The sequence below is a fragment of the Eubacterium sp. AM46-8 genome (genome assembly GCF_003466705.1).
Lineage (GTDB): Bacteria > Bacillota > Clostridia > Lachnospirales > Lachnospiraceae > Lachnospira.
In genome coordinates this window covers 1-115,343 of the sequence record NZ_QSEU01000001.1, presented here as the reverse complement: position 1 = coordinate 115,343, position 115,343 = coordinate 1, and the positions used below count along the sequence as shown (strand labels likewise).

Here is a 115,343-nt window from a genome sequence, read left to right as displayed (position 1 = left end):
GGCTTTGAATGTGGAGCTGATGAATATATTGCCAAGCCATTTTCTCCTAAGATACTTACAGCCAGAGTTGATGCAATTATAAGACGTGCATATGGTGTTGACAGCAACGAAATAATTGAGATAGGTGGAATTACTATTGATAAAGCGGCACATATCGTTAAGATTGATGGTGAAGAGATAGAGTTAAGCTATAAGGAGTTTGAACTACTTACTTATTTTATTGAGAATAAGGGAATTGCATTGTCAAGAGAGAAGATTCTTAATAATGTATGGAATTATGATTATTATGGGGATGCAAGAACTATAGATACCCATGTTAAGAAATTAAGAAAGAAAATGGGTGAGAAGGGTGATTACATCAAGACAATCTGGGGTATGGGTTACAAGTTCATTGTTGACTGATTCTGCGTATAAGGAAGGCAATTAAAGATGAAGATACATTCAATCAAGTTTAAGATTACACTTCTTCTGGTAGTTACTGTTACATGTCTTGTGTCAATGCTTATTGGGTTTAACAGCATTTTTTCAGAAAAAGTGTATATGAACCGTAAGCAGAAGAGCATGATTAATTCTTATGAGAATGTCAATGAAATCATGCAGAAATATACTGATTCACAGATAGATAAAGATACTATGTGTGCTGATATGGAGAACATATCTACAGCAAAGGGAATATCTGTGCTTGTAGTTGACAGCAGCTGGTGTACCATATATGTAAGTACTCAGGGAGATGATTCAATGATGGAACGTCTTCGCATGAGTATATTTAATGGAGATATTTTTAAGAATAATGGTTCGCCTGATAAAGCACCAGAACCTAAGGAACAGGAAGATGATTCAGATAACCCAGCAGACAAGGATGATAAGAATAATCATAGAAAGCGTTTGGAAGATATTATTGATATGTCGGGTACATCGCTTGTTGAGAACAGAACAATAATAAGCTCTAACGATAAATACACACTTCAGAAGGTGTACGATGAGAGACTGGGCGATTATTATCTTGAGATATGGGGCACGCTTGATAATGGCTATTCAATTATATTAAGAACTCCAATTCAGGGAATTAAGGATAATGTGAATATATCTACAACACTTATTAAATATGTTGGTGGAGCAATTCTTATAGTTGGAATAATTTCAGCATTTGTGGTATCAACATATATAACAAGACCGATAAAGCAGCTTTCTGATATTGCAGAGAGAATGTCAGAAATGGATTTTGATGCAAGGTATGAAGGCAGTGATAAAGGCGAGATTGGACTGCTTGGTAAGAGTATGAACAATATGTCTGAGAAACTTGAACATAATATTGCGGAGCTTAAGAAAGCTAATCTGGAACTAAAGAGGGATATCGATAAGAAAGAAAAACTTGAGATTATGAGAACAGATTTCCTTTCAAATGTTTCTCATGAATTAAAGACTCCAATTGCCCTGATACAGGGATATGCTGAAGGTCTTAAGGAAGGCATAACAGATGATCCTGAAAGTATGGGATTTTATTGTGATGTTATTATGGACGAGGCAAACAAGATGAATACAATGGTTAAGAGACTGCTTACGCTTAATCAGATAGAGTTTGGTAATGATGAACCGGATATGGAGCGTTTTAACATTAATGAGCTGATAGCTTCTGTTGTTGATGCTAATGCAATAAGGGCAGGACAGAAGAATATGAGCATAGTATTTGATAATCGTAATGAACAGAATTTCGTATGGGCAGATGAATATAAGACAGAAGAGGTTCTTACCAACTATATATCCAACGCACTTAACCATTGTGACGGAAAGCAAGCAATAGAGGTCAGAACATCAAAGTCAGAAGACGGAGCAACAATCACTGTCACAGTATATAACAGTGGCAGGAATATTGCTGAAGAGGACCTTGAACGCATCTGGGAGAAGTTCTATAAAACCGATAAAGCAAGAACAAGAGAATATGGCGGTAATGGTATAGGATTATCAATTGTTAAGGCTATTATGGAGTCAATGGGGCAGGAGTATGGCGTCAGAAATGTTTCTGACGGTGTAGAGTTCTGGTTCACACTTGACTGCAAATCATGATTTCATAACATTTTCAAGAGTATAACGGGCAGCTTGTGCTTCATCTAACTGATGAACATAGGCTGCTCTTTTTTCAGGCTTATATCCATCGCCATGTCCATTATATTCAGCATAATATACAGTTTCATGTGATTCAGGTTTATTCCAGTCAGTGAAGCCCTCATCAATAATCTGGTCGGAATATTCACAGTTAAGAAGAACAACCTTGGCATGAATTCTCCAAGGTCTGCTTAAAGCAACGCTTTTAGGCGGACAGTTTCCTGTAAATGTACAATTATCAAATACATATCCGAAAGCCTGACCTTCATATGTTGAAGGTGCAGTATAATAAGAGTTGATGGGTTCATTCCGGTTTAATGCAAAAAGTGTGCAGTTTTTAAAGTAGGCTGTGGCACTTCCGAAAATAAAATCAATTTCACCACATATAAAGCAGTCTTCATATAACTGGTGAACGAGCTTTCTTTCACCGTCTATTGTTGGACCTGTAAAACCACCTGGTTGTTTTTCTTTAAGAGGCAGCGGACCGGTGAATAAAGTGTCCTGATGACCGAGAATTTTACAGTGCTTAAATGTGATGTTGTCACCTTCAGCGTATACAGCGATTGCCTGACCGACATTATCACCAAATCCGGCACTGTTTTCGAATGTTATATTGCTTGCAGAGAAATTATCGGCATATACAAGAAATGTATAGGAACGGAAAGTTCCACGCTTAGAGCCGTCAGGCATAATCATTCTTGCATAGAAACCCTCTGTAATAATAGTTTCGTCTGTATCTTCACCAATTAAGGTAATATTATTTTTTCTGACTTCAACGCGTTCTTTATATATTCCTTTTTTAATGTAGATAGTCTCAGGGGTTCCAGCTGGAATTGAATCAACAGCCTGCTGGATAGAATTAAAATCTCCGGAATTATCTTTAGCTACAGTAATCATGTGAGTACCTCCGATATTTTTTTGCTATTATAGCACACTGGACATTAATAAATAAAGCGAGTATAATTCCTTTCGTTAAAAAAATTGTAGGAAATAGTGATTATGATAAGAATAATAGAAGATATGAGAGATGTTAATATATATCTTTCATTAAGAAAACAGGTTGGATGGATTAAGTTAGATGAAAAGCAGGCTCAGAGAGCATTGGATAACAGCGTGAAAGTATTTACAGTATATGATGGTGACAAGCCTATAGGAATGGGCAGAGTGGTTGGAGATATGGCTGTAATAAGCTATATTCAGGATTTAATAATAATACCGGAATATCAGAGTAAGCACATAGGTAGCATGCTTATAGAACATATAATAGATTATGTTAAAGGAATTACCCAGGAAGGTACAAGAATGATGCTTTGTCTTATGTGTGCCAAGGGTAGAGAGATATTCTATGAAAAGCATGGATTTATCGCAAGACCGACACCAGAACTGGGTCCGGGAATGATACAGTATATATTACAATAGTATTGTAATATATAATGTTAACCTAATGTTAACTTAAAATAATAATAGGTTGACAATAGCTTTTTGAGTGTGTACAATAACAAATGTTGTATTACTACATTTGAAAAGAGGACTTTAATTATGAAAAGCAAAAAGGTTACTATTTATCAGCTGACATTTATGGCTATGATGGCAGCAGTTACATGTATTCTTGGACCACTTTCAGTTCCAATTGGTCAGATTCCAATATCTCTTACTAATCTTGTGATTTATTTCACGGTATTTGTACTGGGTATATGGGCAGGAACAGGAAGCTATGGAATATATCTGCTGCTTGGTGCTGTAGGACTTCCTGTATTTTCAGGATTCGCTGGTGGATTAGGAAAGCTTCTCGGACCAACAGGAGGATATCTTATTGGTTTCATATTCATGGCACTTATTGGAGGAGCTGTGATTGAGCTTTCACACAGGAATATTTTTCTTACAATGCTTGGCTGGGTAGTTGGAACTGCTGTTGCATATGCATTTGGTACGGTATGGTTTGTATACCTTATGAAATGTTCAGTCACATATGCACTTACAGTATGTGTATATCCATTTATCGGATTTGATATTGTTAAGATAGTTATTGCAACACTTCTTGGAAAGACAGTAAGATATGCAATAACCAAAGCTGGTCTTATACAGAAAGCAGCATAATAAGTTAAAGAAAAAGGTGTCTCCGGATTAACGGAGGCACCTTTTTAAGTGCATTGCAGAATTAATTATCTGAGAGTCTTAACATACTCAGCAATCTTCTCATCCTTGCAGTTAGCAAAGAAAAGTTCTTCAAACTTCTCACCTGCAACAGCACCCTTAACAAGATCCTGGTCAAGCTCCTTAAGAACTTCTACGAGATCCTGCTTAAGAGTAACAGCTCTTACGCCGTCAAGAATCTTCTTATTTCTCTGTTCTGGAACAACTCTTTCTTTAGGATATCCACCACCTGGCTCACCTTCGAAAAGCTTCTCGAAGATGTATGTGAGGTTAAGCTCTGCACCCCATCCGAAGCCCTTTGCAAATGGAAGGGCGATAGCGTTACCATCGTTAATCTGCATGAACATATAAGCGTCTGAAGGATCAACAACATGTCCACAGAGAACTCCAGGGAAAGAGTTAAGTGCTAACATAGCACCTTCACCAGTACCACAGCCTGTTACTACAAAGTCAGCAGCACCGCTGTTTAAAAGAATAGCAGCAAGGATACCGTTCTGTACGTATGTAAGCTGTGCCTTATCATCAGCTGAGTACATACCATAATTATCAACTGTATGTCCCTTGCTTTCTGCAACCTTCTTAAGTGATGCATAAATCATCTCATTCTTTGCAGCCTGGCTGTTTTCATTAATTAATGCGATTCTCATTATGAAATCTCCTCTTTTCTTATATTCTATATAAACTATAAGCTGTGGGATTGCTTTTGTCAAATGTGTATACTGAAATAATACATTTACCAAATGCGTACTTATGTGTTATATTATACAGAACGAATTAAGTTGAAAGAGGTTAGATAATATGGCTGAAAATAAAGATTCCCAGGCAGCATTTATGGAGGCTGTCGGAAGCATTAAAGAATACGCTAAGGTTAATGGCAATATTGTTACAAGAGAGGATGTACACAGCTTTTTTAAAGATATGGCATTAGATGATGCCAAATTCCAGATGATTTCCGGATATCTGATGGCTAATGGAATTAAGATACAGGGTGAAGACAGCGTAGATAATGAATTCCTGAAGCTGATGGAAAGTGCCTCAGATGATAATATTGATGAGTCAGGACAACATATTTCTAAGGAAGAACAGGAAGATAAGAAGGTTGCGGATGATATTGTAAGTCATCTTGATTATGAAGAGGATGAGAAGTATCTGAAAATATATCTTCAGGATATATCAGGAATACAGCCTATGACAGATGTTACAAGATCATATCTTCTTATGAACATAGTTGAGGATAATGATAAAGAATCACTAAAACTGCTTACAGAAAGTTATCTTGAAAAGATTGTGTCATGGATAGAACCATTCAGAGGAAAGGGAGTTCTTGCATGTGACCTTGTACAGGAGGCCAATCTGGCTATGACAGCATATATAGGACAGCAGGAATGGCTTAATAATTATGAGTGGAAGGATAAGATTAAAGAAGGTGGACAGGAAGACCTTCTTAATGTGCTTAAAGGAATTGACGAAGCAGTTAAGGAGCTTATTGAAGGCAGTCTTAATATGCTTATAGATGAACAGACGGATGTTAATATGGTTTCGGGAAAAATTCTCAATAAAGTCAATCTTGTAAATGACTGGGGAACAAGACTTAAAGAAGAATTAGGAAGAAAACCTACGGTGGAAGAAGTAGCAAAGAACATGGGAGTTGCAGAAAATGTGGTACTTGAGGCTATCAGGCTTTCAAGTGAAACAATTGAAGATATCAAGTACGAAAAGACGGTTCCTAAAGAATAACTGATTAATAAAATTAATATATACACGATTTCGAGAAAAATTTAACAATTTTTTATTGATTTTAATTAGGGCATGGTATAGAATTAAAAAGAATTTTGTAATAATTTACAAGAAATTATAAGAAAAGAGGTTTATGTAAGATGGCAAAAATCGATTTAAGCAAGTATGGCATCACAGGTGCTACAGAGATCGTCTACAATCCTTCTTATGAATTATTATTCGAGGAAGAGACTAAGTCTACTAACGAAGGTTATGAAGTTGGTAAGGAAAGCGAACTTGGAGCTGTTGATGTTATGACAGGTATCTATACAGGTCGTTCTCCTAAAGACAAGTACATTGTTGTTGATGAGAACTCTAAGGACACTGTATGGTGGACATCAGATGAGTATAAGAACGATAACCACCCAATGTCAGAAGATGTATGGGCTAAGGTTAAGGACATCGCTAAGGCAGAGCTTTCTAATAAGAAACTTTTCGTAGTTGATGCATTTTGTGGAGCTAACAAGGACACAAGAATGGCAGTTCGTTTCATCGTTGAAGTTGCTTGGCAGGCACATTTTGTAACTAATATGTTCATTAAGCCAACAGCAGAAGAACTTGAGAACTTCGAGCCAGATTTCGTTGTATATAATGCTTCTAAGGCTAAGGTTGAGAACTATGCTGAATTAGGCCTTAACTCAGAGACATGTGTTGCATTCAACATTACAAGCCATGAGCAGGTAATCATTAATACATGGTATGGTGGAGAGATGAAGAAGGGTATGTTCTCTATGATGAACTACTACCTTCCATTAAAGGGTATTGCTTCAATGCACTGCTCAGCTAACACAGATAAGAACGGAGAGAATACAGCAATCTTCTTTGGTCTTTCAGGAACAGGTAAGACAACACTTTCAACAGATCCTAAGAGACTCCTTATCGGTGATGATGAGCATGGTTGGGATGACAATGGCGTATTCAACTTTGAAGGTGGATGCTACGCTAAGGTTATCAACCTTGATAAGGACTCAGAGCCAGATATCTACAATGCAATTAAGAGAAACGCTCTTCTTGAGAACGTTACACTTGATGAGAATGGAAAGATTGATTTCGCAGATAAGAGCGTAACAGAGAATACTCGTGTATCTTACCCAATCAATCATATTGAGAATATAGTAAGACCAATTTCTTCAGCTCCAGCAGCTAAGAATGTAATCTTCCTTTCAGCAGATGCTTTCGGAGTACTTCCTCCAGTATCTATTCTTACACCAGAGCAGACACAGTACTACTTCCTTTCAGGATTTACTGCTAAGCTTGCTGGTACAGAGAGAGGAATCACAGAGCCTACACCTACATTCTCAGCTTGCTTCGGACAGGCATTCCTTGAGCTTCATCCTACAAAGTATGCAGCAGAGCTTGTTAAGAAGATGGAAAAGAGTGGAGCTAAGGCTTACTTAGTTAACACAGGATGGAATGGAACAGGTAAGAGAATCTCTATTAAGGATACTCGTGGTATCATTGATGCTATCCTTTCAGGTGCTATTAATACAGCTCCAACAAAGAAGATTCCTATGTTCAACTTTGAAGTTCCTACAGAGCTTCCAGGAGTAGATCCAGCAATCCTTGATCCAAGAGATACATATGCTGATGCTTCTGAGTGGGAGACTAAGGCTAAGGATCTTGCTGCAAGATTCAATAAGAACTTTGTTAAGTACACAGGTAACGAAGCTGGTAAGGCTTTAGTTGCTGCTGGTCCACAGCTTTAATTTTCAATCGTTACAGAGTTTGAATTATGATTATATACCTGCGTCTGAATTGAATTCATTCGCAGGTATATTTGAATTTTTTTGACATATAATATTGTGTAATCAGTAAAGAAGATGTATAATCAATACATCGGTACAGATCACGTATCAATTGAATATTTCCTGGGACGTTCGCAAAACCACATTATTTTGATCCTACATTTCATCGACGGGATTCCTATATCTCCATTCCAATGTCAAGCCTCCTTAGTCAGTGGAAGGCAGCGGTCTGGATGCGGTTGCCCACCTAGCTTCGCTAGGAGTCGAAAGCGTGGGGAGCGGCGTTTTGGGATATTATTAACAGGCTGTCACATAAGTGACAGCCTGTTTTTTGCGCGAAAAGCGATGAGCATACCTAGTTCTAAAACACACATTTTCAGCATATACTATCAAGAGCTTGTCTGAACAGGGACACTTAATTTAGTATGGAGAATAGTATATGAAACAGAGAACAAAAATAATATTCTTAGCCTATTCTGCACTGGTGATTTTTATGTCATCAGCATGTATATATATGTCACATATGATTAAATCAAGATATCAGGACACATCGTCAGAAATCAATATTTATAAAAATGTATATGTAACTAATATAGAAGACAACACGATAACTGCCAATATGTATGGTAATATAAAGAAATTCAATAGTGGAAAGATAGCAGAAGATGTAACCGGGTGTTTATGTGATATTACCGTTGAGGATGGAAAGATTGTTGGAGTTAATACCAAGACGGATGTTGTAAGTGGAAAGGTGCTGTCAGTTTCACAAGATAGCGTTGAAATTGAAGGTTATGGTTCTGTTAAGCTGGATGAGGACTTTATTATGTATGAAAAAGAAAACTCATTGATAAGTAATTACAGCAGTATAATTGTCGGTTATGCATTACAGGATTTTATTGTGGCGGATGGAGAAGTTTGTGGTGCTATTAAGAATAAACCTTTGCAGGCTGACAATATAAGAGTAATTATCAAGACAAGCGGATTCAGAGATATATTTTTTAATGAAGCAGTTTTTTGTGCTGATTCAGGAATGATAGTTGAGACTGGTGAAGAATCTTATGAGACGGCACCTGGGGAGACGGTTGTGTTTAATCCGGATACAGAAGACTTTAATGAGGGCAGAATAAAACTAATTCCTAAATCAGGTGAGATACAGTTCCAGTCAGTAAACAGAGGCATAGGAACACCTTCATATGGCGGAACTATTGAAGTTTCACTGTATGATGAGGGAATTGTTGTTGTAAATGAAGTGGGGATAGAAGATTATCTTAAAAAAGTTGTCCCTAGCGAGATGCCGTCAGGGTTTAATCTTGAAGCACTGAAATGTCAGGCTGTATGTGCAAGAAGCTATGCTTATACGGAACTTTCTAATAACTATTATAGTGCTTATGGAGCACATATTGATGACTCAATACAGTTTCAGGTATATAATAACTCACAGCGGGCAGAATCAACAGATACTGCAGTAGATGAGACAGCGGGACAGGTGCTATCATATAACGGAGAAGTTGTTAAGACATATTACTATTCAACCTCATGTGGAAGCACAACAGACGTTACACTTTGGGGCAATACAACAGAAAACTATCCGTATTTTGTTGCGGAGTGTGTGGGTGGAGTGGACAGAGGACTTACACTGACAGTAGAATCGGAGTTCAATACATTTATAAAAGGTGAAAATGAGGCTGATTATGATTACGACTGCACCTTGTACAGATGGAGCATGGAGGAATCTGTTAAAGAGATAAGTGAAGGATTTGCACGTTCTACAGGGAAGAATGTAGGAAACATAACAGATATTGAAGTACTTGAGCGTGTTAATGGAGGAGCGGCAGTAAAAGTTAAGGTTACAGGTGATAAAGGCGAGACAGTGATAGACAGTGAATCAGCGATTAGGGCAGCATTTGGCAATGCAAATGTGGATATGAATACTAAGTCAGGAACGACAAGATATGCTAATCTGCCAAGTACATTCTGTGTGTTTGAGAAGGTGACGGAGGGAAAGAAGCTTACAGGCTTTAAGATAACAGGAGGTGGCTACGGACATGGAATCGGCATGAGTCAGAATGCTGCCAATAAAATGGCAGAATCCATGACTTACGCGCAGATTCTGGAATTCTTCTACAGAGGTACTACGCTTACTCTGATTTCTTCCCAAGATAATGCCTGAATATTTTTTCATCATTGATGAAGTAGTTAATCTCTGCACCGATGAATATTATAATCATACAGGCATACATCCATATAAGTGCTATGATAATAGTAGCAAGACTTCCGTACATGTATGAAAAGTTCGGTGAGTGGCCAACATAAAGAGAATACAGTGCTGTAAAAAGATACCATCCTAAAGCAGAAAAGGAAGCTCCTGGAATCTCTTTATAGAACTTTTTTCCTCTTCTTGATACAAGTGAGAATGCTATAGTAAAGAAGAGTGTGAATATACTTGGAAAGAGAAAATGTTTACTGTTAAATATTCCTCTGAATATCACGACTACATTAGTAAGCTGTGGTATATATTTCATAGTGAAGCTCATAATATTGTTACCAAATACCATAAGTATAAGGCTGGCAATAATAAGAATCATAAATATAAGGGCATAGATACTTGCTCTTATTCTCTGGAAAAGCCAGTTCTTCTGGTTATCTTTTCTGTATATCTGTTTTAATCCACGGACAATAGCCATGAAACCTTTACCGGCAGCCCATATGATAGCAATTGCAGTAATGAGGGTTAATGCAGTTGTTGAATTGTCATATATATCAGTGAGCATTGCCCGGACAATAGGCTGCAGCTGAGTTGGAAGAACGCCGTATATGATTTTTAAAAGGTCTGCCTTGGAAACTGGCAGGAACTTTATAAGGCTTAAAAGACCAATAAAAAACGGGAAAAAGCTCAGCATGAGATAGTAACATGCTGAGGATGCGTAGTCGCCGATGCGGTCTTCAGATATTTTAGTGACAATTCTTTTGATTAATAATATTAAATTGAGCATTCTTATACCTTAATCCTTAATTGAATGTTTTCAAGATATTATATGTTATTTTATAGAATTTAGCAATTACTTGCAAACAGCAGTTATTTTATGTAAAATGTGATACGTGTAATTATGCACAGTAAATATAGCGAGGCAGATATGGGAATAAGTGTTAAGCTTCAGGTGTTTGAAGGACCTTTAGATCTTCTTTTACATTTGATAGATAAGAATAAAGTTAATATATATGATATTCCGATTGCAATGATTACAGAACAGTATATGGAATATGTTGAGCAGCTAAAGAAGGAAGATCTTAATGTGGTAAGTGAGTTCCTTGTAATGGCGGCAACTCTTCTTGATATTAAGTCAAGAATGTTACTTCCTAAGGAAGTGGATGAGGAAGGCAATGAGGAAGATCCAAGAGCAGAGCTTGTTGAAAAGCTGTTAGAGTACAAGCTGTATAAGGCTATGGCACAGGAATTAAAGGACAAGCATACAGATGCAGAGAGAACTTATTATAAGAAGCAGAATATTCCGGAGGCGGTTGCAGCATATACACCGCCGGTTGATCTTACAGAGGTTATTGGTGATACAACACTTATGCGTCTTAACAGAATATTTGCTGATGTTTGTAAACGTAAGGAAGATAAGATAGATCCTGTACGAAGCAAGTTTGGAAAGATTGAGAAAGAAGAAGTTACCATGAGTGAAAAGCTTGTGGATATTAAAGCATTTATGATGGAGCATGAAGATTTTAGTTTCAGGGAGCTTTTGTGGAATAATCCGTCAAAGATTGCTGTTATAGTAACATTTTTAGTTGTGTTAGAGCTTATTAAGACTGGATTTGTTGAGGTTAAGCAGGAATGCCCGGAGGATGATATATTCATAAGGGTGGTCAGGGATCCTGAGCTTATTGAAGATATAACAGAGGAGTAGAATGATGAGTTTAGAACAGATGGAAGGCATAATTGAGGCTGTGCTTTTTACTATGGGTGATTCTGTGGAAGCAGGTAAGCTTGCAGATGCCATAGAACAGGATGTGGATACAACTGTTAAGATAGTACACAATCTTATGGATAAATATGAATCAGATAACAGGGGAATAAGAATCATTGAGCTTGAGAACAGCTTCCAGCTGTGTACCAAGCAGGAATATTATGATGCACTAATAAGAGTGTGCAGCCAGCCAAGAAGATATACACTGACAGACGCGGCATTAGAGACATTGTCGATAATAGCATATAAGCAGCCTGTAACTAAGATAGAGATAGAGAATATCAGAGGTGTTAATTCAGACAGAGCAGTAAGCAAGCTTGTTGAGCTCGGTCTTGTGAAGGAAGTTGGAAGACTTGATGCGCCGGGAAGACCAATGCTTTTTGGAACAACAGAGGATTTCTTAAGGTCATTTGGAGTACAGTCGATAGACGAGCTTCCAACAATCAGTGAAGATATGGTTGAACAATATAAGGAAGAGGCAGAGTTAGAGCTTGCAAGCGAAAGCTTTGATGCAGATAATCAGGAAGATTCTGATGGTCAGATAACATTAGGAATATAGAAAGGAAGTTGACATTATGGAAAGAAAGAATGCATGGAAGAAATATTCAGACGAAGATAAGAACAATGTATTCACATTTGCAGATGAATATAAGACTTTTATATCTGAGTGTAAGACAGAAAGAGAATGTGTAAAAAAGGCTGTAGAACTGGCAAAGAAAGCCGGATACAGAGATTTACAGGAGATAATAGCAGCTAATGAGACACTTAAAGCAGGCGATAAGGTATATGCCGTTAATATGAAGAAGGCAATAGTGCTTTTTAATATTGGAAGTGAACCGATAAGCACTGGTATGAATATACTTGGGGCACATATTGATTCACCAAGACTTGATATCAAGCAGAATCCTATGTATGAAGATTCAGACCTGGTTCTTCTTGATACACATTATTATGGAGGAATCAAGAAATACCAGTGGGTAGCAATTCCTCTTGCACTTCATGGTGTTGTTGCATTAAAGAATGGCGAATGTGTTGAAGTTGTAATCGGAGAAGACGCTTGCGATGCGGTTGTCGGAGTATCAGACCTTCTTATACACCTGGCTGCTAAACAGATGGAAAAGAAAGGAAGCTCGGTGGTTGAGGGCGAGGACCTTGATATCCTTATAGGAAGCATGCCGGCAGCATCAGACAGTGATAATACAGATGAGGATAAGGAAGAAAAGGAAGCAGTTAAGAAGAATATTCTTGCAATTCTTAAAGAAAAATATGGGATTGAAGAGGAAGATTTCTTATCAGCAGAGCTTGAGGCTGTTCCGGCAGGACCTGCAAGAGATTATGGCCTGGACAGAAGCATGATTATGGGATATGGACATGATGACAGAGTGTGTGCTTATCCGTCGCTTATTGCACTTCTTAATACACCACATGTTACAAGAACTGGCGTATGTATTCTTGTAGATAAAGAGGAGATAGGAAGCGTCGGCGCAACAGGTATGCATTCAAGATTCTTTGAAAATATGGTCGCAGAGGTTATGGACAGATGCGGTGATTATTCAGAGCTTAAATTAAGAAGAGCACTTGCTAATTCTTATATGTTATCATCAGATGTAAGTGCAGCATATGACCCTAATTATGCATCTGTGTTTGAAAAGAAGAATTCAGCATTCTTTGGAAAAGGTATGGTGTTTAACAAGTACACAGGTTCAAGAGGTAAGAGTGGTTCTAATGATGCTTCTGCTGAATTCATTGGAAAGTTAAGAAAAGTTATGGATGATGCAGATGTATATTTCCAGATGGCAGAGCTTGGAAAGGTAGATGCAGGCGGTGGCGGAACAATCGCATATATCTTAGCTAATCTTGATATGAATGTAATCGACAGTGGAATTGCTGTACAGAATATGCATGCACCATACGAGGTAATAAGCAAGGCTGACCTATATGAGACATTAAAGGGATATGAAGCATTTTTACAGATGTAAAATGTTTGTGTTAACGAAAGGACAATAATATGAAGTGGAATAAATATTCAATCCAGACAACTACAGATGCAGTTGATATGATAAGCAGCGCGCTTAATGATATAGGAATTGAAGGTATCGAAATTGAGGATAATGTACAGCTTACTAAGGAAGAGGCTAAGTCAATGTTTGTAGATTTCATTCCTGACCTTCCACCTGATGATGGCAGCGCTAAGGTTAATTTCTACATTGACAGTGAAGAAGATGATGGCTCAATGCTTGAAAAGGTTAAGGCAGAACTTGAAGATTTAAGAATGTTTATTGATATTGGTGAGGGTACAATCACAGAATCAGAGACAGAGGATAAGGACTGGATTAATAACTGGAAGCAGTACTGGCATACATTTACAATAGGAGACTTATTCATTAAGCCTACATGGGAGCCGGAGACAGAGGAGATGAAGGGGCATGCTGTACTTAGCATTGACCCGGGAACAGCTTTCGGAACAGGTTCACATGAGACTACAAGAATGGTTATAAAGCAGCTTCAGAAGTATGTTAAAGATGGTGATGAGGTGTTAGATGTCGGCTGTGGAAGCGGTATACTTTCAGTAGTTGCATTAAAATATGGTGCAAAGCATGCATTTGGTACAGACCTTGACCCTAATGCAATTATTGCATCAGAGGAAAATGCAGAGCAGAACAATATAGATAAGAAGCAGCTTGAGGTTATTGAGGGTAATATCATTGATGACAAGGCTGTTAAAGATGCCTGTGGCTATGAGTGCTACGACATTGTGTGTGCCAATATCCTTGCAGACGTATTAGAGCCACTTTCAACATGCATACATGAGCATATGAAGCACGGCGCTTACTTTATTACCTCAGGTATTATAGATACTAAGGAAAATGAGGTAGCAGAGGCATTTAAGAAGAATCCTGAGTTAGAGATAGTTGAGATTAACCATGATGGCGAGTGGGTTAATATCACAGCAAGAAGGAAGTAGTGTATGTATCATTTTTTTGCAGAGCATGAGAATATCCATGATTCATATATAGATATAGTTGGAAGTGATGTTAATCACATTAAGAATGTATTAAGATTCAAAGAAGGCGACAAGCTTCTTATAAGCAGCGGAGATAATGTTGATTATGAATGCAGCATTGCTTCTATGTCGGATGAATATATAAGGGCAGATATACTAAGCAAGGATGAGCAGGGGAAAGAACTGCCTTCAAGAATAATTCTGTTTCAGGGACTGCCTAAGGCTGACAAAATGGAACTTATAATACAGAAGGCTGTAGAACTCGGAGCATACAGAGTTGTTCCTGTAGCAATGAAAAGAAGCGTTGTAAAACTAGATGCGAAGAAAGCTAAAGCTAAGGTTGAACGCTGGAATGGTATTGCATTAAGTGCAGCCAAGCAAAGCAAGAGAAGTATCCAGCCTGAAGTGACAGAAGTTATGACATTTAAGCAGGCACTTGAATATGCAGGAAAGCTAGATAAGCTTTTACTGCCATATGAGTGCGCAGAAGGCATGGAAAAGACTAGAAAAGTGATTGAAGAAATCGGACATGGAGAATCTGTTGGTATATTCATAGGCCCTGAGGGCGGATTCGACAGGTCAGAGCTTGACGAAGCTGTAAATGCAGGCTGTGAGGTAATTACACTTGGTAAGAGAATATTAAGAACTGAGACAGCGGGAATGATGCTGTTGTCAGTGCTTATGTATAATATGGAAGAATAAGCGGAAAAGAGGCAATATGGAAGCATATCTTGATAATTCTGCTACAACGAAATGTGCAGCAGAGGTAGTAGAAACAGCAGTAAAGGTTATGTCAGAAGATTATGGTAATCCATCATCAAAGCATATGAAGGGCGTTGATGCAGAGAAATATATCCGTGAAGCTAAAGAGGTTATAGCAAAGACTCTTAAGTGTCAGGATAAGGAGATACTTTTTACTTCTGGTGGAACAGAATCAAATAACATGGCAATAATCGGAACAGCAATGGCTAATAAAAGAAAAGGAATGCACTGCATAGTATCATCGGTAGAACATTCCTCAGTTAAAGAGCCATTCAATTTCCTTGAAAAAGAAGGCTTTAGAATAACTTATCTTCCGGTTGATAAAGACGGAATAGTTGATATAGAGGCCCTGAAGAACGCACTTGATGATGAGACAATACTTGTTTCAGTAATGTATGTTAATAATGAAATTGGTGCTGTTGAACCGATTGAAGAAATCGGACATATAATTAAAGATTATAATCCTGATATTGTATATCATGTTGATGCGATACAGGCTTATGGCAAATATAAGATATATCCTAAGAAGCTTGGAATTGACCTGCTTTCAGTCAGCGGGCATAAGATTCACGGACCTAAGGGAAGCGGATTCTTATTCATTAATGATAAGACAAGAATCAAGCCTATTATATACGGCGGAGGACAGCAGAAGGGCATGCGTTCAGGAACTGAAAATGTTCCGGCTATAGCAGGGCTTGCAACTGCCGTAAAGCTTATATATAATAATGACTTTGAAAGTAAGATAGCACATTTGTATGAGTTAAAGGATTACTTCATAGATGAGCTTGAAAAGCTTCCTGATGTACAGGTGAACAGCAAGAAGGGTACGGATTCGGCACCACAGATTGTAAGTGCAAGCTTTAAGGGAGTAAGGGCAGAAGTACTTCTTCATTCACTTGAAGATAAAGAAATCTATGTATCATCAGGTTCAGCATGTTCATCTAACAAGCCGGGACTGAGCAATACACTTGTTGCAATCGGACTTGATAAGGAGCTGCTTGATTCTACACTTCGGTTCAGCTTCTGCTATGAGACAACAAAGGAAGAACTTGAATACACAATAGAAACACTTAAACAGATGCTTCCACTGCTTAGGAAGTACACAAGACGATAATTGTGTGAAAATAGATTTTCACACACAAGATTTGTGCTTTGCACAAATCTTGATATGCAAAGGAAAGGCGGAAAACGATGTATAAAGCATTTTTGATAAAGTATGGAGAAATAGGCGTTAAAGGAAAGAACAGATTCATCTTTGAGGATGCCCTTGTAAGACAGATTAAGTTCTCACTTAAAGATGTTGAGGGAGAATTTGATGTAAGAAGAGCAGATGGAAGAATCTATGTTAATGCACTTTCGGACTATGATTATGATGAGGTAATTGAGAGCCTTACAAGAGTATTTGGTATAGTTGGAATCTGTCCTGTAGTTCAGATTGAAGATAATGGTTTTGATGACCTTGCTAATCAGGTTATCAATTATCTTGATAAGGCATATAAGAATAAGAATCTTACATTCAAGGTTAATGCAAGAAGAACAAGAAAAAATTATCCAATGAACTCAATGGAGATTAATATGGAGCTTGGTGGAAGAATTCTTGATGCATTCCCAGAGATGAAGGTTGACGTGCATAAGCCTGAGGTTCTTTTACAGGTTGAGATAAGAGGAGATGTAATCAATATTTACTCTATCGAGGTTCCGGGTCCTGGCGGAATGCCAATCGGAACAGCAGGAAAGGCTATGCTTTTATTATCAGGCGGTATTGACAGCCCTGTTGCAGGATATATGGTTGCCAAAAGAGGTGTACAGATTGAAGCAACATACTTCCATGCTCCACCATATACAAGTGAAAGAGCAAAGCAGAAAGTAATTGACCTTGCAAAGATTGTATCTAAGTATTCAGGTCCTATTACACTTAATGTTGTTAATTTCACAGATATCCAGATGGCTATATATGAGAAATGTCCACATGATGAGCTTACAATCATTATGAGAAGATATATGATGAAGATTGCTGAAGATTTAGGAAAGATGAGCGGATGTCAGGGACTTGTTACAGGAGAGAGTATCGGACAGGTTGCAAGCCAGACAATGGCAAGTCTTTACTGTACTAACGAAGTGTGTACAATGCCTGTATTCAGACCGGTTATCGGTTTTGATAAGCAGGAGATTATTGATATATCAGAAAAGATTGGCTCATATGAGACATCAATACAGCCATTTGAGGACTGTTGTACAATATTCGTTGCAAAGCACCCTGTAACCAAGCCTAATCTTAATGTTATCAAGCAGCATGAGACTAACCTTGACGGAGTTATTGAGGAGCTTTACAAGACAGCAATTGAGACAACAGAAAAAATCGTAATTGAATAAAATAAAACCGCTTTATCTGTTACAGATAAAGCGGTTTATATGTTCTTACACATCATTACTCAACGATGTATGGCTTTAATACGGCAAGGATTGTATCAATATCATTGTCTGCATGAATGTTCAGGTCAATTGGCTTAGAAAGATCAAGACTGAATATACCCATTATAGACTTGGCATCAATTACATATCTGCCAGAAACAAGATCAAAGTCAACATCGAATTTAGTGATATCGTTGACAAAAGATTTTACTTTGTCGATTGAATTTAATGAAATCTTTACAGTTTTCATTAGAATACCTCCTTAAATGTTTTTCTATAAACTATAATATCTATTTGTTAAACCTATGTCAATAAAGAAATGTAACAAAAATTAACAGGAAATGAGGATTAAATTGAAAAAAGTTGCTATACACAGTCTGGGCTGTAAGGTTAATTCCTATGAGGCAGAATCAATGGAGATAATGCTTAGGGATGAGGGGTATGAGATAGTGCCTTTCAGTGAAGATGTTCAGGCTGATATATATATAATTAATACATGTTCAGTGACTAATATTGCTGACAGAAAATCAAGACAGATGCTGCATAAGGCAAAGAAGATGAATCCGGAGGCGGTTGTTGTTGCTGCTGGCTGTTATGTGCAGGCAGACCCTGACGGAGTTAAAAAGGATGAATGTGTTGATATCATTCTTGGCAATAATATGAAGATAAGTATTGTTGAAGCATTAAACGATTATTTTGGCGGTTCGGATAAAACAAGCTATCTGGTTGATATTAATGACAAGTATCAGGAGTACGAATCGCTTAGGATTAACCAGACAGGGGAACACACAAGAGCGTATATCAAGATTCAGGACGGATGCAACCAGTTCTGTTCTTACTGCATAATACCATACGTAAGAGGCAGGGTAAGAAGCCGTAAGCCTGAAGATATAGTAAATGAGGTTAAGACGCTTGCAGCTACAGGTGTTAAGGAGGTTGTTCTTACAGGAATTCATATATCATCTTATGGAACAGACCTTGAGAATATAAGTCTTATAGAACTTATAGAGGCAATCCATGAGATTGAAGGAATTAAAAGAATACGTTTAGGTTCGCTTGAACCAAGAATAATTACAGAAGAATTTGCAAAAAGGATTGCCGGCTTAGAAAAGATATGTCCACATTTTCACTTATCATTACAGAGTGGATGCGACAGGACATTAAAGGCAATGAATAGAAAATATAATACAGAAGAGTATTATGAGGGCTGCGTAAGGTTAAGAGAAGTATTTGAGAATCCGGCAATAACTACTGACGTAATTGTTGGATTTCCGGGCGAGACAGAGGAAGATTTCCTTGAGACACGCAAGTTCCTTGAGAAAGTACATTTTTACGAAATGCATATATTCAAATATTCAAGAAGAAAGGGAACTGTTGCTGACAAGATGAAGGAACAGGTAGCAGACACTGTGAAATCAGAAAGAAGTGCGGTACTGCTTGCGTTAGAGAAGGTACAGTCACTTGAATACAGAAAGATGTATATTGGAAAAAGACTCGAAGTTCTTATAGAAGAATTGACAGAAATAGATGGCAGGTCATATTATACAGGATATACAAAGAACTACATAAGAGTGGCAATAGCCGCTGATGAGTTTAACGATAATCCTGTTAATGATATATATGAATGTATGGCTGATAAGCTTATATGTGACGGGGTTACTATATTAGCGAGGTGTAATTAATGTCAAGAAAGAATACTAAAGGAACAATATTAGCGATAGATATGGGCAATACTAATATAGTTATTGGCTGTGTTGATGATGATAAAGTAATATTTGAGGAAAGGCTGAGTACAGACCTTTCAAAGACAGAGCTGGAGTATGCTATCAGCTTTAAGAATGTTCTTGAAATCTATAATATAAAATCAGAGGATATCAATGGTGCAATTATATCATCAGTTGTTCCACAGCTTGTTAATGTTATTAAAGCTGCTGTTGAAAAGGTTGTAGATATAGAGCCTCTTGTTGTAGGACCCGGAGTAAAGACGGGGCTTAACATTCTTATGGACCAGCCAAAGCAGGTGGGAAGTGACTTAATAGTTGATGCAGTTGCAGCGACACATGATTATGGCGCACCTGTTATTATAGTTGATATAGGCACAGCAACTACTATAAGCACAGTTGATGAGAATGGTAATTATATAGGTGGTGCAATCCTTCCGGGAGCAGGCGTTTCAATGAATTCACTTTCATCAAGAACGGCGCAGCTTCCAAGAATCAGCTTTGATGCACCTAAAGGACCGGTTGGAAAGAACACGGTTGACTGTATGAAGAGCGGCCTTATATACGGACATGCAGGAAGTATAGATGGAATTGTTGACAGAATAATAGATTGCTGCGGATTCGGAAAGAACGGAAAGCCTGTTGCAAAGCTTGTGGCAACAGGGGGGCTTAGTAAGGTTATAATCCCATTCTGCAGAAATAGAATTGAGACTGACCCTGCACTTCTTATAAGAGGTTTGAAATACATTTATGATAAAAATGTCTAGAATAGTGAACGCATAAGCGGGAGGAGATAATATGCTTAAGGGAAAGACAGTTGTTCTTGGAGTAACAGGCAGTATAGCAGCATATAAGATTGCTAATCTTGCAAGTATGCTTGTAAAGAAACATGCCAATGTGCATGTTATAATGACTGAGAATGCATGCAATTTTATTAATCCGATAACATTTGAGACACTTACAGGAAATAAGTGCTTAGTTGATACATTTGACAGAAACTTCCAGTTTAATGTTGAGCATATCAGCCTTGCAAAGCTGGCTGATATATTCCTTGTAGCACCTGCTTCGGCAGATGTAATAGGAAAGATTGCAAATGGGATAGCAGACGATATGCTGACTACAACAATTATGGCATGCAAATGTCCTAAGCTTATATCACCTGCAATGAACACTAATATGTTTACTAATCCTATAGTACAGGATAATCTTAAGAAATTAGAGCATTATGGATATGAAATTATCCAGCCTGACAGCGGTTATCTTGCATGTGGAGATACAGGTGCAGGAAAGATGCCATCGGAGCAGGTTCTTCTTAATTACATCTTAAGGACAATAGCTAAAGATAAGGATATGGCAGGAATTAAGCTTACAGTTACTGCAGGACCTACAAGAGAGAAGTTAGACCCTGTAAGATTCTTGTCTAATAATTCCACTGGAAAAATGGGATATGCAATTGCTAAGATGGCAATGCTTCGTGGAGCGGATGTAACACTTATATCAGGAAAAGTAAGTCTTGAACCGGTGCCATTTGTTAAGATGGTGGATATTGTTTCAGCAGAGGATATGTATAATGCAGTAATTAAGAGTGCTAAAGACGCAGATATCATAATAAAGGCAGCAGCAGTTGCAGATTACAGACCGTCTGATGTAAGTGATGAAAAGATTAAGAAAAAAGATGGTGATATGTCAATTCCTCTTGAGCGGACTAAAGATATAATCGGCACACTTGGAAGCAGTAAAAGAGATGGATTGTTCCTGTGCGGATTCTCAATGGAAACAGAGCATATGCTTGACAATTCCAAGGTGAAGCTTACAAAGAAGAATCTTGATATGATAGTGGCTAATAATGTCAAGGTGGCAGGAGCCGGATTTGGAACAGATACCAATGTGGTTACTGTTATTACTAAAGACGCAGTCGAGGAGCTTCCTATGATGAGTAAGGAAGAGGTTGCTGACGCACTTCTTGACAGAATAATGAAAGCAAGACAATAATAGTAAATAATAAAAACAGGCTGCCGGTTGTGATAACAGGCAGCCTGTTTTGCTACATATCTTCGCCAAGTGCCTTGATTCTTCCGTAAGTACTTAAAAGATATAAGCCAGAAAGACCTACAAGTGCGTAGATTATACGGTCAACCATAACTGATCTGAATATAAAATGCACAAGATTAAAGTTGAGGAAACCGATAAGTCCCCAGTTAAGCGTTCCTACAATGGCAATTGTAAGAGCAATGTAGTCTATAGGTTTAGAATTCATAAAATGCCTCCTTAAAATAGCGGATTTGGTTTTGAAATTAGTATGGAAAATGTAAGATAAATCATACTGGTAAAATATGGATTTTGTTGAGAAAAAGTGTAAACTTGACGACTTTAAACCTTGTATCATACTGTCTAAAATGCTACAATTACAGTGTTTGTGAATCAGCACAGATAAAGTGCGGAAATAATGAGGTTTATCATGGCGGGAAAGAAAGTAGTCAGATACAGAAGAAAGCCGAAAGCAGCAGCAATTATATTTGGAATAGTGCTGGTATATATTGTGTGCTTTATAGTTATATATGTTTCAAAAGCAAAGGTACAGACATATGAAGTTGAAGTGGGTTCACTAATGAATAATGCTTCATTTACAGCAGTTGCCTTAAGACAGGAAGAAGTCTATAATTCCTCATATTCTGGTGATATTAACTATTATCAGCGAGAGGGAACAAGAGTTATGACCGGTGATACAGTGTATACGGTTGATGAGACAGGAAGAGTTTCAGATATACTTGCACAGTATACATCAGGAGATGGCAATGCACTTTCAGATGAGAATCTTACAGTCATTAAGAATACACTTACTAATTACAAGACTGAGTATGCAGACAGTGGATTCAGTGCAGTTTATGATCTCAAGTCAGATCTTAATGCAACTGTACTACAGTCTATTAATGAGAATATTATGGCCAATCTTGATTCAATTGTATCAAGCACAGGAAGTCAGGACCTTTTCAAGACTGCAAAGTCAGATAAACCGGGTATAGTTGTTTATTCGGTTGATGGTTATGAAGGAGTTACCGAGGAAACAATTGGCAGTGTTGACTTTAAGAAAAAATCATATGATAAGCAGAGTCTTAAGTCAGAAAAGCTTATTACAGCCTCAGATCCTGCATATAAGCTTATTACAAGTGAGAACTGGACACTGATGTTTCCAATTACACAGTCAGATATAGATAAGTATTCTCTTTCATCTAAGGATACATTGTCAATTAAGTTTACCAAGGATAATATTACAGGCACATTTCCATTCAAGATAGTTAATGATGGTAAGAACTCATATGGTGAGATAACATTATCAAAATATATGATAAGATATTCTACAGAGAGATTCCTTGATATTGAGATAATTGTGTCAGGAAAGTCAGGAATCAAGGTTCCGGTATCGGCGGTAACTGAGAATGAATTCTATAAGATACCTAAAGAATACCTCATAACTAATGGTGAAAAGGGTGATTATGGATTCCTTGTAGAACAGAGCGATTCAGATGGTAAGCTGAATCAGGTATTTAAGGCTGTTGATATATATAAGTCAAATGATGAGGCTGTGTATATTAAGAAGACAGAACTGGCAGCCGGCACTGGAATAATCAGGATGGATTCAAGTGACAGGTTCGTTGTAGGACCGGTTGAAAAGCTTAGAGGTGTGTATTGTGTTAATACAGGATATACAGTATTTAAGCTTGTAGAAGTAATAGATGGCAATAATGAATACTACATATTAAAACAGTCGCTTAGTCATGGTGTGTCAATATATGACAGAATAATTCTAGATGCAGACAAGTATTCAGAGAATGAGATGATATATTAAATGCTTATGTATATCAGATTAATGACATTCAGGAGGCATTATGTTAAAGGATAATCTTATTGAAGTAGAAGAGCATATTAAGAAAGCATGTGAGAAATCAGGAAGAAATCCAGAAGATGTGTGTCTTGTTGCAGTAAGCAAGACCAAGCCCAAGGATATGCTTATGGAAGTATATGACTGTGGAATAAGACAGTTTGGAGAGAATTATGTTCAGGAGATGGTGGATAAGGCAGATACACTTCCTAAGGATATAACATGGCATATGATAGGACATCTGCAGAGAAACAAGGTAAAATATGTTGTAGGACGAGCTGCATTGATTCATTCAGTTGATTCGGAAAGACTTGCCGTTGCAATAAGTGATGAAGCAGTAAAGAAAGGCCTTGTACAGGATATTCTTATTGAAGTTAATGTTGCAGGAGAAGAGAATAAGTTCGGTGTAACATGTGATGAAGCAGAAGAATTTGTGAAGAAAATAGGAGTACTTCCGGGAATTAAGATAAGAGGATTCATGACAAGTGCACCATTTGTTGAAAATCCTGAAGATAACAGAAAGTATTTTAGAGAATTAAAGCAATTACTGGTTGACATCAATAACAAAAACATAGATAATGTATACATGAATGTTTTGTCCATGGGTATGACTAACGATTATACTGTTGCTGTAGAAGAAGGGGCAACTCATGTAAGGGTTGGAACAGCGATATTTGGAGCCAGGGACTATTCACATTAATATGTTTTGGGGATACTAAAGAAAGTCAGATTATTAGATATAGGAGAGTGTTTATAATGGGAATGTTAGACGGTTTAACTAATATGTTTAAGATGCATGACGATGATGATTTTGATGACGATTACGAAGATTACGATGATGATTTCGGTGATGACTACGATGATGAGAAACCATCAGCAAGAAAGAATCTTTTTGGAAGAAATACCAAGAAAGATACAGTAGCAGACGAAGATGTTTCATATACAGCAGAGAAGCCAAGATTTGCTTCCAAGTCTAAGGTTGTTCCTATGAAGACACAGTCTCCAAGAGGACTTGAAGTTGTTGTAATAAGACCAGAATCTATGGAAGATGCTAAGGAGATAACTGATACACTTCTTACAGGTAAGGCAGTTGTGCTTAACCTTGAAGGAATCCATGTTGAGATAGCACAGAGAATAATAGATTATTCTGCTGGTTCTACATATGCAATAATGGGTAACCTTCAGAAGATAACTAATTATATTTTCCTGGTGACTCCACCTAATGTAGATATTTCGGGTGATATTCCTGAGATAGTAACAGGAGGAATTGATCTTTCATCATTTAACAAGAATGAAAACAGATTTTAATTGATCTTCACAGCCACCCACATATAATGGGTGGCTGTTTAAGTATAAGGATAAGGGAGAATGTTATGAAGTGTATTAATGTAAAGTGCGAAGGTAAACCAGCATACGATATTGTGATTGAAAGTGGATTCGGGGGACTTTCAGAAGCCTTTAATAAGCTTGAAATAACAGGGAGAAAGTTATGTATTGTGACAGACAGCAATGTAGGTCCTTTATATGCAGAACAGGTAAAGAATGAGCTTGAAAAAACAGGCAATACAGTATATGTGTATACATTTGCAGCAGGAGAAGAGAATAAGACTCTTGACACTGTACAGGATGTATATGAATATCTTATAGAGAATCATTTTGACAGGAATGACTGCCTTGTAGCACTTGGCGGAGGAGTTGTTGGCGACCTTACCGGATTTTCTGCGGCAACATATCTTAGAGGAATTAAATTCATACAGGTTCCTACGTCACTTCTTGCACAGGTTGATTCAAGTATTGGCGGCAAGACAGGCGTTGATTTCAGGGCATATAAGAATATGGTTGGAGCATTCCATCAGCCAAAGCTTGTATATATGAATATGTCAGTGCTTAAGTCACTCAGTAAGAGACTTTTTAATTCTGGATTTGGTGAGATTATTAAGCATGGTCTTATTAAAGATAAGGAATATTACAACTGGCTTAAGGACAATGCAGACAGAATTAAGGCACTAGATCCAGATGCACTTGAACATATGATATATGTGAGCTGTAATATCAAGAGAGAGGTTGTTGAGAATGACCCTAAGGAAAAGGGTGAAAGAGCACTGCTTAATTTTGGACATACATTAGGACATGCCATTGAAAAAGAGATGAACTTCTCACTTTATCATGGAGAGTGTGTTGTGCTTGGAATGATAGCAGCACTCAATATATGTGTCGAGCTTGGAACTATAACTGCAGAGGAAAGAGATGATGCTCTAAAACATTTGCATTATATGAATTCCCTGACCATGTCACAGGAATTAAGATTGATGATGTTGTTGCGGTATCCAAGAATGACAAGAAGATGGATGCCGGCAAGGTTAAGTTCATTCTTCTTAAGTCAGTCGGAGATGCTTATATTGACAGAGATATAACTGATGACCAGATGAGAAGAGCACTTGAAGGTGTTATAAGATAAATGTTTAATAACGGAGGTCGAAAGTGAATAATAAAAAGAAAATATTCAATTTGTTTTTTTATATTATAGGAATTGTTGTTCTGACTGAATTAGACCAGATTACCAAAGCAGTTGCAGAAGCGAGGCTTTTAGGGAAACCGGATTTTAAGATAATAGGCGATGCATTTGTTTTTTCTTATCTTAGAAATTCAGGTGCAGCATGGGGAATGCTAAGCGGTAAGATTAATCTGTTTCTTGTGTTTACAGTTATAGTTATGCTTATAGTAACTTATGTAATTATTAATCTTCCTGCAACAAGAAAGTATATGCCACTTCTTATAACATGTACATTACTTGTATCTGGTGCAGTAGGAAACTTTATTGACAGGGTAAGATTCGGATACGTAAGGGATTTTATATATTTCAAGCTTATTAATTTTCCGGTATTCAATGTGGCAGACTGCTATGTTACTGTTTCAGTTGCGCTGCTTATAATTCTTATTCTTTTTGTCTACAAAGAAGATGATTTCGGATTCTTAAAGTTATCGAAGAAGGGTGATAATAATGAGTGATTCAGTACAGAATTTAATTGCTGAACCAGAGGATAAGGGGACAAGAATAGATAAATATCTGTCGCAGGAGTTAGAAGATGTGTCAAGGTCACGCATACAGAAGCTGTTAGATGATGGAGATATTACGGTTGACGACAAATGTGTCAAGTCTAACTATAAGCTTAATGGAACGGAACATATCACAATAACAATTCCTGAACTTATTGTGCCACAGATACTTCCGGAAAACATACCTCTGAATATAATATATGAAGATGATGATGTGATACTGATAGATAAACCGAAGGGAATGGTTGTACATCCGGCTGCAGGACATTATACAGGAACAGTTGTCAATGCACTTATGTATCATTGCAGGGATAATCTGTCAGGAATTAATGGCGTTATGCGTCCTGGAATAGTACACAGAATAGATATGAATACCACGGGTGTTATTGTTGCATGTAAGAATGACAAGGCACATAATGATATTGCTGCACAGCTTGCTGTCCATTCAATAACAAGAAAGTATTATTGCATTGTCCATAACCGCTTTAAAGAGGAAGAAGGCACAGTGGATGCACCTATAGGGCGTAATCCAAAGGACCGTAAGATGATGGCGGTTGACAGAAAGAATGGAAAACGTGCTGTTACACATTACCGTGTACTTGAGAATTTTGACAAATACAGTTTTATAGAATGTCAGTTAGAGACAGGCAGAACTCATCAGATAAGAGTACATATGGCAAGTATAGGGCATCCGATACTTGGAGATGATGTGTATAGTCATGCCAGGAGTGGATATAAACTGCAGGGACAGACACTACATGCAGGTGTTCTTGGATTTATACACCCGTCAACAGGTGAATATATGGAGTTCAAAGCACCATTGCCCGAATATTTTGAGAAGCTGCTTAAGGATTTAAGAAATGGAGGTAGCAATTGAGACGCAGGGAATTTATAGATATAATATTGAACAGTATTTCAGATACATTTGATATATACCATAATTACTGGTTTGAAGGTAGAAAGTTTGTTATATATGCTTACAGCTATAATAAGAAAGACAGATTTTCTACAACAGATGATGCCAAGTTATGGGACTCAAAATGCTATGAGCATCTGTTTTTCATTAATTGTGATACGCTTGGTATGAAAGAGCTTGATGATTTATATGATTTTGCTGTCAATAAGATTGAACCGCATTTTGTAAGAGGTGACGGAAAGCTGCCGGCTAAGAATCATATGTATACACATATATCATTTATAATAATTACAAAAAATCAGGTGCTTCCTGATGTCGAGAAAGCACTTCAATCTAAGAATTTTAGCAAGAATTATATGTTTGGTGCAAGAGGCTTTTCTAATATCAGACTGGCTTGCGTTACACCGAGCAGATACAGTGTGATATCTAATAAGGCTGGAACTAAGATAGCAGAATTTCTTACAGAGATACTCTTGCATATAGACCATTATGAAGAGTAATTAATAATTATTAAAGATTAATTTAATTATGCTTAATATGTAGATTTTACCACAAAAATAATGTATAATATATCTAAAGTATTTCGTATACAATTGAAACTAGGAGGTAGGAACTATGGATGAGAGAACAGTTATTACTATCGGACGAGAATTTGGAAGCGGTGGACATGAGATAGGCATGAAACTGGCAGAGAAGCTGGGAATAAAGTGCTACGACAAGGAACTGCTTGAACTTGCAGCTAAGGAGAGTGGACTTTGTGAAGAACTTTTCGCATCTCAGGATGAGAAGCCTACTAACAGTTTCCTTTATTCTCTTGTAATGGATACATATTCACTGGGATATACTAATTCATATGTGGATATGCCTATTAATCACAAGGTTTTCCTTGCACAGTTTGATGCTATCAAGAAACTTGCAGAGAGAGAATCATGTGTTATTGTAGGAAGATGTGCGGATTATGCATTGGAAGATAATCCATATGCAGTAAGTGTATTTATCAAGGCAAGTCTTGATGAGAGAGTACAGAGAATTAAGAGAATCTATGAACTTAATGATTCTAAGGCTGCAGATCTTATCCAGAAGACGGATAAGAGAAGAGCAAGCTATTACAATTACTACTCAAGCAAGAAGTGGGGAGAAGCTAAGAGCTACAATCTCTGTATTGACAGTGGACTTGTAGGAATAGATGGTGCAATTGATATGATACTTAAGTTTATTGAATTAAAAGAGAAGAACATGGGCAAAGATATTTAATTCACTTTTAATATATACACGGTTGGTAAGTTATGGATTTTAATGGCTATAAGAGAACGAAGAAGTTTGATATTAAGAGATGGTTTAAGGGAACTAATTCAATCGTATACCTTGTTATACTTGTTGTAATGGTTCTTGGACTGCTGTTTGTGTTAAGAACTGTTATCAGTATGCATAACAGCAATAAGAATGCTGATAATGTATCACAGGAAGAGACCACTGGTGAAACTGATTCATCAGAGACGGATACACAGACACAGACAATTGCAAAGAACCAGTCATATTATATCAGAATAAGCATAGCGAAGCATACGCTGGTTGTTTATCAGCTTGATGACAATAAAGAATTCTCTATTCCTGTTAAGGCTTTTAAAGTGGCTCTAGGACCTAAAGTTGCTCCTGCCAAGACGGCTATATCAGAGAAATCTTTATGGCGTAAGATTACAGATATATATTATGTCAGATACTCTTCAAGACTTGATAATGCTGAGTATCTAAGTACCGCAACATATTACAGCCAGAGTGATAACAATCTTAATCCAAAGTCATACAATGCCATAGGTCAGAATGTGTTGGAAGGTTCAATACTTATGACATGTGTCAATGCCAAGTGGATATATGAGAATTGCGGTGCGAAGACAACTGTAGAGATAGTTGAAGATTTTGATATCAGTTCGGACATTAAAGTTGAAGGCATAAGCCGGATAGCTGATGATGCATATAGAGACCCGACTGATAATGTGAATGGAAGCAGTAATATACAGAATAATAACGTTTCACAATACAATCAGACACAGGCTGACACAGAAGCTGTCACGAATGATGACAGACCTCAGGAGACTGAGGCACAGACACAGAAGAATGATTCTGGAGAGACACAGCCGACAACTGTCAGTCAGCAGGAGACTAATGCTCAGCATACCCAGTCATCAGAGGCACAGAAGCCGTATGACAAGACCGTGTCAGAGTAATTTAACAACATAATTAATCCCTTTTCGCTTTTTATAAAGCCGAATGTATGCTATAATAGGTACATTCGCGTATTTATGAAAGGAAAAGGGATTTTTTATGTCAAACATTATTATTTTAGCAGCAATTATACTTTACCTCGGAATGGTAGTATGGATAGGAGTAATCTGTTCTAAGAAGAACAGTGATGTAGGAGACTTCTATCTTGGTGGAAGAAAGTTAGGACCTGTTGTTACTGCAATGAGTGCAGAAGCGTCAGACATGAGCAGTTATCTGCTTATGGGTGTTCCGGGACTGGCATACCTTACAGGTCTTGCTGACGCAACATGGACAGCAATTGGTCTTGCACTTGGTACATACCTTAACTGGCTTATTGTTGCCAAGAAGATAAGATTATATTCACATGGTTATCAGGCAATAACACTTCCTGATTATTTTTCTAAGAGATTCGGGGATGACAAGCATGTAATTACATTAATATCAGCAGCACTTATTGTAATATTCTTTATACCATACACAGCATCAGGCTTTGCTGCCTGCGGAAAGCTGTTTAACAGTCTTTTAGGTTTTGATTATCATGCAGCAATGATTGTCAGTGCTGTTGTTATTGTACTTTACTGTACTATGGGGGGATTCCTTGCAGCAAGCACATCTGACCTTGTACAGAGTATTATTATGACATTCGCACTTGCTGTCGTTGTGATATTCGGGATTGTACAGGCTGGTGGAATGGGAGTTGTACTTGATAATGCAAAGGCACTTCCTGGATATCTTGATATGTTCCATACACATATTGCAGAGACTAATACATCAGGAGACTATGGATTTTTTAAGATTGTTTCAACACTTGCATGGGGACTTGGATACTTCGGTATGCCACATATCCTTTTAAGATTCATGGCTATTGAAGATGAGAACAAGTTAAAGATTTCAAGAAGAATTGCTACTGTATGGGTATTCATATCACTTATTGTTGCAACGGGTATCGGTGTAATCGGTCTTACACTTTCTAAATCTGGTATTATTGATACTTTAGCAGGAAGCGAATCAGAGACAATTATTGTTAAGATATCACATTATCTTTCAACATTTAACCCTGTAGCAGCATTTATAGCAGGAATTATCCTTGCAGGTATTCTTGCAGCTACCATGTCAACAGCAGATTCACAGCTTCTTGCAGCTTCATCAGCAATATCACAGAATCTTGCTGTTGAGGTGTTACACATTAATATGTCTAAGAAGACGTCAATGCTTGTTGCCAGACTTACAGTTGTTGTTATATCAGTTATATCAATATTCTTTGCACTTGATCCTACAAGCTCAGTATTTAAGATTGTTTCATTTGCATGGGCTGGTTTTGGTGCGGCATTCGGTCCTGTAGTTCTCTGCTCACTTTTCTGGAAGAGAGCCAATAAGTATGGAATTATATCGGGCATGATTGCAGGTGGAGCAATGATATTTATATGGAAATTCGGAATTGCAAAGCTTGGAGGAATATTTGCTGTATATGAGCTTTTACCAGCATTTATATTTGCAACATTAGTTATTATTGTTGTAAGTCTTGCCACAGGAAAGCCTTCTAAGGAAGTTATGGATAAGTTTGAAGAAGTTAAAAATATGAGCAAATAATTCATGTCTCTTAATGTAATATGTAGAAGAGGGTTTTATATAATATGGGATATAATATAGCAATATGTGACGATGATAATTTAATGGCTCAGAATATTAAGAATTCAATGTTGCATGAATTTAGTAACAAAGGATGGCAGGATGTTACTATTGATTATTATGAAGATGGTACCAGGCTGTTATCAAGCATTGAAGTGGATAATTCATACAGGGTGGTTTTATTGGATATCAATATGGAGCCTATGGACGGATTTCAGATTGCAGAGCAGATAGCAAAAAGTAATTCGAAAATTCTTATAGTTTTTGTGACTTCACATGAAGAAACAGTATATGATTCTTTTGATTATATGCCTTTTTATTTTATCAGAAAGTCACGATATGAGATATCTGTAAAAAGAGTTGTTAATAAAATTATTGACAGGGAAAATCATGAAAAGAAAATAATGGTTGAGAGTAAGGATGGTCTGGTGGCTATAGATACAGCTAATATAATATATGCTGTAAGTCAGGATCATTATATTACAATATTCACAACCAATGATAATTATGTTATAAGAAAAAGTATGACAGAACTGGAAAATGAATTAAAGAATTATTTCATTAACCGCGCACACAAAAAGTATCTTGTTAATTATCGTTTTGTAAAAAAGATTAATAGTTCTACAGGTGAGGTGTTACTTGTTACAGGTGAGACTATCAGGCTTGGACGCAATTATAAAGATATATTTGAGAAAGGGTTAGTACTGTATTATCGTACATTATAATCATGTTAAATATATATAATTCTATAACCATTCTGCAGTATTTTATACTTGTTATAATAGGTGTCATATTTTTTAAAAAAGTATCAGAATTACTGGCTAAAAGGATTAACAGAATTACAGCATATGTTATTGCGGTTATAGTTACTATAAGTATTACAGCTATATATTATACGGTTGTGAAAGCTTATATAAATATACCATCACAGTCAGATGTTATTATTCTTATGCTTGTATATATTGTCACAATGGTTGTACTTGAGACATTTTTATCTATAAGAAGAGGATGTTTTACAGCAGCAGACAGGATGAAAGTATTTCTGTATATTATTATTACGATAGCAGTATATGCAATGCTTGTATGGCTGTCAGGTTATATTGGTCAGGAATATAAAAAATATCTGCTTCTGGCAGGATTGTTACAACTGATGCTGGCTTACATATTTTATAGCATATCAGTAAGGCTCTATGAAGAAAATTATAATGAGAAAGAGGCAGACCGCCTCGTAATAAAATCAATCTTGGAGAAGATTATCTGAAGAATGTCCAGGCTATGGATAAGCAGATCAGAGTGATTAAGCATGATATGAAGAATCAGTTACAGACACTTACAGAACTGATAAAATCAAAAAAATATGATGAAGCTGAACAATTCTTGAAGATGTACGGAATGAATCTTGAGAGTACACAGGATTACATACATACAGACAATCTGCTTTTTAATACAATTATTAATAATAAAATTCAGTATGCAAAGTCAGAAAAAATCATTGTATCTTCCAGCATTAATAAAAAAATTAAGCAGATGAAGGATAATGATTTATGTACAGTAATAGGTAATTTAATCGATAATGCCATAGAAGCGGAGCTAAGAGAGAATGAAATACAGAGAGATTGAGATAAGTTCATTCTGGAATGGAGAAGAATGTGTATTCCGTATAGGAAACTTTGTGTCGAAGTCAGTTCTTGATAATAATGAGGAGCTTCAGACTGTTAAAGCTGATAAAGCTTCACATGGTTTAGGAACGCAGATTATAAGAAATCTAATGAAAAAGAATAAAGGAATATGTGATTACTACGAAGAGGGTGAAATGTTTTATTGCACAATCAGGTGGTAGTAATAGCAAAAAAGGCCGCAATGCGGTCTTTTTTTGATACTATACTAAAAAAATATGTCGTTCACGCCATATATTTGTCGTTTACGACATTGCGGTTGAAAGTGGTTTACAGGTGTGGTTATTATATAATCAGGTCTGTAATATATTACACATAAAAAAGTAAAGAAAATGCGGGGTATAAGTAATGAGAAGAAAAAAGATAGTACCTTGCTTGTTCCTTACAGTGGCGTTGTGCGGCTGCACAACGCAGACTGTAGAGGATGCAAAGCAGATAGAAGAGAGTAAAACATATGTAAGCAAGTATGAATATGAAACAGATACAGACGGAAAGACCGAGACACAGGCATACAGCGAAGAAAAGCCGACATTCACAGACTGGGAGACAGTAACGGGAATAACAGATCCGGCAGTTGATTATAAAGAAGAAAAAGTAAAATATAAAAGCATGAATGAAGAATTCTCAATGGGAGCATATGAATATTCGGTTACAGAGGCAGTAATAACGAAGGATTTAAATTATGCATATGAGATAATGAATAAAGATTCAGCAGATTTGATTGTAAACGATAAAATAAATGCATATCCAACAGGAAGAGTGAGAGGAGAAAGAGAAGATTTTCTGTGGATTAAGGTTCATGTAAAATACGATGGGGAAAAGAATTTTAAAACAAGCATGCAGACTTTTATAATAAAAAGGGATGATGGACATTTATGGAATAGTGGGGATTTGAATGTTATACAGGATGAAGCAACATTATTATATCCAAAAGAAAGTTACAGAACAAACGATGTAATTCTAAAAGCAGGAGAAGAGAGGGACTATTGGTTTCTGTTCAGTGTATATAAATATAATCCGCAGATTAATGAATTATATATGGGTGGAACATTAGGAACCGCATGTGATACAAATAGTATTAAAAATTATAGTGGGAATCTTATAGAGTTAAAAATTGAGGATAAAACAGAGAGGTGAATAATATGTATATTGAGTTGAAAAATGTAACAAAGAAAATAAGAGGTGTAACAGTTCTTGACAATGTGAGTCTTCGCATGGAGTCTGGAAATATATATGGCTTCAAAGGTAAAAATGGAAGTGGTAAGACTATGCTTATGAGAGCAGTTGCAGGACTTATAAGAGTTGATGGAATTGTAGATATTAATGGAAAAATAATGGGTAAAGATATGATGTTTCCAGACAGCATAGGAATTCTTATAGAGAATCCTGCATTTATTAACAATTATACAGGATTTGAGAATCTTAAAACTCTTGCATCTATAAGAGAAAGAATTGATGATGAAAGAATAAGAGAGACTCTTAGTGAGGTCGGTCTTGAACCATATGATAAAAGAACTTTTCGTAAGTATTCTTTAGGTATGAAACAGAGATTAGGCATAGCAGCGGCAATAATGGAAAATCCTGACATTATAATATTGGACGAGCCGATTAATGCTTTGGATGATTCAGGAACAGAGCAGGTAAGCAAGCTTCTTATGAAACATAAAGAACGGGGAGCACTTATTATTATTGCCTGTCATGATGCAGAAGAACTTGATTATTTATCAGACGATATAATAGAAATTGCAGAGGGAAGAATCAAAAATAATAAGGCTGACAAAGGAGGAATTAATTAAATGCATGAATTAAATGTGTTATTAAAGATAGAATTTAAAAGATTATTTAAAAATAAATTATTTTATATTTCATTACTTATAGGTGTTGTGCTTGCAACAGGTTCCTTTGTTAATAAAGTGATTCCACATATGGATATTCTTAATGGATTTGATGGAAGTGTTGCCTCATATCCTTTTTCTGTTTTTAATTCATGGATGGGAATTTTTATTGGTTTTGATCCATTTGCAACAGCATATGTATATGTGTGCATGTTATTCTGTGCATTGCCATACTGTGGTAATTTTTCAAGGGATAATCACAACCAGTACATATTGCAGTATTATAGCAGAGCATCGAGGAATAAGGTGCATGCAGCCAGATTCATTACAACATTTGTTTCGGGAGGAATGCTTGTCCTTCTGCCTGTATTAATGAATCTTATAGCAACCATGATGTGTGTTCCGGCACTTTCTCCTGTTGAAAATGGATTATTTATCGGTTCAGGAAAGTCTTTTATGGGATGTCTGTTTTATAATCATACATTTGTATACATAATTATTTATCTTATTCAATTTTTTGTATATGGTGGAGCTTTTTCTGTAGTTTCATTAGCTGTTGCATTTTTATTTGATAATGCATTTCTTGTTATGATTTCACCATTCATCGCTTATTATGGTGTAGGTGTGTTATCTACAGTTGGTAAAAATATTTTTGGACTGTATACATTTAATCCTATGTCTTATATTAGTCCATCAAATGTTCTTATGGATAATGGACTTATAGGTTTTATTCTGGAACCGTTAATTATTATACTGGTAAGTGGTGTAATATTCTTTTGGAAAGGAGCAGCAAATGAAGTTTTATAAATTTTTGATTACGGCAGCGTGTATTGCCATAGCAGCAGTATGTATTGCATTGATAGTAAGAGTTAATAGAGCATTTCCAAATGCAGAGGAGGTTAGTTATACCAAAGACAATCCTGCAGATTTAGACGGGCTGGAGATAACTCCTGTTAATGCTAAAGTATATACTCTTGAGGATTATTCTAAGATTTCAGGTCAGTATAAGAATGTAAGCGAAGAAAAAGCTAAGAATGTAAGAATTATTGTTATGACTGTAAGATTGAGAAATACAACTGATCAGGTTATTAATTATGCACCAAGCTTCATATGCGTTGTTGAGGAGCTTAACGGAAGCAATGGTGTCCAGCCGGTTAGTAATTCAATGAGGAGAATCACATTAGATCCAGGACAGACTCAGGAAGTAAGATTTCAGGCATATATGGGACCTAATCAGCTGAATCCTAAGAAATTTTCAAAGCTGGAGTCTTCTACGATAACTTTAGTGTATTCTTATTATCCATTAAAGAAAAAGCTGGTGTTTTAAATGAAATGTTTTAAAAATGTTTTCAAGGCAGATATCAGGCGGTTTTGTAATGCAAGCTGGAAGTTTTTTACAGCATTTATAGTATATTGTATATTGCAGGCGGTGATTTTTTATACAGGTGCAGTTAAGTTCATACATAAAGGAATCATTGATGGTGTATCTTTTGGAGATTCCATGCTGTATTTCTTTAAAGGAGCAAAAAAATTCATAATTCGTGGCAATACACCTATGGATATACCTATTTTTGGCATGCTTGTTGTGTTGTATCTGCTGCTGATAATTGCATTATATATTAATTCTGATAAGAATGCGCTTGGCAAAAGTATAATAGTAGCGTCAAGGTCACCTGTATACTGGTGGATTAGTAAATGCTTAATTGTTGTTATTGCTGCATGTGTATATATGATTATAATATGTGCGACACATTTTCTGATGGGAATGGCCATAGTAAATAGCAGATTTTATTCTGGTATTTCATTAACTTCCGAGAATACTATCAGGGTTTTTCTTGGAAGTGGGGATATCCCGCAGAATACTAATATGGCAATAATGTTATTAATGTGTTTGGTATGTTTTATTACAGTTGCAATTGTGCAGCTTTTTATTACTTATATTTCAAATGCGGTATATGGATTTATTGTCAGCATAGTATATTATGTAGTATCAATATGTTACATGAAATGGTTTTGCTTTATTAATTATATGATGATGTATAGGATATCTGAGGTATATAATTACTGGAAATATGGCTTGTGTATGATGCTGTGTGTATGCACTGGCATTATAACGGCAGGAATTATATATTCACGAAAAAGGGATTTCCTGTAAAGTTAAGGGGTTTACCTATGAATGAAAGAGTGAAAAAGTATTTAAGCGTTATGCTGGCGTATGGGATACCAGTCATGCTGATAATGAAAACGGTTCCATTCATGTCTGGTTATCTGAAAGGACTTGATGCATGTGTGGCTGATTACTTTCTGTTCTTTTTTGACTGGAAGTCGAATGGGTTCATATGTATGTATGAAATAGTTCTGTTTAGTTTTTTTATGGTTACAATAATCAAAACAGAATTATTGCCAAACAGGATTGTTTTATATAATTCAAGTATTAAGCTGTTTTTCAGCTGTGTAAAAAAATGTATTGCTTTAACATATTTGGTTCCGCTCTTTAATGCGGTTATTACTATGGTGGTATCACTTAGTAATCATGCAGTATGGGCATGCAACTGGGGAGCAGAAGGAAGCGTTTCAAAATATATGCTGCCATATTGTGATTTTGCTAAAGTAAGTACAGTGACAGTTATTTTAGCATCAGTTCTTGCAGATGTTCTCAGAATGCAGGCAACATTGCTTATAATATGTATTGTATACTGGCTTACCAGATCAACTGTTTTTACATATATTCTGGTATATATAAATGTACTGGCGGTAGGAATTTTGTCTAAAATTAAAATAATGGGAATATCATTTTCTGGTGTGTATTCTAAAATGATTATTGAGCGCTTATATGCATATGTGTATGGAATTGTGCTTAAGGATAATGTTATTGTTCCATTGATGATAGTATTGATTCTTGCAGTTTCAGGAATTGTTTTATTCAGAGTGTATAGGAAGATATTCTGTAATTGACAGAATTAAAAAAGGCTTTAACCAGAAAATACTGGTTAAAGCCTTTTTGTTAATCTTCGTCGTTAATATCTTTCTGTGCAACAGCAGCGGCTATAACTGATATGATAACTACAGCAGCAATAATAGCAACTGCAACACCTATAATTGGTCCGATGAATAACATAAAACTCATAATTTCACACCTCTTCGAACATATTTATTATATCTATTATATATCGGAATTATAATATGTACAAGCAATTAAGCATCTTTTTTAGATTCTTTTTCTTCTTTAGCAAGGTTTTTATTAGCAGTTGAAAGCATAAGCTTGATTCTGTTTAACTGGTTAACCTCAGAAGCACCAGGATCATAATCTACAGCAATTATGTTAGCTTCAGGATAAGCTGCACGAAGTTCTTTGATAACTCCCTTTCCTACAATATGGTTAGGCAGACATGCAAATGGCTGACAGCATACGATATTGCCTACACCATGATGAATAAGCTCAATCATTTCACCGGTAAGAAGCCAGCCTTCACCAGTCTGATTGCCAAGTGATACGAAGTCTTTAGCGTAATTGGCTGTCTCACTAATCTTAGATGGAGCATCAAATCTCTTGCTTTCTGCAAGTGCCTTGGTTCCAGCCTTTCTGAAGGTTTCAAGTATCTTTATAAGTGTACTTGAAAGAATAGCCCCTTTCTTAGGTGTCTTTAATAATTCATGCTTATATGTTGAATTCTGCATACAATAGAGAAGGAATCCCATAAGGTCAGGCATAACAGCCTCTGCACCTTCTGCTTCAAGTAACTCAATAATGTGATTGTTAGCAGCAGGCATGAACTTAACAAGAATCTCTCCAACAACACCAACTCTAGGCTTCTTGATATCCTTAAGCGGGATATTATCAAAGTCCTTAACAATAGCACGGAGGTTCTTATTGAACTCTTTCATATGAACCTTATTTTTAGTAAGCTGTTCAATGCAGACCTCTTCCATTTTTCATGAAGTGCATTAACTGAACCAGGAACTGCCTCGTAAGGTCTTGTACGGTATACAACATTCATGAATATATCACCATATTCAACAGCCATCATAGCTTTCTTAAGCATTGGTATGTCATAGCTGAAGCCCGGATTAGATTCAAGTCCCTGTGCACTCAGTGAGATTACAGGAACATCTGGAATACCAGCCTTTATGAGTGCTCTTCTGATGAATCCGATATAGTTGGAAGCACGGCATCCACCACCTGTCTGTGACATAATAACAGCAGTTCTTGAAAGATCGTATTTGCCTGAAAGAAGGGCGTTCATAATCTGTCCGACTACCATAAGTGAAGGGTAGCATGCGTCGTTATTAACATATTTAAGACCTACATCTACTGATGCCTTGTTGTCGTTCTCAAGGACTTCAATATTATAGCCACATGAATTAAGGGCAGGACCTAATATGTCAAAATGTATTGGTGACATCTGAGGGCAGAGAATTGTGTAATTCTTTCTCATATCTTCAGTAAACTGTACTCTGTGGTAGGCAGATGACTGAATCTTTCGCTGGTAATTCTTCTGTTCACGGACTCTTAATGCTGCGATAAGAGAACGTACTCTGATTCTTGCAGCGCCAAGGTTATTAACCTCATCAATCTTTAATACTGTATATATCTTTCCAGACTTAGTAAGTATATCGTTGACAGCGTCAGTAGTAACGGCATCAAGACCGCATCCAAATGAATTGAGCTGGATAAGGTCGAGATTATCTACAGTCTTTACATAGTTAGCAGCAGCGTAAAGTCTTGAATGATACATCCACTGGTCAAGAATGATAAGAGGTCTTTCAACTGTTCCTAAATGTGCAACACTGTCCTCTGTAAGTACTGCAAGTCCGTATGAATTAATAAGTTCAGGAATACCGTGGTTTACTTCAGGGTCAACATGGTAAGGACGGCCGGCAAGTACGATACCGCGCTTTCCTGTTTCGTTAAGGTAAGCAATTACTTCTTCACCTTTATTTCTGACATCCTGTCTGCAAGCCATCATTTCATCCCATCCGGCTTTGACAGCAGACTTAATCTCTGCGGCAGGAATGTATGATGAGAATTCCTCAACAAGTCTTTTGGATATCTTCTCCTCACTTTCAAATGACATGAATGGATTTCTGAAATCTATATTCTCTGTTTTAAGTTCTTCTACATTATTCTTAATGTTCTCGGCATAAGAAGTAACGATAGGGCAGTTATAATGGTTGTTAGTGCCTTCATATTCGTTATGCTCATAAGGTACACATGGATAGAAGATAAATTTAACTCCCTGCTTAATAAGCCACATGATATGACCATGTGCAAGCTTTGCAGGATAACACTCTGACTCTGATGGAATTGACTCAATACCTAATTCGTAAAGCTTGTGACTTGACTGAGGTGAGAGTACAACCCTGTATCCGAGCTTTGTGAAAAATGTATACCAGAACGGATAGTTCTCATACATGTTAAGAACTCTTGGAATACCTACAGTTCCTCTTGTTGCTTTTTCTTCTGAAAGAGGTTCGTAATCAAAGAGTCTGTGGAACTTATAATCGAAAAGGTTAGGAAGCTTTTCCTTGTTCTTCTCTTTACCAAGTCCACGTTCACATCTGTTACCTGTGATAAACTGTCTGCCGCCAGAGAATTTATTGATTGTAAGGTGACAGCTGTTAGTACATCCCTTACATCTTGTAAGCTTTGTTTCATATGTAAGAGAGTTAATCTTATCTATAGAAAGCATGGATGATTCTGATATACCGTCATATCTTTCTCTTGCTATAAGGGCAGCACCAAAAGCTCCCATTATACCAGCGATATCAGGTCTGATTGCCTGAACACCTGTAATCTTTTCAAAACTTCTAAGAACAGCGTCGTTGTAGAATGTACCACCCTGAACAACGATATGCTTACCTAAATCATCAGGGTCGGAAATCTTGATAACCTTGTATAAAGCATTTTTAATAACAGAATAAGCAAGTCCGGCAGAGATATCTGCAACTTCAGCACCTTCCTTCTGAGCCTGCTTAACCTTGGAATTCATGAATACTGTACAACGTGTTCCTAAGTCAATAGGGTGGTTAGCAAATAATGCAGCCTTGGCAAAGTCCTGAACTGTGAAGTTGAGGGATTTTGCAAATGTTTCTATGAATGAACCACATCCTGATGAACATGCTTCGTTAAGCTGGACTGAATCTACAGTCTGGTTCTTAATCTTGATACATTTCATATCCTGTCCACCGATATCGATGATACAGTCTACATCCGGGTCAAAGAAAGCAGCAGCGTAAAAATGTGACACTGTCTCAACTTCTCCCTCATCTAACATAAGAGCCGACTTGATAAGTGCTTCGCCATAACCTGTTGAGCATGACTGCACAATCTTAGCTTCTGGTGGAAGCTGGGTATATATCTCTTTAATAGCTTTAATTGTTGTAGCAAGTGGTGAACCATTATTGCTTGAGTAGAATGAGTAAAGAAGATTACCGTCTTCGTCAACTAAAGCAACCTTGGTTGTTGTTGAACCTGCATCGATTCCGAGATAACAGTTGCCCTTGTAAGATGCGATATCAGCAGTCTTAACATGATGAGAGCTGTGACGCTTTGTGAATTCATCATATGCAAACTGGTTCTCAAAAAGAGGTTCCATACGCTCAACCTCGAACTCAAGCTTAATCTTTCCTTTGAGTCTTGCGATAATGTCTTCTACAGGAACACATACATTTTCACTGTAATTCATTGCTGAACCAACAGCAGCAAATAAATGTGAATGGTCAGGAGCAATGATTTCATCCGGACCTAAGCTTAATGTACGGATAAATGCCTGCCTTAACTCTGATAAGAAATGAAGAGGTCCGCCTAAGAATGCAACATTACCACGGATTGGCTTACCACATGCCAGACCACTGATTGTCTGGTTTACAACAGCCTGGAATATAGATGCAGAAAGGTCTTCCTTAGTTGCACCTTCATTGATAAGAGGCTGGATATCTGTTTTGGCAAATACACCACATCTTGCGGCAATAGGGTATATTGACTTATAGTTCTTGGCATATTCATTAAGTCCCATTGCGTCTGTCTGTAACAGAGTTGCCATCTGGTCAATGAAAGAACCTGTACCGCCGGCACATATTCCGTTCATTCTCTGGTCAATACCGTTAGTAAAGTAGATAATCTTAGCATCCTCACCACCAAGCTCGATTGCAACATCACACTGTGGAGCATAATCCTGAAGGGCAGTAGACACGGCTACTACCTCCTGTGTGAATGGTACTTCTAAATGCTTGGCAAGAGTAAGTCCGCCTGAACCTGTGATAACAGGATATACTTCAAACTCACCAAGTTCTGCCACTGCCTTTTCAAGAAGTGACTGGAGAGTTTCCTGGATATTCGCAAAATGCCTTTCATAATCAGAAAATAAAATATTATTATTATCATCTAAAACAGCGATTTTTACAGTTGTTGATCCAATATCAATACCTAATTTGAATTTATTCATAACCTAATACAGCTGCAGCTGTCCTCCTTAATATAAATATACAAAAGTTACCCATTACATAGTGACTTTGGCGAAAAAACGCAGAATATGTCATTTTCTATGCAACTCATGCATTATAGAGTAAAATGGAATAAATTTCAATATTAATAGGAAATAATAAAATAGCTTTAATTATTTATGGTGGATATTTTTATTAAAATTTAAGAACTTAAGAGTAAGTTTAATTGACATCATATTGTTTTGTTTATTATAATTTCTTGTATATAATTATGAATTATTAGTCTGCAACATGCGTCAGACTGAAAGGAACATTTTATGAACTGGTTTGCTAAATTTGAGAAAAAATTCTCTAAGTATGCGATTAAGAATCTTATGTTTTATATCATTGTCCTTTATGCAATAGGATTTGTGATGAATACATTCTTCAATGGATTATATGACGCATATTTTTCACTTGATTTTGCTATGATTTTCAAAGGACAGGTATGGAGACTCTTTACATTTATCTTACAACCTCCTTCTAACAGCATAATATTTGTGGTGTTTGTGCTGTATTTCTACTATCTGATTGGTTCGGTACTTGAAAGAATATGGGGCTCGTTCAGATTTAATGTATACTTCTTCACAGGAGTTATCCTTAATATACTTGCATCACTTATTATCTATCTTATATGGGGATTAAGCTTTAAGTTAAGCACTAACTATATTAACCTTGCACTGTTTATGGCATTCGCTATGGAGCAGCCGGATATGGAGGTTTTATTATTCTTCATTATCCCAATCAAGATTAAATGGATGGCAATACTTGATGCTGTAATATTCGGAATTACTATAGTATTCGGATATCTTGTGCCATTTCTTCCAAGAAATGTATGGTACAGCCTGTATGCAGCAGGTTTCCTTGCACCATCAGCAATTATGTGTTATGCCAACGCAACGGCGGCGCTTGTGTCAATGCTGAATTTCATAATATTCTTCTTCCTGTACAAGAAAGGCCCTGCAAAGAGCAGTACACAGAGAAACTTCGACAAGGCAATGAGAACAGCAAAGAAAGCACAGCAGAACGCCAGAAAAGAGTACTGGCAGCAGAATAATACAGCACAGTCTGGCACATATGGTTCTGTGTCCCCAGACAGCAGAACACAGGATAGTCAGGCACAACACGCGAAGCGCGGCGTGCCGAAGCACAGATGTGCAGTATGCGGAAGGACGGAACTTGACGATGAAAATCTCACATTCAGATTCTGCTCAAAATGCGCCGGCAACTACGAATACTGTTCAGACCACTTATATACCCACATCCATGTAACCGGTGATAAACAGTAACCAGCCGGGGTAGAAGTGTAAGCAAAGAGAAACAGGGATGGTGTCAGAATTGAATTTTCTGAGTTGTGTGGGAGTTAAAGCCAGTTTTTGCGAAGCGCGGTTCAAAAAAATCACGTTCAAGCGTAGCGCGTTGATTTTTTGAACAAAAAAGCGAAGCAAAAACTGGCTTTTACTGCCACTAAACGAAGAAATCTGAAATACTGACACCATCCCTGTTTCTCTTTGCGTATCCTTCCACCCCTAAAAAGCTTGTTAAATAAAAAACTTAGTTGATTTGACACGCAAATATGTTATTATATTGTAGGTATGTGTTTGAAAAGATTTTAATTATTTTGGAGGAAACAATGAAAAAGACTAAGATTATTTGCACAATGGGTCCTAATACTAACGACAGAAACCTTATTAAGGCTCTTGCGTTAGCAGGAATGGATATTGCAAGATTTAATTTTTCTCATGGTGACCATGAGGAACAGGCAGGAAGATTTGCCTTGATTAAAAGTGTAAGAGAAGAACTTAATATCCCTATTGCAACTCTTCTTGATACTAAGGGACCTGAGATCAGAACAGGTGCTGTTAAGGATGACAAGAAGGTTACACTTGTTGAGGGACAGAAATATACATTAACAACAAGACAGGTGCCAGCAGATGACAAGATTAATATGGTAACTTATGCAGGACTTCCAGAAGATGTGTCTACAGGTAATATTATTCTTATTGATGACGGTCTTATTGAGCTTAAGGTTGATAAGGTTGAAGGTACAGAGATTGAATGTACAGTAATTAATGGTGGTGAGCTTGGTTCTAAGAAGGGTGTTAACGTTCCTAACGTAAGCATCAGACTTCCAGGCATCACAGAGAAAGATAAGGAAGATATCATCTTTGGTGTTGAGCAGGGATTTGATTTTATCGCAGCTTCATTTGTAAGAAATGCAGCATGTATCGAGGAAATTAAGCATCTTCTCTGGGAGCATGGTGCAGATATTCCAGTTATTGCTAAGATTGAGAATGCCGAAGGTATTGCTAATATAGATGAAATCATCAGAGTTGCTGATGGTATCATGGTAGCCCGTGGAGATATGGGCGTTGAGATTCCTGCTGAGGAAGTTCCACACGTTCAGAAGGAAATCATCAAGAAGTGTAATGCTAAGTATAAGCCAGTTATCACAGCTACACAGATGCTTGATTCTATGATTAGAAACCCAAGACCTACAAGAGCTGAAGTTACTGATGTTGCTAATGCTATCTATGACGGAACAGATGTTGTTATGCTTAGTGGTGAGACTGCTAATGGAAAGTACCCATTAGAGGCTGTTAAGATGATGGTTAAGATTGCAGAAAGAACAGAGCAGGAGATTAAGGGACATTCAGTAGAATATTCTAATCTTCACAGTAAGAGAAGCATTTCAAGCGCTGTATGTAATGCTGCAGTTCAGACAGCAGATAACCTTGGAGCTAAGGCTATTATCTGTCCTACAATTTCAGGATTTACAGCAAGACTTACATCTAAGTTAAAGCCAGAAGCTGAGATTATCGGATGCTCTCCATACGATAATGTTCTTAGAAAGATGCAGATTTACTGGGGTGTTAGACCTCTTAAGACAGCAACAGAAGCTTCTACAGATAAGATTATTGAGCATGCATTAGTAGTTTCTGAACATGCTGGTTTCGTAGAAGAAGGAGATACAGTAATTGTTTCTGCAGGTATCGCTACATCTTCTGATCCTTCATCTAAGAGAGGACTTACTAACACAATGAGAGTAGTTACAATCTAGTATTAATTTGATACATTTGTTTCGGAATGAGACTTGATTTTAATATTCTATTATGTTATAAGTAATACACAATTAATATTACAAAGCGTTGATGGAAACAAGTAGGTTATTACTGAACTTACAGAAAGCAGCCGGTTGATGAGAGGCGCAAGGGTAAGGGTAACTGAATACATTCCGGAGCGGCGAACTGAAAGCATATTTGTAAGTAGGGGCAGCCGGAGTAGCACACGTTATAGTGCATAAGTCCATGCTGGTGGACTTAATGAGGTGGCAGATGTGAGTCTGTCATGAATAAAGGTGGTAACACGTAAGTTCAGGCTTTCGTCCTTTTAAGAAGGGCGGAAGCCTTTTTTGTAAGCAATGAGCCATGCAAGACAGAATGTGCTTGCACAGATTCTGTCTTATATGGCGAATGCAGATAATGAACAACGGAGCACGGAGTGCGGAAGTTGTGAATTATCAAGGCTCGGGAGCAGCAAAGCTGCGGAGAGACTTGGCTTACAAAGTTGCGCGAGCAGCTATAAGAAAAAAGAAAAGAGAGGAAACAAAAATGACACTTTATGACGAATTGGTTGCAAGAGGTCTTATTGCACAGGTAACAGATGAAGCACTTATCAAAGACCTTATTAACAATGGAAAGGCTACATTTTACATCGGATTTGATCCAACAGCAGACAGCCTTCATGTAGGACACTTTATGGCACTCTGCCTTATGAAGAGACTCCAGATGGCAGGAAATAAGCCAATCGCGCTTATTGGCGGTGGTACAGCTATGATTGGTGATCCATCAGGACGTACAGATATGAGAAAAATGCTTACACCAGAGCAGATTCAGCACAATGTTGACTGTTTCAAGAAGCAGATGGCAAGATTCATTGATTTCTCAGATGACAAGGCATTACTTGTAAACAATGCTGACTGGCTTCTTAATCTTAACTATGTAGAACTTTTAAGAGAGGTTGGAGCATGCTTCTCAGTTAATAACATGTTAAGAGCTGAATGCTACAAGCAGAGAATGGAAAAGGGATTAAGCTTCCTTGAGTTTAACTACATGATTATGCAGTCATACGATTTCTATATGTTATACCAGAAATACGGCTGTAATTTACAGTTTGGTGGTAATGACCAGTGGAGCAATATGTTAGGTGGAACAGAGCTTATCAGAAGAAAGCTTGATAAAGATGCTTCAGCTATGACAATCACACTTCTTCTTAACTCAGAGGGTAAGAAGATGGGTAAGACAGCTTCAGGTGCTGTATGGCTGGATCCTGATAAGACAAGTCCTTACGATTTCTACCAGTACTGGAGAAATGTTGATGATGCAGATGTTCTTAAATGTATCCGTATGCTCACATTCCTTCCACTTGAAGAGATTGATAAGATGGATAGCTGGGAAGGTGCACAGCTTAATAAGGCTAAGGAGATTCTTGCTTACGAGCTTACAAAGCTTGTTCATGGTGAGGAAGAGGCTAAGAAAGCAGAAGCTACAGCAAAGGCAATCTTTACTGGCGGAGATGCAGCTAACATGCCTACAGCAAAGCTTGAAGCAAACAGCTTTACAGATGATGAAATTGATGCAATTAATCTTGTGTTTGGAGCAGGACTTGCAACAACTAAGTCAGAGGCCAGAAGAACTATCCAGCAGGGTGGTGTTTCTGTAGATGGAGAAAAGGTAGCAGATATAGCAGCTAAGTTCCCTAAGAGTATGTTCGAGGGCGAAGGTGTAGTTGTTAAGAAGGGTAAGAAGTCTTTCGTTAAGGTTTCTGTTAACTAATAATTAAGATATTAATAAAGGGATTATGAATATTGAGTTGTTATCTCAGATGATTTCATAATCCCTTTTTTAATACATTTACAATTGTTTAATATCCTTAATGTCGGTGTCTGCAACCATTGAGTAGTTAGTGTAATACACAACGAATCCCGGTTTGGCACCGGCAGGCTTTTTAACTTCTTTCTTTAATACATAATCGACTTCAACCTTTTCCTGTTCACGGCCTTTAGAATAGTAGGCGGCAAGGCTTGCTGCTTCTTCAAATGTTCTGTCAGGAACTTCCTTTCCATCTGTTTTGAGAAGTACATGAGAACCTGGCATCTGCTTGGCGTGAAACCACCAGTCATTACCGTTGCCTGTCTTGAAGGTAAGTTCGTCATTCTGTATGTTATTCTTTCCAACGTATATGTCAAATCCATCGCTTGATACAAAATGCATCGGCTTGTTGGCTGTGATTTTGTGCTTTCCTTTAACAGTCCTTTTAATATATCCAGTTTCAATAAGCTCTTCCTTAATGTTAGCAAGATCAGCCTCTGTTACTGAAATCTCAATTGCATTGATAATAGATTCAAGGTAGCTTATTTCTTCAGTAATCTCCTGAATAAGACGGATTCCGGCTTCATAGGTTCTCTTAAGCTTATTATATCTTGCAAAATATTTGTTAGCATTCTCAATTGGTGTGAGAGTGTTATCAAGAGGAATCTTAATTGTGGTATTATCGTAGTAATTAAGTGCTTCATATTCCTTAGAACCGGCAGGAATACTGTAAGCATAGGTTGTAAGAAGTTCACCGTAGATACGGTATCTGTCCTTTTTCTCAGTATCCTTTATCTGCTTTTCCTGAATGTCAAGCTTCTTGTATGCTCGTTCAAGATGAGTTGTTACAATTCTTCTGATGTCAACAGACTTCTGGTGGATTCGGGTTGCAATCTCTTTTTGTCTGTAATAATCGATAATCAGTCTGCTTATTGAATCATATTCTGTGTGGTTGTCATACATAGAAAGATTTACAGCGGCAAATTCTGCAGGCACACCATTGTCAGTTACCATCACAGGTTTATAAATACCATTTCTTACATCAGACATAAGGGTGTCAAATGCGTTGTATAAAGCATCTTTCATAGGTCCATCAAGGCAGTTGGCAGGGTGTCCGCCATCAACTCCGGCACGGTATGCAAGCTCTTCAGCTATGCATGTGCTTATTCCCGTATAGCTTGAAAGTAGCGCCTTGACAACAGGTACAGGCTTTGTAAATACTGTTTCGTCAAAATGCTTTCTGTCAGCTTCAAGCGGATTAATCTTGTCCGAAGTATTAGGGATGAAATAAGGTCTTCCAGGTAAAACTTCCCGGACTGAGCTTGTCTGTGCTGATATATGCTTGATACTGTCTAATATAGTATTATTGTCATCACATAATATTATGTTGCTGTGTTTACCCATGAATTCTGCAATTATATGCTTTCTGCACATGTCACCAAGTTCATTTAAATGTTCTGCCTCAATATCAATTACACGCTCAAATTTTGGCTGTGTTATTGATATTATTCTTCCATTGTTCAAATGTTTCCTGAGAAGCATGCAGAAATTAGGTGCAGTAGCAGGGGATGGCTTGTTATCGTCTGTAAGATATGCAAGAGGAAGCGATGCATTTGCAGATAAAACAAGTCTGTACTGACCAGATTGTGTCTTTATTGTAAGCATTATTTCATCGGCTTCAGGCTGTGCTATCTTGTAAAGTCTTCCGCCGTTAATTGTGTCGTTTAATTCATTAACAATACTGGATATTGTAATACCATCGAATGCCATAATGTCTCCTTTAATTAGTAATATTCATTAATCTTATTGCATTATATTAACATACTTATTGCTGTAAGTCTTGTTATCTTTCACAAAAATTGGTATACTTTTCTAAGCATTATATGCGAATGGAAGGATAGAAACAATGATTAAAAGTATGACAGGCTTTGGCCGGAGTGAAATAGTTAAAGGTAACAGAAAGATTTCAGTTGAGATTAAGTCAGTTAATCACAGATATCTTGAAGCAGGTATCAAGATGCCTAAGAAGCTTAATGTATTCGAGAGCAGAATGAGAGATTTACTTAAGAAGTATGCAACAAGAGGCAAGATTGATATATTTATTAATTATGAGGATGATTCAGAAAGTCAGGTTAATCTTAAGTTCAACCAGAATATAGCTGATGAATATATGGCTATATTTAATAATATGTCCGAAAAATACAATCTTAAAAATGATATGACTGTTGGAGGTCTTGCCAGATTTCCAGAGGTTATCACAATGGATGAAGTGCAGGAAGACGAAGAGGAGCTGTGGCATTTTATAGAGGAAGCTATGAAGGCAGCCTTAGAACAGTTTGTTAATACAAGAATTCTTGAAGGTGAGAATCTTAAGAAAGATCTTTTAGGAAAGTTAGACCACATGGAGGAGCTTGTTGCATTTGTTGAAAAGAGAAGTCCTGAGATTATGAAGGAATACCGTAGCAAGTTAGAGAGTAAGGTTAAAGAACTTCTTGGCGATACAACTATTGATGAGAGCAGAATCGCAACAGAGGTTATTATATACGCAGACAAGATATGTGTTGACGAAGAAACTGTAAGATTAAGAAGCCATATCGAGCATGCAAGAAAATGTCTTAACGAGGAAGGCGGCATTGGAAGAAAGATGGATTTCATTGCACAGGAGATGAACAGAGAGGCTAACACAACTCTTTCTAAGGCTAATGACATTGAGATATCTAATGCAGCTATTGACTTAAAGACTGAGATTGAGAAGGTAAGAGAGCAGATTCAGAACATTGAGTAGGCTTTCAATATATTTTTAATAGGTTTTGATTAAATTTACTTGATTGTTTCGGGCTTGTTAGGTATAATAACTTGTGCACTTTATGTGCAGAATGAGGTAATTATATGAGCAAAGGACTATTATTAGTTATTTCAGGATTTTCTGGTGCAGGAAAAGGAACTGTTATGAAGCGACTTTTAGAGCTTCATGACGAGTATTCACTTTCTATATCAGCTACAACAAGAAAGCCAAGAGAAGGCGAAGCTGATGGAAGAGAATATTTCTTTAAGACTGTAGAAGAATTCGAGAAGATGATTGCTGAAGATGCTTTAATAGAGCATGCACAGTATGTTGGCAATTATTACGGAACACCAAAGGCATATGTTGAAGAACAGCTTGATAAGGGCAACAATGTTATTCTTGAGATTGAAATACAGGGTGCCATGAATATCAAGAGAATGTTTCCGGATGCAGTGCTTATGTTTATAACACCACCGTCAGCGGCAGAACTTGAAAAGAGACTCCGTGGCAGAGGAACAGAAGATGAGGCGACAATTAAAGCCCGTCTTTCAAGAGCAGCAGAGGAAGCAGAAGGTGTTGAGGATTATGATTACATAGTTATCAATGATGAAGTCGATTTATGTGTCGGCCGTATTCATGATATTGTGTTATCTGAGAAGATGAAAGCTAAGTATAATCTTGGACTGATTAATAATATTAAAGAAGAATTAAAGGTTTATTCGAAAGGAGAATAATATAATGATACATCCATCGTATACTGAATTAATGGCTGTAATTAACAGTGAGGTTGAAGAGGGCGAGCAGCCTTTAGTACAGAGCAGATATTCAATTGTTAAGGCAACTGCTAACAGAGCTAAGGAAATCATCGATGCAAGAAGCGTTGAGGAGAAGATTGCCAAGGCAAGAATTGAAGCAAGCAACAAGGAAAAAGAGAAAGAAAAGGACAAGGATAAGGTTGAGGAGAAGAGAATCTCTAAGGAAGATGAGAGAAAGCTTCAGGTTGGAACTCCTCTTGTAAGATGTTCAGAGAAAGACAAGCCATTATCAATCGCAGTTAAAGAATTCTACGAAGGTAAGGTTAAGATTCTTGGAAGTACAGACGAGAATACTTCATTATAATTAACAAAGACTGATGTTAAGGGCAACTGCTTGTATGGGCGGTTGCCTTTTGTGATTTGCAATATGTGGCAAATTGGTAGCGATGAGGAGTTAAATTATTATGACGAATAGATATGACGAGAAAGAAAGACGGATTCACTGCGCATTTTCGGAAAAATGTGGTGGTTGTGATTATGCCGGAATGAAATACGACAATGAGCTTGCAGTTAAGCAGAAGTACATTGAAGAACTTTTTGGCGGATATGTAAAAGTTGATGATATTGTTGGAATGTACAGACCGATACATTACCGCAATAAAGTTCATGCAGTTGTGGGACTTGATGATTCAAGGAATGTAATAGCAGGAACTTACGAGGAAAACAGCCACAGAATAGTTGACACTTCAGATTGTATGATTGAAGATTCGCAGTGTACAGACATTATTAAGGATATTAAAGGCCTTATAGCTTCATTTAAATATCAGCCATATGACGAGGATTCAGGAAAGGGGCTGATTCGCCACATTCTTTTAAGAAAAGGATTTTCTACAAAGGAGATTATGCTTGTTATTGTAACAGCAGGAGTTGCATTTCCATCAAAGAATAATTTTCTCAAGGTATTATGTGAGAAGCATCCTGAAATCACTACGATTGTGCAGAATATTAACGACAGACATACAAGCATGGTGCTTGGAAAGAGAAATATTGTTCTTAAGGGAAAAGGTTATATCGAGGATGTGTTGTGTGGCTGCAGATTCAGAATAAGCCCGACATCATTCTATCAGATTAACCACCAGCAGACTGAAAAGCTGTACAAAAAGGCAATCCAGCTTGCTGATATATCAAAAAATGACACTGTAATTGATGCATATTGCGGAATTGGTACTATTGGAATAGTCGCATCAAAAAAGGCTGGCAAAGTTATAGGAGTTGAGCTTAATTCAGAAGCTGTATCAGATGCTAAGATAAATGCTTCAATTAACAATATAAAGAATGTCACATTTGTTAATGCTGACGCAGGAGATTTCCTTGTTGAGTATGCGAAAAATGCAAAGGCAGATGTTGTTATCATGGATCCGCCAAGAAGTGGAAGCACACCGGAATTCCTTAATTCTCTTCTTAAGATTAAACCAGACAGGATTGTGTACATTTCATGCGGACCTGATACACAGGCAAGGAATATTAATGTACTTGTGAAGGGTGGATATAAGGTGACTGCATGTCAGCCATTTGATTTGTTCCCGCATACGGAGCATGTGGAAAATGTGATTTTATTGTCCCGAAAAGCTTAGGTTATGAAATTAAGGTAAGATTGGATATATAGCAATTTAATATAATAAGTATGGAAAGAACAGGTTGAAATATACCTGTTTTTTAGAAATAAAAAAGAAACGAGCAAGTCCTGTCAGGAATAATCCCTACCCAGTGAAAAACCATTTTTTTATAAAAATACTATAATCATAGATAAAAGTCAATTGAAATTTAAAATATAAATGCAAATATAGAAATTTAACCGCCGCCCTGCAGGAAAAGCAACGCGGCGAAAAATATTTTATAAATCTCTCAACATATTCAGCTTTTTCATAGCTGGTCTTAATGCAAGATATATGATTGAAGCAACTATAACGGCGATAACTGCATTAACAGATGTGGTTATCGCACCTATTTTAGCAAGTGCTTTGGCAAGGTCCTGAGGCACACCAAGAAGGTATGTCTTATAGAAATATCCGACTACAGGGTCAGCAACAATATTGAATGCCATACCGCATATGCTTGATACAACAGTAGCAACAGTAACATATTTTGCAGAATGTTCCTTAGAAAGTTGGAAGAGCTTATGTGCTACAAAACCAACGATAAGACCGATACATAACTTAAGAATAAATGTCTTAGGAGCGCTTGTTACATAGGCTGTTGACAAATCACTTATTGTCATGCCGATTGCTCCGGCAAGACCACCCCATTCGCCACCGATAAGTAAAGCTGCAAGAACGCAGAATACATTACCAAAGTGGAACATGGTTCTTTCTGTTCCAACAGGAATGTCTATCTTTATAAATGTTGCACCAACATAGCAGAGTGCGGCACACAAAGCAGCCTGTGCAATTACCTTTGCGTCTACAGGCTTTCTCTCTTTCTTTGAAAATGTTCTGTATAATCCGGCAATAAGAATAACAATGCCAAGGATTGTTACAAGAAGTGAAAATGCGTATGCTTTATTACCTTTTACTATGTATGTGTTGACACATAACACAATACCGATCACAAGAATAATAGCACCAATTAATGTCTGGATTAAACCTGTTTTTTTGTCTTTCATAATTATCTTTTTCTCCTTTGATTCATATTTTCAGCAAAGAATAGTACAATTCAGGGCTTATTAAAAGTGCCAGTTTGATAATGTTTTATATGGTCAGATTATGTAAGGGATATGTTTACATTTGCAAAAAATGTGTTACAATGAGGAGTACTATGCAGGAGGTAATGCAGTATATGAAGATTATGTTTGCATCTTTAGGTTGTGATAAAAACCTTGTAGATACAGAGAATATGCTTGGAATCCTTAACGATAAGGGCTTTGAGTTTACAGATGATGAAACACAGGCAGATGTTATTGTTGTCAATACATGCTGTTTTATTGGTGATGCCAAGCAGGAGAGTATCAACACGATACTTGAGATGGCACAGCACAAGGAAGATGCTGTGTGTAAGGCACTTATTGTTACAGGGTGTCTTGCTCACAGATATAAGGATGAGATTATTAAGGAAATTCCAGAAGTTGATGCATTTTTAGGAACAACTTCTTATGACAAGATTGCAGAGGTTGTTACTTCAGTGCTTGAAGGTAAGGGCTTTAATGTCGTTGATGATGCCAACAGACTTCCTATTGTTAAAGAAAAGAGAATTATTACTACGCCGGGATATTTTGAGTACCTTAAGATAGCGGAAGGATGCGATAAGCATTGTACATACTGCATAATTCCTAAGGTTCGTGGCAATTTCAGAAGTTATCCTGTTGAGTATCTTGTGGAGCAGGCAAAGCACCTTGTACACAATGGAGCAAAAGAGCTTATACTTGTAGCACAGGAGACAACTCTTTATGGAACAGACATTTACGGAAAGAAATCACTTCCAATGCTTATACATGAGCTTGCCAAGATTGAAGGCCTCAAATGGATAAGAATTCAGTACTGTTATCCGGAAGAGATTAATGATGAGCTTATCGAGGCTATTAAGAATGAGCCTAAAGTCTGTCATTATCTTGATATGCCAATCCAGCATGCAAGTGATAATGTATTAAAGCGTATGGGAAGAAAGACAGATAAGCAGGAGCTTCTTGATATTGTTGCGAAGCTGAGAAAAGAGATTCCGGACATTGCATTAAGAACAACTCTTATTGCCGGCTTCCCGGGAGAGACACAGGCTGACCATGAAGAGGTTATGGAATTTATTGATGAAGTTGAGTTCGACAGACTTGGAGTATTTACTTATTCAAGGGAAGAGGATACCCCGGCTGCAACAATGCCGGACCAGATTGACCAGGATATAATGGATACGTGGAGAGACGAGCTTATGGCTCTGCAACAGGAAATATCTATTGACAAGTCAGCACAAATGGTTGGAAAGACTATTGATGTTATGGTTGAAGGCTATATTGCAGAGGACAATACTTATGTCGGACGTTCGTACAAGGATGCACCTAATGTTGATGGAATGGTGTTCTTTGAATGTGACAGGGAACTTATGTCAGGAGATTTCGTATCTGTAAAGATTACCGGTTCAACTGAATATGATTTAATGGGAATAATGGAGGAAAATGTTTAAATGAATTTACCTAACAAACTTACAATTGCAAGAGTTATTATGATTCCTTTGTTTCTGATATGTCTGTATCTTAACATTGGATGTGGCAAATATATTGCAGTAGGAATATTTATTCTTGCAAGCTTAACAGACCTTTTAGATGGTAAGATTGCAAGAAAGTATAATCTTGTTACTAACTTCGGAAAATTTATGGATCCACTTGCAGATAAGCTTTTAGTATGCTCTGCACTTATTGCTCTTGTTGACCTTGAAAGAATTGCAGCATGGATTGTTATTATTATAATTGCAAGAGAATTTATTATTAGCGGATTCAGACTTGTTGCATCAGATAATGGTGTTGTTATAGCTGCAAGCTATTGGGGAAAGTTCAAGACAGCATTTCAGATGATTACAATTATTATGCTTGTTCTTAATCTTAATGTACCATTTATGAATATTATTAATACTGTTCTCATATATATATCATTAGGATTGACAGTGATTTCTCTTATTGATTATATTGCAAAGAATTATAAAGTTTTTCTGGAAGGTTCGGGTAAATAATAATGGTTGATTATCTCGGCTGTCTTGATAAGGCTCTTGTTGAGACATTAAAGAACAAATCCCTGACTATAACTACAGCTGAGTCATGCACAGGCGGCATGGTTGCTTCGTCTATAGTTAATATAAGCGGTGCTTCAGACATTTTTAAAGAGGGCTATATTACATATAGTAATGAGGCGAAGGAACGTATTCTTGGAGTTAAGCATGAGACTCTTGAGAAGTATAAAGCTGTAAGTGCTGAAACTGCTGCCAGATGGCAGAAGGAGCAGTAAGAATATCTAAGGCAGATATCAGTGTTTCTGTAACAGGTGTTGCAGGACCTTCAAGAGAAGATGACAAGCCTGTTGGACTTGTGTATATTGGATGTTGCTATAAGGGTGAGACACATGTTAAAGAATGTGATTTGTCAGGCGACAGGCACACGATAAGGTGTCAGTCTACGAAGGAAGCACTTAAGTTTGTTCTTGATATAATTAAGACTAACAGGTAGAGATTATTGTAATTATTAGTTTTATTATATTATTTACTATATTATTTGCTATGGCGTTGAAGACCTACTATTAAGCTTGAAAGATGGCTTGAGTAGGTCTTTTTTGCTGGGATTAGAGTGGGTTTTATAACGATATCGGATTAAATATTACGATGAATTGATGCAACTATCATTCGACAGGTACTGCAAGTTAAAAAAATGTTGCTGAACTTATGTATAAAATATTATATTGACATATAATAATATAAATAGATGTTTACAAAATATATATAATATGATATATTTTTACTATTCCAGTATACAAACAAACATAACGAATAAATGTTCGAAAGGTTCTTGACAATGCAGGCATAATAAGATATTATTTAGAAAACGAACACATGTTCAAAAGGAGAGTTTAAGGTATGGTTAATGAAGATAAGATGAAAGCCCTTGATGCGGCAATTTCTAATATTGAGAAACAGTTTGGTAAGGGCTCTGTAATGAAGCTTGGGGAATCAACAGCTAATCTTAATGTTGAATGTATTCCTACAGGTTCTTTAAGTCTGGATATCGCTTTGGGAATCGGTGGAGTTCCTAAAGGAAGAGTTGTAGAGATATATGGACCTGAATCAAGTGGTAAGACAACAGTTGCACTTCATATGGTTGCTGAAGTACAGAAGAGAGGCGGTATTGCAGGTTTTATTGATGCAGAGCATGCTCTGGATCCTGTATATGCTAAGAATATTGGTGTTGATATTGATAATTTATATATTTCGCAGCCTGACAGTGGCGAGCAGGCACTTGAGATTACAGAGACTATGGTAAGATCTGGTGCAGTCGATATTGTAATTGTCGATTCAGTTGCAGCTCTTGTTCCTAAAGCAGAGATTGATGGTGATATGGGCGATTCACATGTAGGTCTTCAGGCAAGACTTATGTCACAGGCATTAAGAAAGCTTACACCTGTTGTAAGCAAGAATAACTGCGTTGTTATATTTATCAACCAGCTTCGTGAAAAGGTTGGTGTTATGTTTGGAAATCCGGAGACAACTACAGGTGGTCGTGCACTTAAGTTCTATTCTTCTGTAAGACTTGATGTAAGAAAGATTGAGACACTTAAGCAGAATGGTGAGGTTATTGGTAACAGAACCAGAGTCAAGATTGTTAAGAATAAGGTTGCCCCTCCATTCAGAGAAGCAGAGTTTGATATTCTTTTTGGAAAAGGTATATCTACAGAAGGAGATCTTGTTGATCTTGCTTCTAATGCAGGTATTATCCAGAAGAGTGGAGCATGGTTCTCATATGAGGGCAATAAGATTGGACAGGGACGAGAGAACGCTAAGCAGTTCCTTCTTGATAATCCAGAGATAAGAGAAGAAGTTGACAGAAGAGTAAGAGAACACTACGGAATTGTGGACGGTGTTAAGGAAGCAGAAGCATCTGATGATGCTAAGCAGACTAAGGCTAAGAAGAAAGCAGATACAGAAGAGTAATATTAAGGTGGGTTATGGAAGATAATATTGAACTTATTGTCACATCCATTAAAGAACTTACTAAGAAACGCAGGCTTGTATATATTAATTATGAGCCTGCATTTGCTTTATATGCAGCAGAATTAAGAAAGTTTGGAATTAAGGATGGAGAGTCTGTCAGGAAAGAAGCATATGATTCTCTGATAGATGATGTGTTATCTAAGCGTGCAACGGTAAGAGCGATGGCATTGCTTAAGAATAAGGATTATACAAGAAAAGGTTTAGAGGACAAGCTTAGAGATGGATATTATCCTGATATGTGTATAGATTATGCATTAGAGTATGTAACCAGGTTTGGATATATTAATGATGAGCGTTTTGCAGAGAATTATGTTAATTTTAAGGCAGGTAATAAGCCAAGAAGACAGATTGAACTTAAGTTAAAGCAGAAAGGCGTTGATGCAGATATTATCAGCAGAGTTTGTGACGAATTTTATGCGGATAACTGTGATATAGAATTAGAACAGGCAAAGGCATTTGTTGAAAAGAAACATATAGATATAGAGAACGCTGATTATAAAGAGCTTCAGAAGGTCAAAGCTGCATTATATCGCAGAGGATTCAGTATGGATATTATTAATAAAACATTGGATTCTAAGGGGCTTTTCCTTGACATAATCGACAATTGAGTATAATATTAGATTGTTGTATTTTTTGTACAATGAAAACTAAATAAGGAGGTGCTCCTGCGTTGATTCCAATAGTAATCGCAATTATTGCTACTTTAGTGATAGTCGCTCCTATTACTTGGTTTATCTCGTCTAATGCAATCAACAAGCGTAACGATGCAACAATCGGTAATGCCAATGAGAAAGCAAGAGAGATAATAGATGAAGCTCTTAAGACAGCTGAAACCAAGAAAAAGGAAGCTCTTTTGGAAGTCAAGGAAGAGTCTTTAAAGACTAAGAACGAACTTGAGAAGGAAACTAAGGAAAGACGAGCTGAGATAAGCAAGTATGAAAAGAGAGTTCTTTCAAAAGAAGAGACACTTGACAGAAAGATTGAGGCTGTAGAGAAACGCGACTCTAACATTACCAGGAAAGAAGAAGAACTTGGTAAACAGAAGCAAAAGGTTGAAGAACTTGAGAAGAAGAGACAGCAGGAACTTGAACGAATCTCAGGATTGACCTCCGAACAGGCAAAAGAATATCTATTAAAGACTGTTGAAGACGAAGTTAAACATGATACTGCTGTAATGATTAAGACATTAGAAAGCAGAGCGAAAGAGGAAGCAGACAAGAAGGCTAAGGAAATTGTTGTTAATGCAATTCAGAGATGCGCCGCAGACCATGTGGCTGAAACAACAATATCAGTAGTTCAGCTTCCTAATGACGAAATGAAAGGCCGTATTATTGGTAGAGAGGGTAGAAATATCAGAACTCTTGAAACACTTACAGGTGTTGAACTTATCATTGATGATACACCTGAGGCTGTAGTTTTGTCGGGCTTTGATCCGGTAAGAAGAGAGGTTGCAAGAATCGCTCTTGAGAAGCTCATACTTGATGGAAGAATTCATCCGGCAAGAATTGAGGAGATGGTTGAGAAAGCTCAGAAAGAAGTCGAGACATTAATTAAAGAAGAAGGTGAAGCTGCAACCCTTGAGGTTGGTGTACATGGTATCCATCCAGAGCTTGTAAGACTCTTAGGTAAGTTAAGATTCAGAACAAGTTATGGACAGAATGTTTTAAAGCATTCTATTGAAGTAGCACAGCTTACAGGTCTCTTAGCTGGAGAGTTAGGACTTGATGTTAAGATGGCTAAGCGTGCTGGTTTATTACATGATATTGGTAAAGCTGTTGACCACGAGATGGAAGGCTCACATATTCAGTTAGGTGTTGATCTTTGTAGAAGATATAAAGAATCAGCTCTTGTTATTAATGCAGTAGAAGCACATCATGGAGACGTTGAGCCAGAAAGCTTAATTGCTTGTCTTGTACAGGCTGCTGATACAATTTCAGCTGCAAGACCTGGTGCAAGAAGAGAAACGTTAGAAACTTATACAAACAGACTGAAACAATTAGAAGATATTACCAACTCATTCAAGGGAGTTGAGAAATCCTTTGCCATTCAAGCAGGTAGAGAGGTTCGTGTTATGGTAGTTCCTGAAGTCGTTAGTGATTCAGATATGGTAATCATGGCTCGTGACATTTCTAAGCAGATTGAGGATCAGATGGAATATCCTGGTCAGATCAAGGTTAGTATTGTCAGAGAGTCAAGAGCTGTAGATTACGCAAAGTAAACTAACATAAACCAAGGCTGTTACATAATGTTAATTCGTTATGTGACAGCCTTTTTTGATTTTAATACACTTAATATAATTAAGCATTTTAGAGAGATGTTTTAAAATATTAAGTTATTTTTAAAAATATTTGCAATTATGAATTATACATTGTAGAATAGAGCATGTTGATTATATGCTGATTAGGAGGAAGATTATGCAGTACAATGATATGAGTAAAGAAGAGCTTTTAGCTTTAAAGGAAAGCTTGAACAAAGAGTATGCAGAAGCTAAGGCAAAGGGACTTGCGTTAGATATGTCAAGAGGTAAGCCATCAGCTAAGCAGCTTGATGTTTCATTAGGACTTCTTGATACAATCAATAGTTCATCAGACCTTAAGGCTTTAGATGGAACAGATTGCAGAAATTATGGTGTTTTAGATGGTATTCCAGAAGCAAAGAAGCTTATGGCAGATATGATGGGAACAACACCAGATCATGTTATTGTGTATGGAAACGCAAGTCTTAATATTATGTATGACCAGATTTCGAGAGCATACACACACGGTATTCTTGGTAATACTCCATGGTGCAAGCTTGATAAGGTTAAGTTCTTATGTCCAGTTCCTGGATATGACAGACATTTTGCAATTACAGAAAGATTTGGAATTGAGATGATTAACATTCCAATGTCAGAGTCTGGTCCAGATATGGGCATGGTAGAAGAATATGTAAGCAAGGATGCTTCTGTAAAGGGTATCTGGTGCGTTCCAAAGTATTCTAATCCTCAGGGATATACATATTCTGAAGAAACAGTTAAGAGAATGGCTGCACTTAAGCCAGCTGCTGAAGATTTCAGAATTTTCTGGGATAACGCTTATGTTATCCATGATTTATATGATGACAATAAGGATGAGATAGCTGATATCATCAGTGAATGTGAGAAAGCTGGTAACCAAGATATGGTATTTGAGTTTGCTTCAACTTCTAAGGTGAGCTTCCCAGGTTCAGGTATTGCAGCACTTGCTACATCTGCTAATAATATTGCAGATATCAAGAAGCAGCTTACAATCCAGACAATCGGACATGATAAGCTTAATCAGTTAAGACATGTGAGATTCTTTAAGGATATCAACGGACTTAAGGAACATATGAGAAAGCATGCTGAGTTCATGAGACCTAAGTTTGAGGCTGTTGAAAGTGTTCTTGAAGAAGAACTTGGCGGACTTGGAATTGGTTCATGGACAGAGCCTAAGGGTGGATATTTTATATCATTTGAAGCTATGGATGGATGTGCCAAGGCAATAGTTGCAAAATGTAAAGAAGCAGGTGTTAAGCTTACAGGTGCAGGCGCAACATTCCCTTATGGAAAGGACCCTAAGGATTCCAATATAAGAATTGCCCCATCATTCCCAACTCCAGAAGAGATGAAGCAGGCTGCTGATCTTTTTGTTCTCTGTGTTAAGCTTGTAAGTGTAGAAAAGTTACTTGAAAACAAATAATTAAATGAATATAATTAATATAAGCTTGCTTTTTATAAGCAAGCTTATTTAATAACCGGGTATATAATAATCAGATGTTATATATCATGATATAGTTGGGAGGATATACATATGGCTAAGATTGGTTTTATTGGAATGGGTAACATGGGATATGCAATGCTTAAAGGTGCTTTAGCGGCATTTTCACCATCAGATATTATATTTTCATCACCTAACAGAGAAAAATGCGAAAGAATATCATCTGAGACAGGTGTAAGATTCGCAGAAAGTAATGCAGAGTGTGGCAACAATGCCAAGTATATTGTACTTGCAGTAAAACCACAGATGTATCCAACAGTACTTAAGAATATTGTCAATGTGGTAACAGAAGAAAGTGTTATTATATCAATTGCACCGGGAATTACTATTGCGTCTATAAAGAATGCTCTTGGAAGCAATATAAGAGTTGTAAGAGCAATGCCTAATACACCTGCACTTATCGGGGAAGGAATGACAGGAGTAGCATATAATGCATCTGATTATTCATTTGATGAAAGAGATGTTATAGATAAATTCTTTACTTCATTTGGTAAGGTTGTTTACGTTGATGAAAAGCTTATGGATGGAGTAGTATGTGCAAGTGGCAGTTCACCTGCTTATGTATATATGTTCATTGAAGCCCTTGCTGATAGTGTTGTAAAGTATGGCATTAAGAGAGATGATGCATATAAGATGGTTGCCCAGACTGTCCTTGGTTCGGCAAAGATGGTGCTTGAGTCAGGAGAACACCCAGCAGTACTTAAAGATAAAGTGTGTTCGCCTGGTGGAACAACAATTCAGGCTGTTTCTGCACTTGAAGAGAATGGCTTTAGAAATGCACTTATTAAAGCAACTGACGCTTGCTATGATAAATGTACAAACATTAAGTAACATTTTTATATAGAAAGGCTGAATATGAAAGAACATATTAAAAGAGTGGACAGAATTCTTAAATATAAGGGTTCAATACTTGATATATATACAGATGTTATAGAGACTCCCGACGGACATAGGGCAGAATGGGATTATATTGACCACAGAGGAGCGGCAGCTGTTGTTCCGGTGTTAGATGATGGACGTCTTCTCATGGTAAGACAGTACAGAGACGCACTTGACAGAGAGACGATTGAGATTCCTGCAGGTGGTCTTAATGGCTGGGATGAGCCGACAATTAATGCGGCGGCAAGAGAACTTGAAGAAGAGACCGGATATAGGTCAGATAATCTTACCAAGCTTGTATCAGTTGTTACTGCGGTTGCGTTCTGCAATGAAGTGGTAGATGTATATCTTGCAACAGATCTTATAAAAACAAATCAGCATCTTGATGAAGATGAATTCATAGATGTAGAAAAATACACACTGGATGAACTTAAAGACATGATATTTGCAGGAACGATACAGGATTCCAAGACAATTTCAGCAGTTCTTGCTTATGATGCCTTACTTAACCGTAAAAAGAATAATTAAGACAAAGTCTTCATATATTGATTCAAAGTACATTTTGATGGATATATATGAAGGCTTTTTTATTGTGGGTAATTAAGAATGTAAGATTTGCCGCATTAATTATTGCGGGAATTATACTTGGTACATCCTTTATAAAAATGTGGCGCTATGGTGATGTGTTTTCAACTGAATATCTGATTGCATACATTAATTCTAATGTTGCATATGCAGATGTATGGCAGGAGGTGCTATCTTACAGATTAAGGAAGTTCATAACATTGGCAGTATTCATGATTACCCCATTCAGAAAACTGTATGTATACTGGCTGTGTCTGTATAACGGATTCTGTCTTGGAATATGTATGTCAAAGGCTGTTATGTATCACGGTGCAGGGGGAGTAGTTATGGTTCTGGTGTGGCTGTTTCCACATTATCTGTTATATATAATGACCGTTCTCCTTATGTGTCATTATTTTCTAAACAGAATTGACACTTTAAGAAGAACGGTCATTATTGTGAGTATGTCATTGTTACTTACATTAATCGGAACATTTGCAGAAAGCTACATTAATCCCGACATAATGAAAATGTTTTTAAGCAAGGTCTGCAATATCGTATAAAAGCTTTTCAGACTCAGCCCATCCGAGGCATGCGTCTGTGATTGATTTTCCATAAACACCGTCGCCAACCTTCTGGTTACCCGGCTCAATATAACTTTCAATCATAACACCCTTAACAAGTTTCTTAACATCAGCAGAGTGATGGCAGCTGTGAAGAACTTCCTTGACAATACGGATCTGCTCAAGATACTGCTTACCTGAATTGCTGTGGTTAGCATCTACAATAACAGCAGGATTCTCAAGATCTCTTGCAGCATACATGTTATAAAGTCTTATCAAATCTTCATAGTGATAGTTAGGAATGGTCTGGCCGTGTTTATTTACGGCACCTCTTAATATTGTATGTGTAAGAGGATTTCCAGGTGTATTAACTTCCCAGTTTCTGTATATAAATGTCTGCTTAGACTGGGCAGCAACTACAGAATTTAACATAACTGAAAAATCTCCACTTGTAGGATTCTTCATTCCGGCTGGAACATCAATTCCTGAACATACAAGTCTGTGCTGCTGGTTTTCAACTGATCTTGCACCAACGGCAACATATGAAAGGACATCTGAAAGATACCAGTAGTTTTCAGGATAAAGCATTTCATCAGCAGGACTAAGATGCGTCTCTTTCATTACATCAATATGCATTTTTCTGATTGCAATAAGACCGGCAAGAAGGTCAGGCTTTTTTTCAGGGTCTGGCTGGTGAAGCATTCCTTTGTAACCTACGCCTGTCGTTCTTGGTTTGTTAGTGTAAACTCTTGGAATAATAATAACTTTGTCTTTAATCTTCTCCTGAACCTTAACAAGTCTTGATGTGTAATCAAGGACAGCAGTTTCATTATCTGCTGAGCAAGGTCCGATAATAACAAGAAGTTTGTCTGATTTGCCGGTGATAACATCAGCAATTTCAGCATCTCTTTCAGCTTTTAATACTTTTATTTCTTCTGGTACAGGGTACTGTTCTTTGATTTCAGTAGGTGTAGGAAGCTTTGTGACGAACTCGAAACTCATATAATTTTCTCCTTAAAAATGTATATTCAATTAATTACATTTGCATAAAACACACAATGTATATGTGATTATAACATTTGTTTTTAAAAATGCAAAATAATAATACAGAAAGTATTCTTTGTGGTACAATATATTAAAGATTGTCGGGAGGCGTGGCTATGAATGTTAACAGAATTATATGGATAGTTTTGGATAGTGTTGGAATTGGTGAGGCCAGGGATGCAGCTAAGTTCGGTGATGAAGGTGCAGATACATTGGGACATACTGCAGGGGCTAATGGAGGTCTTAATATTCCTAATATGGTAAAGCTTGGAATTGGCAATATTGACGGCTCACATAACCTTGAACGTTGTGATAATCCCATTGGGTGTTTTGGAAAACTTGCAGAAATATCTGCCGGAAAAGATACAACAATTGGACACTGGGAGATGGCAGGAATATATTCTCCTGATCCGTTTCCTGTGTATCCTGATGGATTTCCAGACTGTATTATTGATGAATTCATTAAAAAGACAGGAATTCCAGGAATACTTTGCAATAAGCCGGCTTCAGGAACACAGATAATTGCTGAACTTGGTGATGAACATGTTGCGACAGGAAAACCAATTGTATATACATCTGGCGATTCGGTTTTTCAGATTGCATGCCACGAAGATGTTATTCCTATTGAGAAACTTTATGAAATGTGTGAAACAGCAAGACACATTCTTACAGGAAAGAATGCTGTAGCAAGAGTTATTGCAAGACCTTTTGTCGGGGAGAATGGCAATTACAAGAGAACATCTAACAGAAGAGATTTCTCACTAAAGCCAAGTGAAGATAATATATTATGCCGAGTCCGTGATAAGGGGCTGGATGTTATCGGCGTCGGTAAGATTCATGATATATTTGCCGGAGTTGGACTTACAGAGTCTAAGCACACTAACGACAATCAGGATGGAATGGATGTAACACTTGATTACATGAAGCAGGATAATAAAGGAATTATATATACTAATCTGGTTGAGTTTGATTCAACATGGGGACATAGAAGAGATTATAAAGGGTATGCCAGAGGTCTTGAAGAATTTGATGAAAGGCTTTTACAGGTGTTAGACACTATGAAAGACACAGATATGCTTGTTATTACGGCTGACCACGGTTGTGACCCAACCTATAAGGGAACTGACCATACAAGGGAATATGTTCCACTGCTTGTATATGGAAAATGCTTAAAACATGGCGTTAATCTTGGAACAGGTGACACTTATGCTGATATAGCACAGACACTGGCTGAGATTTTTGGCACAGAACCGGTTAATATAGGAAAGAGTTTTCTTAATAAGATTATGTAGGAGGTCTGCATTATGAGAATGGTCGATATTATAGAGAAGAAAAGAGATGGTGGAAAGCTTACTAAAGAAGAGATAGAGTTCTTTGTTAATGGCTATGTCAGGGGGGATATACCTGATTATCAGGCTTCTGCACTTCTTATGGCAATATATTTCAGAAATATGGATTATGATGAGACTCTTAACCTGACGCTTGCAATGGAAAACAGCGGAGACAAGCTGGATTTGTCGGATATTAATGGAATTAAAGTAGACAAGCACAGTACAGGTGGTGTTGGAGATAAGACTTCGCTTGTTCTTGCACCTATGGTTGCAGCACTTGGCGGCAAAGTTGCAAAGATGAGTGGAAGAGGACTTGGACATACAGGAGGCACGATTGATAAACTGGAAAGTATTCCGGGATTTAACACTTCTCTGTCTGAGGAAGCATTTGTTAAGCAGGTTAATGATATAGGAATTGCAATAACAGGGCAGACAGGTAATCTTGCACCTGCAGATAAGAAGATATATGCACTAAGGGATGTTACAGCAACGGTCGAGAATATTTCGCTTATTGCAAGCAGTATTATGAGCAAGAAGCTGGCTTCTGGTGCTGATGCGATTGTTCTTGATGTCAAGACCGGAAGCGGCGCATTTATGAAAAATGAGGCTGATGCCGTAAGTCTTGCTAAGGAGATGGTTCGTATTGGAAAAGGCGCAGGCAGAAATGTAACAGCACTTATTACTGATATGGACCAGCCGTTAGGATATGCAGTTGGAAATGCACTTGAAGTTATCGAGGCTATCAATACTTTAAAAGGTGAAGGACCAGAGGATTTAACTAAGCTTGTCATTAATCTTGGAACATATATGGTGCTTGCTGCAAGAGATGACCTTGATAAAGAAACCGTAAGAAAAGAATTGGAGAGAGTAATAAGTGACGGAAGTGCTTTGGACAAGATGGCAGAGTTCGTTAAAGCCCAGGGTGGAGACCCTGACGCAGTATATAACACAGATAAGTTAAAGGTATCTGATACAATAACAGAGGTGTGTGCAGATAGCGATGGATACATCCAGTCAATCCAGTCTGAGCTATAGGAAAATCTTCAATGATTCTTGGAGGCGGAAGGGCAGCCAAGGATGATGTGATTGATTTATCAGTTGGAGTTGTGCTTTCTAAGAAAATAGGCGACAAAGTCAGCAAAGGTGATGTGATTGCAAGAATTTACTGTGATAATGCAGAAAAGACTAAAGAAGCAGAAACAATGATTAAGGATGCGTATACATTTTCGCGAGAATTTGTCGAAAAAAATGTACTTATTAAGGGAATAGTTGGTTAATAGTTGTAAATAATTGGATTTTGTGGTATTATAAACACCAAACGGGGCTTTGCCCTAGGTTTGTGAATTGAAAAGGAGAGTTACGATGGAAGTAAGACAGGGTGCTAACGCAAGAGATGTAAAGGGTTATGATACAGAAAGACTGAGAAATGATTTTCTTATCCAGAATCTTTTCCCAGCTGATGATTTTAAGCTTGTTTACAGCCAGATTGATCGTATTATCGTAGGCGGATGTATGCCGGTTAATAAGGAACTTACACTTGAGGCAGGTTCTGAGCTTAAGGCAGCATATTTCCTTGAGAGACGTGAGATGGGTATCTTTAATGTAGGTGGCAACGGTTCAGTTATCGTTGATGGTACAGAATATAAGTTTAAATATAGAGATGGTCTTTATATTGGTATGGGCTCTAAGGAGATTAAGTTCAAGAGCGAGGATTCTTCTAAGCCAGCTAAGTTCTACTTTAACTCAACACCAGCACATAAGACATATCCTACTGTATTCATTGATCCAGAAAAGGATATCAAGGATGAGTTCAAGCTTCAGCTTGGTTCTGTAGAAGGATGCAATAAGCGTCTTAACAGAAAGTATATTTTACCAGGTCAGGTTGAGACATGCCAGTTAGAGATGGGTATCACAACTCTTGAGCCAGGAAGCGTATGGAATACAATGCCATGTCATACACATGACAGACGAATGGAAGTTTATTTCTACTTCGAGATTCCAGAAGAAGATATTGTTGTTCACTATATGGGTGAGCCAACAGAGACTCGTCATATCATCATGAGAAGTGAAGAAGCAGTTATTTCACCAAGCTGGTCAATTCATTCAGCATCAGCTACACATGCATATGCATTTATCTGGGGAATGGCTGGAGAAAACCAGGATTTCGATGATATGGACTGGGTAGACATGAAGGATTTAAAGTAATCCGTCAGTACATATTTTACTAAGGAATGTAACCTGTAGAGGTTTCATTTATAAATTATTAATTGGAAAAGGAGAATTAAAATGTCAGTTAATTTTTCACTTGAAGGTAAGATTGCATTTGTAACTGGTGCATCATATGGTATCGGCTTCGCTATCGCTAGTGGTATGGCTAAGGCTGGTGCAAAAATCGTTTTCAACGATATTAAGCAGGAATTAGTAGATAAGGGATTAGCAGCTTATAAGGAAGCTGGTATCGACGCTCACGGATATGTTTGCGACGTTACTAACGAAGAAGCTGTTAACGCTACTGTAGAGAAGATCACAAAGGAAGTTGGACCAATCGATATCCTCGTAAACAACGCTGGTATCATTAAGAGAATTCCTATGTGCGAGATGACAGCTGCTGAGTTCAGACAGGTTATCGACGTAGATCTTAACGCACCATTTATCGTATCAAAGGCAGTAATTCCTTCAATGATCGAAAGAGGACATGGTAAGATCATCAACATCTGCTCAATGATGTCAGAATTAGGCCGTGAGACAGTATCAGCTTACGCTGCTGCTAAGGGTGGTCTTAAGATGCTTACAAGAAATATTTGTTCTGAGTATGGTAAGTACAATATCCAGTGTAATGGTATTGGACCTGGTTACATCGAGACACCTCAGACAGCTCCATTAAGAGAGAGACAGCCAGATGGATCAAGACATCCATTCGACTCATTCATCGTTGCAAAGACACCAGCAGAGAGATGGTTAAAGCCAGAAGAATTAGCTGGTCCAGCTGTATTCCTTGCTTCAGAAGCATCAGATGCAGTTAACGGACATATCCTCTATGTAGATGGTGGTATCCTTGCATACATCGGCAAGCAGCCACAGTAATCGCGAACATAGATTAGCGGTGCAGATAACAATAAAGGGCTTGAGACAAGTCTACTTGTGCTCAAGCCCTTTTTGTTATCTATAGCGCGTGTGGACTGACTTGCGGTCAGGACACGACACTGCGCGAAAGTAGTGGGACGCACCTGTCCCGTCCACCAATTCCCAGCCGCAAGAGCGAAGCGAGTTGCAGCGACCGTTCCAGCACAGAGAAATTCCATTGTATATGTGGAGTTATAATCCACCTGATAAACAACCTGAAACCCTTATAAAACAAAACTTGTAATTATGACAATTAATGATAAAATCAAGTAAAAGGGGGATATGCACATGTCAATATTTAAAAAGAACACAACCAAGAAAGAGATAGAAACATCACTCAATGAAATCCAGATTAATCTTGAGAATAATTATAAGGATTTAGCAATTAAGGCGTTCAAAGAATCATCAGAGCTAGTTGAACGGTATCATAATGAGTCTTTGATTGATGAGAAAGCGTATGGTAAATATAAAGGACAGCTTGCTGTATTTGCAAAGAGAATGGAAGGCTACAGTCACAGACTGAATGTGAAATATTAAAAAGTATTTTTAATTGGGTTTGCATTGATGTGTTTTGTTGCTATTGCAGGTTGTAAGACAAAACCGCCAAAGGTTGCACATCCATATGTGCAGGAGTATGTGGCTGGCAGAGAGCATGGCAATGTAAAAGTACAGGATTTTCTTAATCATGGAGAAGAATTTGCAATTGGGGCAGATGAAAATGGAAAAGCGGTATTTAAAGACCCTCAGAAAGCATTTGAGGCGTTAGTAAGGGATTATTCAGATGGTATTAATCTGATTAGGGATGAGTACAAGCTTGGACCAATCACTCCAAGAAATTTTTATGATTATATGACATATGGCTGGCAGGTTAATACTGGCACAGAAGAAAGCAAGAATCAGGCTGCTTTTGTGACTCGGGTTTTAGATATATATGAGAATAGTTATGATTTTGATAAATAGAATATGTTTTAATATAATAACCGCACCGCGTTTGACGGTGCGGTTATTCGTTAATCCACAACCCTTATAGTACTAATCACAGGCTGTTTACTCTTATCTGTAATCACACCATTCTGATTAGTGTCAGTGCAGTCTTTACATATCTTATCGACAATGTCCATGCCGCTCGTGACAGTTCCGAAAGCTGCGTATTGTCCGTCAAGGCTTGGAGTGTCCTTTTGCATAATGAAAAACTGAGAACTTGCAGAATTATTAGCAGAAGAGCGTGCCATAGATATAGTGCCTCTTATATGGCTTATATTATTCTGGACGCCATTTGACTTGAATTCACCCTTGATTTTCTCAGAAGAGCCACCAGTTCCGTCACCATTAGGGTCTCCACCCTGAATCATAAATCCATCAATTACGCGATGAAAAGTCAGACCGTTATAAAATCCTGAATTGGCAAGATTAATAAAATTAGTAACAGTAATTGGGGCAGTATCTGCATCAAGTTCTACCTCAATAGTTCCATAGTTACTAACATCGATACATATGTGATGCTTTCCTGACATAAGATCAGCTTGATTTTCTGTGGCGGAATTGTTGGTATTATTGTTGCCACAGCCAGTTAATAATACTCCCAGACATAAGATTAATCCGCATAAAACGGCAAAAAAACGTTTCATATATAGTCCTCCATGTGATTAAATTATGATATTCTATAGCATTATACCACCTTTTTGATAATTTTTTTGTCGAATTTAATAAAACAGTAGAATTTAATAAATGTTTAGTGTATAATATCATAGATAAAAATTAAATTATAACAATATGAATGGAGAGAAGATGAGTAAGGTAAAAGATAACACAGTAGATGATGAAATTGATATAATGGGGTTACTGCAAGCCATTCTTTACAGATGGTGGATTGTACTTATCGCTGCAATTACCGGCTTCGCTATTGCTCTTGCAACAACAGTTTTTTTGATTACACCTAAGTATTCAGCAACATCCATGATATACATGAGGGGAAGTGGTAATACAATTGCATCTTTAGCGGATTTACAGATTGGTTCAGAGCTTACCAATGATTATCAGATAATTTTCACAAGTAGAACATTACTTACAAAGACTATCAAAGAATTAAATCTTGATATGAGTTATGGACAGTTGAAGTCAATGATATCAATCAGCAATCCATCAGACACACGTATTTTACAGGTTACAGTTACATGTGATGATCCTGATCTTGCATGCTCACTTACTAACAGCATTGTTACTAATGGTATGCAGGCTGCAGAAGAGATTGACTCTAAAGAGCCATATGTGATTGACAGAGCTATTGTACAGAATAATCCGGTTAGTCCTAATCTTACTAAGAATGTAGCTATCGGAGCATTAGTTGGAGCACTTTTAAGTGCAATATTTATAGCTGTAAGATATATGCTGAATGATTCATTACAGTCAACAGCTGATATTGAGAAATATCTTGAACTTCCTGTATTATGCTCTATACCAGAGAATAAGAACTGTGTATATGAACTTGAGACAAGAACCTCTAAGAAGAAACGGAGATAGCAATGTTGAATAATAACGTAACTGAAAAGAAAACTAAAGATAATATAGTTGAATTACATATTAAAGATCCTGGATTCTCAGTAACAGAAGCGTTCAATACACTTCGTACTAATATAATGTTTTCAGGAGAGAATATTAAGACTGTTATGGTAACAAGTACTAATCCTGCTGAAGGAAAAAGTTTTGTTGCAATGCAGCTTGCTAAAAGTTTTGCTGATATTAATAAGAAAGTAGTATACATTGATTGTGACTTAAGAAAGTCAGTAACTCTTTCAAGATATAAAATCAGAGGTAAACGTGTTGGTCTTACAGAGTACATAACAGGTCAGAAGTCGCAGCTTATATATGAAACTAACATTCCTAATTTAGCTGTTATATTAAGTGGTCATGTTGTACCTAACCCAATTGAACTTATGGAGTCTAAGAAATTTGATGACTTACTTTCTGTATTAAGAGAAAGATTTGATTATGTAATAATTGATTCACCACCAGTTGGAAGTGTTGTTGATGCATGTGTAATCGCACCTAAGGTTGATGGTACTGTTATGGTAGTCAGATCAGATGCAGTTGGAAGAAGTCATGCAATTCAGGCTAAGAAACAGCTTGAGAAGAGCAAAGGTAGAATTTTGGGTGTAGCACTTAACGGAGTAGGAACTCATAAGGGTTCATACTATTATAAGAATGATGCTTCTTATTATGGAGAATACTACAATGAAGAACAGTCAGAAGAGAAACCAAAAGACAAGTAAATACATTAAGATAGCAGTGTTATGTGTATCTTTCATAGTTATTATATGTATGATGTTTTTTATATATAATGATATGAAGGATAAGAAACATCATACAGTTTATGATTCTGCAGATAATAAAGAGTATTCATCAATTGAAGTTGATGGAAAGGACTATAATTATAATACAGGATTGATTAATATTTTATTTATTGGTTTCGATTCATCTGCTGACATAGAATCGCTGGAAGCAAAGAACAGTAATACGGGAGAGAACGGCAGAGCGGACAGCATATATGTTCTTTCATTAGACAGGCGAAACAAGACAATGCAGATACTTGCATTGTCGAGGGATACAATGACTGATATAGAAGTCACTGATGCATCTGGTCAGGTAGTCGGATGGGGAAAAGACCATCTGGCGTTCGCATATTCATATGGTGATGGTAAAGATAAAAGCTGCCGCCTTATGTCTGATGCAGTATCTAATCTTGTTAATAACATTCCTATAGTATATTATTGTGCAGCTAATATTAATTCGCTTGGAACACTTATTAATATAGTAGGGAGTGTTGAAGTTCAGGTTCCTAATGATGACTTGAAACAATTTGGACCTGAATATGAAAAAGGACAGACACTTATTGTTGATGAATCTAATATAGAAAGATTTGTACGATTCAGAGATATCGGAACAGATTTTTCTAATGAAGGAAGAATGGAGCGACAGAAAGTTTTTCTTGAAGCTTATATGAATAAGTTCAAGCAGCTTGCCAAAGATGAAGCAACAATTGTTAAGACAACCAAAATGCTTAGTACACTTGTTACTAACATTTCAGTTGGTGAATTGAATGATTTTATTTCTTTATATGCTGAATCAAGTTTTGATATAAATTCAGATTATTATAAGCCTTCTGGTGAAAATAAGACAGGACAGGCTCATGATGAATTTTACATTGATGAGAAAGCTTTTCAGAAGTTGATTCTGAAGATGTTCTATATGGACTCTTCATTATCATAAATTTTATGCGGATTTGTCATACGCATAAACTATAAATGAGAAAAGGAGGAAATATAAAATGACAAAGAAATTATTATCGGCTGCTATTACTGCAGTTGCTGCTATAACATTAATGACAGCTACTGTATTTGCAGCACCTAGTGTTAGTGATACACAGGAAGTTATATCAAGTGATAGTACATCAGAAGTTACTGTTAATGGTAAGACTGTTACAGTTAACGATGCTGTAACATCAGGAGATATTAAGCTTGTGTTCTCTAGTGCAACAGAAGCAGAACTTAATAAGGTAGGTGTACAGAGTAGCACTATTAATGATATCTTATCTATTAATGGTGGAGATTTAGATAAGCTTACTTCAGTTCTTAACAGTGCTGTTGCTAAAACTGCTGATGCAAAGATAGACACTAAGTCATTATCACTTCTTGCTAATATCAGGGATTTATCTTACAAGACTAATTCTGGTGAAATCGTAAAGGATGCTAAGAATGTATCTGTTACATGGAAAGCACCTCTTACATCTGGTATGACTGTTGATAATGTCAGAGTCCTTCACTTCAGTTGTGTATCTAATCAGTGGGAACTTATTAAGCCAAATGCTGTTGATTCTTCAGCAGGAACCATTACAGCATTCTTTTCAGATCTTTCTCCAGTAGCTATTGTTTATGTTAATGACAATAATGCAGGAAGCGGATCTACAGAGAATAATGGCTCAGTTCAGACAGGTGATGCAAGTCATGTTGCTGTTTACACAGCTATATTAGCTGGCGCAGCACTTGCTGTATTAGTTTGTATTGGAAAGAGAAAAAGAGCTAATTAGTTTCTTTTTGTAAGGGCAGATTTATCTTAGGATAATCTGCTCTTATTTTTTTGCGATTTTTAATCATAAACTTTTAATATCAAAATATATATGCTATAATATTTATATAAAACTATGAAAGGTGAATAATTGAACAATGAGACTTGAAGTAAAAAATCTTACTAAATCATTTGGTGAGAAAGAAGTCCTTCATGGAATTTCATTTAATGTTGAGGGTGGTAAAGCTTTAGGACTTCTTGGTCGTAATGGTGCAGGTAAGACAACAACTATAAGAATTATTATGGATGTATTTCATGCTAACTCAGGAGAAGTTATTCTTGATGGTATGAAATTTAATCCTAAGGAACATCTGATAGGATATCTGCCAGAAGAGAGAGGATTGTATCCTAAGAAAAAGGTAGCAGAGCAGCTATATATCTTGGAAGATTAAGAGGTCTGTCTAAAGCAGAAGCTAAGAAGAATACTGACAAATGGCTTGCAAGGCTTCATGTATCACAGTATGCAGATGTAAAGCTGGAAACTCTTAGCAAAGGTAACCAGCAAAAGGTACAGCTTGCATCAACACTTGTATGTGAACCGGAGATTGTTATATTAGATGAGCCGTTCAGCGGACTTGACCCGGTTAATTCCAAGATATTACAGGATGTTGTAACTGAACTTATAGAAGAGGGCAGAATAGTAATATTCTCAAGCCATCAGATGAGCTATGTTGAAGAATTTTGTGAAGAGATTGCAATAATTAATAATGGAGAGATTTCACTGTCAGGTAATCTTGCAGATATCAAAGCTGAATATGGTAAGAACCAGCTTATAATATCGGCAGTTGGAATGGAAGCAGATGAACTGGCTGAGAAACTTCTGGGTGAATGTACAGATATATTAGCTGTAACTGGAATACATAAAGATTGCGTAATCGTAAAGAACATACATGAACTTTCAAGAAATGAGCTTCTTCAATCTGTTATGCGAATAGGTGTTGAAATATCAGCTTTTGACAGCTACAGACCGTCGCTTAATGATATATTTGTTAAAGCTGTAGGAGGTGACAGATAATGAAGAAATTCGGAGTTATATTCCAGTACGAGATAATGAATTATCTTAAAAATAAAAGTTTTATGATTTCTACAATCGTTATAGCTGTTCTTGCTGCAGTGATATTGTTTCTTCCAAGCATATTTGATATGTCATCAATTCTTGGAATTAACAAAGATGATGCAGATAATATATCATCAGATAATACAGAGATTACAGATGTTATTACAATCTATGATGAGAAAGATATATTTGCAGAAACTGGAATTATTGAAGGTGTATTCACAGATGCTAATATTACATATGTTTCATCAAGGGATGCACTTATAAAGAAAGTTCAAGATGATGAAAATGTTATTGCTGGCTTCGTTATAAAGAATGAAATGGAGTTTGAATATGTTGTTAATAATAGTGATATGTATGACAGCATGACTGCAAGATTCACACATGCAATGCAGCTGCTCAGCCAGTATAATTACTGTAAAGACAATAACCTTGATATGACAGAAATTGAGAAAGCATTTAATCCGGTTATCAGTTCTGAAACAACTGTACTTGGAAAAGACATGATGAGTAATTATTGGTATTGTTATGCACTTATCATTATTGTGTTTATGGTTATTATTCTGTATGGAGTAATGGTTGCGACATCTGTTACGCAGGAAAAATCTAACAGAACAATTGAACTTCTTGTAACAAGTGCCGATACCAATAGTCTTTTCTTCGGAAAAGTACTCGCAGGTACATTTGCAGCAATTGTGCAGGTTGGAATTGTATTTGCTGTAGTGCTTGGAAGTTATAAGATTAACAGAGATTCATGGGGCGGGTTATTTGATAAAATATTTAATATTCCATCAGATGTTCTTATTACATTTGCATTCTTTGGACTTGGTGGATTGTTATTCTATGAATTCATATATGGAGCAATGGGTGCACTTGTGTCTAAAACAGAGGATATCAATAAGAGTGCCGGAAGCGTGCAGTTCGTTATCATGATTGTATATTTCATAGGAATATTCCAGCTCAATAATATAGATGGCGTTCTTATGAAAGTGCTTTCATTCCTGCCTATAAGCTCATATAGTGCAATGTTTGCAAGAGTGGCACTTGGCAGTGTAGGCTTTGTGGAGATAGCTGTATCTTATGTTATTCTTATTGCAAGTATAATAGCAGTAGGAATATTAGGCTCTAAGATATACAGAATGGGAACATTAAGATATGGTAATCCAATTACATTAAGAAATGCATTTAAGAATCTTAAGCATGAGTAAAATAAGGCGGCAAACCGGTAATGGTAAGCCGCCTTTATTAATTAGTTATTAAAATTTAACTTTATAATTTAACTGTTTCGCCGCCTTTTACTTCAATAATAGTGTCGTTATTAACAGCAAGCCATACTGATTTTACAGATGGATTATGTACATATTCATTATCAGAAAAGAATTCAAGTCTGTCAAATAATTCATTGTATTCAACGATTTCTGAATTAGTTGCATACCAGATATCATCACGGTTAGCAATCATCTCGCAGAAATTTTCTATGACTTCCCAGTTGTTATTGCGTTCAAATTCATAGCTATGACCCCATACATACATCATATAAAGATACTGTTTCTTAGTAAGTGCCATGAACTTTTTACCAAAATCAATAAGGTTATGATTGTGATGGCAGGTTGGAACCCATCTCATATAATCATCAGGCATAAAGAAACCGTTCTCATCACCGATAGGGATAGGTCCATCCGCACTGGAAGCGTAATTCTCGGCAGCCTTGGTAGCAGCATATCTGTCGTTGGTTACGCGCGCATATTTGATTCCAACTGACTTTGCAATATCAACGATGCGGCTGTCAAAAGAACCATTAGGATAAGCAAAACCTGTTATTGGGCGATGGAATATTTTTTCTAGATTATTCTTATCTTCAAGAATCTCTCTAATAACAGCATAATCATTGAGCCTTATCATAGTGGGATGTGTAAATGTGTGAACAGCAATATCATGACCAGCATAAAGCTCTGGCCATTCTTCCTGAGGGATTCTTATTGCTGGATCAATAATACCAGTATTAAGATTAAATGTTGCCTTAAGATTATATTTGTTAAAAAGTTTTACAAGACGTCTGTCTTCAATCTTTCCATCATCATAGCTAAATGTAAGAACCTTGAACTTTCCACCTGGGAATACTTTATATATTTTATTCATAATTATTGTCTCCATAGTTAATTGGTTAATAAAATTCAATTTGATATTATATAACACAATTATAGATATGTCATGTGTTTTTAAACAAAAATATGATAAATTATGGAACTATTTATATATTTTTTGAATTTTATTTGAAAATATGACTGCTTGATAATACTTTGTTCAGCTTTTAGATATATACTATCATAAAATATATTATTAATGTACAGATTAATGCTTCCGTATATTTGCTCTGAATTAACAGGAGCTGGAAGAGTTTCAGGCAGATTAATTTCATAAGTAACAGAATCATCACCGCAAGTAAGAAATTCAACATACCTATCAGGAATAAGACGGCAATAATTACGTTTTCCATTGGTAACAGGTACATAGAATACGAATTGATAATTAAAATACCGTTCTTTGTAATATTTTTTGCCGAGTGCTATAAGATAATTAGCATCACTCCATTTGTAATTCTTATTAGGTGGCCAGCCACATGCAAGCAGGGCGATACACAGTGTCCGGTTTTTGTCTTTGTATGCACATACATAACAGTATCCTGCTTTGTTGGTGAAACCTGTTTTACCAGAGATAATTCCTTCATCAGGATTTAAAAGTCTGTTTTTGTTGTTTAGCTGATAATGGTATCTGCCTGTTGTGTCTGAAAATGTTTTAGAAACAGTCTGTGTTATATATAAAAAATCCTGATTATTAATACAATATGCCATGGTTTTTGCAAGGTCATATGCTGTTGTATGATGAAAACTATAATTATCCTCGGCATCAAGACCATTAGGTGTTATGTAATATGTGTCAGATAAGAGAATATCATCCGCTTTTTCATTCATAAGGCCGGTAAATATATGTACAAGTATTTCACTTTGTTCATGGCTAATCTCAGAAAGAAATGAGGAATCGTAATTATAATTAGTGATAAATGGAGTTTCAGACCTTAAAGAAGGATTTTTACATAGTAAGTAATAAGCAGTATTTTCAGCAATTATTACAGCTGAATCATTATGTGATTCAAGCATAAGTGAGTAGTATAGGTCGTTAATTATGAATTGCTCACCAGTTACGGCATTAAGCTGTACATCAGGCATGGAAGCTGCGTAGGCGGAAGTTGTTGCAACAAAATTTATGTCACAGTTTTCCAAAGCAATAATAAGAGTCATGATTTTCGTCGTGCTTGCCATACTGACAGCAGTATTTTCGTTATTACCAAATAGAATCCGTCCGGAATCAGCATCAATAAGGACGGCATATTTTGCATACAAACCTGCTGCATTAGCATTTACGGGGGTTAATATACTGCATATTAAAAACAATATTATTGATATAAATATGGAAAAATATTTTGATGACTTCATAGAAATTTAATAATATATCTTTGTATGATTATATTAAAATGCTTTGATATTATGAGTGATTTAAGGTATTATTTAGATAGATATTTATACGTGGAATAATTGACGCTTAAACTTTGCAAGGAGGAATTATGGCATATATTGAATTTAATGATGTAAAGAAAATATATAAAATGGGTGATGTTAAAATCAGGGCACTTAATGGTGCAAGTTTTCAGATTAATGAAGGAGAATTTGCTGTTGTATTAGGACCTAGTGGTGCAGGAAAGAGTACTATTCTTAACATTCTTGGAGGAATGGATACATGTACTACAGGGGAAATAACTGTAGATGGAAAAAGAATTGACAAGTACAATTCAAGACAGCTTACAGCATACAGAAGATATGATATCGGATTCGTATTCCAGTTCTATAATCTTGTACAGAATCTTACCGTCAGAGAAAATGTTGAACTGGCAACGCAGATATGTAAAGACCCTCTTGATATTGTTAAAACAATAGAAGCTGTGGGATTATCTGACAGAATAAAGAATTTCCCTTCGCAGTTATCAGGTGGTGAACAGCAGAGAGTTGCCATTGCAAGAGCACTTGCAAAGAATCCTAAGATGCTTTTATGCGATGAACCAACAGGTGCACTTGATATTAATACAGGAAAAAACATTCTTAAGCTTTTAAGTGATATGTGTAGGAAGAATGGAATTACTGTTGTCGTTATAACACATAACCAGGCAATTTCAGCAATGGGAGATAAAGTTATTAAGGTAAAGAATGGTATCGTGGACAGTGTTGTTATTAATGACAATCCTGTTTCAGTAGACGAGATAGACTGGTAATACTATGGAGGCTTGCACAATATGGGAAAATCAGTATGGAAAGATCTCTTTCGTGAGATTAAGAGAACATTTGGAAGATTTATAGCTATATTTGCAATTGTTGCTATCGGAGTAGCGTTTTTTGCAGGAGTAACAGCATCTTCTAATGATATGAAGAATTCAACAGATCACTATTATGATGATTATAATATGAGTGATTTAAGACTTTTATCATCAATAGGTTTTAATGAAGATGATATTAATGCAATAAGAGAAGTTCAAGGTGTTAAAGGAATATGTCCTGCGTATTCACAGGATGCAGTTATCAGGAAAGACAGCATAGAGACAGCTGTACATATAATGTCAGTACCCGTTAATACAGACAGAGATAATAAAGATTATATTAACCAGTTACGAATCAAGGAAGGACGGCTTCCTGAAAAGAGCGGTGAATGTGTTGTAAGGTATGAAGACACCAAGGACAACTTTTCTATTGGAGATACAATTAAGCTTTCATCTGGAACACAGGATGATATTAATGACAGTCTTAAAGATTCAGAGTATACAGTTGTAGGAACTGTATACACACCTTACTATGTATCGTATGACCTTGGAACTACTAATGTGGGCAGCGGCAGGATTAATTATCTTATGTATATTACAGAAGATGAATTTATGTCCGATTATTACAATGAGATATTTGCTACTGTAGATGGTGCAAAAGAACTTGATACATATGGAACTGAGTATAAAGACCTCGTTAAAGAAACAGCAGACAGAATAGATGATATTTCGCAGAACAGGATTGACGAAAGAAAAGATGCAATTCTTTCTATGTATGATGAGGCTGTTGTGGAAGCTAAAGAAACTGCTCAAGCTGCAATATACCAGCATGTTGTAGAATCACTTACAGAACAATACAGTAATTATTTTATTGGAATGGATGTTTCTGATATTATTGAGCCATATATTCAGCCAGCATATGAGAAAGCACTTGAATCTTATGATTTCAGCAGCATTGAAGCTCAGGCTAAGGAAGATTTTGAATCTAAATATGGTGACAGCGACGACTGGAAATGGTATGAGCTTACAAGACAGGAACAGTATTCTTTTAAAGATTATGAATCCAGTGCAGACAGGATGAAAGCTATTGCCACAGTTTTTCCAATATTCTTTATAGTTGTATCTGCTCTTGTCTGTCTTACAACAATGACAAGAATGGTAGAAGAGGAAAGGGGACTTATAGGAACATATAAAGCACTAGGATACAGTAAAAAGGTGATTGCATTCAAATATATTGCATATGCATTAATTGCTTCAGTTACTGGAGGAATAGCAGGCTGCATCATAGGTCTTAAACTTTTTCCGCTTGTAATATATGATTCTTGGAATATAATATACCAGCTTCCGCCAATAGTGTACGACAGCCACATTCTTCTTTCAATTATAGCCATTACAAGCATGGTTTTAGTAACGGTTATAGCAGCTCTTTTTTCATGCTACAGTGAGTTAGAAGAAGTTCCATCAGAGCTTATGCGGCCGAAAGCACCTAAGAGTGGTAAGAAAATCCTTCTTGAGCATATTACATTTATATGGAAACACATGTCATTCACAATGAAGGTTACTATGCGTAATCTGTTTCTGTATAAGAAAAGATTTCTTATGACTGTTGTAGGAATTGCAGGATGTACAGCACTTATGACAGCAGGCTTTGGTATTAAGAACAGTATTGAATGTCTTATCCATAACCAGTACGGTGAGCTTATACATTATGACAGCGTTGCCACATTTACAGATGGGGTTACAAAGGAGGAAATAGATAATCTAAAAGATGACATGTCAGCAGACGGACACATTGATAATTTTCTATTAAACTGTGGTTATTCTGATGATGTTAAGAGCAGTGAAGATACAGAAACTGCAGAATATGTCATAGTTGATGATAAGAATGCATTTAAAGATTATGTGACATTAAGAACAAGAAGAAAACATAATGATGTGGTTCTTGGAGATTCAGGTGTTGTTATCACTGAAAAGCTCTCTAAAGATTTAGGGGTAAAGAAAGGTGATAAGATTACAGTAACATCATCCACTGGAAAGCAGACAGAGGCTGTTGTATCAGGTATTACAGAAATGTATGTTAATCATTATATATATATAAGTACAGAGTATTACAATGAACTTTTTGGAAATGTTCCTGATAACAACAGGGTGCTTATAAAGATTAACGGAGATGTAAGCAAAACTGAAAGTTATATGGGAGATGAATACCTTACAAGAGATTATATTAAGGGTGTGAGCTTCCTTAATGCTAATGTCACACGATTTGAAAATATGATACAGTCACTTGACCTGGTAACATGGGTACTTATCATATCAGCAGGTCTGCTTGCATTTGTTGTGTTATATAATCTAACAAATGTTAACATATCGGAGAGAAGAAGAGAAATTGCAACAATTAAGGTTCTTGGTTTCTTTGACCCGGAGGTGGGCATGTATGTGTATCGTGAGAATATATTCCTGACACTAATCGGTGGTGCGTTCGGAATATTCTTCGGAAGACTTCTTCATATATACATAATGCTTACTGTAGAGATGGATGCAATAATGTTTGGATATGCCATTAAGCCAGTATCATATATATATTCATATCTTATAACACTGATTTTCTCAGTTGTAGTTAATCTGGCCATGTATGGAAAGTTAAAGAAACTTCCTATGGTCGAATCTTTAAAGTCAGTAGAATAAAACGGACAGCCCTTTCATATATTGTGAAAAACAATAGTGAAGGGGCTTGTTTTTGTATGACGAATCACTCTATAAAATCCTCCCGGATGAATTAATTAAAGACATTGGAATATATGCAGGATTACAGCATGTCAGGGAAATACGTCTGCGTATAGGAAGACTGCCTGCTGCCATATGTGATAATGGTGAATATATGGGAACCAGACCTGTAGATGAACATATGATAACAAGAATACTGTCAATAGCAACTAAGTATTCATCTTATGCATATGAATCCTGCATGGCAAATGGATTTCTGACAATCAAAGGCGGACACAGAATAGGACTTGGTGGACAGGTTATATGGGAGAATGGCAAGGTAAAGAATTTCTCACATGTCACATTCCTGTGTATAAGAATTGCTAAACAGATAAAGGGCTGTGCTGATAATATAATGGATGAGCTTTTAAAAGACGGGTTAAAGCACACTATTATAATATCACCACCAGGCTTTGGGAAAACAACACTGCTTAGAGACATAATAAGACAGTTGGCTGATAAACATAGGAAAAATGTAGCTTTAATTGACGAACGATGTGAAATAGCGGCGTGCGTCAATGGAGTTCCATGTAATGATATTGGCTGCAGGACAGATGTTTTAGATGGCTGTAATAAACTTACAGGAGTATATATGGCTGTTCGCTCGCTGAGTCCTCAGGTTGTAGCAATGGATGAGATTGGTGGGGAAGATGATATTAAAGCTGTAAAATACTGCATTAAAAGTGGCTGCGCTGTAATAGGAACTGCACATGGAAGCGGTATATATGATACAGATGAAAGACTTGCATGTCTTTTCGGAAAAAATGGATTTAAGAGAGCTGTAATATTGGAAAAATATGGGGAGGCAGGAAAATGTCTGGATATATAGGCGGGATATTAATACTTTCAGGCTGTTTTATGTATGGGCTTTCATACAGCCAGAGATTAAAAAACAGAATAACAATATTAAAAGACATGATAAGAATGCTTTCTGTAATGAACAATCATATAGGATATTCACTTATAGATATGACACAGATATTTGAACGCCTTGGAGATTTTGACATGTGTTCATATGTCAGGGATTTTACCGGATACATATGCGAAGCATTGAATAAATCGGACATTGATACATTTGCATTGATATGGAATGAGGCTGCTGATAAAGCATTTGCAGAAATACTTGGCAAAAGACAGCTGGAGATTATAAAAGAGGCAGGTTCTATAAGCACATTTATTGACAAGGACAGTCAGATAAAACTTATACAGTCTGTTGTGTGTGAACTTAATGAGGAACTTGATGTGGTTAAGACCAATGCGGCAGGAAAGATGAAGGCTTATATCGTTACAGGAATATCAGCAGGACTTATACTTGTGATTGTACTTATATGAATCGGAGGTGAAGTATGGAGGTAAGCATAATATTCAAGATTGCGGCGGTAGGCATAGTTGTTTCAATACTTAACCAGATACTAAAGCATAATGGAAGAGATGACCAGGCAGCGCTTACCGCACTGGCAGGACTTCTTATTGTCATCTACTGGATATTACCTTATATACTTGAATTGTTTACTACCATGAAGAAGCTTTTTGAATTGTGATAGGGGGGTGGTACATATTAATGTGTTGTCGCTTTCAGTGTGTGCAGTTACAGGTGTGATTCTTGCTCTGGTTTTGAAAAGTACAGGCTCTTCAATGGGAAACTTTGTATCAATTGTTCTGTGTGTAGGAATCGCAATGCTTGTATTTAACGGGCTTATATCCGTGTACACAAGAATCAATATGTTTACTGCCGGTATCAATCAGGAATATATAAAGCTGATAGTCAAAGTTATAGGTATATCGTATGTAACAGAAATATCATCAAATATATGTAAAGAAAATGGATTTGCCGCACTTGCGTCAGCTATGGAAATATACGCCAGAATTTCTGTTGCAGGCTTATGCATACCGGTTATAGTAACACTTTTTGAAATTGTTTCAGAGGGAATTGTCTGACTAAGAAAATAATTGCCTTTATGATAGCGTTTCTGGCGGTGCTCATCATACAGAAGACATATATATATGCACAGGATGAGAATACATTTAATTATGATTCGCTGATAGATGAAGCAGATTACAGTGGCATAGACAGTACGCTTGATGATTATGGCTGGCAGGGTACATCTTTTAAAGAACTTGTCAGGTCTGTTGCCAGTTCGGACACTAACATAGGCTTTAACTTTACCGGCACAGTGACAGAAGCAATAATTGCCAACAGAACAGTTCTGGTACAGATATTACTTTTATCTATATGTGCAATGTTTCTTACTGTTCTTGATAAAAATGCATCTGATTCAGCGATGCTTTTTATATCATTCATTCTTATGACGCTGATAGTTGCAGTATTTATTAATGCTGCAAGGACAGGATATGAATGTGTTCAGATGTCAATTGATATATACAAAGCCCTCTGTCCGGTATTTTTTCCAGCAGTTGCATATTCGTGTGGGGCATCAAGTGCTGCAGCGTATTATGAGATAATTCTTTTTCTTATGTATATAGTCAATGTTCTTGTGAAAAATGTTCTTATGAGAGCTGATTATATATATATGATATTAGGCATGTTTGATACATTTAGTGAAAAAGATAAGTTTAACAAAATGTGCCAGCTTATAACAAAGATTATAAAACTGTCAGAAAAAGGAATGCTTATGTTTTTTCTGGGACTTAATGGGATAAAAAGTCTTATTCTTCCATTAAGCGACTCGCTTAAAATGTCCGTTTTATTCAAAGCTGTTTCTATGATTCCTGGCATTGGAAACAGTGCACAGACTGTATCTAAGACAATTGTAGGGTCTGCTGTGCTTGTTAAGAATTCTATTGGTGTGGCTGCGGTTATTGTTATGGCTGTAACAATAGGAATTCCGATTCTCAAACTTGTTGTCATGGCGTTCTTATATCAGATTCTTGGAGCAGTATTAGAACCTGTGGCAGACAGCCGTATAGTCAAAGCAGTTCTTGTTCTGTCAGAAAGCCTTGAGAATATGATATATATGATTGCTGTCACAGTTGTTCTTATGTGCCTTACAATGGCAATTATATGCTTTGCAACTAATATTAATCTATATGTTTAAATGTGGTAACGTGCAATGACAGGTATTATTAATTGGTTTAAAACAATATTTATTCTTGAAATCACAGGAGAGATTGCACTAAAGCTTGTGCCACTAAAGTATAAGGAATTCATAGCATTTGTAATGAAACTGATACTTGTAACGGCGATAATAATTCCGCTGCTTAATATTAAGAATGCGGATATAAGTGAGATTACAGATGGCATAAGTAATGGACTTAAAACATATTCTAAGGAGAACGATAATGTCTCACAGGCTTTATATAATATTGCAGACAAGAAAACGGCTGAAAAAATTATAAGCTCAGATATTAATAGCACAGCAGCTTCTTATGGTCTGGAAGCTGTTTATGTAAAATGCAGCTTCACATCAGACATGACAGCGGTCAGTATGATAAATGTATATGTTAAAGATAACAGCATTGCAGGCAATGATAATATTGGCAGATTAAGAACAGATATAGCTGACAGGTATGGAGTATCTGTAGAACAGGTAGATATCAGGGAGGCAGGCGAAAGTGGATAATGATGGTAAAAATGAAGCATTTTTTACAGGATTACTGAATAAAACAAGGAAAGATAAAATATTTATAGTAATACTGGCAGGGATACTTATGATGGTGATTGCAATGCCAACAAAAAGTTCATCTGCAAAAAGTTATACATCAGGTCCGGTTATATCCTCCAACTCAGATGATTATGAAAAAAATCTTGGGGAAGAATTGCAGCAGATGCTTGAAAATACTGATGGTGTTGGAAAAGTTAAAGTTCTTCTTAAGACCACGGATGATAAAGAAGTTATAGGAGTATTAGTTGTATGTGAGGGAGGTGATGACAAGAATCTTGTAGCATATATTACGGATGCGATAAATGGCCTTTTAGGTGTTCCTGTACATAAAATTAAAGTGATGAAAATGTCGGAATAATTATTTTGGAGGCAGTTTTGAAAAGAATTAAAAAGAATCATATTATAATTACGGCACTTGCTATAATGATAGCTGCTGCCGGGTATATTAATTATGCGGGTGATCTTAATAATATAATTAAAATCAAAGATAAAGAAAGTTCCGCTGTTTCTTCTGATAACGTAACAACTGATAATAATCTGGCTGATGAGGATACAGATTTTACAGATGAGCCAGGAACTGTTATACTTACATCAGCAGGAATAAAGTCGGAGGCAGTAGCCGCTGCCAGATTAAACAGGGAACAGATCAGGGCTTCAAGCCTTGAGAATCTTCAGAGTATCGTCAATGACACCAATATGACGGAGGATGCAAAGAAATCAGCTGTTGACGAGCTTGCGAAGCTTGAAGACAGTGCAGATAAAGAGACAGCTATAGAATTATTACTGTCAGCTAAGGGTTTTGATTCTTCAGTAGTTACTGTATCTGATACCAATGTGGATGCTGTTATTAATGTATCAGAGCTTTCAGATACAGATAAAGCTCAGATTGAAGATATTATTAAAAGAAAAACTGGTTTTGCTGCGGATAAGATAACAATAAATATTTGCAATAATTAGTGTTTATGTTATAATCTTTTTAACTTTGAGTTAAATATGAATATATGGAGGACGGTTATGACAAAAGAGTTTGAAGATAGAGGTACAACTTATTCTATACATGAGAATGTTAATATTGGTGAAGTTAAGGTAGCTGATGAAGTTGTAGCTATTATAGCTGGTCTTGCTGCTACAGAGGTTGAAGGTGTTGACAGCCTTGGCGGTAATATTACTAATGAAATAGTGAGCAAACTTGGAATGAAGAATCTTTCTAAGGGTGTTAAGGTAACAGTTGAAGAGTCAAGTGTCCTTGTAGATATAACACTTAATCTTAAGTATGGAACACAGATACCAGCTGTTTCAGCTAAGGTTCAGGAGAAAGTTAAGTCTGCAATAGAGACAATGACAGGACTTTCAGTTACAGAGGTCAACATTAAGGTTGCCAGTGTTAATGTAGAAAATTAAATTCAGGAGTTAAAAGATGACAAGATCTACAATGAGGGAGCATATTTTTAAGTTATTATTCAGAGCTCCTTATATCGATAACAAAGATGAGTATGATGAGCAGATTGATCTGTATTTTTCAGATGCAGATATGGTAGATGCGTCACATCTTAAGGAAGAAGAATACCAATACATCAAGAATAAGACATTAGCAATAGCAGAACTTATACCCGAACTTGATGAGAAAATTGATTCTGTATCAGAAGGATGGCCAACAAGCCGTCTTGGAAAGACGGAGCTCTCCATTATGAGACTTGCTGTGTATGAGATGCTTTATGATGAGGATATTCCTACTAATGTAGCACTCAATGAAGCTGTTGAACTTTCCAAGAAGTATGGCTCAGCAGACAGCACAGCAGCCTTTGTTAATGGTGTATTAGGTAAGTTAATCAAAGAATAATGCAGTTCTTTTGCATGTAAAGTGAGGATATATGGCTGGAGTATATACTGTAAAGCAGGTGAATTCCTATATTAAGAATATGTTTAAGCAGGATTTTCTGCTTAACTCAGTTTCTGTTAAGGGGGAGATATCTAATTGCAAGTATCATACCTCCGGTCATATTTATTTTACATTAAAAGATGCTGATGCGGCACTTTCTGTCATTATGTTTGCAAGTCAGGCTGCAAAGCTTGTATTTAAGTTAAAGGATGGAATGTCAGTTGTTGTATCAGGAAGAGTTGATGTGTTTGATGCAGCGGGTAAATATCAGTTATATGCCAATACTGTGCAACAGGAAGGTATTGGAGAACTGTACCAGAAGTTTGAACAGTTAAAACAATATTATGAGGATATGGGATACTTTGCCAGGGAATATAAAAGACCACTTCCGGCATTTACTAAAAAATTAGGTGTTGTTACATCTAAGACAGGTGCAGCAGTTCAGGATATTATGAACATTTCTAAAAGGCGTAACCCTTATATCCAGATTGTACTTTATCCTGCATATGTTCAGGGAGAGCATGCAAAGCAGTCAATTGTAAGCGGAATTACAAGACTTGATAAGATGGGGCTTGACTGTATTATAGTAGGACGAGGCGGTGGTTCAATAGAAGATTTATGGGCTTTTAATGAACCAGAGGTTGTAGAAGCAGTGTTTAACGCATCAACACCGATAATATCGGCTGTAGGTCATGAGACAGATTTTACACTTACAGATTTTGTGGCTGATATGAGAGCACCTACACCTTCTGCAGCGGCAGAGCTTGCAGTTACAGAAACAGCGGCTGTTGAGAACAGAATATATGAATATGAAAGACGGTTAAAGCAACAGATAATGTATTCATTGTCTGCAAAAAGAGACTATCTTGAAAGATTAAAGCTCCAGATGGAATATCTTAACCCTGTCAATCAGATATATGATAAAAGACAGCGGCTCATGAATATTGAAGATAAGCTGAACATGTTAATAAAAAGATGTGCGGCAGATAATAGAAACAGACTACGTCTGTATGCTCAAGACTTGAGGGCTTAAGTCCTCTAAAAAAGCTTGATATGGGCTATGGCTATATTGAGAATTCTGAAGGTAACAGAATTGTATCAGCCGGTCAGGTGTCGTCAGATGATGAAATCACAGTTTATCTTAAAGATGGAAGCATCAGATCTAAGGTTATCGAGGTAGGGAAAGTATGGCAAAAACATTAGAGCAGTCATTCGAAAGACTTGAAGAAATAATTGCACAGATGGAAAAATCAGACACAACACTTGATGCATCATTTAAAATGTATCAGGAGGGGATGAAGCTTGTTGAAAGCTGTAATAACCAGCTTGACAAGATTGAGAAACAAATCATAGTTTTGAATGATGATGGAGAAAATGACGATGAATGATTTTAAGAATGAATTGGAACAGGAAGTAGAATTTATTAATGATTTGATATCAAGATATCTTCCTGATGAGACAGGACTTGATAAAAAAATAAGAGAAGCTATGAATTACAGCGTCAATGCAGGTGGCAAAAGAGTAAGGCCTATGCTTATGCTTGAGGTGTATAAGCTGTGTGGAGGTGATGACTGTCAGGTTGTCTATCCATTTATGGCGGCTTTAGAATGTATTCATTCATATTCTCTTGTACATGATGATCTTCCGGCAATGGATAATGACGATTACAGAAGAGGAAGACTTACAACACATAAGATGTTCGGAGAGGATTTTGGAATACTTGCAGGAGACGGACTTCTTAATCTTGCTTATGAGATTATGGCTGATGCACTTATATCAGGTGAAGGAGATATGGCGGCGAAAGCTAAGGCAATGGAAGTTATTGCAAGAAAAGCAGGAATAAAAGGCATGGTTGGCGGACAGGCTGTTGATGTTGAACTTACAGGAAAAGCATTATCAGATGAACAGCTTGATTTTATATTCAGATTAAAGACAGGTGCATTGATTGAAGCTGCATTTCTTGCAGGAGCATATCTTGCAGGCTGTGATGAGAAAACGGCTGACAGATTATGCAGGGCAGCATCACTTATAGGATTTTCGTTCCAGATTAGAGATGATATACTTGATGTAACGAGTTCACTTGAGGAACTTGGAAAGCCAGTATTTTCTGATGAAAAGAATAATAAAACAACTTATGTTACTTTATATGGAATGGAAAAAGCTGAAGCGGATGTACAATCTATGTCTGATGAAGCTTTAGATATAATTAAGAGCGTGGGAAAGAATGAATTTTTAGAGGAATTCGTTCTTAACCTTATACACAGAAATAAATAAAGCAGGTGTATTATGATTCTTGAAAAGATAAATAAACCAAATGATATAAAACAATTATCTCCAATTGAATATAATCAGCTTGCAGATGAAATCCGGGTATTTCTTATAGAAAAAATTAGTAAAACAGGAGGACATCTCGCATCTAATCTTGGTGTTGTAGAGCTTACGATGGCACTTCATCTGGCTTTTAATCTTCCGCAGGATAAGCTTATATGGGATGTAGGTCATCAGTCTTATACACATAAGATTCTTACCGGAAGAAAGAATCAGTTTGACCAGTTAAGAAAATTTGGTGGAATGAGCGGTTTTCCTAAAAGAAATGAAAGCCATTTTGATGCATTTGATACAGGACACAGCTCAACATCGATATCTGCGGGATTAGGACTTGTTAAAGCAAGAGATTTAAAGAATGAGCATTACAGTGTTGTGTCTGTTATAGGAGATGGTGCACTTACAGGTGGAATGGCCTATGAGGCACTTAATAATGCTTCTTCTCTTAAGACTAATTTTATTATTGTATTGAATGATAATACAATGTCTATAGCAAAAAATGTTGGCGGTGTACCACATATGCTTAGTAATATAAGGTCATCTGATTCGTATTATGACCTTAAGGAAAATGTGACTAATACTCTGTATAAGCTTCCGGGTGGAGACCATATTGTAGACAAAATCAAGAAAACTAAAAGCAATCTTAAGCAGATGATACTTCCAGGTCAGATGTTTGAAAGCATGGGAATATCTTATCTTGGTCCAGTTAATGGACATGATATTGAAAAACTGATTAAAGTGTTCCATGTTGCCAAACGAATTAATGGAGCAGTTATCATCCATGTTGTAACACACAAAGGACACGGTTATAAACCAGCAGAGCGTAATCCGGCTAAATTTCACGGAATAGGACCTTTTGATATTGCTACAGGCAAAGAGTTAAAAGTTTCTGATAAGCCAACTTATTCTGATGTATTTTCAGAAACAATATGCCAGCTTGCTAAGAAAGACAAGCAGATAGTAGCTGTAACGGCAGCCATGCCTGATGGCACAGGACTTGCCAAATTTTCCAAATGGTTTCCAGAAAGATTCTTTGATGTTGGAATTGCTGAGGAACATGCAGTCACGTTCTCTGCAGGAATGGCGGCAGGCGGCCTTAAACCTGTATTTGCGGTTTATTCCTCATTTTTACAGAGAGCATATGACCAGATACTTCACGATGTGTGTATCCAGCATCTTCATGTAGTATTTGCAATTGACAGGGCAGGGCTTGTTGGAAGTGATGGTGAAACGCATCAGGGTATATTCGACCTTTCATTTCTGACTTCAATCCCGAACATGACTGTTATTGCACCCAAGAATGGCAGAGAACTTTCAGCAATGCTTGAATTTGCACTGCTTAACTTTAATTCACCGATTGCAATAAGATATCCAAGAGGTCAGGCGTATGATGGTCTTGAAGAGTACAATGCACCAATCAGGTACGGAAAAGCCGAGATGATTATTGAAGAGTCTGACATTGCACTTGTTGCAGCAGGCAATATGCTTATTACGGCACAGGCAGTAAGAGATAAGCTTAAAGAAAAGGGTTATAATATAACAATTGTCAATGCACGTTTTATCAAGCCAGTTGATACTGATATGCTTGACAGATTATCAGAGTCACACAGACTTATAGTTACAATGGAAGAGAATGTTTTATCAGGTGGCTTTGGCGAAGCGGTCTGTCAATATTATGATGATACCTGCAATGACATAGATGTGCTTAATATTGCACTGCCAGATGATTATGTTGAACATGGCAATGTTGATATTCTTCGACGGGAATCAGGTGTTGATAAAGACAGTGTTGTTGCGAAGATACTTAACAGATGGGCAAATGTATTGAATAAGGATAAAAGTAATGAGTAAAGAAAGATTAGATGTTTTATTAGTTAATAAAGGGCTTGCGACTTCAAGAGAGAAGGCAAAAGCTATTATTATGTCTGGTAATGTATATGTTGACGGACAGAAGGAAGACAAGGCGGGGCAGTCATTTCCAGATACTGCAGTGATAGAGGTTCGTGGAACAACCCTTAAGTATGTCAGCCGTGGTGGTCTTAAGCTTGAGAAAGCTATGCAGAATTTTGATGTGACGCTTGAAGGAAAGATATGTATGGATGTAGGTTCATCAACGGGTGGATTTACTGACTGCATGCTTCAGAATGGCGCAATTAAAGTCTATGCTGTCGATGTAGGACATGGACAGCTTGACTGGAAGTTACGAAATGATGAGAGAGTTGTATGCATGGAGAAGACTAATATCCGTTATGTAACACCTGATGATGTCGCAGACAGAATACAGTTTTCAAGTATAGATGTATCATTTATCTCACTTACCAAGGTACTTACTCCTGTAAGAAATCTTCTTACAGATGATGGACAGATAGTATGTCTTATCAAGCCACAGTTTGAAGCAGGACGTGAGAAGGTAGGAAAGCATGGCGTTGTAAGAGATAAAGATGTTCATATAGAAGTAATCAATAAAGTTATTGATTATGCAATGTCAATAGGATTTGAAATCCTTAATCTTGAGTTCAGTCCTGTTAAGGGACCTGAAGGGAATATTGAGTATCTGCTGCATTTGCAGAAAATTGCAGAACCACAGATAAAGGAAATTCCATTTATTGTAGAAAACGTAGTTGAAAAAGCTCACGAAGTATTGTAATATATATTTAATTCTTTTCGTATACCAAATGAGGTTCAGCATGAAATATTTTTATATTGTTACTAACAGGTTTAAAGATCCTGATGGTGTTAATACAAGAAAGATTGCACATTTTTTACGCTCAAAAGGTGCTGAATGTGTATGCCAGATAGAACAGGAAGAGGCATTTAATAAAACAGGTTCATACAGTGATGTAAGACTGGTTCCTGATAATACTGATTGCGTTATTGTTCTTGGAGGTGATGGTACACTTATTCAGGCATCAAGGGAGTTGTCTGAGAAGGATATTCCTTTTATAGGCGTTAACATCGGGACTCTTGGTTATCTTACAGACACAGATATGTCAAGCTTTGAGGAGACATTAGATAGTCTTCTTAGAGACGATTATGAGATTGACAGACGCATGATGCTTGATGGATGTATATATCGCGGTGAAGAACGCATTTTCTCTGATATGGCACTTAATGATGTTGTTATTAACAGAAATGGTGCTTTGAGAATTATTGATTTTGATATATATGTTAATGGCGAGTATCTTAATACATATTCGGCTGACGGGGTAATTGTTTCGACCGCAACAGGATCGACAGCGTACAGTCTGTCAGCAGGAGGACCTATAATACAGCCGACAGCAAGACTTATAATGGTAACACCTATATGTCCGCATTCGCTTAATCAGAGAAGTATTATATTTGCTGCTGATGATGAGATTATGATTGAGATGAAGGATAATAAGAGCTCATCAGGAAGAATGATGGGTTCTCTTAAGAATGACAGTGCAAGAGTTGCCACATTTGATGGAGAAAGTTTCTGTGAAGTTGTAACGGGAGACAGAATTGTTATTATGCAGTCAGAACGTATATCAAGGTTTGTCAAGACAAGCAGAATTTCATTCTTAGAGAGAATAAGGAACAAAATGTAGTTGGGGATAATTATGAAAACAGACAGACATAAAAAGATATTAGAATTAATTGACAGATATGAAATTGGTACACAGGAGGAACTGGCAAAGATTCTTAATGATGAAGGCTATAATGTCACACAGGCTACTGTTTCAAGAGATATAAGAGAACTTAATCTGTCAAAGGTTTCTGTGGATGGCAAGAGAACAAGGTATGCAACGCTTACAAAGGACAAACCTGTAGCAGGTGATAAGTTTCTAACAGTTCTTAAAGAAGGCTTTGTATCAATGGATATGGCACAGAATATTCTTGTGATTAAGACAGCACCAGGTATGGCAATGGCTGTATGTGCTGCTATTGATGCGCTGGAATGGAATGAGATTGTAGGTTCTATTGCAGGAGATGATACTATCATGTGTGCAGTAAGAACAGTTAATGATACTTTGCTTGTTATGAACAAGATTAAGAAACTTATTAAGAATAATTAATAGACAGAATTGAAAGGCAGGGTATGTTAGTTAATTTACATGTTAAGAATCTTGCACTTATAGAAGAAGAGAATATTGATTTTGATGAAGGACTTAATATACTTTCAGGTGAAACCGGTGCAGGTAAATCAATTATTCTTGGTTCTATTAATGCAGCATTGGGAAGCAAGACATCACCTGATTTTATAAGGTCAGGATGTGAATATGGTCTTTCAGAGATAACATTTGTAATACCAGAAGATAAGATTGAACGAATTAAAGAACTTGGTGTTATATCATGTGATGACGGTGAACTTGTTATTTCAAGGAAAATCATGTCAAATCGTTCACAGATTAAGGTTAATGGACAGTCTTTTACATCCGCCCAGACCAGAGTTCTTGCACATGAACTAATTGATATTTACGGACAACATGATAACCAGCTGCTTATGGATGAGAGTAATCATTTATCTGTTATTGATGCTTATGATAACAGCATTATTCCACTTCTTGATTCGTATAAAGACTGCTATAAAGAATATGCTATATGTAGAAAAGCATATGAAAGCCTTTCTGGTGACGATGAATCAAGAATTAAAGAGATGGCTTTTCTTCAATATGAAATCAATGAGCTTGAATCAGCAGCTTTAAAACCGGGCGAAGATGAACGGGTTGAAAGTGATTACCGAAGAATGAGTAACTTCCAGAAAATTGCAGGAAATCTTTCTGAGATATCGATGCTTCTTTCAGAAAGTGACAATAATCTTAGTGATATGGCAGGTGCAGCATTAAAGAATATGATGGCTGCAAGCGAATATGATGAGTCTTTGAAAGATAACTGTGATATTCTATCTGATATTGAGAATCTTATATCAGATGTGGCTCATAACCTTTCATCTTATATGGATGATTTTACATTTGACCAGTCTGAATTCAATGCACTTGAAGAAAGACTTGATTTAATTAATTCTCTTAAGATGAAATATGGCAATTCGATTGAAGATATTTTATCTGTTCTTGATGATAAAAAACAGAAGTTATCTGAATATGAAAATTATGATGAAGTTGTTGTTGCAAGAAAAGCTGAATATGACAAAGCTTATAAAAAGCTTATGAATGCGGCTTCTCTTTTAAGCAGCCAGAGAAAGAAAACAGCTCTCGATTTTTCGCAGGATATAACAAACGCCTTAAAACAGCTTAATTTTCTTGATGTAAGATTCGAAGCTGAATTTGAGGAGAAAAATCCTGATTCTGCCGGAATTGATGATGTCAGATTCATGATATCAACTAATCCAGGTGAAGATATGAAGCCTTTATCAAAGATTGCATCAGGAGGTGAATTATCAAGAATTATGCTTGCAATTAAAAGCGTAATGGCAGAGACAGATATATCCAAAACACTGATATTTGATGAGATTGATGCAGGAATCAGCGGAAAGACGGCACAGCTTGTCGCTGAGAAGCTTAATACACTGGCGAAAACTCATCAGATAATATGCATTACGCATCTTCCTCAGATTGCTGCAATGGCTGATAATCACTATGTTATTGAGAAGTCTACTAAAGACAACCGGACAATAAGTAATATTACACAGTTATCATATGATGAAAGTGTTAATGAAATCTCCAGAATGCTTGGAGGTTCAGTTATTACAGATGCGGTTATATCTAACGCAAAAGAATTGAAAAATATGGCACAACTCGCCAAAAAGAGCTGAATACAATATCAACGTTAATTTACATTAATACCCTTTTTTAAAAAGTATTTCATCTGTTAATACTAATCTTAGAAGGATGGTGGAGTAAGATGAGTAGATTTAAAAAAGGGTTATTTTATGCCAGTTTTCTGGTTTTGTGTATGGTCTTTACAGCATATATATACTACGATTCAATCAAGAAAAAGATTCCTGATAAATTATATATATACACACAAGATAAGGCTGTTTTCTCAATGGATATTCCGGTTGTCGGAACGGTATATGACAGCAGTAATAATATGTGTGCAGATAATATTGATTTCAGCAGAGATGTTACTTTCCAGTCAGGATATACAGGGCAGTATTATGTAGATTATAAACTTTTCGGACTTCTTCCTGTTGCAAGGACACATATGGAGGTTGTCAATGAAAAGTATGTTTATTCTGGCGGCTTTCAGGTCGGCATATATCTTAAATGTAATGGTGTATATGTTGTTAACACAGAAACAATATGCACATATGATGGTCAGAATATTGTTCCTGCCAAAGGAAAGATTAATAAAGGTGATTATATAATTAAAGTTAATGGCTTTCAGACAGATACGAAAGAACAGCTTTCACAGGCAGTGTCAGAATCTACGGGAAATAGTATGGATATAACTGTCAGGCGGAACGGACAGGACATTGATGTACAGGTTGAGCCTGTAAAAAATGTTGCAGGAGAATATAAACTTGGAATCTGGGTTAAAGATGATACACAAGGTGTTGGAACTGTTACTTATGTGTGTGAAGATGGCACATTTGCCGCATTAGGACATGGAATATCAGATAACGAAACAGGAAAGGTACTTGATATAAAAGATGGCATGATATACAGAACAAGGATTCTGTCTATTGTACCTGGAAAAAATGGAGAGCCGGGAGAACTTCTTGGTACTATTGATTATAGAGAGGACAACATAGGAAGTATAAGACGTAATACTAATAAAGGCATATATGGTGAAAATGCGTACTCTTTATATAAGGAGTATTCACCTGAACTGATGAAAGCAGCCGGGTCATATGAAGCTTCAAAAGGAACAGCATATGTAAGGTTTTATAACAATGGCAGTTTTCATGATTATGAAATTCATATAACAGATTTAAAGTATGGCGATACTAAGAATATAACATTTAAAGTGACATCAGGAGAGCTTCTCAAGCTGACTAATGGAATTGTTCAGGGGATGAGTGGAAGCCCGATTATTCAGAATGGAAAGATAATTGGGGCTGTCACACATGTATTTGTTGATGATTCTACTTGCGGATATGGTATATTTATTGATAGAATGCTTGATAAAGACTAAAAGAAAAGGATTATAATACGATGGAAAGAGAGAAATTTGGCAGCAGACTTGGATTCATACTTATAAGTGCAGGCTGCGCAATCGGAATTGGAAATGTATGGCGTTTTCCATATGTTGCAGGCAATAATGGAGGTGGAATATTCGTTTTATTATATATGTTATTCCTTCTTATGTTTGGAATCCCTGTACTATCAATGGAACTTGCAATGGGAAGAGCTTCTAAAAGCAGTATAATAAGGGCGTATCATGAACTGGAACGACCTGGACAGAAGTGGCATATTCATGGATATCTTGGAATGATAGGCAATTATATACTTTTATTCTTCTATACTACTGTTTCAGGATGGATGTTAGGATATTTTATCAAGTATGTAACTGGTGATATCACTAAAAATACTGACAGTTCGCAGATGTTTGCAGATGTAACTGCTAATCCATGGATAATGTTTGTATGGATGGCAGTAATAGTTCTTATTGCGGTTATTGTTTGCAGTATGGGACTTCAGAATGGCGTAGAAAAGATTACAAAATATATGATGCTTATTCTTCTTGGACTTATTGTTGTTCTTGCAATCCACAGTCTTACGCTTGATGGTGCCGGAAAAGGAATGCAATATTTTCTTGTTCCCGATATGAATAAGATAGAAGCGGTTGGTATTGGAAATATTATTATTGAGGCAATGAAGCAGGCATTTTTCACTTTAAGTGTCGGAATGGGCTCGATGATGATATTTGGAAGCTATATTGGTAAAGAACGCGCGCTTGTAGGAGAGGGGATACAGATTACATTACTTGACACATTTGTTGCAATTATGTCAGGAGTTATCATATTTCCAGCATGTATGTCATATAATATACCAACAGACAGTGGTCCAAGCCTTATATTTGTCACACTTCCAAAGGTGTTCGAACATATGTCAGGTGGAAGATTCTGGGGCGCAATGTTTTTCCTTTTTATGACATTTGCGGCATTATCCACAGTTATTGCTGTTCTGGAGAATATTATTGCGTGCAATATGGAGGCATTTGGATGGAACCGTAAGAAAGCAGGTGTAATTAACCTGTTTATTATAATTATCATGAGTATTCCATGCATTCTTGGTTTCAATGTATTAAGCGGATTTACACCGCTTGGCGCTGGAACTAACGTGCTTGATCTTGAAGATTTTCTTGTAAGCAGTCTTATTCTCCCTATAGGAAGCCTTGTTATACTTCTTTTCTGCACAACTAAGCTTGGCTGGGGATATGATAATTATATGAATGAAGTTAATACAGGAAAGGGTATCGGCATGCCTAAAATTTTAAAGTTTTATCTTAAATATATCCTGCCTCTGGTTATTTTATTCATTATTATTGATGGCTTGATTTAATAATCATAAGAGCCATGTCGAATTTTGTCGAATGCTGTGATTTCTTGCGATAAAAAGTGCTTGCAGACTGCTGCTGTTAAAACTATACTAACTATTGTGAAGTTGAAATGTCGGATTATTTAATTTTCACATTATGAAAGGGCTTGAATGTATGGAGAGGACTAAAATAGCTATCGCAGATGATAATCAGAGTATTCTGGAGGCATTAAAGAATGTAATTGATGAAGAAGACGACATGAGAATTGTTGGAACTGCTGACAATGGTGCAGATGCCGTAAAAATGATTCATGAGAGCCAGCCAGATGTTGTTTTGCTTGATCTTATAATGCCTGGAATAGATGGAATTACTGTTATGGAAAAGATAAAGGCAGACAAGACATTAGATTCCAAACCGGACTTTATTGTAATAAGCGCTGTTGGCAGAGACAGTGTTACTGAGGATGCATTTAATGTTGGAGCAGCATATTACATAATGAAACCATTTGACAATGAAGTTCTGGTTAACAGAATACGATATATAAGGAATCAACACAACAAAGTGAATGTAAAAGCAGTACCTAGAGAACCAGTTTCGATTACAGACAGAAATCTTGAGACAGATATAACAAATATAATTCATGATATTGGTATTCCGGCACATATTAAAGGTTATCAATATCTTAGGGATTCAATTACTTTATCAGTAAAAGATGCAGAAGTTATAAACAGTGTAACAAAAGTACTTTACCCTTCTATTGCAAAAAAATACGAAACTACACCTAGCAGGGTAGAAAGAGCTATAAGACATGCAATTGAAGTTGCATGGAATCGTGGTAATACAGATACACTGAATGATCTGTTTGGGTATACTATTAATTGTGGAAAAGGAAAGCCGACCAATTCAGAATTTATTGCATTGATTTCGGATAAAATCCGTCTGCAGTACAATATTAGATAATATTTAATATAAAAATGTTCACATATTTTTCATGTATATTTAATTATAAAGCCTTGATAAATAGCTGCTTTTATATTATAATTACAAAATCGTAAACGATTTTTAACAATTTTGTAATAATTAATTTGGTTGAGGTTATATATGCGTAAGAGAATATTTAAAGGCTTTGCAGCCGTGTTATTATCATCTACATTAACTGTATCCACAGTGTTTGCAGTATTTGCAGATGATGTTGATAAGTTAAAGCAGCAAAAGCAGCAGACACAACAGGAGCTGGATAATCTTCAGGATCAGTGGGCTTATCTGTTACAACAGATGGATGAACTGGAACTTAAGATGGCTAATAAATCTGACGAAATAGATGCAGCTAATGTAAAACTTGAAGAGGCAGAGAAGATTCAGTCAGCACAATATGAGGATATGAAGCTTCGTATCAAGTATATGTATGAAGACCAGTCTGTATCATTAGCTGAAGTTTTTCTTACTTCATCAGACATGAGTACAATGCTTAACAAAGCAGTGTATATGCAGGAAGTTTATAATTATGACAGAAACAAACTTGATGAAATGGCTCAGACAGCCAGTGAAATCAAGGAACTCAAGGAAAAACTTGAAAGTGATAAGCAGGAACTTGATGAAGCACAGACACAGCTTACTGAGAAGCAGGCATTGCTTTACAGTACTATTCAGGAAACACAGGCTAAGGCTGATGATGTAAACAGTCAGCTTGAATCAGCAGTTAAGAAAGCAGCAGAAGTTGCAGCTAAGAGAGAACAGGAACGTCAGGCAGCAGCGGCGAATCAGAACCAGCATATTAATACAACAGTTACACCGGCAAAGGGTGATTCATCTGTAGCAAGTGGTGTTGTTTCACTTGCATATTCGCTTCTTGGAGTTCCATATGTAAGCGGTGGAAGTTCACCATCAGGTTTTGACTGTTCAGGATTTACTTCTTATCTGTTCAGACAGTATGGAATTAATATTTCAAGATCATCAAGTGCCCAGGCATATGGTGGAACAGCAGTTAACGGACTTGCTAATGCACAGCCTGGTGATGTTATATGTTTTCCGGGACATGTTGGATTATATGTAGGTGGTGGACAGATGATTCATGCTAATGTTCCAGGTGGTTCAGTAAGGCTTGTTGGTGTTAATTCAATAGGTATGAGCGTAATTGCAATAAGACGTTACTGGTAATATTCTAATATATGTGATATAATAAGTGCAGTTTTACAGGGACTGCACTTATTTTTTATAAATGCATGAAGAGTATGGGATTATATTTAAGAAGAAATGAGGACTAATGTATGAAAAATGTATTGTTGATTGCATCAGAGGCTGTACCATTTATTAAGACAGGCGGACTTGCAGACGTTGCAGGTTCACTCCCTAAGTATTTTGACAAAACCAAGTTTGATGTAAGGGTAATGATACCTAAGTATACATGTATACCTTGGGAGTATCGTGAAAAAATGGTTTATAAGACACATTTTTACATAGATCTTGCATGGAGAACACAGTATGTAGGTGTATTTGAGTTAGAGTGGAATGGTGTTATATTCTATTTTATTGATAATGAATTCTATTTTGGAGGCAATAGCATACAGCTGGATTCATGAAGATATTGAGAAGTTTGCTTTCTTTAGCAAAGCAGCACTTTCAGCACTTCCTGTTCTTGGATTCAGACCAGATATAATTCATTGCAACGACTGGCAGACAGGTCTCATTCCCGTATATCTTAAGGAAAGATTCTCACAGGGTGAATTTTATCAGGGAATTAAGTCTATAATGACAATTCATAATCTTAAATTCCAGGGAATATGGGATCTTAAGAAGGTTAAAGATATTACAGGTCTTCCTGATGAATACTTTACATCTGATAAACTTGAAGCATACGATGATGCAAACTATCTTAAAGGTGGTATTGTATATGCAGACCGTGTTACAACAGTTAGTGAAACATATGCAGAAGAGATTAAGACGCCATTCTATGGGGAGAATCTTGATGGTCTTATGAGAGCAAGAGCCAACGTTCTGTCCGGCATCGTTAATGGTATTGATTATGATGAATATAATCCAGAGACAGATAAGAGAATTGCCAACAATTATAACCAGATAACCTTCAGAAAAGAAAAGTGGAAGAATAAAGTTGCTCTCCAGAAGGAACTTGGACTTACAGAGGATAAGGGTAAGTTTATGATTGGTCTCGTTTCAAGACTCACAGACCAGAAAGGACTTGACCTTGTAGCATATGTCATGGATCAGCTCTGTGCTGAAGATGTACAGTTTGTTATTCTTGGTACAGGAGAAGAAAGATACGAGAATATGTTCAGACATTATGACTGGAAATATAATGACAGAGTATCTGCCAACATATATTACTCAGAAGATATGTCACACAAAATATATGCTTCATGTGATGCATTCCTTATGCCATCATTATTCGAACCATGTGGACTTTCACAGCTTATGAGTCTTAGATATGGAACAGTTCCTATTGTAAGAGAGACTGGTGGTCTGAAGGATACTGTAGAACCATATAACGAATACGAAGGCAAGGGAACAGGATTCTCATTTGCTAATTACAATGCACATGAGATGCTTAGTATTGTTAATTATGCTAAAGATGTATATTACAATCATAAGAGAGAGTGGAATAAGATTGTTGACAGAGGTATGAAGACAGACTTCTCATGGAACAGTTCAGCAAGAAAGTATGAAGATCTTTACAACTCACTTTAATTAAAATATTGCGTTCAAACGTCAATTTCGGGAAAGAAAAAAGGAAGCTGCAAAAAGCAACTTCCTTTTTTAATGCAGGTGGCGGGACTTGAACCCGCACGATGTTACCACCGGCAGATTTTGAGTCTGCTGCGTCTGCCATTCCGCCACACCTGCGCGACTTTGATAGTTTATCATAATAAAACTTAAAAATCAAGTGAAGAATACTTGCACACAGAATAAATTTCGAATATTATTTTAGTATTGAATTATAATCCTTTTATGGAGGCGTTTATGGATAACTGTAAAGAAATCCAGAATATGATAGATAGCTTTGAACATGGTAATCTGTCTCTTAAGAATGAAGAAGCATTTACGCATCACATTCTTAACTGTAACGACTGCCGTGAAGAGATGGAGATATATTATATAATTTTATATGGATTAGATGATGATAATGAGAAAAGTATAGAAAACAGCAGCTATAGCGAATATCTTGATGCATTTGATTTTACCGGACTTGTAGAGCAGAAGCTAAAGGATAGTGAAGCAAGGTGCCTGTTTCTAAGGCAATGGAGTCATTTTACAAGAGTAAGATATCTGTTTGTTACAGCTGTTATGATTCTTACAGCACTGCTTTTAATTATTATTAAATTCTTTTAAGAATGAGGATTGGAGAGTTGTCATGAGTGAAAAACTTATATTAATAGATGGACACAGTATATTAAACCGTGCATTTTATGGTGTTCCTGATCTTACTAATGCAGAAGGAATACACACCAATGCTTTATATGGTTTTCTTAATATTCTTTTTAAATTCCTTGATGAAGAAAAGCCTGATTATATTACGGTAGCATTTGATTTATCTGCACCAACATTCAGACATAAGGCATTTGATGGCTACAAAGGTACAAGAAAGCCTATGCAGCCAGAATTAAAGCAGCAGGTTCCTCTTATGAAAGAACTGCTTAAAGCTATGAATATCACTGTTGTTGAACAGGAAGGTTACGAAGCTGATGATATTCTTGGAACACTTGCCAAGCAGAATGCGAATAAAGGAATTGATGTATCTATTATTTCAGGAGACAGGGATTTGCTTCAGTTAGCTGATGAGCATATCAAGATAAGAATACCTAAGACTAAGAAAGGTGTAACTGAGGTAGAAGACTATTATCCTGCTGATGTATTTGATTTATACGGTGTTACACCACATGAATTTATAGATGTTAAAGCCCTTATGGGTGATACATCTGATAATATACCGGGAGCACCTGGAGTGGGACCTAAGACAGCATCGGCTATTATTCAGAAATATCATAGCCTTGATAACGTATTTGAACATCTTGAGGAGTTGAAGCCGCCTAAAGCTAAAACATCAATAACTGAGAATATCGAGCAGATTAAGATGAGCAGATTCTTATCTGAGATTAAGACAGATGTTCCAATCGAATATAATATAGAAGATGCCAAGGCTGGAGATTTCTTTAATGAGAATTCATATGAGCTTTTTAAGAAATATAACTTTAAGAATATGCTCAAGAAGTTTGAAAATACAGATATAACAGCTAAAGATCCTGACTGCTATGAATATTTCAAGAAGATATCTGACTTTGCAGAAGTTGAAAATGTATTTAATAAAGCGGCTCAGATTGCTGATGGAATTGAAAAAATCGGACTTTCAATTATAAGAGAAAACGAACTGACTGCGGTAGGAATAACACTCTCTGATACAGAAATCTATTATATTCCGGTATCTGGTTTTGTAACTGAAAATTACCTTATAGAACGTCTGTTAGATGTTGTGAGCAAGGCTTCTCACAGAAATATAGCATCTGCCAATATTAAAGATTATCTTGATATATTTGAAAAAGACAAGATAAATGGCTATCCGCTTGTTTCAGAAAAAGCATTTATTGATACTGCAATTGCGGCATATCTGCTTCATCCAAGTAATGAAAGTTATGATTATGAAAGTCTTGGAAGAGAGTTTTTATCATTAACATTTCCTTCGAAAACAGAACTTCTGGGTAAATTGTCATTTAAGAAGGCAGTAAATGAATCAGAAGATAATCTTATTAAGTATGCATGTCTTTCATCATATGCTTATTACAAATGTGCTGATAAAATTACAGAACAGTTAAAGAGTGAGAATATGTATGAGCTTTTTGAAACTATAGAGATGCCTCTTATATTCGTTCTTTTCGAAATGCAGCAACAGGGCATAAGTGTTGATAAACAGGCACTTGTTGATTATTCAAAGGTACTGGGTTCTAAGATTTCTGTACTTGAAAAAGAAATATATGAATCAGCAGGCGAAGAGTTCAATATCAATTCACCAAAGCAGCTTGGTGTAATACTCTTTGAAAAACTTGGAATGCCTAACGGAAAGAAGACAAAGAGTGGCTATTCAACAGCTGCAGATGTACTTGAAAAGCTTGCACCTGATTATCCGGTTGTAAGTAAGATACTTGAATACAGACAGTTAGCAAAGCTAAAATCAACTTATGCTGATGGACTTACACAGTATATAACAGAAGATGGAAGGATTCATGGTACATTTAACCAGACGATAACTGCTACTGGAAGAATAAGCAGTACAGAGCCTAATCTTCAGAATATTCCTATTAGAATGGAAATGGGAAAGACTATAAGAAAGGTATTTGTTCCAAAGGACGGATTCGTGTTCTTAGATGCTGATTATTCACAGATTGAATTAAGAATTCTTGCACATATGTCAGGAGATGAGAAGCTTATTGAAGCTTATAATTCGTCAGCAGATATCCATAGAGCAACGGCAGCACAGGTCTTTGGCGTACCACTGGATGAAGTTACCGATGAACAGAGAAGAAATGCCAAGGCAGTTAATTTCGGTATTATCTATGGAATGAGTTCTTTTGGATTAAGTCAGGATCTCAGTATCTCAAGAAAAGAAGCTAAAGAATATATTGAAAGATATTTTGCAAGCTATCCGACTATCAAGACATTTATAGACGGTCTTGTAAGTGATGCAAAAGAAAAAGGATATTCGCTTACAATGTATAACAGACGCAGAGAGATTCCAGAGATTAAATCTTCTAATTTCATGCAGCGTTCATTTGGTGAAAGAGTAGCCATGAACGCACCTATTCAGGGAACTGCAGCTGATATTATCAAGCTGGCAATGATTAATGTATACAACGCACTTAGAGAGAATAATCTGAAATCAAGACTTATATTGCAGGTTCATGATGAGCTTCTTGTTGAGACGGCAGAGAACGAGATTGAAACTGTAAAGCAGATAATGCTCGACGGGATGAAGAATGCAGTAAGCCTTAAGGTACCTCTTGAGGTGGATTTAAAGGAAGGAAAAGACTGGCTGGAGGCGCACTAATGAAAGTTATTGGAATTACAGGTGGTGTAGGAGCAGGAAAATCCTCTGTTCTTGCACTCCTGAAAGAAATGTGTTCCTGCGATATTATACAAGCAGACCTGGTTGCAAGAAATATATACCAATCTGGCAATATTGGATTTGAGAAGGTCGTTGATATATTCGGGGAGCAGATTGTAGGAGAGGATGGAGAGATAAACAGACCTCTTCTTGCAGATATTATATTTAAGAATCCTAATAAGAGAATAGTTCTTAACAGTATAATCCATCCACTTGTAAAGCAGGAGATTATCAACAGGATTAATAATCATAAGATAGCAGGTGATGTTGATTACTGTTTTGTTGAGGCAGCACTGCTTATTGAAGATCACTATGATATTTTCATGGATGAGATATGGTACATATATGTTTCTGAGGATGTAAGAAGAATACGACTGTCAGCTTCAAGAGGATATTCTGATGAAAAGATATCTAATATATTTAAAAGTCAGTTATCTGAAGCAGAGTTTAGAAAATATGCTGATAAAGTCATAGATAATGGGTCAGATATAGAAAAAACACGCGCCCAGCTTGAGATTATGCTTGGAATATGATACATTTATAAACGATTTGTATATTTTACAGATAGATTTATATATGGTGAAGTAATGAGTTTCATCAGAAGGAGACTTGTAGATGAGAATGATGCCAATTGCCAGCGGAAGCAGTGGAAATTGTATCTACCTTGGCACAGAGGACACACATGTTCTTTTTGATGCTGGAGTCAGCCGCAAAAGGATTGAAGAAGGGCTTAATACGGCAGGTTTAAGTCTTAAAGATATTGATGCAATATTTGTAACACATGAACATATTGACCATACAAAAGGACTTGGTGTTATATCAAGAAAAGATGGGATTCCAATCTATTCAACTCCTGGTACAATAGAGGGAATAGAACAGACTTCATCACTCGGTAATATTCCAGAGGGCATATTTAATAAAATAAATGCTGATGAAGACATTTCAATTGGAGATGTAACAGTTCACCCCTTCCGTATATCACATGATGCTAACGAACCTGTTGCGTACACATTTACTCAAAAATGTGCAAATGGTATAAAAAAAGCATCGGTTGTAACTGATTTAGGGTATTTTGATGATTATGTTGTTGATAATCTGACAGAATCTGATATTATGCTTGTTGAGGCTAATCATGATATCAATATGTTACAGGTTGGTCCTTATCCTTTTTATCTTAAGAAAAGAATATTAGGTAATAAAGGACATCTCTCTAATGAGACATCTGGACAGCTTGTCAATTCTCTGCTTCATGATAAACTCAAGAAAATATATCTTGGTCATTTAAGCAAAGAAAATAATTATGATAAACTGGCTTATGAGACTGTGAAGTTAGAGATTGATATGTCAGATAACTCATTCAAATCTTCGGATTTTGATATAGAGGTTGCAAAGCGTGATGTTTTATCAGGTATTTGCGAAATATAACAGGCGCTTACAAGGTGCAGAAAGAGGAAAGCTATGAAAAAATGTGTAATTACTGTTGTAGGAAAAGATACTGTTGGTATTATTGCCAGAGTATGTACTTATCTTGCTGATACAAAGGTTAATATCCTTGATATCTCACAGACTATTGTTTCAGGATATTTTAATATGATGATGATTGTTGATATGTCTGGTTCTACAAAGAATTTTGACAATGTCAATGAAGATCTTAATAAGCTTGGCGAAGATATTGGTGTTGTAATTAAATGCCAGCGTGAAGAAATATTTGACATGATGCACCGTATCTAAGAAAGTGAGGAGACTTAAATACTATGATTAATATTATGGAAGTTACAGAGACTAACAAAATGGTCGAGAAAGAGAATCTTGATGTAAGAACTATTACTATGGGTATTAATCTTCTTGACTGTGCTGGTCCTGATTTAGCTGAGGTTAATGAGAAAATATATAACAAAATCACAACTCTTGCTAAGGATTTAGTTTCAACTGGAGAAGAGATTGCAAAGGAATTCGGTGTTCCTATTGTTAATAAGAGAATATCAATTACACCTATTTCTCTTGTTGGTTCTTCTGCATGTAAGACACCTGAGGATTATGTTACTATTGCAAAAACTCTTGATAAAGCGGCGCATACTGTTGGCGTTAATTTCATTGGTGGTTATTCAGCAGTTGTATCTAAGGGTATGACTAAGAGTGATGAACTTTTAATAAGATCAATTCCACAGGCACTTGCACAGACAGAGCTTATATGCAGTTCTGTTAATGTTGGTTCAACAAAGACTGGTATTAACATGGATGCAGTAAGACTTATGGGCGAGATAGTTAAAGAGACAGCAGAACTTACTAAGGATAAGGATTCTTTAGGATGTGCCAAGCTTGTTGTATTATGTAATGCTCCTGATGATAATCCTTTCATGGCTGGTGCATTCCATGGTGTAACAGAAGATGATGCAATTATAAATGTTGGTGTCAGCGGTCCTGGTGTTGTTAAATACGCACTTGAGAGTGTGAGAGGAAAGAGCTTTGAGGTTCTTTGCGAAACTATCAAGAAGACAGCATTTAAGATTACACGAGTTGGACAGCTTGTTGCACAGGAGGCTTCTAAGAGACTCGGTGTACCTTTCGGTATTATTGACCTTTCACTTGCACCAACTCCTGCTGTTGGAGATTCAGTAGCAGAGATTCTTGAAGAAATCGGACTTGAAAGAGCCGGAGCACCTGGTACTACAGCTGCACTTGCAATGCTTAATGATCAGGTTAAGAAGGGCGGCGTTATGGCATCTTCTTATGTAGGCGGACTTAGTGGAGCATTCATTCCTGTATCAGAAGATCAGGGAATGATTGACGCTGTTAATGAAGGTTCACTTACAATCGAAAAGCTTGAAGCTATGACATGTGTATGCTCAGTTGGTCTTGATATGATAGCTATTCCAGGTGACACACCTGCAACAACAATTTCAGGAATTATTGCTGATGAAGCAGCTATTGGCATGGTAAACCAGAAGACAACAGCTGTAAGAGTTATTCCTGTTGTAGGAAAGGGCGTTGGAGAGACAGTAGAATTTGGCGGACTCTTAGGTTATGCACCTATTATGCCTGTTAATAAATTTGACTGTTCTGCATTCGTGAACAGAGTAGGAAGAATTCCTGCACCAATCCACAGCTTTAAGAACTAATTAAGAATTAAGATAAAAAACACCGGATGAATCATATGATTGGTTCAGCCGGTGTTTTTTTATATTCTTATTATATTCTGTTGTAATTCATTCTTCATTACATACCCATACTTTTCATATACAGCCTGTGCATATATATCAGAACATGCAAGGTCAAATATAAGTTCATTTTTATAATCAGCAGCCTTGGTAATGAAAGGTACATCAAGTTCTTTCTTGATGCTTCCAAGATACTGCTGTCCGGTTTTATTAAAACCTAATAATCTTATATATGGTATATTATTGTATGAATCGGACATGGATTTTCTTATTTCAAGAATTATATGCATAATGCAGCGGCATATTCTTGAATATACTATATTTTTTGATTTAACTTTCATTGCGAATTCTGTGATAGTGTCTCTTCCTGTAAATGCAGCTACAAATCTGTTTGCAATGTCCGGACTGATATCTTCATATTCAGCAAGTTTTTCAGCAAAGTCTGTATGATTAATATTACATTGCTGTTTAAGAAAAAGCATTTTGTAATTAAATATACTGCTGAAATCATCAGGAAATAAAGGACAGCTCTTAGAATTGCAGATTTCTTCATACATACCGGCAGTAAGGTATGTTTTTAATCTGTCATGTTCATCTGACATAAGCATTTTTCTTATTCCAAATGCACTTGCATACTCAGCGTTATCTGTGTCGTCATTATAGCCTGCGCCTTCACGAAGCACAGGATAATATGTCATATTAAGATTATTGGCAAGTATTGCTTTTATATATTCAATTGCAAGTATGTTGTTAGAGCCTGTAATTATGTCTTTACATTCCGGCAGATATTCCAAAAGGGCAGTCTGTCTTGCAGCAGGGTATGAGCTGCCGTTTGCAAGGGCATTATTAAGAATTGATTTATATTCAGGCGATTCTGATATTATAGTACGGCTTATCTTTGCCAGACTATCTGCATTATCAGTCTCAGCGCCAAAGCATATTGAATCAGCTTTCATCTTATTAAGTGTTAGAACTGCACCTTTTGCAAAATTCTCTGCACTTGATAATGCATAGTATACAGGAAGTTCAACAACGATATCTGCACCAGCTTTTAATGCAGCCCTTGTTCTTGCATACTTATCAATTACTGCCGGTTCACCGCGCTGCACAAAATTACCGCTCATCACAACGATAATACAGTCAGCCTGCGAAATCTGTCTTGCTTTATTCATCTGATATACATGTCCTGTGTGTAATGGGTTATATTCTGCAACAATTCCGCATGCTTTCATGTAGTGTCTCCTTTATGTTTTTATTATATTTTACTGAAATCATACATTTATGTCAAAAATATTGCTGAATTTAGTCAATGTATCGTTTTTAAAACATTTTTAAGTGCCAGACGACCTTGTTTTCGACTAAAAATTGGTATATAATTTTTGTCAGAGTTCAGTATGTTTACTGAAAATTTACTTTTTTATAAGGAGGAGTCATTAATCATGGCATTTATTGACACAATTAAAGAAAGAGCAAAGGCAGACAAGAAGACTATCGTATTACCAGAGTCTATGGATAAGAGAACTTATGAAGCTGCTGAGAAGATTTTAAAGGAAGGCATTGCTAATTTAGTTATTATTGGTACTCCTGAAGAGATCGAGAAGTATGGTAAGGGCTATGACATTTCTGGCGCCACAATCGTAGATCCATTTAACGATCCTAATAAGCAGAAGTATATTGATAAATTCGTTGAGTTAAGAAGCAAGAAGGGTGTTACACCTGAGATGGCTAAGGAACAGATGGAAAAGGATTATATGTACTATGCATGCCTTATGTGTAAATGTGGAGATGCTGATGGAGCAGTATCTGGTGCATGCCACTCAACAGGTAACACAATCCGTCCAGCTCTTCAGTTATTAAAGACTAAGCCAGGTATCAGCTCAGTTTCAGGTTTCTTCCTTATGGAAGTTCCAGACTGTGAATTCGGTGAGAATGGTCTTTTCGTATTTGCTGACTGTGCTGTAAGCCCAGATTATGATTCAGAGAAACTTGCTGAGGTTGCTAAGCTTTCTTCAGATTCATTCAAGAGCTTTGTAGGAAAGGATGCTAAGGTTGCTATGCTTAGCTTCTCTTCATACGGAAGTGCTAAGCATGACAGAGTAACTATGGTTGCTGATGCTGTTAAGATTGCAAAAGAGAAGTACCCAGATATCACTGTTGATGGTGAACTTCAGTTAGATGCTGCTTTAGTTCCAGAAGTTGCTGCACTTAAGGCACCTGAGAGCCCAGTAGCTGGTAAGGCTAATACACTTGTATTCCCTAACCTTGAAGCTGGTAACATCGGTTATAGCTTGTTCAGAGACTTGCTAAGGCTGGAGCTTATGGTCCTGTTCTTCAGGGACTTTCTATGCCAGTTAACGATCTTTCAAGAGGATGCTTCGCTGATGATATCGTTGGTGTAGTAGCTATGACAGCAGTTCAGGCTCAGAATGCATAATTAACATTTTTAAGGAGAATTTTTGTAATGAATATTTTAGTATTAAACTGTGGAAGCTCATCTCTTAAGTATCAGCTTATTAACATGGATGATGAGAGCGTAATCGCAAAAGGTCTTGTAGAGAGAATCGGTATTGAAGGTTCTGTTCTTACACACAAGCCAACAGGAAAGGATAAGTATGTTGTTGAGACACCTATGAAGGATCACAACATTGCAGTTAAGCTTGTTCTTGATGCTCTTCAGGATGCTGAGCACGGCGTAATCAAGTCTACAGATGAAATTGCAGCAGTAGGACACAGAGTACTTCACGCAGGTGAGAAGTATATCGAGTCTTGTCTTGTAACAGAAGATGTTAAGAAGGTTGTACGAGAGTGCTTCGACCTTGGTCCTTTACATAACCCAGCTAACCTTATCGGTATTGAAGCCGTTGAGGCAGCTATGCCAGGCAAGCCAAATGTAGCTGTATGGGATACAGCATTTGGTGGAACAATGGAGCCAAAGGCTTATCTCTATGCTATTCCTCGTGAATACTATGAGAAGTACGGCGTAAGAAGATACGGTTTCCACGGAACAAGCCACAGCTTCGTATCTAAGGAAACAATCAAGTTTGCTAACCTTGATCCTAAGACAGCTAAGGTTATCGTATGCCACCTTGGTAACGGTGCTTCAATCTCAGCTTCTATCGGTGGAAAGTGTGTAGATACTTCTATGGGTCTTACTCCACTTGAAGGACTTATCATGGGAACACGTTCTGGTGACCTTGATCCAGCTATCTTAGAGTTCTTATGCAACCATGAGAACCTTACAATAAGCGAGATGCTCAATATTCTTAACAAGAAGTCTGGTGTACTTGGTATGTCAGGCGGAATCTCAAGCGATTTCAGAGATCTTAATGCTGCAGCTAACGACGGTAACGAAATTGCTAAGGTTACACTTGAAGCTTATGCTTACAGAGTAGCTAAGTATATTGGTGCTTACACAGCAGCTATGAACGGTGTTGATGCCATTACATTTACAGCTGGTGTTGGTGAGAATGCTGCATGGCTTCGTCCAATGGTAGCTAAATATCTTGGATACCTTGGTGTTGAACTTGATGAAGCTGCAAGCGAGAAGGCTTGTGGAGTAGAAGGAATTATCTCTACACCAGAGTCTAAGGTTAAGCTTTGCGTAATTCCTACTAATGAAGAGCTTGCAATTGCAAGAGAGACATTAGCATTAGTAAAATAATTGACATATTCATGAAAAATATTGAATTTAAATGAATTTGTTGTTGACAAAGGCAGGGAGCATGCGTATAATTGACAAGGTGTGGATTAGCGCATGCTTTTCCTATGCACAATAGTATGAATTGGAGACAATTATGCTAATTGATTTAAGAGAGCTTTTATCCGGTTCACAGGATGAAAGAATAGAAAAGGTTTCAATTGAATCAGAAAGCTTTGACACTGGAATCGCTAAGTATAGTATACTTGAGAAGCCAGAGTTTGAATTAAGCATTACCAGAATTGGTAAGAACAAGCTTGAGATTAAAGCAGAGAGCTTTGTTGTTCTTGATATTCCATGTGACAGATGTTTAGAGTCTGTTCCTACGAAAGTAGAGTACAGCGTTGATGAAATCGTTGATTTCTCAGACAATGCTACCGGAGAAGAAGCAAAGGAAGAAAAAGACTATATTGGTGGATACGAACTCGACGTGGACAGATTAGTTTTCGGCGAAATACTTATATCCATGCCGGGTAAGACATTATGTACCCCTGATTGCAAGGGGCTATGTTCTATATGCGGACACAACCTGAATGTCTCAGAGTGTGGCTGTGACCGAGAGTCCCTGGATCCAAGAATGTCTGTTTTCAAAGATATTTTAAAGAATTTTAAGGAGGTGTAACATATGTCAATTTGTCCAAAGAATAAATCTTCAAAGGCAAGAAGAGATAAGAGAAGAGCAAACTGGAAGATGGCTGCTCCAAATCTTGTAAAGTGCTCAAAGTGTGGCGCTTTAATGATGCCTCATAGAGTATGCAAGTCTTGTGGTTCTTATAACAAGAAAGAAATCATCTCTGTTGACTAATTATTAAGATGAATTGTAATAGGCTGTCCCGTCTGGGGCAGCTTATTTTATTTTGTTAAAAATTATGTTATACTATGTTGGATTTTAATAACAATAAGAGGTGGATATGATACGGATTGCTATATGCGATGATGAAAAGGAATTTGTCCAACAGCTAACACAATATATTTTAAATGCGTCTAAAACATTTAATGAACAATTTGAGATTGACGGTTATACTGATTCAAGAGTCTTAACTGAATCTCTGAAGGAAGAAAAATATGATGTGATTTTTCTGGATATTCAGATGCCATATATAGATGGGTTAGCAATTGGAAAATATATACGAAATAATCTTGATGACAATGTAACTGAAATTGTATATATATCATCTGAACGTAAATATGCAATGGATTTATTCAGTGTAAGACCGATGAATTTTATAATAAAGCCTGTTTCGGAGAATGATATATTTGATATGTTACAACTTGGATTAAAGCTTGTTAAAAACAGCAGCCAGTTATTTGATTACGAGTTAAAAGGTGAAACTCACAGAGTAAAATTATCAGATATATATTATTTTAAGAGTGACGCAAGGAAAATTATTATGATAATGTCAAATGGAACTGAAATATCATTTTATGGAAAAATGTCAGAACTTGCAGAAAAGGTTACCAAGTATAATTTTAAATATATACATAAATCTTACATCATTAATTCAATACATGTAAAGCATTTTACAGCCCGTAAGGTAATTATGAACAATGGACATGAGCTACCAGTGAGTAGGACAAACAGGGAGAATATAAAACATTATGAATGAGATTACAAGCTTGTATATATTGAGTCTGATTATATTTTTTATTAATATGGCAATTATATATAAATCTATTAATAAAAAATGCATGCGCCCAATATATATAGTACTTTTGTTTATGCTAAAATGTTCTGTTTTTATTACAATGCTTATCAGCAATATCGGTACACTTCCCGTTATTTTATCGGATATAGTAATAATATCATCAGGTACATTTGCATTTGAATTTACTGAGTATGAAAAAATATATTGTATATTGATTGGCAGTGGTTCTTTAATTACGTCTTACATATATACATTATTAATGTCGAATAAATTGGAATGTATTTATAATTTGCTAATAATATATTCCATAAGCTTTATTCTTAATATTCTGATTACTTTCTGCATAAGCCAGTTTAATAACAGTCCAATCAAGACCATTATAGTGTTGGTTATATCATATCTTGCCAGCATGTGTATAATTGCGTCTATTGGTACGTTTGATTATAAGAAAATTCTTATAGGCGCTGGCATAGAATTTATAATTATAAATGTATTATTCGGAATAACAATTAAAATGAATATTAAGGTGAATAAAGACGAATATCGTAATAATATACTTAATGAGCAGATTGTAATATACCGCAATGAGATAGCAACAAAGAATAGATATAACCAAAAGATAAAGTCTATAGAACATGACATTAATAATCATATAATATCTATACGGAATATGATATCAGATAACAGAAATAATGAAGCTGTCCGGTATATTGATGAAGTTTTCAATATACTGAATAATCATGATAATATACTTGATACAGGTAACATAGAAATCGACTCAATAATGAATACCAAATTAGATGAAATGGCATCATATGGTATAACATATTGTCATAACATTATGATACCCTGTGGCATGAATATAAATGCAATGAGTATTGTAATAATTCTTGGAAATCTACTGGACAATTCTATTGAAGCTGTAAAAAAAACAAAAAAATCTGAAGAATATCAAAAAGTTCAGAATGAAGATATCAATATTGAAATCATATATGATAGAGGAACTCTTAATATCAATGTATCTAATATAACATACAGAAATAAAGAAAATTTGTTTTATAATATTGAATATAATGGATTGTCACTTCCATCTGGTTTTAATACCTCAAAAGATAATGCTGACAAACACGGAATAGGAATTAGTAACATAATCCATATTGTTCAACAGAATAATGGATTGATGAGCATGTCAAGAAAAAACGGAATATTTACTACTAAAATTACACTTTTTATATAGTTTAAAATAGCACTTTTATGTCATGTGCATTTCATGACATAAAAAGTGCTATTTTTACATTTACGGTTTAAAGAGAGATATTATGATAATATATTGTATATAATAATTTTTATATGGAGAATCAAATATGCAGAATAAACTGAAAT

The 115,343-nt window shown here is 36.6% G+C and carries 114 protein-coding genes, 1 tRNA gene, 1 other RNA gene and 6 pseudogenes (1 of these 122 running past the window's edge); 107 read left to right on the top strand and 15 right to left on the bottom strand.

Features of this window, described 5'->3' with window-relative positions; translation table 11 throughout:
* On the top strand, positions 1-402 hold the 3' portion of the coding sequence (locus DW963_RS00595) for a response regulator transcription factor (RefSeq protein ID WP_117913449.1). 276 nt of this gene lie to the left of the window's left edge; the window shows 402 of its 678 coding nt (coding positions 277-678); its start codon lies beyond the left edge, outside the window; its stop codon occupies positions 400-402.
* A 27-nt stretch (positions 403-429) separates the two neighbouring features.
* Positions 430-2,064 carry a sensor histidine kinase gene (locus DW963_RS00590; protein ID WP_117913448.1) on the top strand — a complete coding sequence of 545 codons (1,635 nt, stop codon included), beginning with the start codon at positions 430-432 and terminating at the stop codon, positions 2,062-2,064.
* On the opposite strand, the gene DW963_RS00585 is transcribed toward DW963_RS00590, so the two are convergent.
* A complete protein-coding gene (locus DW963_RS00585; protein WP_117913447.1) occupies positions 2,059-3,000 on the bottom strand; it encodes a pectinesterase family protein in 942 nt (313 codons plus the stop codon). The genes DW963_RS00590 and DW963_RS00585 overlap by 6 nt on opposite strands.
* Before the next feature lie 102 nt (positions 3,001-3,102).
* Here DW963_RS00585 and DW963_RS00580 point away from each other — a divergent pair, with 102 nt between their 5' ends.
* Positions 3,103-3,522 carry a GNAT family N-acetyltransferase gene (locus DW963_RS00580; RefSeq protein ID WP_199669349.1) on the top strand — a complete coding sequence of 140 codons (420 nt, stop codon included), beginning with the start codon at positions 3,103-3,105 and terminating at the stop codon, positions 3,520-3,522.
* A gap of 120 nt (positions 3,523-3,642) precedes the next feature.
* Positions 3,643-4,200, top strand: coding sequence for a biotin transporter BioY (locus DW963_RS00575; protein WP_022097437.1), 558 nt, complete (start codon positions 3,643-3,645; stop codon positions 4,198-4,200).
* A 65-nt stretch (positions 4,201-4,265) separates the two neighbouring features.
* On the opposite strand, the gene DW963_RS00570 is transcribed toward DW963_RS00575, so the two are convergent.
* Positions 4,266-4,904: an RpiB/LacA/LacB family sugar-phosphate isomerase gene (locus DW963_RS00570; protein WP_022097436.1), complete on the bottom strand. Its 639-nt coding sequence runs from the start codon at positions 4,902-4,904 to the stop codon at positions 4,266-4,268.
* A gap of 151 nt (positions 4,905-5,055) precedes the next feature.
* Between DW963_RS00570 and DW963_RS00565 the strand changes: the two genes are divergently transcribed.
* The 4 genes from DW963_RS00565 to DW963_RS00550 all read left to right on the top strand — a co-directional run bounded on the left by DW963_RS00565 (position 5,056) and on the right by DW963_RS00550 (position 9,948).
* Positions 5,056-5,994 carry a sigma-70 domain-containing protein gene (locus DW963_RS00565; RefSeq protein ID WP_117913445.1) on the top strand — a complete coding sequence of 313 codons (939 nt, stop codon included), beginning with the start codon at positions 5,056-5,058 and terminating at the stop codon, positions 5,992-5,994.
* A gap of 140 nt (positions 5,995-6,134) precedes the next feature.
* On the top strand, positions 6,135-7,739 hold the full coding sequence (gene pckA, locus DW963_RS00560) for a phosphoenolpyruvate carboxykinase (ATP) (protein WP_012739404.1): 1,605 nt from the start codon (positions 6,135-6,137) through the stop codon (positions 7,737-7,739).
* Between the two features lie 156 nt (positions 7,740-7,895).
* Positions 7,896-8,075, top strand: a non-coding RNA gene (gene ssrS / locus DW963_RS00555) — 6S RNA.
* 142 nt (positions 8,076-8,217) lie between these two features.
* Positions 8,218-9,948, top strand: coding sequence for a SpoIID/LytB domain-containing protein (locus DW963_RS00550; RefSeq protein WP_117913444.1), 1,731 nt, complete (start codon positions 8,218-8,220; stop codon positions 9,946-9,948).
* On the opposite strand, the gene DW963_RS00545 is transcribed toward DW963_RS00550, so the two are convergent.
* Entirely contained in the window at positions 9,917-10,771 is an 855-nt protein-coding gene (locus DW963_RS00545) for a YihY/virulence factor BrkB family protein (RefSeq protein WP_117913443.1), read from the bottom strand. The two genes, DW963_RS00550 and DW963_RS00545, sit on opposite strands and share 32 nt — an antisense overlap.
* A gap of 141 nt (positions 10,772-10,912) precedes the next feature.
* On the opposite strand from DW963_RS00545, the gene DW963_RS00540 reads away from it, so the two are divergent.
* The 7 genes from DW963_RS00540 (at position 10,913) to thiI (ending at position 17,888) form a co-directional block, all read left to right on the top strand.
* Positions 10,913-11,689, top strand: a complete 777-nt coding sequence (locus tag DW963_RS00540; protein ID WP_117913442.1) for a segregation and condensation protein A — start codon at positions 10,913-10,915, stop codon at positions 11,687-11,689.
* 1 nt (position 11,690) lies between these two features.
* A complete protein-coding gene (gene scpB, locus DW963_RS00535; protein WP_117913441.1) occupies positions 11,691-12,308 on the top strand; it encodes an SMC-Scp complex subunit ScpB in 618 nt (205 codons plus the stop codon).
* A 16-nt stretch (positions 12,309-12,324) separates the two neighbouring features.
* On the top strand, positions 12,325-13,728 hold the full coding sequence (locus DW963_RS00530) for an aminopeptidase (protein ID WP_117913440.1): 1,404 nt from the start codon (positions 12,325-12,327) through the stop codon (positions 13,726-13,728).
* 29 nt (positions 13,729-13,757) lie between these two features.
* The gene (gene prmA / locus DW963_RS00525; protein ID WP_117913439.1) at positions 13,758-14,714 is read left to right on the top strand and encodes a 50S ribosomal protein L11 methyltransferase; all 957 of its coding nucleotides are present in this window, start codon (positions 13,758-13,760) and stop codon (positions 14,712-14,714) included.
* A gap of 3 nt (positions 14,715-14,717) precedes the next feature.
* Positions 14,718-15,455 (top strand): 16S rRNA (uracil(1498)-N(3))-methyltransferase, encoded by a 738-nt coding sequence (locus DW963_RS00520; RefSeq protein ID WP_117913438.1) that lies wholly within the window; start codon positions 14,718-14,720, stop codon positions 15,453-15,455.
* A gap of 16 nt (positions 15,456-15,471) precedes the next feature.
* Positions 15,472-16,629, top strand: coding sequence for a cysteine desulfurase family protein (locus tag DW963_RS00515; protein WP_117913437.1), 1,158 nt, complete (start codon positions 15,472-15,474; stop codon positions 16,627-16,629).
* Positions 16,630-16,706: 77 nt separating this feature from the next.
* Positions 16,707-17,888 carry a tRNA uracil 4-sulfurtransferase ThiI gene (thiI, locus tag DW963_RS00510; protein ID WP_117913436.1) on the top strand — a complete coding sequence of 394 codons (1,182 nt, stop codon included), beginning with the start codon at positions 16,707-16,709 and terminating at the stop codon, positions 17,886-17,888.
* A 55-nt stretch (positions 17,889-17,943) separates the two neighbouring features.
* On the opposite strand, the gene DW963_RS00505 is transcribed toward thiI, so the two are convergent.
* On the bottom strand, positions 17,944-18,177 hold the full coding sequence (locus DW963_RS00505) for an HPr family phosphocarrier protein (protein ID WP_012739394.1): 234 nt from the start codon (positions 18,175-18,177) through the stop codon (positions 17,944-17,946).
* Positions 18,178-18,280: 103 nt separating this feature from the next.
* On the opposite strand from DW963_RS00505, the gene mtaB reads away from it, so the two are divergent.
* The 3 genes from mtaB to coaBC are packed head-to-tail and all read left to right on the top strand — an operon-like array spanning position 18,281 to position 21,640.
* Complete coding sequence (mtaB, locus tag DW963_RS00500; RefSeq protein ID WP_286168841.1) at positions 18,281-19,609, top strand: tRNA (N(6)-L-threonylcarbamoyladenosine(37)-C(2))-methylthiotransferase MtaB; 1,329 nt, start codon at positions 18,281-18,283, stop codon at positions 19,607-19,609.
* Entirely contained in the window at positions 19,609-20,415 is an 807-nt protein-coding gene (locus DW963_RS00495) for a type III pantothenate kinase (protein ID WP_117913434.1), read from the top strand. The genes mtaB and DW963_RS00495 overlap by 1 nt, the downstream gene beginning before the upstream one ends.
* Positions 20,416-20,446: 31 nt before the next feature.
* Positions 20,447-21,640, top strand: coding sequence for a bifunctional phosphopantothenoylcysteine decarboxylase/phosphopantothenate--cysteine ligase CoaBC (coaBC, locus tag DW963_RS00490; RefSeq protein ID WP_117913433.1), 1,194 nt, complete (start codon positions 20,447-20,449; stop codon positions 21,638-21,640).
* 52 nt (positions 21,641-21,692) lie between these two features.
* Here coaBC and DW963_RS00485 read toward each other — a convergent pair whose 3' ends face one another.
* Positions 21,693-21,905: a DUF378 domain-containing protein gene (locus tag DW963_RS00485; RefSeq protein ID WP_022097422.1), complete on the bottom strand. Its 213-nt coding sequence runs from the start codon at positions 21,903-21,905 to the stop codon at positions 21,693-21,695.
* Between the two features lie 201 nt (positions 21,906-22,106).
* On the opposite strand from DW963_RS00485, the gene DW963_RS00480 reads away from it, so the two are divergent.
* From DW963_RS00480 to DW963_RS00385, 20 genes are all read left to right on the top strand, one after another.
* Positions 22,107-23,495, top strand: coding sequence for a biotin/lipoyl attachment domain-containing protein (locus tag DW963_RS00480; protein ID WP_117913432.1), 1,389 nt, complete (start codon positions 22,107-22,109; stop codon positions 23,493-23,495).
* A 40-nt stretch (positions 23,496-23,535) separates the two neighbouring features.
* Positions 23,536-24,228 carry a YggS family pyridoxal phosphate-dependent enzyme gene (locus DW963_RS00475; RefSeq protein ID WP_117913431.1) on the top strand — a complete coding sequence of 231 codons (693 nt, stop codon included), beginning with the start codon at positions 23,536-23,538 and terminating at the stop codon, positions 24,226-24,228.
* Between the two features lie 56 nt (positions 24,229-24,284).
* Positions 24,285-24,836, top strand: coding sequence for a cell division protein SepF (locus DW963_RS00470; protein ID WP_117913430.1), 552 nt, complete (start codon positions 24,285-24,287; stop codon positions 24,834-24,836).
* A 65-nt stretch (positions 24,837-24,901) separates the two neighbouring features.
* Entirely contained in the window at positions 24,902-25,942 is a 1,041-nt protein-coding gene (gene aroB / locus DW963_RS00465; protein WP_353652741.1) for a 3-dehydroquinate synthase, read from the top strand.
* 67 nt (positions 25,943-26,009) lie between these two features.
* Positions 26,010-26,537: a signal peptidase II gene (gene lspA / locus DW963_RS00460; protein WP_199669348.1), complete on the top strand. Its 528-nt coding sequence runs from the start codon at positions 26,010-26,012 to the stop codon at positions 26,535-26,537.
* Entirely contained in the window at positions 26,530-27,462 is a 933-nt protein-coding gene (locus tag DW963_RS00455; protein WP_117913429.1) for an RluA family pseudouridine synthase, read from the top strand. Before lspA ends, DW963_RS00455 begins: the two co-directional genes overlap by 8 nt.
* Positions 27,459-28,001, top strand: a complete 543-nt coding sequence (locus DW963_RS00450) for a DUF8052 family protein (protein WP_117913428.1) — start codon at positions 27,459-27,461, stop codon at positions 27,999-28,001. The genes DW963_RS00455 and DW963_RS00450 overlap by 4 nt, the downstream gene beginning before the upstream one ends.
* Positions 28,002-28,116: 115 nt before the next feature.
* Positions 28,117-28,755, top strand: a complete 639-nt coding sequence (locus DW963_RS00445) for a cytidylate kinase-like family protein (protein ID WP_012739382.1) — start codon at positions 28,117-28,119, stop codon at positions 28,753-28,755.
* 32 nt (positions 28,756-28,787) lie between these two features.
* Positions 28,788-29,726 (top strand): L,D-transpeptidase, encoded by a 939-nt coding sequence (locus DW963_RS00440; protein ID WP_117913427.1) that lies wholly within the window; start codon positions 28,788-28,790, stop codon positions 29,724-29,726.
* A gap of 97 nt (positions 29,727-29,823) precedes the next feature.
* Positions 29,824-31,353, top strand: coding sequence for a sodium/proline symporter (locus DW963_RS00435; protein ID WP_117913426.1), 1,530 nt, complete (start codon positions 29,824-29,826; stop codon positions 31,351-31,353).
* A 44-nt stretch (positions 31,354-31,397) separates the two neighbouring features.
* A complete protein-coding gene (locus DW963_RS00430) occupies positions 31,398-32,117 on the top strand; it encodes a LytR/AlgR family response regulator transcription factor (RefSeq protein WP_117913425.1) in 720 nt (239 codons plus the stop codon).
* Between the two features lie 2 nt (positions 32,118-32,119).
* Positions 32,120-32,653: a hypothetical protein gene (locus DW963_RS00425; RefSeq protein ID WP_117913424.1), complete on the top strand. Its 534-nt coding sequence runs from the start codon at positions 32,120-32,122 to the stop codon at positions 32,651-32,653.
* A gap of 14 nt (positions 32,654-32,667) precedes the next feature.
* The gene (locus DW963_RS00420) at positions 32,668-33,012 is read left to right on the top strand and encodes a GHKL domain-containing protein (RefSeq protein ID WP_117913566.1); all 345 of its coding nucleotides are present in this window, start codon (positions 32,668-32,670) and stop codon (positions 33,010-33,012) included.
* Positions 32,993-33,232 (top strand): GHKL domain-containing protein, encoded by a 240-nt coding sequence (locus tag DW963_RS00415; protein WP_117913423.1) that lies wholly within the window; start codon positions 32,993-32,995, stop codon positions 33,230-33,232. The genes DW963_RS00420 and DW963_RS00415 overlap by 20 nt, the downstream gene beginning before the upstream one ends.
* A 184-nt stretch (positions 33,233-33,416) precedes the next feature.
* Positions 33,417-34,205: a hypothetical protein gene (locus DW963_RS00410; RefSeq protein ID WP_117913422.1), complete on the top strand. Its 789-nt coding sequence runs from the start codon at positions 33,417-33,419 to the stop codon at positions 34,203-34,205.
* A gap of 5 nt (positions 34,206-34,210) precedes the next feature.
* On the top strand, positions 34,211-34,864 hold the full coding sequence (locus DW963_RS00405) for an ATP-binding cassette domain-containing protein (protein WP_117913421.1): 654 nt from the start codon (positions 34,211-34,213) through the stop codon (positions 34,862-34,864).
* A complete protein-coding gene (locus DW963_RS00400; RefSeq protein WP_117913420.1) occupies positions 34,865-35,710 on the top strand; it encodes a hypothetical protein in 846 nt (281 codons plus the stop codon).
* Positions 35,697-36,230: a hypothetical protein gene (locus DW963_RS00395; RefSeq protein WP_117913419.1), complete on the top strand. Its 534-nt coding sequence runs from the start codon at positions 35,697-35,699 to the stop codon at positions 36,228-36,230. The genes DW963_RS00400 and DW963_RS00395 overlap by 14 nt, the downstream gene beginning before the upstream one ends.
* A complete protein-coding gene (locus DW963_RS00390; protein WP_117913418.1) occupies positions 36,231-37,058 on the top strand; it encodes a hypothetical protein in 828 nt (275 codons plus the stop codon).
* 17 nt (positions 37,059-37,075) lie between these two features.
* Positions 37,076-37,858 carry a hypothetical protein gene (locus DW963_RS00385; protein WP_117913417.1) on the top strand — a complete coding sequence of 261 codons (783 nt, stop codon included), beginning with the start codon at positions 37,076-37,078 and terminating at the stop codon, positions 37,856-37,858.
* Positions 37,859-37,907: 49 nt separating this feature from the next.
* Here the strand turns inward: DW963_RS00385 and DW963_RS13485 are convergent, their stop codons facing one another.
* A complete protein-coding gene (locus DW963_RS13485) occupies positions 37,908-38,030 on the bottom strand; it encodes a hypothetical protein (protein ID WP_278320296.1) in 123 nt (40 codons plus the stop codon).
* 68 nt (positions 38,031-38,098) lie between these two features.
* Positions 38,099-42,348: pseudogene (locus DW963_RS00380) on the bottom strand (acyl-CoA dehydratase activase-related protein).
* A 315-nt stretch (positions 42,349-42,663) separates the two neighbouring features.
* Between DW963_RS00380 and DW963_RS00375 the strand changes: the two are divergent.
* From DW963_RS00375 to tyrS, 3 genes are all read left to right on the top strand, one after another.
* On the top strand, positions 42,664-43,674 hold the full coding sequence (locus DW963_RS00375; RefSeq protein ID WP_117913416.1) for a rhomboid family intramembrane serine protease: 1,011 nt from the start codon (positions 42,664-42,666) through the stop codon (positions 43,672-43,674).
* A gap of 344 nt (positions 43,675-44,018) precedes the next feature.
* Positions 44,019-45,446, top strand: coding sequence for a pyruvate kinase (gene pyk / locus DW963_RS00370; RefSeq protein WP_117913415.1), 1,428 nt, complete (start codon positions 44,019-44,021; stop codon positions 45,444-45,446).
* Positions 45,447-45,996: 550 nt separating this feature from the next.
* Positions 45,997-47,220: a tyrosine--tRNA ligase gene (tyrS, locus tag DW963_RS00360; protein WP_117913413.1), complete on the top strand. Its 1,224-nt coding sequence runs from the start codon at positions 45,997-45,999 to the stop codon at positions 47,218-47,220.
* Positions 47,221-47,298: 78 nt separating this feature from the next.
* Here tyrS and DW963_RS00355 read toward each other — a convergent pair whose 3' ends face one another.
* Positions 47,299-49,026 carry an Rqc2 family fibronectin-binding protein gene (locus tag DW963_RS00355; protein WP_117913412.1) on the bottom strand — a complete coding sequence of 576 codons (1,728 nt, stop codon included), beginning with the start codon at positions 49,024-49,026 and terminating at the stop codon, positions 47,299-47,301.
* A gap of 136 nt (positions 49,027-49,162) precedes the next feature.
* Between DW963_RS00355 and DW963_RS00350 the strand changes: the two genes are divergently transcribed.
* The 4 genes from DW963_RS00350 (at position 49,163) to rlmD (ending at position 52,430) form a co-directional block, all read left to right on the top strand.
* Positions 49,163-50,041 carry a YicC/YloC family endoribonuclease gene (locus DW963_RS00350; RefSeq protein ID WP_117913411.1) on the top strand — a complete coding sequence of 293 codons (879 nt, stop codon included), beginning with the start codon at positions 49,163-49,165 and terminating at the stop codon, positions 50,039-50,041.
* A 104-nt stretch (positions 50,042-50,145) separates the two neighbouring features.
* A complete protein-coding gene (gene gmk, locus DW963_RS00345; RefSeq protein WP_012739363.1) occupies positions 50,146-50,775 on the top strand; it encodes a guanylate kinase in 630 nt (209 codons plus the stop codon).
* A gap of 4 nt (positions 50,776-50,779) precedes the next feature.
* Positions 50,780-51,160, top strand: coding sequence for a DNA-directed RNA polymerase subunit omega (gene rpoZ / locus DW963_RS00340; protein WP_070099699.1), 381 nt, complete (start codon positions 50,780-50,782; stop codon positions 51,158-51,160).
* 100 nt (positions 51,161-51,260) lie between these two features.
* Positions 51,261-52,430 (top strand): 23S rRNA (uracil(1939)-C(5))-methyltransferase RlmD, encoded by a 1,170-nt coding sequence (gene rlmD / locus DW963_RS00335; protein WP_117913410.1) that lies wholly within the window; start codon positions 51,261-51,263, stop codon positions 52,428-52,430.
* A gap of 260 nt (positions 52,431-52,690) precedes the next feature.
* Here the strand turns inward: rlmD and DW963_RS00330 are convergent, their stop codons facing one another.
* On the bottom strand, positions 52,691-53,458 hold the full coding sequence (locus DW963_RS00330) for an ECF transporter S component (protein ID WP_502694391.1): 768 nt from the start codon (positions 53,456-53,458) through the stop codon (positions 52,691-52,693).
* A gap of 173 nt (positions 53,459-53,631) precedes the next feature.
* On the opposite strand from DW963_RS00330, the gene rimO reads away from it, so the two are divergent.
* From rimO to DW963_RS00280, 10 genes and pseudogenes are all read left to right on the top strand, one after another.
* Positions 53,632-54,963: a 30S ribosomal protein S12 methylthiotransferase RimO gene (gene rimO / locus DW963_RS00325; RefSeq protein ID WP_117913564.1), complete on the top strand. Its 1,332-nt coding sequence runs from the start codon at positions 53,632-53,634 to the stop codon at positions 54,961-54,963.
* Complete coding sequence (gene pgsA, locus DW963_RS00320; RefSeq protein WP_117913409.1) at positions 54,964-55,506, top strand: CDP-diacylglycerol--glycerol-3-phosphate 3-phosphatidyltransferase; 543 nt, start codon at positions 54,964-54,966, stop codon at positions 55,504-55,506.
* Positions 55,507-55,508: 2 nt separating this feature from the next.
* Positions 55,509-55,996, top strand: a pseudogene (locus tag DW963_RS00315) (CinA family protein).
* 404 nt (positions 55,997-56,400) lie between these two features.
* On the top strand, positions 56,401-57,471 hold the full coding sequence (recA, locus tag DW963_RS00310) for a recombinase RecA (RefSeq protein ID WP_012739356.1): 1,071 nt from the start codon (positions 56,401-56,403) through the stop codon (positions 57,469-57,471).
* A 14-nt stretch (positions 57,472-57,485) separates the two neighbouring features.
* The gene (locus DW963_RS00305) at positions 57,486-58,139 is read left to right on the top strand and encodes a regulatory protein RecX (RefSeq protein WP_117913408.1); all 654 of its coding nucleotides are present in this window, start codon (positions 57,486-57,488) and stop codon (positions 58,137-58,139) included.
* Between the two features lie 113 nt (positions 58,140-58,252).
* On the top strand, positions 58,253-59,749 hold the full coding sequence (gene rny / locus DW963_RS00300) for a ribonuclease Y (protein WP_502694392.1): 1,497 nt from the start codon (positions 58,253-58,255) through the stop codon (positions 59,747-59,749).
* A 193-nt stretch (positions 59,750-59,942) separates the two neighbouring features.
* The gene (locus tag DW963_RS00295) at positions 59,943-61,229 is read left to right on the top strand and encodes an aspartate aminotransferase type Ic (RefSeq protein WP_117913563.1); all 1,287 of its coding nucleotides are present in this window, start codon (positions 59,943-59,945) and stop codon (positions 61,227-61,229) included.
* A gap of 111 nt (positions 61,230-61,340) precedes the next feature.
* Complete coding sequence (gene proC / locus DW963_RS00290; RefSeq protein ID WP_055215047.1) at positions 61,341-62,138, top strand: pyrroline-5-carboxylate reductase; 798 nt, start codon at positions 61,341-61,343, stop codon at positions 62,136-62,138.
* A gap of 24 nt (positions 62,139-62,162) precedes the next feature.
* A complete protein-coding gene (locus DW963_RS00285) occupies positions 62,163-62,714 on the top strand; it encodes an NUDIX hydrolase (RefSeq protein ID WP_117913407.1) in 552 nt (183 codons plus the stop codon).
* Between the two features lie 47 nt (positions 62,715-62,761).
* Complete coding sequence (locus DW963_RS00280) at positions 62,762-63,313, top strand: stage II sporulation protein M (protein ID WP_117913406.1); 552 nt, start codon at positions 62,762-62,764, stop codon at positions 63,311-63,313.
* Here DW963_RS00280 and DW963_RS00275 read toward each other — a convergent pair.
* Positions 63,287-64,315: a 3-deoxy-7-phosphoheptulonate synthase gene (locus DW963_RS00275; protein WP_117913405.1), complete on the bottom strand. Its 1,029-nt coding sequence runs from the start codon at positions 64,313-64,315 to the stop codon at positions 63,287-63,289. The two genes, DW963_RS00280 and DW963_RS00275, sit on opposite strands and share 27 nt — an antisense overlap.
* Before the next feature lie 158 nt (positions 64,316-64,473).
* Here DW963_RS00275 and DW963_RS00270 point away from each other — a divergent pair, with 158 nt between their 5' ends.
* The 6 genes and pseudogenes from DW963_RS00270 (at position 64,474) to DW963_RS00245 (ending at position 69,771) form a co-directional block, all read left to right on the top strand.
* On the top strand, positions 64,474-65,649 hold the full coding sequence (locus DW963_RS00270; RefSeq protein ID WP_117913404.1) for a phosphopentomutase: 1,176 nt from the start codon (positions 64,474-64,476) through the stop codon (positions 65,647-65,649).
* Positions 65,650-65,661: 12 nt separating this feature from the next.
* Positions 65,662-66,965 (top strand): annotated as a pseudogene (locus DW963_RS00265) (pyrimidine-nucleoside phosphorylase).
* A gap of 85 nt (positions 66,966-67,050) precedes the next feature.
* Positions 67,051-67,893 carry a 5-dehydro-4-deoxy-D-glucuronate isomerase gene (gene kduI / locus DW963_RS00260; protein WP_012739346.1) on the top strand — a complete coding sequence of 281 codons (843 nt, stop codon included), beginning with the start codon at positions 67,051-67,053 and terminating at the stop codon, positions 67,891-67,893.
* 81 nt (positions 67,894-67,974) lie between these two features.
* Entirely contained in the window at positions 67,975-68,772 is a 798-nt protein-coding gene (locus DW963_RS00255) for a gluconate 5-dehydrogenase (protein WP_012739345.1), read from the top strand.
* Between the two features lie 327 nt (positions 68,773-69,099).
* Positions 69,100-69,348 carry a hypothetical protein gene (locus DW963_RS00250; protein WP_117913403.1) on the top strand — a complete coding sequence of 83 codons (249 nt, stop codon included), beginning with the start codon at positions 69,100-69,102 and terminating at the stop codon, positions 69,346-69,348.
* 24 nt (positions 69,349-69,372) lie between these two features.
* Positions 69,373-69,771, top strand: coding sequence for a hypothetical protein (locus DW963_RS00245; protein ID WP_199669347.1), 399 nt, complete (start codon positions 69,373-69,375; stop codon positions 69,769-69,771).
* A gap of 50 nt (positions 69,772-69,821) precedes the next feature.
* On the opposite strand, the gene DW963_RS00240 is transcribed toward DW963_RS00245, so the two are convergent.
* Complete coding sequence (locus DW963_RS00240; protein ID WP_117913401.1) at positions 69,822-70,439, bottom strand: peptidylprolyl isomerase; 618 nt, start codon at positions 70,437-70,439, stop codon at positions 69,822-69,824.
* A 160-nt stretch (positions 70,440-70,599) separates the two neighbouring features.
* Between DW963_RS00240 and DW963_RS00235 the strand changes: the two genes are divergently transcribed.
* The 8 genes and pseudogenes from DW963_RS00235 (at position 70,600) to DW963_RS00210 (ending at position 76,197) form a co-directional block, all read left to right on the top strand.
* On the top strand, positions 70,600-71,331 hold the full coding sequence (locus tag DW963_RS00235; RefSeq protein ID WP_158567475.1) for a YveK family protein: 732 nt from the start codon (positions 70,600-70,602) through the stop codon (positions 71,329-71,331).
* Positions 71,332-71,333: 2 nt separating this feature from the next.
* Positions 71,334-72,080, top strand: a complete 747-nt coding sequence (locus DW963_RS00230; protein WP_117913399.1) for a CpsD/CapB family tyrosine-protein kinase — start codon at positions 71,334-71,336, stop codon at positions 72,078-72,080.
* The gene (locus DW963_RS00225) at positions 72,043-73,077 is read left to right on the top strand and encodes an LCP family protein (RefSeq protein WP_158568598.1); all 1,035 of its coding nucleotides are present in this window, start codon (positions 72,043-72,045) and stop codon (positions 73,075-73,077) included. Before DW963_RS00230 ends, DW963_RS00225 begins: the two co-directional genes overlap by 38 nt.
* Positions 73,078-73,135: 58 nt before the next feature.
* A complete protein-coding gene (locus DW963_RS00220) occupies positions 73,136-73,894 on the top strand; it encodes a hypothetical protein (RefSeq protein WP_117913397.1) in 759 nt (252 codons plus the stop codon).
* A 136-nt stretch (positions 73,895-74,030) separates the two neighbouring features.
* On the top strand, positions 74,031-74,324 hold the full coding sequence (locus tag DW963_RS13480) for an ATP-binding cassette domain-containing protein (RefSeq protein WP_286168832.1): 294 nt from the start codon (positions 74,031-74,033) through the stop codon (positions 74,322-74,324).
* Positions 74,306-74,536 (top strand): annotated as a pseudogene (locus DW963_RS14100) (ATP-binding cassette domain-containing protein); the annotation flags it as partial. The gene DW963_RS13480 and the pseudogene DW963_RS14100, both read left to right, overlap by 19 nt.
* 57 nt (positions 74,537-74,593) lie before the next feature.
* The gene (locus tag DW963_RS13470) at positions 74,594-74,947 is read left to right on the top strand and encodes an ATP-binding protein DrrA1-3 family domain-containing protein (RefSeq protein ID WP_286168831.1); all 354 of its coding nucleotides are present in this window, start codon (positions 74,594-74,596) and stop codon (positions 74,945-74,947) included.
* Complete coding sequence (locus DW963_RS00210; RefSeq protein WP_117913396.1) at positions 74,947-76,197, top strand: ABC transporter permease; 1,251 nt, start codon at positions 74,947-74,949, stop codon at positions 76,195-76,197. The genes DW963_RS13470 and DW963_RS00210 overlap by 1 nt, the downstream gene beginning before the upstream one ends.
* Positions 76,198-76,258: 61 nt before the next feature.
* Here the strand turns inward: DW963_RS00210 and DW963_RS00205 are convergent, their stop codons facing one another.
* Both DW963_RS00205 and DW963_RS13205 read right to left on the bottom strand, forming a co-directional pair.
* Positions 76,259-77,128 (bottom strand): polysaccharide deacetylase family protein, encoded by an 870-nt coding sequence (locus DW963_RS00205; protein ID WP_199669346.1) that lies wholly within the window; start codon positions 77,126-77,128, stop codon positions 76,259-76,261.
* Between the two features lie 80 nt (positions 77,129-77,208).
* Positions 77,209-78,483, bottom strand: a complete 1,275-nt coding sequence (locus tag DW963_RS13205; RefSeq protein ID WP_158568597.1) for a D-alanyl-D-alanine carboxypeptidase family protein — start codon at positions 78,481-78,483, stop codon at positions 77,209-77,211.
* Between the two features lie 125 nt (positions 78,484-78,608).
* Here DW963_RS13205 and DW963_RS00195 point away from each other — a divergent pair, with 125 nt between their 5' ends.
* The 26 genes and pseudogenes from DW963_RS00195 (at position 78,609) to glgA (ending at position 102,053) form a co-directional block, all read left to right on the top strand.
* The gene (locus tag DW963_RS00195; protein ID WP_117913562.1) at positions 78,609-79,313 is read left to right on the top strand and encodes an ABC transporter ATP-binding protein; all 705 of its coding nucleotides are present in this window, start codon (positions 78,609-78,611) and stop codon (positions 79,311-79,313) included.
* Between the two features lie 21 nt (positions 79,314-79,334).
* Entirely contained in the window at positions 79,335-82,040 is a 2,706-nt protein-coding gene (locus tag DW963_RS00190) for an ABC transporter permease (RefSeq protein ID WP_117913394.1), read from the top strand.
* A 52-nt stretch (positions 82,041-82,092) separates the two neighbouring features.
* The gene (locus DW963_RS00185; protein ID WP_117913393.1) at positions 82,093-82,947 is read left to right on the top strand and encodes an AAA ATPase domain-containing protein; all 855 of its coding nucleotides are present in this window, start codon (positions 82,093-82,095) and stop codon (positions 82,945-82,947) included.
* Positions 82,932-83,450 (top strand): stage III sporulation protein AB, encoded by a 519-nt coding sequence (locus DW963_RS00180; RefSeq protein WP_117913392.1) that lies wholly within the window; start codon positions 82,932-82,934, stop codon positions 83,448-83,450. The genes DW963_RS00185 and DW963_RS00180 overlap by 16 nt, the downstream gene beginning before the upstream one ends.
* A gap of 14 nt (positions 83,451-83,464) precedes the next feature.
* Positions 83,465-83,659, top strand: a complete 195-nt coding sequence (spoIIIAC, locus tag DW963_RS00175) for a stage III sporulation protein AC (protein ID WP_012739330.1) — start codon at positions 83,465-83,467, stop codon at positions 83,657-83,659.
* Positions 83,649-84,056, top strand: coding sequence for a SpoIIIAC/SpoIIIAD family protein (locus DW963_RS00170; RefSeq protein WP_147347569.1), 408 nt, complete (start codon positions 83,649-83,651; stop codon positions 84,054-84,056). Before spoIIIAC ends, DW963_RS00170 begins: the two co-directional genes overlap by 11 nt.
* A gap of 20 nt (positions 84,057-84,076) precedes the next feature.
* Positions 84,077-85,174 carry a stage III sporulation protein AE gene (locus DW963_RS00165; protein WP_117913390.1) on the top strand — a complete coding sequence of 366 codons (1,098 nt, stop codon included), beginning with the start codon at positions 84,077-84,079 and terminating at the stop codon, positions 85,172-85,174.
* 15 nt (positions 85,175-85,189) lie between these two features.
* Positions 85,190-85,699, top strand: coding sequence for a stage III sporulation protein AF (locus DW963_RS00160; RefSeq protein WP_117913389.1), 510 nt, complete (start codon positions 85,190-85,192; stop codon positions 85,697-85,699).
* Positions 85,692-86,099: a SpoIIIAG-related protein gene (locus DW963_RS00155; RefSeq protein ID WP_117913388.1), complete on the top strand. Its 408-nt coding sequence runs from the start codon at positions 85,692-85,694 to the stop codon at positions 86,097-86,099. Before DW963_RS00160 ends, DW963_RS00155 begins: the two co-directional genes overlap by 8 nt.
* A 17-nt stretch (positions 86,100-86,116) precedes the next feature.
* Positions 86,117-86,698, top strand: a complete 582-nt coding sequence (locus DW963_RS00150) for a SpoIIIAH-like family protein (RefSeq protein WP_243269370.1) — start codon at positions 86,117-86,119, stop codon at positions 86,696-86,698.
* A gap of 57 nt (positions 86,699-86,755) precedes the next feature.
* Positions 86,756-87,142, top strand: coding sequence for an Asp23/Gls24 family envelope stress response protein (locus tag DW963_RS00145; protein WP_117913387.1), 387 nt, complete (start codon positions 86,756-86,758; stop codon positions 87,140-87,142).
* A gap of 16 nt (positions 87,143-87,158) precedes the next feature.
* Positions 87,159-87,581, top strand: a complete 423-nt coding sequence (gene nusB, locus DW963_RS00140; RefSeq protein WP_117913386.1) for a transcription antitermination factor NusB — start codon at positions 87,159-87,161, stop codon at positions 87,579-87,581.
* Positions 87,582-87,612: 31 nt separating this feature from the next.
* Positions 87,613-88,653 carry an exodeoxyribonuclease VII large subunit gene (gene xseA / locus DW963_RS00135; protein WP_353652740.1) on the top strand — a complete coding sequence of 347 codons (1,041 nt, stop codon included), beginning with the start codon at positions 87,613-87,615 and terminating at the stop codon, positions 88,651-88,653.
* A gap of 20 nt (positions 88,654-88,673) precedes the next feature.
* Entirely contained in the window at positions 88,674-88,823 is a 150-nt protein-coding gene (locus tag DW963_RS13855; RefSeq protein WP_353652739.1) for a hypothetical protein, read from the top strand.
* Complete coding sequence (gene xseB, locus DW963_RS00130; protein WP_117913385.1) at positions 88,808-89,008, top strand: exodeoxyribonuclease VII small subunit; 201 nt, start codon at positions 88,808-88,810, stop codon at positions 89,006-89,008. The genes DW963_RS13855 and xseB overlap by 16 nt, the downstream gene beginning before the upstream one ends.
* A complete protein-coding gene (locus DW963_RS00125; protein WP_117913384.1) occupies positions 89,001-89,894 on the top strand; it encodes a polyprenyl synthetase family protein in 894 nt (297 codons plus the stop codon). Before xseB ends, DW963_RS00125 begins: the two co-directional genes overlap by 8 nt.
* A gap of 12 nt (positions 89,895-89,906) precedes the next feature.
* The gene (gene dxs, locus DW963_RS00120) at positions 89,907-91,796 is read left to right on the top strand and encodes a 1-deoxy-D-xylulose-5-phosphate synthase (protein ID WP_117913383.1); all 1,890 of its coding nucleotides are present in this window, start codon (positions 89,907-89,909) and stop codon (positions 91,794-91,796) included.
* The gene (locus DW963_RS00115; protein WP_022098643.1) at positions 91,789-92,592 is read left to right on the top strand and encodes a TlyA family RNA methyltransferase; all 804 of its coding nucleotides are present in this window, start codon (positions 91,789-91,791) and stop codon (positions 92,590-92,592) included. Before dxs ends, DW963_RS00115 begins: the two co-directional genes overlap by 8 nt.
* Positions 92,593-92,632: 40 nt before the next feature.
* The gene (locus DW963_RS00110) at positions 92,633-93,514 is read left to right on the top strand and encodes an NAD(+)/NADH kinase (protein WP_117913382.1); all 882 of its coding nucleotides are present in this window, start codon (positions 92,633-92,635) and stop codon (positions 93,512-93,514) included.
* A 12-nt stretch (positions 93,515-93,526) separates the two neighbouring features.
* A complete protein-coding gene (gene argR / locus DW963_RS00105; RefSeq protein WP_117913381.1) occupies positions 93,527-93,982 on the top strand; it encodes an arginine repressor in 456 nt (151 codons plus the stop codon).
* A 23-nt stretch (positions 93,983-94,005) separates the two neighbouring features.
* The gene (recN, locus tag DW963_RS00100; RefSeq protein ID WP_117913380.1) at positions 94,006-95,679 is read left to right on the top strand and encodes a DNA repair protein RecN; all 1,674 of its coding nucleotides are present in this window, start codon (positions 94,006-94,008) and stop codon (positions 95,677-95,679) included.
* 89 nt (positions 95,680-95,768) lie between these two features.
* Positions 95,769-97,004 (top strand): SpoIVB peptidase, encoded by a 1,236-nt coding sequence (gene spoIVB / locus DW963_RS00095; protein WP_117913379.1) that lies wholly within the window; start codon positions 95,769-95,771, stop codon positions 97,002-97,004.
* 20 nt (positions 97,005-97,024) lie between these two features.
* Complete coding sequence (locus DW963_RS00090) at positions 97,025-98,374, top strand: sodium-dependent transporter (protein ID WP_117913378.1); 1,350 nt, start codon at positions 97,025-97,027, stop codon at positions 98,372-98,374.
* A 151-nt stretch (positions 98,375-98,525) separates the two neighbouring features.
* On the top strand, positions 98,526-99,311 hold the full coding sequence (gene spo0A / locus DW963_RS00085; RefSeq protein ID WP_117913377.1) for a sporulation transcription factor Spo0A: 786 nt from the start codon (positions 98,526-98,528) through the stop codon (positions 99,309-99,311).
* 141 nt (positions 99,312-99,452) lie between these two features.
* Entirely contained in the window at positions 99,453-100,508 is a 1,056-nt protein-coding gene (locus DW963_RS00080; RefSeq protein WP_117913376.1) for a C40 family peptidase, read from the top strand.
* A gap of 110 nt (positions 100,509-100,618) precedes the next feature.
* Positions 100,619-102,053 (top strand): annotated as a pseudogene (glgA, locus tag DW963_RS00075) (glycogen synthase GlgA).
* Positions 102,054-102,126: 73 nt separating this feature from the next.
* Here glgA and DW963_RS00070 read toward each other — a convergent pair.
* A tRNA-Leu gene (locus DW963_RS00070) sits at positions 102,127-102,209 on the bottom strand.
* A gap of 117 nt (positions 102,210-102,326) precedes the next feature.
* Between DW963_RS00070 and DW963_RS00065 the strand changes: the two genes are divergently transcribed.
* The 6 genes from DW963_RS00065 (at position 102,327) to DW963_RS00040 (ending at position 108,578) form a co-directional block, all read left to right on the top strand.
* The gene (locus DW963_RS00065; RefSeq protein ID WP_117913375.1) at positions 102,327-102,695 is read left to right on the top strand and encodes a zf-HC2 domain-containing protein; all 369 of its coding nucleotides are present in this window, start codon (positions 102,327-102,329) and stop codon (positions 102,693-102,695) included.
* Between the two features lie 22 nt (positions 102,696-102,717).
* Positions 102,718-105,402, top strand: coding sequence for a DNA polymerase I (polA, locus tag DW963_RS00060; RefSeq protein ID WP_117913374.1), 2,685 nt, complete (start codon positions 102,718-102,720; stop codon positions 105,400-105,402).
* Positions 105,402-105,992: a dephospho-CoA kinase gene (coaE, locus tag DW963_RS00055; RefSeq protein ID WP_117913373.1), complete on the top strand. Its 591-nt coding sequence runs from the start codon at positions 105,402-105,404 to the stop codon at positions 105,990-105,992. The genes polA and coaE overlap by 1 nt, the downstream gene beginning before the upstream one ends.
* An 82-nt stretch (positions 105,993-106,074) precedes the next feature.
* The gene (locus tag DW963_RS00050) at positions 106,075-106,884 is read left to right on the top strand and encodes an MBL fold metallo-hydrolase (protein WP_117913372.1); all 810 of its coding nucleotides are present in this window, start codon (positions 106,075-106,077) and stop codon (positions 106,882-106,884) included.
* A 33-nt stretch (positions 106,885-106,917) separates the two neighbouring features.
* Complete coding sequence (locus tag DW963_RS00045) at positions 106,918-107,190, top strand: ACT domain-containing protein (RefSeq protein WP_022098631.1); 273 nt, start codon at positions 106,918-106,920, stop codon at positions 107,188-107,190.
* Between the two features lie 23 nt (positions 107,191-107,213).
* On the top strand, positions 107,214-108,578 hold the full coding sequence (locus DW963_RS00040; protein WP_012739303.1) for a PFL family protein: 1,365 nt from the start codon (positions 107,214-107,216) through the stop codon (positions 108,576-108,578).
* A 59-nt stretch (positions 108,579-108,637) separates the two neighbouring features.
* Here DW963_RS00040 and DW963_RS00035 read toward each other — a convergent pair whose 3' ends face one another.
* Positions 108,638-109,849, bottom strand: a complete 1,212-nt coding sequence (locus DW963_RS00035) for a nucleotidyltransferase (RefSeq protein ID WP_117913371.1) — start codon at positions 109,847-109,849, stop codon at positions 108,638-108,640.
* Between the two features lie 207 nt (positions 109,850-110,056).
* Here DW963_RS00035 and pta point away from each other — a divergent pair.
* The 6 genes and pseudogenes from pta (at position 110,057) to DW963_RS00005 (ending at position 115,197) form a co-directional block, all read left to right on the top strand.
* A pseudogene (pta, locus tag DW963_RS00030) lies at positions 110,057-111,051 on the top strand (phosphate acetyltransferase).
* A gap of 27 nt (positions 111,052-111,078) precedes the next feature.
* Positions 111,079-112,278: an acetate/propionate family kinase gene (locus DW963_RS00025; protein WP_117913370.1), complete on the top strand. Its 1,200-nt coding sequence runs from the start codon at positions 111,079-111,081 to the stop codon at positions 112,276-112,278.
* A gap of 133 nt (positions 112,279-112,411) precedes the next feature.
* Positions 112,412-112,936 (top strand): YceD family protein, encoded by a 525-nt coding sequence (locus DW963_RS00020; RefSeq protein ID WP_117913369.1) that lies wholly within the window; start codon positions 112,412-112,414, stop codon positions 112,934-112,936.
* A gap of 3 nt (positions 112,937-112,939) precedes the next feature.
* Positions 112,940-113,119, top strand: a complete 180-nt coding sequence (gene rpmF / locus DW963_RS00015; RefSeq protein ID WP_022098626.1) for a 50S ribosomal protein L32 — start codon at positions 112,940-112,942, stop codon at positions 113,117-113,119.
* Positions 113,120-113,225: 106 nt separating this feature from the next.
* Positions 113,226-113,921: a LytR/AlgR family response regulator transcription factor gene (locus DW963_RS00010; RefSeq protein WP_117913368.1), complete on the top strand. Its 696-nt coding sequence runs from the start codon at positions 113,226-113,228 to the stop codon at positions 113,919-113,921.
* Entirely contained in the window at positions 113,914-115,197 is a 1,284-nt protein-coding gene (locus DW963_RS00005) for a GHKL domain-containing protein (protein ID WP_117913367.1), read from the top strand. The genes DW963_RS00010 and DW963_RS00005 overlap by 8 nt, the downstream gene beginning before the upstream one ends.
* The last annotated feature ends 146 nt before the right edge of the window (positions 115,198-115,343 follow it).

What these genes read in the sequence shown, in the direction of transcription:
- DW963_RS00145 (WP_117913387.1), top strand. Translation starts at nt 86,756, where the DNA reads ATGACAAAAGAGTTTGAAGATAGAGGTACAACTTATTCTATACATGAG.
- DW963_RS00395 (WP_117913419.1), top strand. Translation starts at nt 35,697, where the DNA reads ATGAAGTTTTATAAATTTTTGATTACGGCAGCGTGTATTGCCATAGCA.
- DW963_RS13470 (WP_286168831.1), top strand. Translation starts at nt 74,594, where the DNA reads ATGAGCTATGTTGAAGAATTTTGTGAAGAGATTGCAATAATTAATAAT.
- kduI (WP_012739346.1), top strand. Translation starts at nt 67,051, where the DNA reads ATGGAAGTAAGACAGGGTGCTAACGCAAGAGATGTAAAGGGTTATGAT.
- DW963_RS00020 (WP_117913369.1), top strand. Translation starts at nt 112,412, where the DNA reads ATGCTAATTGATTTAAGAGAGCTTTTATCCGGTTCACAGGATGAAAGA.
- DW963_RS00275 (WP_117913405.1), bottom strand. Translation starts at nt 64,315, where the DNA reads ATGAGTTTCGAGTTCGTCACAAAGCTTCCTACACCTACTGAAATCAAA.
- DW963_RS00225 (WP_158568598.1), top strand. Translation starts at nt 72,043, where the DNA reads ATGAAGAACAGTCAGAAGAGAAACCAAAAGACAAGTAAATACATTAAG.
- DW963_RS00390 (WP_117913418.1), top strand. Translation starts at nt 36,231, where the DNA reads ATGAAATGTTTTAAAAATGTTTTCAAGGCAGATATCAGGCGGTTTTGT.
- DW963_RS00400 (WP_117913420.1), top strand. Translation starts at nt 34,865, where the DNA reads ATGCATGAATTAAATGTGTTATTAAAGATAGAATTTAAAAGATTATTT.
- recA (WP_012739356.1), top strand. Translation starts at nt 56,401, where the DNA reads ATGGTTAATGAAGATAAGATGAAAGCCCTTGATGCGGCAATTTCTAAT.
- DW963_RS00160 (WP_117913389.1), top strand. Translation starts at nt 85,190, where the DNA reads ATGACAGGTATTATTAATTGGTTTAAAACAATATTTATTCTTGAAATC.
- DW963_RS00285 (WP_117913407.1), top strand. Translation starts at nt 62,163, where the DNA reads ATGAAAGAACATATTAAAAGAGTGGACAGAATTCTTAAATATAAGGGT.
- rlmD (WP_117913410.1), top strand. Translation starts at nt 51,261, where the DNA reads ATGACGAATAGATATGACGAGAAAGAAAGACGGATTCACTGCGCATTT.
- DW963_RS00235 (WP_158567475.1), top strand. Translation starts at nt 70,600, where the DNA reads ATGAGTAAGGTAAAAGATAACACAGTAGATGATGAAATTGATATAATG.
- DW963_RS00035 (WP_117913371.1), bottom strand. Translation starts at nt 109,849, where the DNA reads ATGAAAGCATGCGGAATTGTTGCAGAATATAACCCATTACACACAGGA.
- DW963_RS00425 (WP_117913424.1), top strand. Translation starts at nt 32,120, where the DNA reads ATGTTAAATATATATAATTCTATAACCATTCTGCAGTATTTTATACTT.
- aroB (WP_353652741.1), top strand. Translation starts at nt 24,902, where the DNA reads ATGAAGTGTATTAATGTAAAGTGCGAAGGTAAACCAGCATACGATATT.
- rpoZ (WP_070099699.1), top strand. Translation starts at nt 50,780, where the DNA reads ATGATACATCCATCGTATACTGAATTAATGGCTGTAATTAACAGTGAG.
- DW963_RS13485 (WP_278320296.1), bottom strand. Translation starts at nt 38,030, where the DNA reads ATGAGTTTTATGTTATTCATCGGACCAATTATAGGTGTTGCAGTTGCT.
- polA (WP_117913374.1), top strand. Translation starts at nt 102,718, where the DNA reads ATGAGTGAAAAACTTATATTAATAGATGGACACAGTATATTAAACCGT.
- DW963_RS13855 (WP_353652739.1), top strand. Translation starts at nt 88,674, where the DNA reads ATGGGCTATGGCTATATTGAGAATTCTGAAGGTAACAGAATTGTATCA.
- thiI (WP_117913436.1), top strand. Translation starts at nt 16,707, where the DNA reads ATGTATAAAGCATTTTTGATAAAGTATGGAGAAATAGGCGTTAAAGGA.
- scpB (WP_117913441.1), top strand. Translation starts at nt 11,691, where the DNA reads ATGATGAGTTTAGAACAGATGGAAGGCATAATTGAGGCTGTGCTTTTT.
- DW963_RS00590 (WP_117913448.1), top strand. Translation starts at nt 430, where the DNA reads ATGAAGATACATTCAATCAAGTTTAAGATTACACTTCTTCTGGTAGTT.
- spoIIIAC (WP_012739330.1), top strand. Translation starts at nt 83,465, where the DNA reads ATGGAGGTAAGCATAATATTCAAGATTGCGGCGGTAGGCATAGTTGTT.
- DW963_RS00540 (WP_117913442.1), top strand. Translation starts at nt 10,913, where the DNA reads ATGGGAATAAGTGTTAAGCTTCAGGTGTTTGAAGGACCTTTAGATCTT.
- DW963_RS00420 (WP_117913566.1), top strand. Translation starts at nt 32,668, where the DNA reads ATGGATAAGCAGATCAGAGTGATTAAGCATGATATGAAGAATCAGTTA.
- DW963_RS00240 (WP_117913401.1), bottom strand. Translation starts at nt 70,439, where the DNA reads ATGAAACGTTTTTTTGCCGTTTTATGCGGATTAATCTTATGTCTGGGA.
- DW963_RS00575 (WP_022097437.1), top strand. Translation starts at nt 3,643, where the DNA reads ATGAAAAGCAAAAAGGTTACTATTTATCAGCTGACATTTATGGCTATG.
- pgsA (WP_117913409.1), top strand. Translation starts at nt 54,964, where the DNA reads ATGAATTTACCTAACAAACTTACAATTGCAAGAGTTATTATGATTCCT.
- DW963_RS00090 (WP_117913378.1), top strand. Translation starts at nt 97,025, where the DNA reads ATGGAAAGAGAGAAATTTGGCAGCAGACTTGGATTCATACTTATAAGT.
- rpmF (WP_022098626.1), top strand. Translation starts at nt 112,940, where the DNA reads ATGTCAATTTGTCCAAAGAATAAATCTTCAAAGGCAAGAAGAGATAAG.
- dxs (WP_117913383.1), top strand. Translation starts at nt 89,907, where the DNA reads ATGATTCTTGAAAAGATAAATAAACCAAATGATATAAAACAATTATCT.
- DW963_RS00435 (WP_117913426.1), top strand. Translation starts at nt 29,824, where the DNA reads ATGTCAAACATTATTATTTTAGCAGCAATTATACTTTACCTCGGAATG.
- DW963_RS00255 (WP_012739345.1), top strand. Translation starts at nt 67,975, where the DNA reads ATGTCAGTTAATTTTTCACTTGAAGGTAAGATTGCATTTGTAACTGGT.
- DW963_RS00115 (WP_022098643.1), top strand. Translation starts at nt 91,789, where the DNA reads ATGAGTAAAGAAAGATTAGATGTTTTATTAGTTAATAAAGGGCTTGCG.
- DW963_RS00165 (WP_117913390.1), top strand. Translation starts at nt 84,077, where the DNA reads ATGATAGCGTTTCTGGCGGTGCTCATCATACAGAAGACATATATATAT.
- DW963_RS00445 (WP_012739382.1), top strand. Translation starts at nt 28,117, where the DNA reads ATGGATGAGAGAACAGTTATTACTATCGGACGAGAATTTGGAAGCGGT.
- gmk (WP_012739363.1), top strand. Translation starts at nt 50,146, where the DNA reads ATGAGCAAAGGACTATTATTAGTTATTTCAGGATTTTCTGGTGCAGGA.
- DW963_RS00045 (WP_022098631.1), top strand. Translation starts at nt 106,918, where the DNA reads ATGAAAAAATGTGTAATTACTGTTGTAGGAAAAGATACTGTTGGTATT.
- pyk (WP_117913415.1), top strand. Translation starts at nt 44,019, where the DNA reads ATGAAAAAGACTAAGATTATTTGCACAATGGGTCCTAATACTAACGAC.
- tyrS (WP_117913413.1), top strand. Translation starts at nt 45,997, where the DNA reads ATGACACTTTATGACGAATTGGTTGCAAGAGGTCTTATTGCACAGGTA.
- DW963_RS00065 (WP_117913375.1), top strand. Translation starts at nt 102,327, where the DNA reads ATGGATAACTGTAAAGAAATCCAGAATATGATAGATAGCTTTGAACAT.
- DW963_RS00410 (WP_117913422.1), top strand. Translation starts at nt 33,417, where the DNA reads ATGAGAAGAAAAAAGATAGTACCTTGCTTGTTCCTTACAGTGGCGTTG.
- DW963_RS13480 (WP_286168832.1), top strand. Translation starts at nt 74,031, where the DNA reads ATGAGACTTGAAGTAAAAAATCTTACTAAATCATTTGGTGAGAAAGAA.
- DW963_RS00520 (WP_117913438.1), top strand. Translation starts at nt 14,718, where the DNA reads ATGTATCATTTTTTTGCAGAGCATGAGAATATCCATGATTCATATATA.
- DW963_RS00585 (WP_117913447.1), bottom strand. Translation starts at nt 3,000, where the DNA reads ATGATTACTGTAGCTAAAGATAATTCCGGAGATTTTAATTCTATCCAG.
- DW963_RS00545 (WP_117913443.1), bottom strand. Translation starts at nt 10,771, where the DNA reads ATGCTCAATTTAATATTATTAATCAAAAGAATTGTCACTAAAATATCT.
- DW963_RS00580 (WP_199669349.1), top strand. Translation starts at nt 3,103, where the DNA reads ATGATAAGAATAATAGAAGATATGAGAGATGTTAATATATATCTTTCA.
- coaE (WP_117913373.1), top strand. Translation starts at nt 105,402, where the DNA reads ATGAAAGTTATTGGAATTACAGGTGGTGTAGGAGCAGGAAAATCCTCT.
- DW963_RS00205 (WP_199669346.1), bottom strand. Translation starts at nt 77,128, where the DNA reads ATGAATAAAATATATAAAGTATTCCCAGGTGGAAAGTTCAAGGTTCTT.
- DW963_RS00270 (WP_117913404.1), top strand. Translation starts at nt 64,474, where the DNA reads ATGAATGTTAACAGAATTATATGGATAGTTTTGGATAGTGTTGGAATT.
- DW963_RS00405 (WP_117913421.1), top strand. Translation starts at nt 34,211, where the DNA reads ATGTATATTGAGTTGAAAAATGTAACAAAGAAAATAAGAGGTGTAACA.
- pckA (WP_012739404.1), top strand. Translation starts at nt 6,135, where the DNA reads ATGGCAAAAATCGATTTAAGCAAGTATGGCATCACAGGTGCTACAGAG.
- DW963_RS00250 (WP_117913403.1), top strand. Translation starts at nt 69,100, where the DNA reads ATGTCAATATTTAAAAAGAACACAACCAAGAAAGAGATAGAAACATCA.
- DW963_RS00565 (WP_117913445.1), top strand. Translation starts at nt 5,056, where the DNA reads ATGGCTGAAAATAAAGATTCCCAGGCAGCATTTATGGAGGCTGTCGGA.
- DW963_RS00025 (WP_117913370.1), top strand. Translation starts at nt 111,079, where the DNA reads ATGAATATTTTAGTATTAAACTGTGGAAGCTCATCTCTTAAGTATCAG.
- DW963_RS00005 (WP_117913367.1), top strand. Translation starts at nt 113,914, where the DNA reads ATGAATGAGATTACAAGCTTGTATATATTGAGTCTGATTATATTTTTT.
- DW963_RS00280 (WP_117913406.1), top strand. Translation starts at nt 62,762, where the DNA reads ATGAAGGCTTTTTTATTGTGGGTAATTAAGAATGTAAGATTTGCCGCA.
- spo0A (WP_117913377.1), top strand. Translation starts at nt 98,526, where the DNA reads ATGGAGAGGACTAAAATAGCTATCGCAGATGATAATCAGAGTATTCTG.
- DW963_RS00505 (WP_012739394.1), bottom strand. Translation starts at nt 18,177, where the DNA reads ATGAAAACTGTAAAGATTTCATTAAATTCAATCGACAAAGTAAAATCT.
- DW963_RS00305 (WP_117913408.1), top strand. Translation starts at nt 57,486, where the DNA reads ATGGAAGATAATATTGAACTTATTGTCACATCCATTAAAGAACTTACT.
- DW963_RS13205 (WP_158568597.1), bottom strand. Translation starts at nt 78,483, where the DNA reads ATGAAGTCATCAAAATATTTTTCCATATTTATATCAATAATATTGTTT.
- DW963_RS00480 (WP_117913432.1), top strand. Translation starts at nt 22,107, where the DNA reads ATGGCGGGAAAGAAAGTAGTCAGATACAGAAGAAAGCCGAAAGCAGCA.
- recN (WP_117913380.1), top strand. Translation starts at nt 94,006, where the DNA reads ATGTTAGTTAATTTACATGTTAAGAATCTTGCACTTATAGAAGAAGAG.
- prmA (WP_117913439.1), top strand. Translation starts at nt 13,758, where the DNA reads ATGAAGTGGAATAAATATTCAATCCAGACAACTACAGATGCAGTTGAT.
- rimO (WP_117913564.1), top strand. Translation starts at nt 53,632, where the DNA reads ATGAAGATTATGTTTGCATCTTTAGGTTGTGATAAAAACCTTGTAGAT.
- DW963_RS00550 (WP_117913444.1), top strand. Translation starts at nt 8,218, where the DNA reads ATGAAACAGAGAACAAAAATAATATTCTTAGCCTATTCTGCACTGGTG.
- xseB (WP_117913385.1), top strand. Translation starts at nt 88,808, where the DNA reads ATGGCAAAAACATTAGAGCAGTCATTCGAAAGACTTGAAGAAATAATT.
- DW963_RS00470 (WP_117913430.1), top strand. Translation starts at nt 24,285, where the DNA reads ATGGGAATGTTAGACGGTTTAACTAATATGTTTAAGATGCATGACGAT.
- DW963_RS00230 (WP_117913399.1), top strand. Translation starts at nt 71,334, where the DNA reads ATGTTGAATAATAACGTAACTGAAAAGAAAACTAAAGATAATATAGTT.
- DW963_RS00415 (WP_117913423.1), top strand. Translation starts at nt 32,993, where the DNA reads ATGAAATACAGAGAGATTGAGATAAGTTCATTCTGGAATGGAGAAGAA.
- DW963_RS00475 (WP_117913431.1), top strand. Translation starts at nt 23,536, where the DNA reads ATGTTAAAGGATAATCTTATTGAAGTAGAAGAGCATATTAAGAAAGCA.
- DW963_RS00190 (WP_117913394.1), top strand. Translation starts at nt 79,335, where the DNA reads ATGGGAAAATCAGTATGGAAAGATCTCTTTCGTGAGATTAAGAGAACA.
- DW963_RS00210 (WP_117913396.1), top strand. Translation starts at nt 74,947, where the DNA reads ATGAAGAAATTCGGAGTTATATTCCAGTACGAGATAATGAATTATCTT.
- DW963_RS00455 (WP_117913429.1), top strand. Translation starts at nt 26,530, where the DNA reads ATGAGTGATTCAGTACAGAATTTAATTGCTGAACCAGAGGATAAGGGG.
- DW963_RS00440 (WP_117913427.1), top strand. Translation starts at nt 28,788, where the DNA reads ATGGATTTTAATGGCTATAAGAGAACGAAGAAGTTTGATATTAAGAGA.
- DW963_RS00530 (WP_117913440.1), top strand. Translation starts at nt 12,325, where the DNA reads ATGGAAAGAAAGAATGCATGGAAGAAATATTCAGACGAAGATAAGAAC.
- DW963_RS00375 (WP_117913416.1), top strand. Translation starts at nt 42,664, where the DNA reads ATGAACTGGTTTGCTAAATTTGAGAAAAAATTCTCTAAGTATGCGATT.
- DW963_RS00110 (WP_117913382.1), top strand. Translation starts at nt 92,633, where the DNA reads ATGAAATATTTTTATATTGTTACTAACAGGTTTAAAGATCCTGATGGT.
- DW963_RS00515 (WP_117913437.1), top strand. Translation starts at nt 15,472, where the DNA reads ATGGAAGCATATCTTGATAATTCTGCTACAACGAAATGTGCAGCAGAG.
- argR (WP_117913381.1), top strand. Translation starts at nt 93,527, where the DNA reads ATGAAAACAGACAGACATAAAAAGATATTAGAATTAATTGACAGATAT.
- DW963_RS00430 (WP_117913425.1), top strand. Translation starts at nt 31,398, where the DNA reads ATGGGATATAATATAGCAATATGTGACGATGATAATTTAATGGCTCAG.
- DW963_RS00570 (WP_022097436.1), bottom strand. Translation starts at nt 4,904, where the DNA reads ATGAGAATCGCATTAATTAATGAAAACAGCCAGGCTGCAAAGAATGAG.
- proC (WP_055215047.1), top strand. Translation starts at nt 61,341, where the DNA reads ATGGCTAAGATTGGTTTTATTGGAATGGGTAACATGGGATATGCAATG.
- coaBC (WP_117913433.1), top strand. Translation starts at nt 20,447, where the DNA reads ATGCTTAAGGGAAAGACAGTTGTTCTTGGAGTAACAGGCAGTATAGCA.
- DW963_RS00040 (WP_012739303.1), top strand. Translation starts at nt 107,214, where the DNA reads ATGATTAATATTATGGAAGTTACAGAGACTAACAAAATGGTCGAGAAA.
- xseA (WP_353652740.1), top strand. Translation starts at nt 87,613, where the DNA reads ATGGCTGGAGTATATACTGTAAAGCAGGTGAATTCCTATATTAAGAAT.
- nusB (WP_117913386.1), top strand. Translation starts at nt 87,159, where the DNA reads ATGACAAGATCTACAATGAGGGAGCATATTTTTAAGTTATTATTCAGA.
- DW963_RS00350 (WP_117913411.1), top strand. Translation starts at nt 49,163, where the DNA reads ATGATTAAAAGTATGACAGGCTTTGGCCGGAGTGAAATAGTTAAAGGT.
- DW963_RS00495 (WP_117913434.1), top strand. Translation starts at nt 19,609, where the DNA reads ATGTCAAGAAAGAATACTAAAGGAACAATATTAGCGATAGATATGGGC.
- DW963_RS00125 (WP_117913384.1), top strand. Translation starts at nt 89,001, where the DNA reads ATGAATGATTTTAAGAATGAATTGGAACAGGAAGTAGAATTTATTAAT.
- DW963_RS00485 (WP_022097422.1), bottom strand. Translation starts at nt 21,905, where the DNA reads ATGAATTCTAAACCTATAGACTACATTGCTCTTACAATTGCCATTGTA.
- DW963_RS00355 (WP_117913412.1), bottom strand. Translation starts at nt 49,026, where the DNA reads ATGGCATTCGATGGTATTACAATATCCAGTATTGTTAATGAATTAAAC.
- DW963_RS00010 (WP_117913368.1), top strand. Translation starts at nt 113,226, where the DNA reads ATGATACGGATTGCTATATGCGATGATGAAAAGGAATTTGTCCAACAG.
- DW963_RS00050 (WP_117913372.1), top strand. Translation starts at nt 106,075, where the DNA reads ATGAGAATGATGCCAATTGCCAGCGGAAGCAGTGGAAATTGTATCTAC.
- spoIVB (WP_117913379.1), top strand. Translation starts at nt 95,769, where the DNA reads ATGAGTAGATTTAAAAAAGGGTTATTTTATGCCAGTTTTCTGGTTTTG.
- DW963_RS00220 (WP_117913397.1), top strand. Translation starts at nt 73,136, where the DNA reads ATGACAAAGAAATTATTATCGGCTGCTATTACTGCAGTTGCTGCTATA.
- DW963_RS00080 (WP_117913376.1), top strand. Translation starts at nt 99,453, where the DNA reads ATGCGTAAGAGAATATTTAAAGGCTTTGCAGCCGTGTTATTATCATCT.
- DW963_RS00330 (WP_502694391.1), bottom strand. Translation starts at nt 53,458, where the DNA reads ATGAAAGACAAAAAAACAGGTTTAATCCAGACATTAATTGGTGCTATT.
- DW963_RS00180 (WP_117913392.1), top strand. Translation starts at nt 82,932, where the DNA reads ATGTCTGGATATATAGGCGGGATATTAATACTTTCAGGCTGTTTTATG.
- DW963_RS00385 (WP_117913417.1), top strand. Translation starts at nt 37,076, where the DNA reads ATGAATGAAAGAGTGAAAAAGTATTTAAGCGTTATGCTGGCGTATGGG.